Origin of the sequence: Erwinia sp. V90_4 (genome assembly GCF_029967685.1) — a bacterium.
In the GTDB taxonomy this organism is placed as follows: Bacteria; Pseudomonadota; Gammaproteobacteria; order Enterobacterales; family Enterobacteriaceae; genus Erwinia; species Erwinia aphidicola.
Genome location: NZ_JASCAQ010000053.1, coordinates 1 through 115,343, shown reverse-complemented (window position 1 = coordinate 115,343; position 115,343 = coordinate 1). Strand labels below are relative to the sequence as shown.

Below are 115,343 nucleotides of genomic sequence, written 5' to 3'. Positions count from 1 at the left end.
TTTAATAATGTCCATCGCGTAATAGGGTACGGAAAGCATCACCAGACCATTTTGTAATACACCGAGGATCACCGCCCCCAGCAGCGTACCGAGCGCGTTGGGCTTGCCTGCACCAGCCAGTGAAAGGCCGATCCACGCAGCAGCCACCGCATCCATCAGATAACCGCCACCGGCGTTGACCTGCGAAGAGCCAATACGCGACGCCAGCAGAATACCGCCCAGCCCCGCCAGCAGTGACGAGATAACATAAGCCAGCACGCGATAGCGCGTGGTGCGAATGCCGGACAGGCGCGCCGCTTCCGGATTACCGCCAATCGCATACATGCGGCGGCCGTGTTTAGTCAGCGACAGCAGCAGCTGCGCCACCACCGTCACGGCGATCATGACAATCACAATAATCGGTACCTGACCCAGCAGCGAAAACACGGCCGGAATAGTGCCTTCCGCCATGTCACCGCTCGGCAGCACCATATTCTCGGTAATCGACCCACCAAAGCTGTAGGTCATTGCCACACCCTGTACCACAAACAGGCTGGCCAGCGTCGCCAGCATGTCGGGAATTTTCAGCACCACGATCATAAAGGCATTAAACAGGCCGACCAGCGTACACAGCAGCAGGGTCAGGGCGATGGCCTGGGTCGGGCCGAAGCCGTACCAGACGAACATCGAGATCACCAGCGAGTTGGCCAGCGAGGCCGTGGCGCCAACGGAAAGGTCGAAGCCGCCAATCGTCAGAGAAACAGACACCCCGATGGCGATAACCGTCACAATGGCGATCGAGCGCAGGATGTTGATGATATTGGTCGGTTCAAGGAAGCTGTCCGACGCCACGCCAAAGCCGGCGATCAGCGCTACCACGGTTAGCAACATTCCCCACTTATAGAGAAAATCGAACAGCTGGTGTCGTGCGGACGGTGCCGCCTTCAGGGAAAGTTCTTTGCTGCTCACGCAGGCGTTCCTCCGGTGGAGTAAAGTAAAAGTGTCTCTTCGTCGACCTCATCCGCCGCCATTTCAGCGACGATGCGCCCGTCCCACAGCACGCAGATACGGTCACACAGGCCAACCAGTTCGGAAAATTCGCCCGAGGCATAAATCACCCCTTTTCCCTGGCGCGCCAGCCCATCGATCAGGGTGAACAGATCGGTTTTGGCTTTGATATCCACGCCTTTGGTCGGTTCGTCAAAAATCAGCACATCGGCGTCATTGCGCAGCCACTTGCCGATCGCCACCTTCTGCTGATTGCCGCCTGACAGGCGGCGCAGCGTCTGCTTCGGCCCGGTGGTGCGCACCCCGAGTCGCGCGATCACCTCTTCCGCCCAGCGCCAGGCCTGACGGTGGCCGAACAAACTCCAGCGTGAGAAGCTGTTATCGGCGCTGATACTGAGGTTCATCACCACCGATTCATCAATGAAGATGCCCTCTTTGCGTCGCTCTTCCGGGATCAGCGCCATGCGATTCTCGACTGCCGCATGCGGGGAAGAGGGTTTCCACGCTTTACCGTGCAGCTCGCCGCGCTCAACCCGGCTGCGGCTGGCACCAAACAGCGCCTTGCACAGTTCGGTTTTACCCGCCCCGGCCAGCCCGGCGATGCCGAGGATTTCGCCTTTGCGCAGCGTCAGGCTGATATCCTTCAGCAGCTGTTCGTCGTGCAGCCCGCTGATATGCAGCAGCGTTTCATCACTGAATGGCGGGCGCTTGGGTGGGTAGATATCATCCAGCTGGTGACCGAGCATCTTCTCAACGATCTGCTCGCCGCTCAGCCCCTGCATCGGGCCGCTTTCAATCAGCTCACCGTCGCGCAGCACTGTCAGCCGGTCGCAAATCGCCTTCAGCTCATTGATACGGTGCGAGATAAATACCACGCCAATGCCCTGGCCTTGCAGCTGACGCACCACTGCGAACAGCTTTGCGCTTTCGTGCTGGTCCAGCGGGGCGGTGGGCTCGTCAAGGATCAGGAAGCGGCAGTGATGCGACAGCGCGCGCGCCAGCAGGATTTGCTGCTTTTCCGCCAGCGAGCACTGCTCCACTTTGCGCGTCACATCGATGCTGACATCCAGCCTTGCCAGCAGCGCCCGCGCCTGGCGGCGCATTTCGCCCCAGCGGTACAGCTGCCCGCCTTCTGCCAGGCGGTCCAACATAATGTTTTCCGCCACGCTCAGCCCGGCCACCAGCGCCACGTCGACCTCCTGCTGCACCAGGTGAATACCCAGCTGCCTGGCGTCGCGCGGGGTACGAATCGTCACCGGCTGCCCGTCCAGCAGGATTTCGCCGCTGTAGCGATCGTATGCGCCCGACAGCACCGCCATCAGCGTCGATTTCCCGGCGCCGTTAGCCCCCGTCAGCGCGTGGATGGAGTGCCCTTCCAGCGTGAGGTCCACGGATTTAAGCGCCGCAAAACCGCCAAAAGCGATGGAGATCTGGCGCATTTCAAGGCGATTTATCGCGGTCATGGGCGTGTTTTCTCTGGCTATAAATGTTGAGGCGTGCCGCATTTTTTATTGGATTGTCACGGCAGGCAACGAACGAAAGAGCATAAGCTAACACAAAATATTATTAGCCATCCAGATGTCCAGACACTACAGCGCTAAACGCTGGTGCAAGAGTGCTAATTAGTGGAAATAATTGGAATGATTGCCAGTAACAGCGCAGTTATGCTGCCTGACATTGCTGACCTGTTGCGTCGCTGACGGTGGATGACTGCAGAGAAATGTTCGAAGGTGAAAAGCAGGCACAAAAAAACCGGCGAACGTAGCGCCGGTTTTTTTATACAGGGATATTTACAGGGGCGGACCTCTTTTTCGGTCCGCCCGTCAGGTCGACAACTCCTGAATATTACTTAGCCGCTTTGAAGTTCTCTGCAGCCACATCCCAGTTAACCACGTCCCAGAACGCCTTGATGTAGTCAGGGCGTTTGTTCTGGTACTTCAGGTAGTAGGCGTGTTCCCACACATCCAGGCCAATGATTGGGGTGCCGGATGCGCCAGAAATCGCTTCGCCCATCAGCGGGCTATCCTGGTTAGCAGTAGAAACCACTGCCAGCTTATCGCCTTTCTTAACCAGCCACGCCCAGCCAGAACCGAAACGGGTGGTGGCCGCTTTTTCGAATTCCGCTTTGAACGCGTCAACGCTGCCGAAATCTTTCTCGATGGCTGCTTTCAGATCGCCGCCCAGAGTGGTACCGGTTTTCAGACCTTTCCAGAAGAAGCTGTGGTTAGCGTGGCCACCCGCGTTGTTGCGCAGTGGGCCTTTTTTGTCGGCTGGCAGCTGGTCCAGTTTGGCAATCAGCTCTTCAACCGGCAGGTTAGCGAACTCGGTGCCTTCCAGCGCCGCGTTAGCGTTATTCACGTAGGCCTGGTGGTGTTTAGTGTGATGGATTTCCATCGTCTGCTTGTCAAAGTGTGGTTCCAGTGCATCGTATGCGTAAGGCAGGGATGGCAGTGTATAGCTCATATTCATCGTCTCCATTAATGGTAGTCGGCGCTGCAAGTCACTGTTCAGCACCACGTAAGCAGTGGGATCATTATAGTTAAATAAACCATTGGGAAAAGGGTTATCAATGCCCCGACGTTGGTAAGGGTATCGTTAACAGCAAGCGGGGCGGCGCAGTTATAGCTAATCGCGACCAGGTTACAACCAAATGATCTAACGCATTATTTCTCTAAACGTCCGGTAAAACTGCCTGTAAGGGCCGATCATCTTTTCCGATCGGCCCTCCGGGGCGGGCCTGCCCGACCCGCGATATCAATGCCCCAGTGCAGCCAGCGACTTATCCAGCGCGCCGACCAGCCAGTCGATATCGCTCTCCTGGAAAGCTAACGGCGGGCGCAGTTTCAGTACGTTGCCATAAGGGCCGGCGACCGACGTCAGCACGCGGTTATCACGCAGCATTTCGGTAATATCCAGCGCCAACTGCTTATCCGGCGTTTTGCTGGCTTTATCTTTTACCAGCTCAAAGCCGATAAACAGACCCGCGCCGCGCACGTCACCGACGCACTCATACTTCTCTTTCAGCGTGGACAGCTCCGCCAGCAGCTTCGCGCCCACCACGCGGCTGTGCTCCTGCAGCCCCTCTTGTTTAATCACGTTCAGCACCGCCTGCGCCGCAGCCATCGCTACCGGGTTGCCGCCAAAGGTGTTGAAGTACGGGATATCGTCGCTGAAAGCTGCCAGTACCTCGCTTTTCGCCAGCAGGCCGGAAACCGGAATGCCATTACCCATCGGCTTGCCGGTGGTGATCACATCCGGCACCACGTCATGGCGGGCAAAGCCCCAGAATGCCTCACCGGTGCGGGCAAAGCCGGGCTGCACCTCATCCGCAATAAAGATCCCACCGTTTTTATGCACCACGTCGATAGCCTGCCTGAGGAAGCCTTTCGGCCCTGGCAGCACGCCGTCAGAGGAGAAGATCGAATCGGCAAGGAAGCCGGCGAACTTAATGCCGTGGGCGGCCATGTCGTCAATCTGCTTCTGAATCTCAGCAGCAAACCAGGCGCCAAGATCCGGGGCATCAACGCGGTAGCGATCTGGCGGTAGTACCAGGCGCGTGGTCGCGGCCAGCGGCTGCCCGCTGCCCAATGCCGGGGAGACGCCGGAAGTGAGGTCGCTGGTGCCGTGATAGGACTCCTGAGTCACAATAATGCCACTGCCGCCGCTGTAAGCGCGCGCCACGCGGATCGCCAGGTCGTTGGCCTCGGACCCGGTGCACATGTACATGGCGCGGTCGATTTCCGCCGGGGCAGTAGCGAGCAGCTGTTCAGAGTAGTCGAGAATGGCTTCGTGCAGGTAGCGGGTGTGGGTGTTCAGCTGCTGCATCTGCTGATACACCGCATCAATTACCGCCGGATGGCAGTGCCCGATGCTGGCAACGTTGTTATACACGTCGAGATATTTATCCCCGGCGGCATCCCACAGATACTGGCCCTGACCGCGCACCAGATGCACCGGCTTACGGTAGAACAGGCGGTAAGACTCGCCCAGGACCCTGCTGCGTTTATCGGTCAGCTTGCGCACATCCGCGCTCAGGCCGTCGGCATGCTCGGCACGAAAGCTGTTGGTATCCATAATGGTTGAACGTGTAGCCATGATCACTCCCGTTGCAAAATTAAGGTTTGCCTGGCGCAGGCAGTCAGCGGTTTCTGCCTCTCATCATGGCAACTTTATTGTAAAATGCAATCAAATACACAAATACAATAAAATACACATGCAGCGTGGCAAATTGTCGGTTAGGCTATGTCGCAGAGAGAAAGCCAGGGAGTCAAAATTATGCTGCAGGAAACACGCCACCATCGCATCCGCGCCCTGCTCAGTACGCTGGGCCAGGTGAGCACTGAACGGATCGTTAAAGAGCTGGGGATTTCTCGCGAAACCGCCCGCCGCGACATTATCGAACTGGAAGCGCAGGGGCTGGCACGCCGTGTCCACGGTGGTCTGGTGGCGCTGGATGCCACGCCGGAGCCGCCGTTGACGGTGCGCAGTTCGGTGATGGCGAAAGAGAAGCGGGCGATTGCCAACGCCGCTGCCCAACTGCTGCAGCCCGGCCAGACGGTATTTCTGGATGCCGGCAGCACCACCACGATGTTGGCGGAGGAGCTGCGCTCGATGTCGGGCCTGACGATTATCACTAACAGCCTTAATGCCGCCCTGAAGCTGTGCGCGGCGGAAGAGCATGAGGCATTGAATAATCAGGTGATCCTGCTGGGTGGCAGCATGCTGGCCGGCGCGCAGGAGACGCGGGGGGAACTGACAGTCGGCGAGATTTATCGCTACCGTGCCGATGTGGCGCTGCTCTCCCCGGTGGCGCTGGATGCGAAACAGGGGGCGAGCAGCTTCCATCCGCACGAGGCTGCCATCGCCCGCGCCATGACCCAGCAGGCCGGGCGGCTGATTCTGCTGGCCGATCGCAGCAAGCTCGGCCTCAGCAGCCGGATGAACTATGCCAGCATTGCGCAGATCGCCACGCTGGTCACCGACGGCGGCGCGGAGAGTCTCCCGGCGCTGAGCGCGCTAAAAGCCGTGCTGCCGCAGGTGATTCTGGCCTAGCTGAGGAAGTAACGGTAGGGAAAATCATCAAGCTGTAGCTCTTCGCGAGAGCCACGGAATTTAATCAGCTCCCGCGCTCTGGCCTGCTTGCGCAGGGTAAGATTGAGGCCATAAAGCTCAATGGTTTTTTCTGCCCGCTGCCGATCGAAGACGCTAATATCTGGTGCAGGATGCAGTTCTCCACTGGCGTAGTTGCAGATGAAGTAACGTGCAAACTGATAGTCTGCGTCGTCAGGTTTCAGTAACAGCTCATCATATTTTTCCTGCTTGGCACTCTGACATTTATCACAGCAGGGAAACAGATTGATCCATTGAAAAGCCTGTTGCGGATAGCGGCTTTTAGGGCGGAAATGTTCAACCGTTTCACGCGCTTCCGTGCCGAGAAAACCATCACAGAATGCACAATGATCCTGTGTCATCTCCAGTAACGCCATGCGTATATGCTGATAACAGTTTCGGGAGTACCAGCTAAAAGAGGCTGCCGGATCTGAAAAACGCGCAGTCAGATAACGATCGGTCCACTCCTGACACCCCGCAGCCAGACAGAGTGGCTGAGCGCCACGAATCAATTTGTTCATCCCTGTAAGCCCTATCCTTTAACACGACGCGCAATCTGGCGCAGTTCCATCTCAATAATTAATTCCAGCTCGTCGCTACGCTCACGAATGCTATCGGCTAGCATCATCAGGGCGCGGTCATTAGCGGGATTTTTCAGATAAGCATCACGCTGGCAATAGAAGTCATCGAGCAGTGCTTCGGTTTCCACATCAAACTGCTCGCTGACGTTGAACACCTCTTCAAGGATCAGCTGATAGCTTTTGCCCGCTGCCGAAGCAACTGGAATGATGGTTTCAGCAATTGAAGGGTCGCGTAACACTTTACGCTGCGCATCGGGCAGACGATAAACCCAGGCATCCTCGACCGATCCGACCACAAAAGGCGAGTGGGTGGAAACAAAGACCTGAGCATTCGGCAACAATTTCTGCACCGCAGGCAGGATACGGCGCTGCCATTTCGGGTGAAGATGGATATCCACTTCATCAAGGAACAGGATTATCGGCTGGGAGAAGATTTCCCGCCGTTCTGTGAATGGGATATCTTCCAGACGGAGAGCGAGGTCAGCGACCCAGGAGATAATTGACTTCAATCCTTCAGGTAACACATCAAACGTCACTGCCAGACCATCAACCTCAATGACCACATCGAGCGGGGAACGCTTAAGGTGGAAGTTGAGTTTTAACTGGCAGATTTCATAAATAAAATCGCTGATGGCCTTCAGTGCAGCATCATATTGTAATGCTTCGGTATTATCGCCATCATCTCTTGCCAGCGCGGCTTTGGTACGGTTATTGGCAATCCACTGTGCCAGCACGCCAGGCCGCACCGTGCGCTCAAAAGATAAAGCGTCTTCAAACGGCGAGTTCTTGATATTTTGAATGGCCTGAACGCTAAACACGCCCTGCGGCGAACGATTGCCGGAATAGGCAAATGCGGCAAAGGGAAAAGTTGAGCGGCTGACAGAATCGTTTTTATCAAAACCCGCGGTTCTGTGGTTGAAAAGGCTCTGAGCTTCTTTTGTTGAAATAAACTCATTTATGCCACCAAACTTTAACCCGCTAAAGGGATCTTCATCATTTTTTCTGCGGGCGTAATATCCCGCTTCATCATAAAATTTAAACGCGACAACACTGTGGCTACTGCGGAATCTTTTGCAAATCAGCGCATCATCCGGTGCCAGCTCAAATATTGCCGCCAGCGCGTATAAAATCGTACTTTTTCCGCAGCCATTTGGCCCGGTAAAAATATGGATTTCGGCCTTCTCAGCATCCTTCTGTTCGCTAATGATCGGCGGAAAATCAAAATGCGTATGCTCAAAAATACCGATGTCTTTGAGCGTTATGCTTTCGAGACGATAAGGTTGCCCCATAAGTCACATCCTCCCTGTGAAACTTGCTCAATATTACACCAGTCGCTGCGGATGGGTATACACCGTCGCCCTGCCCGGTTTGCTGAAGCCCACCAGCGTCAGATTACTGCGCTGCGCGACCTCGACCGCCAGCTGCGTAGCGGCGGAGACGGCAAACAGGATCTCGACGCCGCACATTGCTGATTTCTGCACCATCTCATAGCTGGCGCGGCTGGAGACCAGCACCGCGCCGCCGGCCGCAGCCCACTCCGCCTGACTGCGCTGCCCCAGCAGCTTATCCAGCGCCACGTGGCGGCCAACGTCTTCACATCCGGCACTCAGCTGCCCATCAGGGGTAATCCATGCTGCGGCGTGGGTGCAGCCGGTCAGCTGGCCGACCGGCTGGAACGCTTTCAGCTGGCGCAGTGCGCCGTCCAGCCGCGCCAGTTCAAAACGCTGGGTAAACGGCAGCGGCTGAATCGGTTTGCCGATCTCGCTCAGCTGCTCCACGCCACACACCCCGCAGCCGGTGCGCCCGGCCATCGCGCGGCGCTGCGCTTTCAGCGCCATAAAGCGGCGGCTGGAAAGCTCAACCTGCACCTCAATGCCGTTGCAGCCCGCGACAATATCGATGCCGTAAATATCAGCCGGGCCAGCAATTATCCCTTCCGACAAAGAGAAACCCACGGCGAAAGCTTCCAGGTCTTTTGGCGTGGCCATCATCACCACGTGCGAGATGCCGTTATACACCAGCGCCACCGGCACTTCCTCCGCCAGCCAGTCGGGCTCAGGCTGATCCAGCGCATCACGCTGCCACACCGTTACCTGACCGGCACCAATCGGCCCCGGTGATTTAATTTCATTTTTGTGCTGTTGGTCATTCACTGCGCGTTTCTCGCCCCGTTCATCCACATTTTTATTGTGGTAATATTGTCAGTCTGTGCGCTAAAAAACATCAGCGCCCATTGTGAGCTTGTTAATTCAGTGCCGTAAAGGGTTTTGCACCCGGTCAAAACAGGAATGACACTATGAATGTCAGCAGAAGACGTTTCTTCAAAATCTGTGCGGGGGGCATGGCGGGAACCACCGCGGCTGCTCTGGGCTTTATGCCCGCTACCGCACTGGCGGAAACCCGCCAGTACAAGCTGCTGCGCGCGCGCGAGACGCGCAACACCTGCACCTACTGTTCCGTCGGCTGCGGGCTGTTGATGTACAGCATGGGCGACGGCGCGAAAAACGCCAGAGAGAATATTTTCCATATCGAAGGGGATCCGGACCATCCGGTAAGCCGCGGCGCGCTCTGCCCTAAAGGCGCGGGCCTGCTCGACTTTATTCACAGCGAAAGCCGCCTGAAAAGCCCGTCGTATCGTGCCCCAGGCTCCGACACATGGCAGCCCATCAGCTGGGACGAGGCACTGACCCGTATCGCCAGACTGATGAAGGCCGACCGTGACGCCAACTTTATTGCCAAAAATAACCAGGGCGTGACGGTTAACCGCTGGCTGAGCACCGGCATGCTGTGCGCCTCGGCGGCCAGCAATGAAACCGGCTATCTCACCCAGAAAATGACCCGTTCGCTCGGCATGCTTGCCGTCGACAACCAGGCGCGCGTTTGACACGGACCTACGGTAGCAAGTCTTGCTCCAACGTTCGGTCGCGGTGCGATGACCAATCACTGGGTCGACATCCGCAATGCGAATCTGATTGTGGTTATGGGTGGCAACGCCGCTGAAGCGCATCCGGTAGGATTTCGCTGGGCGATGGAAGCCAAAATCCATAACAACGCCAAACTGATTGTCATCGATCCGCGCTTCACGCGTACCGCATCGGTGGCTGACTTCTATACGCCGATCCGCTCCGGCACCGACATTACTTTCCTGTCGGGCGTACTGCGCTATCTGCTGGAAGAAGATCGCATTCAGCACCAATATGTTTCGGCTTACACCAATGCCAGCCTGATAGTGCGTGAAGATTACCGCTTCGACGACGGCCTGTTCAGCGGCTACGATCCGCAGACGCGCAGCTATGACAAAACCAGCTGGTACTACGAGCTGGACGATCAGGGCTTCGCCAAACGCGACCCAACGCTCGCTCACCCGCGCTGCGTCTACAATCTGCTGTTAAAACACGTCAGCCGCTACACGCCGGAAGTGGTTGAAAACATCTGCGGCACGCCAAAAGGCGACTTCCTGAAAGTGTGTGAAATGCTGGCTGAAACCAGTGCGCCAAACCTCACCACCTCCTTCCTGTATGCGCTGGGCTGGACCCAGCACTCGGTGGGGGCGCAGAACATCCGCACCATGGCGATGATCCAGCTGCTGCTCGGCAATATGGGCATGGCAGGCGGCGGCATTAACGCCCTGCGCGGCCACTCAAATATTCAGGGGCTGACCGACCTTGGCCTGCTCTCTCAGAGCCTGCCGGGCTATATGATGCTGCCGTCGGAGAAACAGGCAGATCTGCAAACTTACCTTACCGCCAACACGCCAAAACCGCTGCTGCCGGAGCAGGTGAACTACTGGGGCAACTATCCGAAGTTCTTCATCAGCATGATGAAAGCATTTTACGGCGACAAAGCCCAGGCGGAAAACAGCTGGGGCTTCGACTGGCTGCCGAAGTGGGACAAAGGCTACGACGTGCTGCAGTATTTCGACATGATGCATCGCGGCGAAGTGAACGGCTATCTCTGCCAGGGCTTTAACCCGCTGGCCTCCTTCCCGAATAAGCAGAAGGTGGGCGAGTCGCTGGCGAAGCTGAAGTTCCTTGTCACTATCGACCCGCTCGATACCGAGACCGCCAACTTCTGGCAGAACCACGGCGAGTATAACGACGCCGATCCGTCGCAGATCCAGACCGAAGTGTTCCGCCTGCCTTCTACCTGCTTTGCGGAAGAGAACGGCTCGATCGTTAACTCTGCGCGCTGGCTGCAGTGGCACTGGAAGGGTGCCGATGGCCCGGGCGAAGCGCGCAACGATGGCGAAATTCTGGCCGGTATTTATCAGCGCCTGCGCCAGATGTATGCCGAAGAGGGTGGCGCGCAGCCGGAACCGGTGCTGAATATGAGCTGGAACTATCTGACGCCGGATTCACCGGCCTCGGAAGAAGTTGCCATGGAGAGCAACGGGCGCGCGCTGGCCGATCTGCTCGACGATAAGGGCACGCTGCTGGTGAAAAAAGGGCAGCAGCTCGGCAGCTTTGCCCAGCTGCGCGCCGACGGCTCAACCTCCAGCGGCTGCTGGATCTTCGCCGGTAGCTGGACCGCAGACGGTAACCAGATGGCACGGCGCGACAACAGCGATGCGCACGGCTTAGGCAATACGCCGGGCTGGAGCTGGGCCTGGCCGCTGAACCGCCGCATCCTGTATAACCGCGCCTCTGCCGACCCGATGGGCAATCCGTGGGACCCGAAACGCCAGCTTATCAAGTGGGACGGTGCGAAATGGGCCGGGGATGATATTCCTGACTACAGCACCGCGCCGCCGGGTAGCGATGTCGGGCCGTTCATCATGCAGCAGGAAGGCATGGGGCGCCTGTTCGCGCTGGATAAAATGGCCGAAGGCCCGTTCCCGGAACACTATGAGCCGTTTGAAACGCCGATTAGCACCAACCCGCTGCACCCGAAGGTGATCTCCAACCCGGCGGCACGCGTGTTCCCGGCTGACCTGAAAGCAATGGGTAACGCGGCGCAGTTCCCCTATGTCGGCACCACCTATCGCCTGACGGAGCACTTCCACTTCTGGACCAAGCACGCGCTGCTCAACGCCATTGCACAGCCGCAGCAGTTTGTCGAAATCGGCGAGCGGCTGGCGGGCCAGCTGGGCATTAAGCAGGGCGACACGGTGAAAGTCAGCTCCAGCCGTGGCTACATCAAAGCGGTGGCAGTGGTGACCAAACGCCTGCGCACGCTGGCGGTAGACGGTAAGGAGGTCGATACCATCGGCATTCCGATCCACTGGGGCTTTATGGGCGTGGCGAAGAAAGGCTTCCTCGCCAACAACCTGACGCCGTTCGTTGGCGATGCCAATACGCAAACGCCGGAGTTCAAGGCGTTCCTGGTTAACGTGGAGAAGGTGTAAACGATGGCTTATCAATCTCAGGACATCATCCGTCGCTCGGCCACTAACGCCGCGACCCCGGCTCCGCGCGCGCGCGACCACCAGCAGGAGGTGGCGAAGCTGATCGACGTCACCACCTGTATTGGCTGTAAAGCCTGCCAGGTGGCCTGCTCCGAGTGGAACGACATCCGTGATGAGGTCGGTCACAACGTCGGGGTGTACGATAACCCGGCGGATCTGACCGCCAAATCATGGACGGTGATGCGTTTTTCCGAAGTGGAAGAGCACGGCAAGCTGGAGTGGCTGATCCGCAAGGATGGCTGTATGCACTGCGCCGATCCGGGCTGCCTGAAGGCCTGCCCGTCGGAAGGGGCGATCATCCAGTACGCTAACGGTATTGTCGACTTCCAGTCCGAGCAGTGCATCGGCTGCGGTTACTGCATCGCGGGCTGCCCGTTCGACGTTCCGCGCCTGAACCCCGAAGACAATAAGGTGTACAAATGCACCCTGTGCGTCGATCGGGTAACCGTGGGTCAGGAACCTGCCTGCGTGAAAACCTGCCCAACCGGTGCCATTCACTTCGGCAGCAAAGAGGCGATGAAAGAGGTCGCCGCCGGGCGCGTCAGCGAGCTGAACAGCCGCGGTTACAGCCATGCCGGTCTGTACGATCCGCCAGGCGTGGGCGGTACGCACGTGATGTACGTGCTGCACCATGCCGACCGGCCCACGCTGTATCACGGACTGCCGGATGCACCGGCGATCAGCCCGGCAGTGACCTTCTGGAAAGGAATATGGAAACCGCTTGCCGCGATTGGCTTCGCGGCCACCTTCGCCGCGTCAGTATTTCACTATGTCGGCGTCGGTCCGAACCGGGTGGATGATGAGGATGAAAAAGAGAAGGAGGAGCGCTCATGAAGTCACGTCAACGCATTCAGCGCTACAGCGCGCCCGAGCGTATCAACCACTGGCTGGTGGCGTTCTGCTTTATTCTCGCCGCCGTCAGCGGGCTGGGTTTTTTCTTCCCCTCTTTTAACTGGCTGATGCAAATCCTCGGTACGCCGCAGCTGGCGCGCATCCTGCATCCGTTCGTTGGCGTGGTGATGTTTGCCTGCTTCCTGCTGATGTTTTTCCGCTACTGGCGCCACAACCTGATTGAGCGGGAAGACCTGATCTGGGCAAAAAATATCCATAAAATTGCGCTAAACGAGGAGGTGGGCGACACCGGGCGCTATAATTTTGGTCAGAAGTGCGTATTCTGGGCTGCAATAATCAGTTTGCTTCTGCTGCTGGCCAGCGGGATGGTGATCTGGCGGCCCTATCTCGCGGCGCTGTTTAGCATTCCGCTGATCCGCATTGCGCTGCTGGTGCATTCGGTCTCTGCGGTGGTGCTGATCGTGGTGATTATGGTGCATATCTACGCTGCCCTGTGGGTCAAAGGCACCATCACCGCGATGGTGGAGGGCTGGGTCACGCCCGCCTGGGCTAAAAAGCATCACCCGCGCTGGTATCGTAACCTGCGCCAGCAGCAGGCCAGTTCAAAACAACAGGAAAAAGGTCCCTGATGACAATTCGCATTATCCCCCAGGACCAGTTGGAGAAGAGCGACCCGATAACGGCAGCGACCATCCCGCCGTTACTTTTCCCCCGACTGAAGCAGTTATACAGCCGTCGTGCTGCCCGTTTGCGGCAGCTGGCGGAGAAAAACCCGCTGGGTGATTATTTGCGCTTTGCCGCGGTGATTGCCACCGCTCAGGAGATCGTGCTGTACGACCATCCGCTGGAGAGGGATCTGCGCACGCGTCTGGAAGAGAGCGCCCGCCTCGGCAAGCCGCCGCTGGATATCAGCACGCTGCCGCGCGATCCCCACTGGCAGCGCCTGCTGCACTCGCTGATCGCCGAGCTTAAGCCGGAGATGAGCGGTCAGGCACTGTCGGTGCTGGAGAATCTGGAAAAGGCTTCATCCAGTGAGCTTGAAGCGATGGCCAGCGCGCTGTTTGCCAACGATTTTGCCCAGGTAAGCAGCGACAAGTCGCCGTTTATCTGGGCGGCCCTGTCGGTCTACTGGGCGCAGATGGCGGCGCTGATCCCCGGCAAGGCGCGCGCCGAAGCGGGCGAGCAGCGCCAGTTCTGCCCGGTGTGTGCCAGCGTACCGGTCGCCAGCGTGGTTCATATGGGCAGCGGTAAAAGCGGCCTGCGCTATCTGCACTGCAACCTGTGTGAAAGCGAGTGGTACGTGGTGCGTGCCAAATGCAGCAACTGCGAACAGACGGGGGACCTGCACTACTGGTCGCTCGACAGCGAAGTGGCCGCGATTAAAGCGGAGAGCTGCGGCGACTGCGGAACCTACATGAAGATGCTGTATCAGGAAAAAGACCCGGCGGTGGAGCCGGTGGCCGATGACCTGGCTTCGCTTATCCTCGACGCGCGTATGGAGCAAGAGGGCTTTGCCCGCAGCAGTCTGAATCCATTTTTATTTCCCGGGGAGTAGCCATGAAGCTGATCGGCAATTACACCAGCCCGTTTGTGCGTAAAATTTCGGTGATGCTGCTGGAGAAAGGCATCACCTTCGAATTTATTAACGAGTCGCCGTGGCACGACAGCAGCCGCGTCAAAGACTACACGCCGCTGGGTAAAGTCCCGGCGCTGATCGTCGATGAGCATGAAACCTGGTACAACTCGTCGATTATTGCTGCCTTTCTGGAACTTCAGCATCAGGCGCCCGCTTTTCTGCCGGTCGACCCGCGCGACCAGCTCGAAGTGCGCCTGCTGGAAACGCTGGCTGATGGCATCTGCGATGCCGGCCTGCTGATCGTGCGCGAGCTGCAAAAAGATCCGGCGCAGCAGTCGGAAAGCGAAATGCTGCGCCAGCGCGATAAGATCCGCCGCGGGCTGGACGCGCTGGAAGCCGCCGCCGCAGAGGGTAAGTGGCTGAACGGCCCGGACATCACGCTGGCCGATATCGCGACCGCCTGTACGCTCGGCTACCTCAACTTTCGCCGCGTGGCGCCAGACTGGTGCGTCAACCGCCCGCAGCTGGTGAAGCTGGCCGAAACGCTGTTCAAACGCGACAGCTTTGCCCGCACGGAGCCGCCAGCAAACTAGCCGATGAAAACATTGTTCAGTCAACTTCCCGCCATCGACAGCCTGTTACGCCAGCCGGCGTTTCAGGCACTCAGTGACAGATGGGGTCACCGTCAGCTGGTCGATCTGCTGCGCCAGCTGCAACAGCAGGCCCGCGATGCGATCCAGCAACATCAACACTTGCCCGCCTGGTGCAGCGACTGGGCGCAGCATGCCGCACGGCAGCTGCAGCAGACGCACGCCAGCGGCCTGCAGCCGGTGTTGAATCTTAGCGGCACTCTCCTGCATACCAACCTCGGGCGTGCCCAGCTGGCAGAAGCGGCAGTGAGTGCCGTCTGCCGGGCGATGCGCTCCCCGGTCACGCTGGAGTACGCGCTGGATGAAGCGCAGCGCGGCCATCGCGATCGGGCAGTAGCCGACCTGCTGTGCCGCCTGACCGGGGCGGAAGACGCCTGCATTGTGAATAACAATGCGGCAGCGGTACTGCTGATGCTGGCCGCGCTGGCCGCCGACAAAGAGGTGGTGGTATCGCGCGGTGAGCTGGTGGAGATTGGCGGATCGTTTCGCATTCCCGATGTGATGACTCAGGCAGGCTGCACGCTGCATGAAGTCGGCACCACCAACCGCACCCATCTGAAAGACTACCGCCAGGCCGTCAGCGCAGAGAGCGCCCTGCTGATGAAGGTGCACACCAGCAACTATCAGGTGCAGGGGTTCACCAAAGCGGTCAGCGAAGCCGAACTGGTGCAGCTGGGCAATGAGCTGGGCCTGCCGGTCATCAGCGATCTCGGCAGCGGCTCGCTGATCGACCTCGACGCCTATGGACTGCCGCCCGAGCCGATGCCTCAGCAGCTGATTGCCGCGGGCGTCAGCCTGGTGAGCTTCTCCGGTGACAAGCTGCTGGGCGGCCCGCAGGCCGGAATTATCGTCGGGAAAAAAGCGCTGATTGCACGCCTGCAGCAGCACCCGCTGAAGCGCGCTTTACGCGTTGATAAAATGACCCTGGCAGCGCTGGAAGCCACGCTGCAGCTCTATCTGCATCCCGAAATGCTGACGCGCGAGCTACCGACGCTGCGGCTGCTGACGCGCACGGCGCAGGAGATTGCCGCCCAGGCCGCACGCCTGCTGCCCGCCGTGACCCGCGCGCTCGGGGCACATTTTGTCGTGGCGGCCGAGCCGTGCCATTCGCAGCCTGGCAGCGGTTCACTGCCGGTGGAGCGCCTGCCGAGCAGCGCGCTGACGCTGACCCCGCGCGATGGCAGCGGTAGCACCCTGCTGGCGCTGGCGGCGCGCTTACGTGCGGGCGAGGTGCCGCTTATTGGGCGGATTTATCAGGGGCGCCTGTGGTTTGACCTGCGCGCGTTGGAAGATGAGGCACTGTTTATCAGGATGGTATCCGCATGATTATTGCCACCGCTGGCCACGTCGATCACGGCAAAACGTCGCTGTTACAGGCGATCACCGGCATCAACGCTGACCGCCTGCCGGAAGAGAAAGTGCGCGGCATGACGATCGACCTCGGCTACGCCTACTGGCCGCAGCCCGACGGGCAGGTTATCGGCTTTATTGACGTACCGGGCCATGAAAAATTCCTCGCCAATATGCTGAGCGGCATTGGCGGTATCGATCGCGCCCTGCTGGTGGTCGCCGCCGACGATGGCGTGATGCCGCAAACCCGCGAGCATCTGGCTATTTTACAGCTCAGCGGTCAGCCTGCGCTGACCGTCGCCATCACCAAGTGTGACAGCGTTGATGATGCCCGGCGCGCCGGGGTGGAGCAGCAGATCCGCCAGCTGACGCAGGAGCTTGGCTGGCAGCAGATCGCGCTGTTCAGCACCAGCATTCACAGCCAGGCTGGGATAAGCGAACTTAGCGACCATCTGCGCCAGCTGCCGGCACGCACGCTGGAAACAGGCCGCCGCTTCCGCCTCGCCATCGACCGGGTTTTCAACGTCAAAGGCGCGGGCGTGGTGGTGACCGGCACCGCCCTCGGCGGCAGCGTCAGCGTCGGTGACGCGCTGTGGCTAAGCGGGATGAACAAAGCGGTGCGGGTGCGTGGGCTGCACGCTCAGAACCAGCCAACCGAGCGGGCGCAGGCGGGCCAGCGCATTGCGCTCAATCTCAGCGGCGGCGTTGAAAAAGAGCGCGTCACCCGCGGCGACTGGCTGCTGAGCGACGCGCCCGCTCAGCCGTGCGATCGGCTACTGGTCGCCCTGACGCTGCATCATGCTCTGCGTCAGGGACAGCCGCTGCACCTGCATCACGCTGCCAGCCACATCACCGGCCGCATCTCGCTGCTGCAGGATAACCTCGCCGAGCTGCTGCTCGACACGCCGCTGTGGCTGACCGACAACGACCGGCTGATCCTGCGCGATATCAGCGCCCGCGAAACCCTTGGGGCAGCAAGAGTGCTGCTGCTGACGCCGCCAAAACGCGGTAAACGACAGCCGGCGTTTATCCGCTGGCTAAAACAGCTGGAAAACGCCGACAGCGCGGTGGAAAAAGTCACCCTGCTGCTGGAGCAGCGCCCGCGCACGGCGGAAGAGCTTGAATGGCTGCTGCAGCTCTCCCCCGGCGCCCTCTCTGAGGTGCTGACTGCTGTGGCGCCTGACATTGCCGGGGACTATCTGCTGCCGCAAAAAGATGCGCGCCAATGGCAGACCGAGCTGCTGGTCGCGCTGGAAAACTACCATAACGAGCACGACGACCGCCCCGGTATCGGCCGCGACCGCCTGCGGCGCATTGCGCTACCCAACCTGCCGGAATCGCTGGTGCTGGCGCTTATTGCTACGCTGCTGGATAAGCAGGCGCTGCGCAACAATCATGGCTGGCTGCACCTGCCTGATTTTGAGATAGGTTTTGATGACCGGGAGGACGCGCTCTGGCAGCAGGTGCGGCCACTGTTTGGCGACCAGGCCTGGTGGGTGCGCGACCTTGCGGCCCAGGCTGGCTGTGAGGAAGCGCCAATGCGCCAGCTGCTGCGCAAGGCCGCACAGGGCGGGGAGATCGTCGCCATTGTTAAAGACCGCTACTTCGCCCAGCCGCAGATTGTGCGCTTTGCCGATATCATCCGCGAACGTGCGGCATCCGCTCTGAGCACCAGCGCCGCCGACTTCCGCGACAGGCTCGGCGTGGGGCGTAAGCTGGCAGTGCAGATACTGGAGTTTTTTGACCGCTGCGGTTTTACCCGGCGCAAAGGCAACGAACACCTGTTGCGCGACGGCCAGATGTTTCGCTAGTATGCTGGTTATATAAACAGTAAAAGGGATGAGGGTTATGCAACGCTGTGGCTGGGTATCTGAGGATCCGTTATACATCGCCTATCACGACAGTGAATGGGGCGTGCCGCTGACGCAAACCCGGGAGCTGTTCGAGATGATCTGTCTAGAGGGCCAGGTCGCCGGGCTGTCGTGGTTTACCGTCCTGAAAAAACGCGAAAACTATCGCCGCCTGTTTCACCATTTTGACGTTGAGCGCGTGGCGCAGATGGATGAGGACGATATTGAACGGCTGATGCAGGAGAGCGGCATTATCCGCCATCGCGGTAAAATCAACGCAATTATCGCTAACGCCCGCGCCGTACTGGCGATGGAAGCCAACGGCGAGCCGTTTAATACGTTTATCTGGAACTTCGTCGAACATCAGCCGCAAATAACGCGTTTCAGTGACTACCGCAGTGCCCCCACCACCAGCCCGACCTCAGATGCCATGTCAAAAGCGCTAAAAAAACGCGGCTTTAAATTCGTTGGTACGACCACCTGTTACTCATTTATGCAGGCCTGTGGGCTGATTAATGAACATATGACCGACTGTTTCTGCCACCCTGACCACAAAAAGTCGCCTTGCGTTACAAATTGAGAATAAGCCTACGTATTTCCCTCACATTTCAGCGGCATAATCGCCCTGTTTAGTTATTCATTTCAGGCAAGATTTTGTCTGACCGCTGCAATGAGAGGGAACCCCCATGAATAAGAAAAGTGTAGTCACTATCGCCCTGGTGCTGAGCGGCACTCTTGCCCTGGCCGGCTGTACCACCAATCCTTACACTGGCGAGCGCGAAGCGGGTAAATCCGGTATCGGTGCAGGCCTTGGTGCGGCTCTGGGTGCCGGTGTTGGCATGATCTCCTCTTCGAAGAAAGATCGCGGTAAGGGCGCGCTGATTGGCGCGGCAGCCGGTGCGGCGCTGGGTGGTGGAGCCGGTTACTACATGGACGTGCAGGAAGCCAAACTGCGCGACAAGATGAAGGGCACGGGGGTCAGCGTGACGCGCAACGGTGACAATATCGTGCTGAACATGCCGAATAACGTTACCTTTGACTCCAGCAGCAGCACGCTGAAACCGGCCGGGGCCAATACCCTGAGCGGCGTGGCGATGGTGCTGAAAGAGTATCCAAAAACGGCGGTTAATGTGATCGGTTATACCGACAGCAGCGGCAGCCGCCAGCTGAACATGACCCTGTCTCAGCAGCGCGCCGACGGCGTGGGCAGCGCCCTGATCACCCAGGGCGTCGCCGCTAACCGCGTGCGCACCAGCGGAATGGGGCCGGACAACCCGATTGCCTCAAACAGCAGCGCAGAAGGGAAAGCGCAAAACCGCCGCGTTGAGATCACCCTCAGCCCGCTGCAGTAATCTTCCTGGCCCCGCCTTACTCTGGCGGGGCGTTCAAGTCTCACCCGCAATTATTACGCCGTGCGATAGTGAGCTACAGCAAATTGTGCTACCCTGCGCAAAAATTGATCACACCTGCAAACATGTCCCTGAAAGCGATCGCTCACGCGCTGGGCCTCTCCGTCACCACCGTCAGCCGTGCCCTCAACGGCTATGACGACGTCGCGGAAGAGACCCGGCTGCGCATTCAACAGGAAGCCAGACGGCGCGGATATCGCCCCAATGCCGTCGCGCGGCGCCTGAAAACCGGGCGCAGCAACGCGGTCGGTTTGCTGTTTCCCGTCGCTCCGCTGCCGTTTAACGATGCCAGCTTTGTCGAGATGATGGGGGCGATAGCCCAGTCGCTGGCCCGCGCCGATATCGACCTGTTAATCATCGCCGATGATACCCATGACGACCATCGCGGCATGCAGCGTATGCTGCGCACGCACTGCGTTGACGCCCTGATTGTCGCGCACACCACCCGCCATGACAGCCGTCTGGTGAAGCTACAGCAGCTGCACTTTCCCTTTCTTGCGCTCGGCCGCAGCCAGCTCGACACCCCCTATGCCTGGTTCGATTTTGATAATTACGCCGGCCCGCAGCTGGCCGTGGCGCACTATGCCGCGCAGGGGCTGCAGCGGCTTGCATGGCTCGGCAGCCACCACGATCAAACCTTCGTCAGCCAGCGCCGCCAGGGGTTTCTCGACGCGCTGGAGCAGCACGGGCTGGCGCGCGATAGCTGCTGGCAGGCCGAGCCTAACCGCCGTGAAGGCTATCGCCTGACGCAAACGCTGCTGGCACAGTCAGAGCCGCCGCAGGCGATCGTCGCCGACTGTAATATGCTGGGCGACGGCGCGGCGATTGCACTGCGTGAAGCCGGGCGGCTGAGCGGCCCGCAGCGCATTGAGCTGATGGTGTATGACGGGCTGCCCGGCGATTCGGTGATTGCCGAACCGGTTACCAGCATTGCGCAGGCTACACGCCTCGACGTCGGTCAGCAGGTGGCGGAAATGGTGCTGCGGCTGATGCAGGGCGAAGAGGTGGCAACGCTTCAGGTGCTGTGGCAGCCCGAACTGAAATTGCCCTGATGCTGGCGTAACGCGGCAGGTGTGATAGTCTCGCGCAATATTCACCGCCAGGGACCATCATGAACCGTAAGGCCGCCAAAGCCACCATCAGCGATGTCGCCAAAGCCGCGAACGTCGGCAAAACCAGCGTTTCCCGCTATCTCAACGGCGAGCTAAACGCGCTGTCCGCCGAGCTGAAAACCCGTATCGAAACGGCCATCGCCGAGCTTAACTATCGCCCCAGCCAGATGGCACGCGGCCTGAAGCGCGGGCGCACGCGGCTGATTGGCCTGATCATTGCGGATATCACCAACCCCTACTCGGTTAACGTGCTGAGCGGCATCGAAGCCGCCTGCCGCGCGCACGGCTTTACCCTGCTGATGTGTAATACCAACAACGAAGTGGACCTGGAGCAGCACTACCTCAACCTGCTGAGCAGCTATCAGGTAGAGGGGGTGGTGGTGAACGCCGTCGGCATGCGCGAAGAGGCGCTCAATCAGCTGCAGCAGTCGCTGCTGCCCATGGTACTGATTGACCGTAAAATCCCCGATTTCGACTGCGATGTGATCGGGCTGGATAACCCGGCGGCGGCACTTCAGGCCACCGACCACTTGCTGATGCAGGGCTATCGCGCCCTGCTGTTTATCAGCGAACCGCTTGGGCTGGTGAATACCCGCCTCGAGCGCGTGCATGCATTCCATCAGCGCATGGCGCAGCAGCCGGAGCGGGTCGCTGAACATGCCGAGGTGCCGCTTGGCGACGGTGAAAAGCTGGAACAGGTGCTGAGCGACTTTTACCAGCGCCATCAGCACGCCCCGTGCGCAGTGATGGTGGTCAATGGCGCACTGACGCTGCAGGTAGCCCGCGCCCTGCGCCGGCTCAATCTCAACTGGGGTCAGCAGCTTGGCCTGTTGGGCTTTGACGAACTGGAGTGGGCAGAGCTGGCCGGCGTCGGCATCACTACCCTCAAGCAGCCCACCTGGCAAATGGGCTACGCCGCGCTGGAGCAGGTGCTGAAACGCATTGAGGGCGATGAAACACCGATGCACGAGCAGGTATTTAGCGGTGAACTGATTGTGCGCGGGTCGACGCAGAAGCTGGCCGTTTCAGGATAAACAGCGTTACAGGCTTGCCTGTTCCCTACAGCGGGAACAGGATTTTTTGTTCATTGCTTGCCCCTCCCGCCACCTGCCATTTTTAAGAGCTTTCCCCGCCAGAAATTGTTCACATCGTGAGCGCGATCATAAATTCCACTTCTGCCGCTATCTTTTGGAACCGGTTCCAACTAACGTTTTTTTATCAAGTCGGGCGCAAAGGTCCGCAGTAATGCCGGAGGAAAGATGAAAAGAGAAGTGATTGTGGTGACCGCCGCCTACGGCCGAGAGAAAATAGACGAGCTGGGCGGGCAGCAGGCGCTGCTGCCGATTATTGCCGCCGCCGGGGCCGATGGTGTGGAGATCCGCCGCGAGCTGTTCAGCGCGCAGCAGCTGTCAGCGCTGCCTGAGCTAGCCGAGGCGATCGCGGCCAGCCGCCTGATGGCGATCTACTCGGTGCCGGAAGCGCTGTTTATGGCGGACGGTGCGCTTAACCCCAACCTCGATGGTCATTTCAACGAGGCGGAACAGCTTAACGCGCAGCTACTCAAATATTCTCTGGGCCACTATCAGACCGGCTTTGACTGCAGCGTCCTGCGCGGCAAGCTGGCCGGGAAAAAGGTCCATCTGGTGGTGGAGAACGACCAAACCGCCTGCGGTAAACTGCGCGCGCTGGACCCATTCTTTCACGCCTGCGGCGAGAGCCGCACCTGCAACGGCATGACTTTCGATATGGGCAACTGGCTGTGGGTTGGCGACCAGCCGCTGCAGGCAGCCGAACGCCTGAGCCGCTATGTCAGCTATATCCACGTTAAGGCCGCCGTGCCCGACGGAGGCAGCTGGCGCGCGGTGGCGCTGGATGATGCCGATAATCTGTGGCGCGAGACGCTGGCTCTTTTACCTGCCGACGTGCCGCGGGCCATTGAGTTTCCGCTGGAAGGGGCCGACCTGGTGGCCGTTACCCGCCACTATGTTGACCTGCTGCGCGAGGAGTAAATGATGACCGCTCAAACCCACCCCACGCTGGATGCCGTGACCATCGGTGAGGCCATGGCGATGTTTGTCGCCAGCGAATGCGGCGATCTGGCAGGCGTGACGCAGTTCAGCAAACGCATTGCCGGCGCCGAACTTAACGTGGCGATTGGCCTGGCGCGCCTCGGTCTGAACGTAGGCTGGGTCAGCCGCATTGGTGACGACTCGTTTGGCCGCTTCACCTGTCAGCAGCTCGATCTGGAGGGCGTCGACCGCCGTCAGGTCACCTGCGACCCGCGTTATCCGACCGGTTTCCAGATGAAATCCCGCGTGGACGATGGCTCCGATCCGCTGGTTGAATACTTTCGTAAAGGCTCGGCGGCCAGCCATCTCTCGCCCGCCGATTTTGATCGCGACTACTTTGCCAGCGCACGCCATCTGCATCTGAGCGGCGTGGCGGCGGCCATTTCCGACAGCTCGCTGGCGCTGTCACAGCATGCGGCACGCGAAATGAAGGCGCTGGGTAAAACCATCTCCTTCGACCCGAACCTGCGCCCGGTGCTGTGGCCGAGCGAAGCCGAGATGATTAAGCAGCTGAACGGGCTGGCGCAGTACGCCGACTGGGTACTGCCCGGTATTAAAGAGGGACAGATCCTGACCGGCTATCAGCAGCCGGAAGCCATTGCCGATTTCTATCTGGCAATGGGCGTGCAGGCGGTGGTGATCAAAACCGGCAGCGATGGCGCCTGGTATAAAACGGCAGCAGGTGAAAAGGGCCAGATTGCGGCGGTGCTGACGGATAACGTGGTGGATACCGTCGGCGCTGGCGACGGTTTTGCCGTCGGAGTGATCAGCGCCCTGCTGGAAGGAAAATCGTTACCCGCCGCGATCCTGCGCGGTAATAAAATCGGTTCTCTGGCAATCCAGGTATCGGGCGACAGCGAAGGGTTACCCACGCGCGCCACGCTGGGTGATTTCTAGCTGTTGCCACTGACCGAAACATAACAAAACCGCATCGCCCTACAACAGAATGCGGACACCGAGGACAGAACTATGAGCAATCAGACAATCGCGCCAAAACGCTGGTGGTACATCATGCCCATCGTGTTTATCACCTACAGCCTGGCGTATCTGGACCGTGCAAACTTCAGTTTTGCTTCCGCAGCGGGGATCAACGAAGACCTCGGCATCACCAAGGGGGTATCATCCCTGCTGGGTGCGCTGTTCTTCCTCGGCTACTTCTTCTTCCAGATCCCCGGCGCCATCTATGCCGAGCGGCGCAGCGTGAAAAAGCTGGTGTTCTGGTGCCTGATCCTGTGGGGCATCTGCGCCACGCTGACCGGGCTGGTGAGCAATATCCCGATGCTGGCGGCGATCCGCTTTACGCTGGGTGTGGTAGAGGCGGCGGTGATGCCGGCGATGCTGATTTACATCAGTAACTGGTTTACCAAATCCGAACGCTCGCGCGCCAATACCTTCCTGATCCTCGGTAATCCGGTCACCGTACTGTGGATGTCGGTGGTCTCCGGCTATCTGATCGACGCCTTTGGCTGGCGTGAAATGTTTATTATTGAAGGCTTCCCGGCGGTGATCTGGGCTGTCGCCTGGTGGTTCCTGGTGCAGGATAAACCCGCGCAGGCCAAATGGCTGAGCGACGCGGAGAAAGCCGCGCTCCAGGCGCAGCTGCAGAAAGAGCAGGAGAACCTGAAGGCGGTACGCAACTATGCTGAAGCCTTTAAGTCGCGCAACGTTATTCTCCTCTGCGCGCAGTACTTTACCTGGAGCATCGGCGTTTACGGCTTCGTGCTGTGGCTGCCATCCATTCTGCGTAACGGCACCGGCATGGGCATGGTCGAAGCGGGCTGGCTGTCGGCGGTTCCCTATCTGGCCGCAACCATTGCGATGATCGTCGTCTCCTGGGCCTCCGATAAGTTACAAAACCGCAAACTGTTTGTCTGGCCGTTGCTGCTGATTGGTGCGCTGGCGTTTTTAGGTTCATATTTGGTGGGGCCTGGCAACTTCTGGCTCTCTTATGCCCTGCTGGTGATCGCCGGGGCGGCGATGTATGCGCCTTATGGCCCGTTCTTTGCCATTATCCCGGAAATGCTGCCGCGTAATGTCGCCGGCGGCGCGATGGCCCTGATCAATGCGATGGGCGCTCTGGGCTCGTTCCTCGGCTCGTGGGTGGTCGGTTACCTGAACGGTGCCACCGGCAGCCCGTCCGCTTCCTATATCTTTATGGGCGCGGCATTACTGATTTCCGTCTGGCTGACGCTGGCCGTAAAACCGGCGCGCAACAAGCAACAGCCGCTGCCCGACGGCGCTAAACACGCTTAATGCTTTTGGAGAAATGAATGAAACCTTCTGTGGTGCTGTATAAATCGTTGCCTGAAGACCTGCGTGCAAAGCTGGATGAACATTTCAGCGTGACCGAAATCAACGGCTTAACCCCGGAAACTCTCGCGCAACATGCCGACGCCTTCCGTCATGCCGAGGGGATCCTCGGCTCTGGCGGCAAAGTGGATGCGGAGTTTCTACAGCACGCGCCGAAGCTGCGTGCCGCCTCCAGCGTCTCGGTCGGTTATGACAACTTTGACGTCGCCGCGCTCAACGACCGCAAGGTGCTGCTGATGCACACCCCGACGGTGCTGACCGAAACGGTGGCCGATACCATGATGGCGCTGGTGCTCAGCTCCGCACGCCGCGTGGTCGAAATGGCGGAACGCGTGAAGGCGGGCGAATGGCAGGGCAGTTTCGGGGCGGAGTGGTTCGGCATTGATGTCCACCACAAAAAGCTCGGCATTCTGGGCATGGGCCGCATCGGTCTGGCGCTGGCGCAGCGTGCGCACCTCGGTTTCGGCATGCCGATCCTGTATAACGCGCGTAAGCATCATGAAGAAGCCGAGCAGCGCTTTGACGCGCAGTACTGCGACCTGGATACGCTGCTGGCCGAGTCAGACTTCCTCTGCATCAGCCTGCCGCTGACCGAGCAGACCCATCACCTGATCGGGCGCGAGCAGCTGGCGAAGATGAAGAAAAGCGCGGTGCTGATTAACGCCGGGCGCGGCCCGGTGGTCGATGAGCAGGCGCTGATCGACGCACTGAAAGATGGCACGATTTACGCTGCCGGGCTGGACGTGTTTGAGCGGGAGCCGCTGCCGGTCAGCTCAGAGCTGCTGCAGCTGCGCAACGTGGTGGCGCTGCCGCATATCGGCTCCGCGACCCATGAGACCCGCTACGGTATGGCGAAGGACGCGGTAGATAACCTGATTGCCGCGTTAACCGGCAAGGTGGAGAAGAACTGCGTTAATCCACAGATATTGTCCCAGGGCTGAGGCACGCCAAAACGGGCGGGGCATGCCCCGCCCCTACCACGGGGAGGATTACTCCGTCGCGATCGGCGTTTGGTTAATCTCTACGCTGTCATCCCCCTGGATCTGCTTCACGCGCTGTTCAACCTTCTGCACCGCGCTGGCGTCCTTCAGTAGGGAATAGGTCAGCGTAAATTCGGTGCTCTGCCCCGGCTGCAGCTGTTTCACTCTTCCCTGCTCTTTCTCGATTGTCACCGGATAAGCATAGTTGGTGCCCGGCTCAATCCCGGTGACATAACCCTGCTTCAGGGTATCGGTGTTCTTCCACATGGTCAGCAGCGGCAGCTGGCGGGTATCAAACTCAATCGCGGCCCCCTTGTCGCCCTTGCTGTTAATCACCGCCGCCAAGGTTTTGCCATTGCTGTCCGCTTTGGGCTGCAGGTTAAACACCATCTCGTCGAAATCTTTGGTCGGCGCGCCATAAACGTTCCAGCCATCCAGCCCTTTTTTGGCGTAGTCGTTAAAAGGCGATACTGATTTCAGCGGGGCGATAAAGCGCGCGTCTTTTTCCAGGATCGGCGTGCCGAAGTTACTGTGGTAGATAATCTGATAGTCGTGCGGATAGTCTGCCTCATTGGTCAGCACATCATGCACGGTGAATGAGTCCGAGCCCGGCACGTAACGCAGCTCGGTCCAGGTTTCGAGTTTCGCTTTCTTGAAGGTGACCTCTTTCAGCAGCCCGCGAATGCGAATTTCATGCGGGGCTTTATCATCAACCATCACTTCAACTTTCGACGCTGGGGTGTTGCCTGCCTTGCCGTGCAGCGTGTAGATCACCCCGTCTTTGGTTACCGGGTGCCCGGTCCACTCAAAGCCGCAGCGCACCATCATCTCGTTGAATCCTTCCAGCCAGCCCAGCCCGTTACGGCTCTCCAGGTTGATATAGGCCGGGTTGACCACTTCCTGCACCGGAGAATCCCAGCCCAGGCGCACGCCGTGGCCGCTGACGTGCAGCAGATCCATACCGCGCGTCGGGCTGAGTGCAATGGTCAGCCCGTTTTTACTGGTCAGCGTCAGCACTTTGGAGCCCTCCTGCTTGCCGCCGTGCAACACCTTTTGCTCGATGCTGAAACTCTCGCCTGCCAGCTTCAGCTGCTGGCTGCTGATTTGCCAGTTGCCCTTTTCCGTCCCGCTTTCAGCATCCGTCAGCAGCCAGCTTTGCGCCGCAGCCTGACCGCTAAGAATCGCCAACACACACCCTGCCAGAACGCTTTTTTTCATCTCTTTATCCCTTTAGCTGAATTGATTTAGCTTTATGCGGGTCCAGACTACAAATCACCGGCAGATAAAAACGTGACAACCATCACCGACTGACTTTTAAGCTATTTTTGCTCCACTAAACGCGATGGTGGTCACGTAAAAATGATGACTCAGGATTAATTACATAAATAAATGTGATGTTTAGCGAAAGATTGAGCGGGATGTAAAAAACGATTCAGCTATGGGGTGCTGCTCGCCCTCTGCAAGTGGGGTCTGCCCCGATCCTACACCGCTCGCCCTCCTGCTTAGGGGCCAGGCAGGCTGGCACAATCAGACAAATGCGATTCTGCCGCCGCAGCATTGCAATCATCCGGCTGCTGACGTTAAGGTGGTCCTCCTGAGGACTAACAAGTGATTAACAGGGTATGAGCTTTTCGGCATTTGGTGACAAATTTACGCGTCATTCGGGCATCTCTCGTCTGATGGAAGATATGGGCGATGGTTTACGCACGCCGGGGACGGTGATGCTCGGCGGCGGTAATCCCGCGCAGATCCCGGCGATGAACGACTATTTCCAGCAGCTGCTGCAGCAGATGCACGACGAAGGCAAGCTGGCGGAAGCGCTGTGTAACTACGACGGCCCACGCGGTAAAAGCACCCTGCTGGATTCACTCTCCCGGCTGCTGCGCGATGAGCTGGGCTGGCAGATCGCCCCCGAAAATATCGCCCTGACCAACGGTAGCCAGAGCGCCTTCTTCTATCTGTTTAACCTGTACGCTGGCCGCCGCGCCGACGGCAGTAAGAAACGCGTGCTGTTCCCTCTGGCCCCTGAATACCTTGGCTATGCCGATGCCGGACTGGATGAAGACCTGTTTGTCTCCACGCGCCCGAATATCGAACTGCTGCCGGAAGGGCAGTTTAAGTATCACGTCGATTTTGAACACCTGCATATCGGCGACGATACCGGGCTGATCTGCGTATCGCGCCCGACCAACCCGACCGGCAATGTCATCACCGATGAGGAGCTGCTGAAGCTGGATGCGCTGGCGCAGCAGCATCAGATCCCGCTGCTGATCGATAACGCTTATGGCGTTCCGTTCCCCGGTATTATCTTCAGCGAGGCGCGCCCGCTGTGGAACCCGAACATTATTCTGTGCATGAGCCTGTCCAAGCTCGGCCTGCCGGGCTCGCGCTGCGGCATCATTATTGCCGATGAGAAAGTGATCTCCGCCATCAGCAATATGAACGGCATTATCAGCCTGGCACCCGGCAGCATTGGCCCGGCGATCGCTAATGAGATGATCCAGCGCGGCGATCTGCTGCGGCTGTCAGAAGAGGTGATTAAGCCGTTCTACCAGCAGCGGGTTAACCAGACAATCGCCGTTATTCGCCGCTATTTATCCCCCGATCGCTGCCTGATCCATAAACCGGAGGGGGCGATTTTCCTCTGGCTGTGGTTCAAAGACCTGCCGATCACCACCGAAGTGCTGTACCAGCGTTTAAAACAGCGCGGCGTGCTGATGGTGCCGGGGCACTTCTTCTTCCCGGGGCTGGAGCAGGCGTGGCCGCATACGCATCAGTGCATGCGCATGAACTATGTGCCGGACAGCGAGAAGATTGAGCGCGGAATTGCGATTCTGACGGAAGAGGTCGAGCGGGCGCACCGCGAAGGCTAACGCCGGAAAAGAGAATAAAACAAGGGCCGCCAGCTGGCGGCCCGTAAGCATTTTATTTCATGTTATTTCATGATTTCGATACGGCGCGGTTTATTAGCTTCTGGCACCACGCGCTCAAGGTCGATATACAGCAGGCCATTTTCCAGTTTGGCATCACGCACGTGTACGTGCTCGGCCAGCTGGAATTTACGCTCGAAGTTGCGCTCGGCAATGCCCTGATAGAGATAGGTGCGTTCCTGCTGCTCTTCCGGGTGCGAACCGCGCACGCTGAGCAGGTTGTCGTGGGAGGTGATCTCCAGTTCGCTTTCCGCGAAGCCCGCCACGGCAATGGTAATTCGGTAGTTGTTTTCTGCCACCAGCTCCACATTGTACGGAGGGTAGCCGCCATTGTTGTTGCTCTGACCCTGGCTGGATTCCAGCAGGTTGATCAGACGGTCAAAGCCAATGGATGAACGATACAGTGGGGCAAGGTCAAAATTACGCATGTTGCAGCTCCTGATAGTCAGCGAGATGTGATTAACAAAGTCGATCCTCCACATTGGACGGACCGCCGGTTCAGAAAACGCTGCCCTGTCGGCGCAGGCTTCACTGACCGTAAGAGTAAAATGGTGACAGACGCGATGCTTTCAAGGGGAAAATGCGATTTTTTTAACCGGAAAGCAGTGAATGTCATACACTCAGGGATGAGTTTGCCGGACCACGGTGCCAGCCACCACAGAGTGGACAATGCTTTGACGCACGCCGGCGACAAGTCTCAGCAGGCTTGCCATAACAAGGGATATTAATGATGAATGCATTGAAGAAGTGCCATATTGCCGGTTTTGTTGCCTGCGTTTCGCTGGTGAATACCAGCGGCTGCTCCAGCGTGATGATGCACTCCGCGCCTTACGAGGGTTACTACCCCGGCACGCGCGCCAGCGCAGAGACAATCGTCGATAAAAACAGCGGCTGGGTGATGAAACCGCTGGCCGCTATCGATCTGCCATTTTCGGCGGTGCTGGATACGCTGCTGCTGCCGATGGACTATTTCCGCTCCGGCGACAAAGGGGAAGATGACTCCCCGCGCGCGCGCGTGCTGCGCAGCGAGCAGGCCAATCATACCGATGCCATCATGAACGAAACCATGGCCCCCATGTCGTCCTCCCACGATGCCGCACCGTCACCCGCCAGCGGCGCTAGCCTCGCACCCGCGCGATAAATATCTGCCGCCACGGGTTGCCGTCCCGTAAATAGGCGACTGACTCACCGTCCGGCGAGAACACCACCGCATCGGCTACCGGCGGGATTTCGCTGCGTGCGGTAATGCGCCGCACTGCTCCGCTGGCAAGCTGGCAAATCATCACGCTGTTATCGCAGACAAACGCCAGCTGCTGCCCATTTGGATGCCAGCTGAACGCCGACTGAATGCTGTGATGACCGTGCGTCACCTGCCGCGGCTCGCCCCCCAGTGGGGAAACGGTCCACAGCTGCACCACATCCGCCTCGTCCGCCATCAGAAAAGCAATCGCGCTGCCGTCCGGCGAGCTACGCAGCCAGTGGCGCGGGGTGCTGGCCAGGCCACGGCGGGTAAAGGTCAGGCGCCGCTGTTTTACGCCGCGAGGTGGCGCTGGCAGGCTGTGTGCGGTGCCTTCCAGCGGCGCGTCCCCGGCCAGCGCATAGTCGGTACTGTTTTCCGGCAGATCGACAATAAACACCTCGGCCACTTTCTCGCCGCCTGGCGCGACGGTATCGCCAATAAAGGCCAGCGCCCAGCGCTGACGGCTACCGTCGGCGCGCTGATACCCCAGGTTCCCCACCCAGCCCTCTTCATAGGCGCGGTTGATTTCATCACTGCCCGGCAGCGGCTGAACGGTGGTGCGGCTCACCAGCACGCAGTAGTAGCTGCCGTCGTATTCACGCGGATGGTTTTTTGGCGGGCAGACCGCATGCAGCGGCACGGCCACGCCCACATTGCGCAGGTCCTGCTTCACGTCCAGCTCATGCATCACGTGGTCGTTATAGGTAAAGCTCAGGCGTGAACCATCCGGGCTGAACACGTGCACGTGCGAGCCGCCGCGCAGCGCCCCGGCGGTAAACGGCGGGGTGATATCGCAGGCATCAAGATTTTCCGCCACCCCGTGCTGAACGATCACCCCGCGCCGATGATGGAAATCATACTTCCACTGGCTGTCCGGGTGCTCGGGGCCGTGAATGCAGACATAGCGCGGGGGCAGGTCCGGGCTGGCGGTTACCACGCCAACGTGCGCACCGTCGCGCGCCTGATATAGCACCTCGGTGTCACCGCTGCTGACGTTAACCCGCTCAATGGTCAGGCCGGTAAATGACGCCCCGGAAGGGCGCACGTCGTACACCAGCCACTGGCTGTCCGCGGTCCAGACATTGATATTGGTCAGCTGGTGGTGGCGCGCAGCGAAGGTGAGTTGTATTTCTTTCATAGGGGGCCGCTGATAGGGGGGCGGGGAGGATCCCCGCCACCGATAACTAAGGATAGTGGATACGGCGGATGCAGAATATCCGCCGTCTGACGGGGTCAGGCAGGCTACAGTACGAACTTCTCAATCGCGTGGGCCACGCCATCTTCAAAGTTAGGCCGGGTGACAAACTGCGCCATCGCCTTCACTTTCTCAATGCCGTTGCCCATCGCCACGCCGGTGCCGGCATATTCCAGCATCGCCAGGTCATTCTCCTGGTCGCCGATGGCCATCACCTCTTCACGCTTCAGCCCCAGCAGCTCCGCCAGCGCTTTAACGCCCGACCCTTTATTGACGCTTTTATCAAGGATTTCGAGGTAGTAAGGCGAGCTTTTCATGATGGTGTAGCGATCGTACGCTTCCTGCGGGATCTTCTTAATCGCCGCATCCAGCAGTTCTGGCGGGTCGATCATCATCACTTTCGGGAAGCTCAGGCTGCGGTCCATTTCAGCGACGTCGCGCTGGCGCAGCGGGATTCCGGTCAGCCACGCCTCATGAACGGTATACTCGCTGATATCCTTATTTGGCGTGAACAGCTCGGTTTTGGTCAGCGCCTGGAAATGCACGCCCAGCTCGCGCGCCAGCTTTTCGAAGTAGAGATAATCATCGAAATGCAGCGCCACTTCCGCCACGCATTCACCGCTTTCCGCCTTTTGAACCAGTGCGCCGTTGTTGGTGATGCAGTACTGCCCCGGCTGCTGTAAATCCAGCTCCGTCAGGTAATTCTGCACGCCAACAAACGGGCGCCCGGTCGCCAGGACAATCGCCACGCCGTTATCGCGCGCCGCCTGAATGGCCTGCTTCACGCCAGGGGTGATCTGGTGCTGTGGATTCAGTAACGTGCCGTCCATATCAATCGCAATCAGTTTTATCGCCATACCATCCTCGTTAGCCAACAGTTTGTTCCCATGCTAGCGCGATTCAGCTGATGATCACCAGCCTGATTACGCGCTGAACGGCACGCATCCATCAGCGCTGCGCTGCCAGCGGTTTATTAACAAAGAAACCGTAGCTGATCGCACCCAGCATCAGCAGCCCGGCCCCGAGCAGGAACACGTTGGTGAATTTTCCGGTCATATCCAGAATCACCCCGGTAACAATCGGTGCCATTGCGGCGCCAAGGAAGCCGCCAAAGTTCTGAATCGCCCCGAGTGACGCCACCTGATCCTTCGGCGCGATGTCGGTCGCCAGCGTCCAGATAGCCCCCTGTGGCATCTGCGAGCAGAAGTAGCCCAGCGACAGCAGGGTAATCGCCAGCGGGGTACTGTCGACGAACGGGATCGGGGCGACAAAGCAGGCTGCCAGCGCCGCACCCGCAACGATGGGGATCTTACGCGCGTGGATGGCTTTCATGCCGCCTCGCACCAGCTTATCAGACAGCATCCCGCCCACCAGCACGCCGAGGATCCCGGCAAAGAAGGGAATCGAGGCAATCCAGCCGGTCTGCTTCAGGCTGAAGCCGAGCGATTTTTCCAGATAGCTTGGCAGCCAGGTGAGATATACCCAGATGGTAAACATGATGGAGAAGTTACCGATCACCATAAACCACGTGGTGCGGTGCTTAAACAGCGCGCCCCAGCTGGTTTTAACCACTTTTTCCCCGGCGGCCGTGACGCTGCGGTGCCCGGCATGGATCAGCGCATCTTCACGCGCATCGGGATCGCGGTAAAACTTCCACCACGCCAGCAGCAGTGGGAGCCCCATCAGGCCGATTGCCATAAACATCCCGCGCCAGCCAAAGCTCAGCAGCAGCACGGTGAGGATTGGCGGGGCGATGGCGTTAGCGATCTGCGAACCGGTATTGATGATTGAGGTTGGCAGGCCGCGCTCTTTGTCGCCAAACCAGCGGTGGGTGATTTTAATGCCGGAGGTAAAGAACGGCGATTCGGAAATCCCCAGCAGCATACGCAGGCCGTAAAACACCGAGTAGCTGTTGACAAAAGCGGCGAGGAAAGTGAAGCCGGACCACAGCCCCAGCGCCCAAGAGAACATGCGTTTCGGGCCGAACTTATCCACCAGCCAGCCCGCCGGCAGGTTGGCCAGCGCATACGGCCAGAGGAAGGCCGACAGCAGCAGCCCCATTTCGGTCTGCGAGAAGCCAAACTCGGCGGCAATGGTGGTGTTGGCGATGCTGAGGTTGGCGCGATCCAGATAGTTAACCACCGCTGCCAGCAGCAGAATAAGGATAATGCCCCAGCGCAGGCGAGAGATCTGCGGCGGGTTGGCGGCCAGCGGCTGCACGGAGGAGGTTGCGGCTACAGAGGTCTCTTTCATGATGATGTCTCGTCAGTAAACAGGCTCAGGTGAATTTTGATTACCGCTTTGCGGATGCGGGAAACACCGTGGGTCTGGCAACAGGGGCGATGAACATCATGGGGAAACAGCACCACAAAGGTATCCGCTTCCAGCGCAATCATCGATTCATTGTGGGTCTGATGGTAGAACACGATATCGCGCTGTTCGGCGTCGTCTTCGACTACCACATGGCTTGGGTGCGCGCGCGCCACGCCGATGCTCTCTTCACCGGACAGCAGATACTGAATATCAACATAGTTAAAATGTGACTCGGCGCGGCGGGCGCTGGCCGGTTCGGTTTCCATGGTCTGATAGAGGCAGAACATCTTATTATCCGGCAGGATGTCGAATTTTCCCGGTTCCAGCGCGGCAAAATCCGTGGCGGCAATCCATTCTAAAGCCTGGTTAATCACCGGGTGCAGGGTATGACGTTCCCTCGCCCAGTCGTTGCGATCGCAAAAAATCATGGTCGTTGTCCCGTATTGTTATTTGTTTGGCGGGTGTGGGTACAGCGGGCAGCCCCTGGTAGCGCTGCCCGGCGCGAACAGCTAGCCCGCGATTTTCTTCTGCCACAGCGTAGTGCCCTGCTGGATTTGATCCAGCAGCACGCCGAGGCCCCAGAATTTTTCCAGCACGTTATCTTTGTTCACGCGGCAGAACTCGCTGCTGAAAGTGCCCAGATGCTGATGATAAATTTTGGCATTTTTCGGGTAGCCCAGCGTCTCAGTGACCGCGGACAGCGACAGGAACAGCGACAGCTCCTGGGCTTTTTCCGGCTGCTCTGCCCCGTGGCGATACAGCCAGTGATACAGCTCCGGGTGGAAGTTGGTAAACACACCGCTGAAGCCTTTCGAGCCTGCCTGGATAGCGGGCCAGGCGATCGCCGCGTTGGCGTTGATGATATTGAACGGCGTGCCCTCTGCCAGCTTCACGCGGCGCTGCACGGTCGGCAGGTCGCAGCTGACATCTTTCAGCACCACGAAGCGGCCGCTGTTGGCGCAGAAGCTGAACTCTTCGTCGCTCAGCAGGCGGCGATACGGGGCCGGGCACTCGTAAAGGCCAAGCGGCATGCTGGCTGGCAGGGCTTCCAGCAGCGCGTTCAGCGTGGAGAAGAACACCTCGCTGCCCTCGTTTTTCGGGTCAAGATGGTTGGTCACCAGCACCAGCGCATCGATGCCGGTGGCGGCCATCGCGCTCAGCTCTTCGATCTGCGCGTCAAGCGCATCGCTGATATGGCCGGAGGCAATCACCGGTACGCGGCCCTGCACTTTGCCGACCACAAATTCCGCAAGGGATACGCGCTCCTGCAGCGACAGGAACTGCATTTCGCTCGACTGGCAGACGGCAAACAGCGCATCAACGCCCTGCGTCAGATACCAGTCAATTAAACGTTCGAGGCCCGGATAGTCGATCTGGTTATCAGGGGTAAACGGCGTCAACATCACCGGGACAATACCTTCAATCTTCTTCATCTTGTTCTCCTGATGGCAGCGTACTGCCTGAAAATGGGGCGGTTCAGCGCTGCGCCAGTCGCGCAACCACCTGGGGGTGATCGGGCATATTGCTGGCCCCTTCACGCTCCACCGCCAGTGAAGCAAACGCCGCGGCGTAAGTGGCCGCCTGCGCAATGGCCTGTCCGCTTGCCAGCGCGGCGGCGAAGGCGCCGTTAAAGGCATCGCCCGCGCCAGTGGTATCAACGCTGAGCGCCGGAAATGCCGGAATATGCTGGAACTGCCCGTTATCGAGGATCAGCGCGCCGCGCGAGCTCATAGTGATAATCACCCGCTTCGCGCCCTGGCGCACGATGGCCTGCGCCGCTTCTCTGGCGCTCTCCAGATCCGTCACCTCAACCCCCGAGAGCAGCGATGCCTCAGTTTCATTAGGGGTGATCACGTCGACATACTGCAGGCATTTGAGTACATCGTCCGAGAACGGCGCCGGATTCATAATCACCCGCACGCCCAGCGTATTGGCCAGCTTCATGGCGTTGAGCGTGGCGGAGAAGTTGTTCTCCAGCTGTAGCAGCAATACGTCAGCGCCGGACAGCTCGTGCGTCATCTCCGCCACTTCGGCATCGGTGAGCGTCTGATTGGCGCCGGAGTAGATGGCGATCATGTTTTCGCCATCCTGCTGCGACACATAGATAATCGCATTGCCGGTCGGCTCGCTTTCACTCTGATAGAGCTTGAAGGAGTGAATATCCGATGCCGAAAGGTGATCGAAAGCAAACTGGCTGAACTGGTCTTTACCCACTTTAGAGACAAAGTGCACCCGCGCCCCGGTACGGCTGGCGGCCATTGCCTGATTGGCCCCTTTGCCACCCGGACCCAGCGTACTGCCAAGCGCCAGCAGCGATTCTCCGCCTCTGGGAAAGCGCGCGACCTTCGCCACGATATCGACGTTAAACGAGCCGAGAATACATACCCGCCCCTGGGTCTTACGCTTGCCGCGCTGCCCGTTCAGGCGCTGGCTTTCCAGCCGCTGCAGCAGCACTTCAAAGTTGCCGCCGGTCTCGGAAATCAGCCTGGCCTGCAGATTACGGCGTAACACTATCGCCCCGCCGTGGCAGCGCTGAATCAATCCCAGCCCCGCCAGCGCGGCCAGATCGCTGCGAATCGTCTCTTTCGATACGGCAAAGGTCCCGGCGAGCCAGGCGACGCTCAGCGTTTCATGGCGATCGAGATACTCAAGAATGTGGTTACGCCGCTGTTCCAGATACATAGTCACCTCTTTGTCATTAAGAGACTAAGGGAGCACGAAACGTTTAAAAGTGATAGCGGTCATAGCGCGCGGGGAAAAACGGAAGCAAACGGAAGGGAAACCAAAGGGTGAAATGGTAGCGCTGTCCGAGAGCGGAGACGATGTCACTCCCGGACAGGCAGCTTAGTGACATTAATAATGGCTAAAACGATTACTTTCCTCGGTCATTAACTTCACCAGCTTTGGATGAACAAATAACTTCTCCTTTCCTGCACTGATTTCGCTTAACACACCAATATCACACAACTGTTTCAGATAACTTGAGGCCGTCTGGCGTCCAGCGATCTCTTTTTCAACCAGATTACTGATGCGGCAGTAAGGCTGCTCAAAGATAATCTGCACCAATTCATGGCTGTAGACTTTCGGTAACTGCTGACGGACATAGTCGGTCGTATGCTCGATCAGCGATCTGGCTGCCGCAATTTTTTGCGTCGTCCAAATTGCGGTAAATTCGACTGCTTTCAGCATATACAGGATCCATGGCTGCCAGTCACCCTGCTGAGTAACGCCAGTCAGCAGGCGATAATAATCCTGCTTATTACGGACGATGTAGTGGCTAAGGTAAAGAATCGGTAAGCTCAACAGCCCCTGCTCGATCAGGTACAGGATATTGATGATACGCCCGGTACGGCCATTGCCATCTCCAAAGGGATGGATCGCCTCAAACTGATAGTGCGCCGCCGCCATTTTGATCAAGGGGTCAATATCGTCTTCCTGATGCAAAAAGGTTTCCCAGTTTGCCAGTAACGCGCGCATGATTTGCTCACCTTCGGGCGGCGTATAGATAATTTCCTGAGTAGCAGAATTGCGCAGCATCGTTCCCGGGACTTTTCGTATATCCATCTGCACCGACTTGATAGTGCTACAGACCTGAACCAGGGTACTGATACAGAGAGGCCGGTGCTTTAATTCAGTGAACCCTTGGTAGAGAGCGGTGCGGTAACGAAGCGCCTCTTTCGTAGCAGCATCTGCCCGCGCATCTTCTTCGGCAAACTGAAACAGCTTGTCCGATGTTGTGACAATATTCTCTATCTCCGAGCTGTCTTTGGCTTCCAGCAGCGGCAGCAGATTAATCAGCAGTCCCTGATTAGGCAAAAGCTCACCAGCCTGCTTCAGCTCAGCCAAAGCAGCACGCGCCCGAATACAGGCTTTAAGGATCACCCTGTTTTCTAACACTTCACCATCAGGCGGCAGAAGGGGAAGTTGGTTGAAAGGCCGGTCGGCTTGCCAGATCATGTTTAAATTATCCATTTTTTTCGACACGTGTTGAGTATATGTCGCTGCGCTTAACATGAAAACTGAACGTGTCGAAATTCTTCTGTTTTTTCGACACGTTTATGCGATATGTCGATGCGCTTAACATGAAGAGCAAACGTGTCGAAATTATCCTCTTTTTTCGACATGAGAAAAATAACAGGCAGAGTGCAGGCGAAAAAAAAGCAGACCCGAAAGTCTGCTGTTTGCTGCGAGGTGACCGAATGCGGGGCGACCGGAAAAGAAGGTCGCCCCCTACGACGGGCCTGTTCTGTCAGATATCGATGTTCGCCGCGCGCAGGGCGTTCTCTTCGATAAAGGCGCGGCGTGGTTCTACCGCATCGCCCATCAGGGTGGTGAACAGCTGGTCGGCCGCCACGGCGTCTTTGATGGTCACGCGCAGCATACGGCGGCTGTCCGGATCCATGGTGGTTTCCCACAGCTGATCCGGGTTCATTTCGCCCAGACCTTTATAACGCTGTACCGAAAGGCCACGGCGCGACTCTTTCACCAGCCAGTCCATCGCCTGCTCGAAGCTGGCAATGGGCTGAAGGCGCTCGCCGCGCTCGATAAAGGCATCTTCTTCGATCAGGCCGCGCAGTTTCTCACCGAGGGCGCAGATTTTACGGTATTCGCCGCCGAGCATAAACTCAGTATCCAGCGGATAATCGGTATCAACCCCGTGCGTTTTAATACGCAGCACCGGCTCGAAGATATGCAGCTCACGGTTTTCGCGTACCAGGCCGCTAAAGGTGCTGCCGTGCTGGTCGTTATCGTTGAGATACTTCACCAGCCCATCCAGCCAGCCCTGCACCGGCGCTTCTGCCGCCAGGTCGCTCAGCGTCGCGTGGTAGATCAGCGCATTAAGCAGGGCAACCGGATAGCGGCGCTCCATACGTTTGATCATCTTGCGCGTGCTGTTGAACTCAGACACCAGGTCTTCCAGCGGCTTGCCGCCCAGCGCTGGCGCACTGGCGTTAGCGTGCAGCGTCGCCCCGTCCAGCGCGATAGTGATCTGATACTGGTCCATCGCCTCATCGTCTTTAATGTACTGTTCCTGCTTGCCTTTCTTCACCTTGTACAGCGGTGGCTGAGCGATATACACGTGGCCACGCTCGATGATTTCCGGCATCTGGCGGTAGAAGAAGGTCAGCAGCAGCGTACGGATGTGAGAACCATCGACGTCCGCATCGGTCATGATGATGATGCTGTGATAGCGCAGCTTGTCCGGGTTGTATTCGTCACGGCCAATGCCGCAGCCCAGCGCGGTGATCAGCGTTGCCACTTCCTGAGAAGCCAGCATCTTGTCGAAGCGGGCTTTCTCAACGTTGAGAATTTTACCCTTCAGCGGCAGGATTGCCTGGTTCTTACGGTTACGCCCCTGCTTGGCAGAGCCGCCCGCAGAGTCCCCTTCCACCAGGTAGATTTCGGACAGCGCCGGGTCACGCTCCTGGCAGTCGGCCAGTTTGCCCGGCAGGCCTGCCAGGTCGAGCGCGCCTTTACGGCGGGTCATCTCACGCGCGCGGCGTGCAGCTTCACGCGCGCGCGCGGCGTCAATAATTTTACCCACGACGATTTTGGCATCGCCCGGGTTTTCCAGCAGGTATTCAGACAGCAGTTCGTTCATCTGCTGCTCAACCGCCGATTTCACCTCGGAAGAGACCAGTTTATCTTTGGTCTGAGAGGAGAATTTCGGGTCCGGCACTTTCACCGAAACCACGGCAATCAGCCCTTCACGCGCATCGTCACCGGTGGCGCTCACTTTGGCCTTCTTGCTGTAGCCTTCTTTATCCATGTAAGCGTTCAGGGTACGGGTCATGGCGGCGCGGAAGCCAGCCAGGTGCGTACCGCCGTCGCGCTGCGGGATGTTGTTGGTAAAGCAGTAGATGTTTTCCTGGAAACCGTCGTTCCACTGCAGCGCCACTTCCACACCAATGCCGTCTTTCTCGGTTGAGAAATAGAACACATTCGGGTGGATCGGGGTTTTGTTCTTATTCAGATACTCAACGAACGCCTTGATACCACCTTCGTAGTGGTAATGGTCGTTCTTGCCGTCACGCTTGTCTTCCAGCTTGATTGATACGCCGGAGTTCAGGAATGACAGCTCACGCAGACGCTTAGCCAGGATTTCATATTCGAACTCGACCACGTTGGTAAAGGTCTGATGGCTTGGCCAGAAACGCACGCGCGTCCCGGTCAGATCGGTTTCACCGGTCACGCTCAGCGGGGCCTGCGGCACGCCGTGCACGTAGATCTGCTGATGGACTTTGCCTTCACGGCGGATGGTCAGCTCCAGTTTTTCCGACAGGGCGTTAACCACGGAAACCCCTACGCCGTGCAGGCCGCCGGAAACTTTGTATGAGTTATCATCGAACTTACCGCCCGCGTGCAGCACGGTCATGATCACTTCAGCGGCAGAGATACCCTCTTCTTCGTGGATGCCGGTTGGAATACCACGGCCATCATCGACAACGGAGACAGAGTTATCCGCATGAATGGTAACCAGAATGTCTTTACAGTGACCGGCGAGCGCTTCGTCAATGGCGTTATCCACGACCTCAAATACCATGTGATGCAGACCGGTGCCGTCATCCGTATCGCCGATATACATACCCGGGCGCTTGCGTACCGCATCGAGCCCTTTTAGAACTTTGATACTGGAGGAGTCATAAGAATTCGACATCAACTTTTCTCGCTCGTTTAATCTTCAGGTTGAACCGCTATTTTACCCTGTTCTACGTTGAACATCTTGCCCTTTTCATCAGTCATATCGAAGACATGCTCGGCCGCAATGGCACTGACAAAAACCTGGGCCTGAGTGGCTTTTAAGCGCGCTGCCAGCAGGTGGCGGCGCGTTTCGTCCAGCTCAGAGGCAAAATCATCTATCAGATACAGGCAACGTCGCCCGTTCTGTCGGGTGAGAAACTCACCCTGCGCCAGTCTCAGGGCGCACATCAGCAGCTTTAACTGGCCGCGAGACAGTAAATCTTCCACCGGCGTCCCCTCAGCGCGAATACGAAAATCCGCCTTATGGGGGCCGCTGGCCGTGTAGGTCAATGCCCGATCGCGCTCAAAATTGCGTTCGAGCAGGTCGGCGTAATCACTCTCTTTGTCCCAGCCGCGCTGAAAGGAGAAGCTCAGCTGAAACTCCGGCAGAAACTGCGCGCAGGTGGCGTTGATATCCGCCGCTATCGCTTCGCTGTAGGCGGCACGCCAGGCGCTTATCTGCTCTGCCAGCGGTGCCAGCTCCTGGTCCCAGGCGCGGATCTGCTGGTAGCGCGACACCTGGCGCAGCGCGGCGTTGCGCTGCTTCAGCAGGCGACGCAGGTTGCTCCAGGCGTTGAAAAATCCCGGCTCGTTATGAAAACATCCCCAGTCGATATAAGCACGACGGTACTTTGGGCCGCCGTTCAGCAGCGTAAAGCCCTCCGGGGTGATCAGCTGCATGGGCAGCATCTGCGCCAGCTCGGCCACTTTATGCCCGTCGCTGCCGTCAATGCGCACCTTGCTGTCACCGGCGCGGTTTTTCGTCAAGCCAACGGAAACTTCACGCTCGTTACCGGCAATACGCCCGTGCAGAACAAACGCATCCTGCTCGTGGCGGATCACGCGGCCCGCCTGCAGGCTGCGAAACGCCCGGCCATGCCCCAGGGTGTAAATCGCTTCCAGCACGCTGGTTTTACCGCTGCCGTTTGGCCCCACCAGGAAATTAAATCCCGGGGCCAGCGCCAGGTCCGCGTTTTCGATATTACGGAAGTCTTTGATAAGAAGGCGGGTTAAAGCCATGACACCGATCCAGAGCAGCGGGATGTAGGGGCCGCACATGTGCGGCCCTGGGTCAGGCATGCCTGACCCCTACGAAATATGGGGATTAAATCAGCAATTACAATCTCATCGGCATGACAACGTAGGCCGCGGACTGACTGGCCGCATCTTCGATCTGCACGCTGGACACGGAGTCGGTCAGCAGCAGACGTACGTTCTCGCACTTCAGCGCGTTGAGCACATCCAGCACGTAGCTGACGTTAAAGCCAATTTCGAGATCGGTGCCACCGTAGGTGACATCCAGCATCTCTTCCGCTTCTTCCTGCTCCGGGTTATTCGCGGTAATTTTCAGCTGATTTTCGCTGATATACAGGCGAACGCCGCGGAACTTCTCGTTGGAGAGAATGGCGGCACGCGAGAAGGCCTGCTTCAGCAGATCGCAGCTGGCATCCAGCGTTTTGTCCGGATTCTTCGGCAATACGCGGCGATAGTCCGGGAAACGGCCATCAACCAGCTTCGAGGTAAAGATAAAGTCACCCACGTGCGCACGAATATTGTTGCTGCCGATCTGCACCTGCAGTGGCGTGTCGCCACCGTCCAGCAGACGCACCAGCTCAATCACCCCTTTACGCGGCACGATCACCGAATGGCTCGGCAGCGCCTGGCCGACCGGCATCGAGCACACTGCCAGACGGTGCCCGTCGGTTGCCACGGTGCGCAGCTCTTCACCTTCGGTTTCAAACAGCATCCCGTTGAGGTAGTAGCGCACGTCCTGATGAGCCATAGAGAACTGCGTGGCTTCGATCAGGCGCTTCATCGTCGCCTGCGGCAGAGTGAATTCAACCTCACTCTGCCAGTCGTCGAGGTTCGGGAAGTCGCTGGCGGGCAGGGTGGAAAGCGAGAAGCGGCTGCGGCCGGAGCGCACCAGCATTCTTTCGCCGTCCAGAATCACCGTGATCTCCGCACCTTCCGGCAGGCCACGGCAGATATCAAAGAATTTGCGCGCCGGAACGGTGGTCGCGCCCGGCTCGTGGTCCTGCGTCAGTGCAACGCGGGCCACCATCTCCATTTCTAAATCGGTGCCGGTCAGCAGCAGGGTGCCTTCATTAACCTGCAGCAGCAGGTTTCCGAGGATAGGCAGCGTCGGGCGGCCGCCTAACGGGCTGCTGACCTGCTGTAATGGCTTGAGTAAATGCTCGCGTTCTACAATAAATTTCATAGTCAGGAAGATAATGTTCTGATGAGATTTGAGAAATCTTCTTTAATGTCGTGACTCTCTTCGCGCAGCTGCTCAATTTTTCGGCAGGCATGTAGCACGGTGGTATGGTCACGACCCCCGAAAGCATCACCGATTTCCGGCAGACTGTGGTTGGTCAGTTCTTTTGCCATCGCCATCGCCATCTGGCGCGGGCGGGCTACCGAGCGCGAACGGCGCTTCGACAATAAATCGGCCACTTTGATTTTATAATACTCAGCGACGGTCTTCTGAATATTATCAATGGTGACCAGCTTCTCCTGCAAGGCCAGCAGATCGCGCAGCGCTTCGCGCACGAAATCGATGGTAATGGCCCGGCCGGTAAAGTTGGCATTAGCGATCACGCGGTTCAGCGCCCCTTCCAGCTCGCGCACGTTAGAGCGCAGGCGCTTGGCAATAAAGAAGGCCACTTCGCCCGGCAGACGAATGTCGTTTTCGTCAGCCTTTTTCATCAGGATCGCCACGCGGGTTTCCAGTTCTGGCGGTTCGATCGCGACCGTCAGCCCCCAGCCGAAGCGGGATTTCAGTCGATCCTCAACGCCGTTGATCTCTTTCGGATAACGATCTGAGGTCAGAATGATCTGCTGATTACCTTCCAGCAGGGCATTAAAGGTGTGGAAAAACTCTTCCTGCGATCGCTCTTTATTCGCAAAGAACTGAATGTCATCGATCAGCAGCGCATCAACCGAACGGTAGTAGCGCTTAAACTCTTCAATGGCGTTGTTCTGCAGCGCTTTGACCATGTCCTGCACAAAACGCTCGGAGTGCATGTACACCACTTTGGCATTCGGCTTGCGCGCCATAATGCCGTTACCCACCGCGTGCAGCAGGTGCGTTTTACCCAGACCGGTGCCGCCATAAAGGAACAGCGGGTTGTAGGCTCCGCCAGGGTTATCCGCCACCTGGCGTGCCGCCGCACGTGCCAGCTGGTTCGATTTACCCTCAACGAAGTTGTCAAAGTTGTGTTTAGTATTGACGTTGGAGCGGTAGGAGAGCTCGGCCGGAGCCGGCATATTGTCCCAGCTTGGCCGCATCGGCGCCGGGCGGCTGATAATGCCTGGAGAGCTGGCATTGGCGCTGGCTAACACGGGCTGGCTGATGGCCTGCGCCACCGGCTTACTGCCGACTTCAAAACGCAGCAATGGCACATTGCTGCCGCAGAAGTCATTCAGCAAGGCATTAATATTATTCAGGTATTTATCCCGAACCCAGTCGAGTACAAAACGGTTTGGTGCATACAAGGCCAGCGTATTGTCATTCAGTTCGGCCTGCAAGGGGCGTATCCACATGCTGAATTCTGTGGCAGGTAGCTCATCCTGTAAACGGGCAAGACACTGTTGCCAAAGCGTTAGTGACACGGCGGACTCCACTCGAAAAAGTTCGATAAGAAATAAAGGCGCTGAAGCGATAATTTCATCATTGTTGACGCATGCCGATGATACGCATGCGAACCGCTATCCGCGGTTACTCCGCCCGTCCCCGACATTGATACTACTTTCGGGTTAGGATCCGACCCGGGGATCGTTAGCGGAAGGGCGGATCATAGCGTAAAGCGCAGCAGAGATCTTCACTTTCTACACAGTTTTGATCCAATTTATCCACAGGGGCGGATAGCGGGGATAAGTTTACGCCAGCCTGCACAAAAGGCATTCAGGATCGTCTGCATTCGTTGAAATTTAATGGTGCCGTCACGTTATTGCCGCAAATGTGATGTAACAGGATCGCGAGAAGATCCTGCGCGATCCTTGCGCTTTTTACTGGACACCGTATAATTTGTGCCCCGGCGTGTGCGCCATGGCCGTTTTGGCTGTTTTTCGGTCACTACGGGCAATCAGGATGCGCTTTTCACGCGAAGTAAATTGACTCTGGACTGTACAATTATTACAATCCCGCCTCTTTATTAAAGACACACTGAGGCGTCGGTCGTTTTTTCGGGCCAGATAACGCGTCACCAAGTGAAATTTTTCAAGTTTAGGTAGAAATCGCCATGAAACGCACTTTTCAACCGTCCGTACTGAAGCGCAACCGTTCACACGGTTTCCGTGCTCGTATGGCAAATAAAAATGGTCGTCAGGTTCTGGCACGTCGTCGTGCTAAAGGCCGTTCTCGTCTGACCGTTTCTAAGTAATAAAAGCTAACCGCTGAGTGGTTAAGCTCGCATTTCCCAGGGAGTTACGTTTGTTAACTCCCACTCATTTCACTTTCGTCTTCCAGCAGCCACAACGGGCTGGCACGCCGCAAATCACCATACTCGGCCGCCTGAACACGCTGGGGCATCCCCGCATCGGTCTCACCGTCGCCAAAAAACATGTTAAACGTGCGCATGAACGCAACCGGATCAAGCGATTGACCCGCGAAAGCTTTCGTCTGCGTCAGCATGAATTACCGGCAATGGATTTTGTGATTGTGGCGAAAAAGGGTGTCGCGGATCTGGATAACCAGGCACTGACGGAAGCGTTGGAGAAACTATGGCGTCGTCACTGTCGCCTGGCTCGCGGCTCTTAATCGGGCTGATTCGCGTTTATCAGCGCGTGATCAGCCCGCTTTTAGGTCCCCATTGCCGTTTCCATCCCACCTGTTCTCAATACGGTATTGAGGCATTGCGCAGGTTCGGATTGGTAAAAGGGTGTTGGTTGACGCTAAGACGCATATTAAAATGCCACCCTTTAAACCAGGGTGGCGACGACCCGGTGCCGCCACATAACCATTGATCTCAGAGAACATTAACGATGGATTCGCAACGCAATCTTTTTCTCATCGCTTTTCTGTTCGTGTCCTTTATGATCTGGCAAGCCTGGCAGACGGACCACGCTCCGCAGCCATTGCAGACCCAGACCACGCAGAACACGACCAGCGCTGCCGGTGATGCCGCTAATCAGGGTGTACCTGCCAGCGGACAGGGCAAAACGATCACCGTTAAGACCGATGTCCTGTCTTTAAACATCAATACCCGCGGTGGCGATATTGATCAGGCACAGCTGCTGACTTACCCGGACAAACTGGGTTCAGACCAGCCTTTCCAGCTGCTGGAAACCACATCAGGCTTCCTGTATCAGGCACAAAGTGGCCTGACCGGTCGTAATGGCCCGGATAACCCGGCCAATGGTGCGCGCCCTCTGTACACCAGCAGCCAGGATCACTTCGAACTGGCAGAAGGCCAGAGCGAACTGCGTATCCCGCTGACCTTTACCGCTGAAAACGGCGCGACCTACACCAAGACCTTCGTCCTGAAGCGCGGCGAGTACGCGATCACCGTCGATTATCAGGTCAACAACGCCACCCAGCAGCCGCTGGAAGTGTCGATGTTTGGTCAGCTGAAGCAGACCATTGATCTGCCGAAGCATCGCGATACCGGCAGCAACAACTTTGCGTTGCATACTTTCCGCGGTGCGGCTTACTCCAGCAGTGAGACCAACTACGAGAAGTACAAATTCGACAAGATCAGCGATAACGAAAACCTGAGCACCACCACCACCAACGGTTGGGTGGCGATGATGCAGCAGTATTTCGCCACCGCATGGGTTCCGCAGACTGCGGGCAGCAACACGCTTTACACCAGTAACCTGGGTAATGGTATTGCCGCAATCGGCTACAAATCTGCGCCAGTGACCATTGCGCCGGGTTCTCAGCAGCAGCTGGCTGCGACCCTGTGGGTTGGCCCGGAAATTCAGGACAAAATGGCGGCGGTTGCCCCACACCTGGATCTGACCGTGGATTACGGCTGGCTGTGGTTTATCTCCCAGCCGCTGTTTAAGCTGCTGAAGTTCCTGCACAGCTTTATCGGTAACTGGGGCTTCTCAATTATCGTTATCACCTTCATCGTGCGCGGCATCATGTACCCGCTGACCAAAGCGCAGTACACCTCGATGGCCAAAATGCGCATGCTGCAGCCGAAGATTCAGGCAATGCGTGAGCGTTTAGGTGAAGACAAGCAGAAGATGAGCCAGGAGATGATGGCGCTGTACAAAGCGGAGAAAGTGAACCCGCTTGGCGGCTGTCTGCCACTGGTTATCCAGATGCCTATCTTCCTGGCACTGTACTACATGCTGATGGGCTCGGTGGAACTGCGCCATGCGCCGTTTGCACTGTGGATCCATGACCTGTCCGCACAGGACCCGTACTACATCCTGCCGATCCTGATGGGTATCACGATGTTCTTCATTCAGAAGATGTCGCCAACCACCGTGACCGACCCGATGCAGCAGAAGATCATGACCTTTATGCCGGTCATCTTCACCGTGTTCTTCCTGTGGTTCCCGTCTGGTCTGGTGCTGTACTACATCGTCAGTAACCTGGTGACCATTCTCCAGCAGCAGCTGATTTATCGCGGGCTGGAAAAACGTGGTCTGCACAGCCGCGACAAGAAAAAAGCGTAATTTGTCCGTAGGGGCGAGGCATGCCTCGCCCGTGCTAAATTTCGGCACAATGCTTACACTAAGGCGGTCATCATGACCGCCTTTTTTTATCTTAAAAAAGAGAGTTCAACATGAGCCATAGCGATACTATCGTCGCCCAGGCGACCCCACCTGGCCGCGGCGGCGTCGGCATCCTGCGCATTTCCGGCAGCAAAGCCCGCGACGTGGCGCAGCTGCTGCTGGGCAAACTGCCAAAGCCGCGCTACGCCGACTATCTGCCCTTTAAGGATGCGGATGGCAGCACGCTCGACCAGGGCATTGCGCTGTGGTTCCCCGGCCCGAACTCCTTTACCGGCGAAGATGTGCTGGAGCTGCAGGGCCACGGCGGCCCGGTGATCCTCGACCTGCTGCTGAAGCGCATTGTCGCGCTGCCGGGGCTGCGCATTGCCAATCCGGGGGAGTTCTCCGAGCGCGCCTTCCTCAATGACAAGCTCGACCTCGCACAGGCCGAGGCGATAGCCGACTTGATCGACGCCAGCTCCGAACAGGCCGCCCGTTCGGCGGTCAACTCACTACAGGGTGTTTTCTCCACCCGCGTTAATGCTCTGGTGGAAGCACTCACTCACCTGCGCATCTACGTGGAGGCAGCGATCGATTTCCCTGACGAGGAGATCGACTTCCTCTCCGACGGTAAAATCGAGGCCCAGCTAAATCAGGTTATCGGCGATCTGGATGGCGTGCGTGCTGAAGCCCGTCAGGGCAGCCTGCTACGTGAAGGGATGAAGGTGGTGATCGCTGGCCGCCCTAACGCCGGAAAATCCAGCCTGCTCAACGCGCTGGCCGGGCGCGAAGCGGCGATTGTCACCGATATTGCCGGCACCACGCGCGACGTGCTGCGCGAACATATCCATATTGACGGCATGCCGCTGCACATCATCGATACCGCTGGCCTGCGTGAAGCCAGTGATGAAGTGGAACGCATCGGTATTGAACGCGCATGGAAAGAGATAGAACAGGCCGATCGCGTGCTGTTTATGGTGGATGGCACCACCACCGGCGCCACCGAACCCGCTGAGATCTGGCCGGACTTTATTGCCCGCCTGCCGCAAACTCTGCCGATCACCGTGGTACGAAATAAAGCGGATATCACTGGCGAAGCAGAGGGTCTAAGCGAAGTGAACGGTCACTCACTTATTCGCCTGTCGGCGCGCACCGGGGACGGCATCGATATCCTGCGCGACCATCTGAAAGCCAGCATGGGCTTTGCCGGCAATATGGAGGGCGGCTTCCTCGCTCGCCGCCGTCATCTCCAAGCGCTGGAGTTAGCAGCCACTCACCTGCAGCAGGGCAAACATCAGCTGCTGGGGGCTTGGGCTGGGGAACTGCTGGCGGAGGAGCTGCGTCTGGCGCAGCAGGCACTGAGTGAGATCACCGGCGAGTTCAGCTCCGACGATCTGCTGGGACGGATCTTCTCCAGCTTCTGTATTGGCAAATAAGTCTTTTCGCACTTCCTTCGCCACATCCGCTCCCGCTGTACAATCGTATGGCGGGGCACCTTACGCCGTGAAAAGCCAAACCACACCAGCCATCCATCCATCTAACACATTGAATTAAATAATTAAAAAAACACAAAAAAACATTTTCCTTAACCGAACTCATCTTGGTATTAAATTTCGCGCCATCCATTTAAGCGATATTTTTATCTAAAAAAAATTTATTTAATAAGATTGGCGACATGATAATTATTACCGTAAGAACTATTAACGAATTAATATCGCATTTATAACAAAGGGTATTTTATCAAAGGGCAGTTATTGTGTTGGAAGATTAGCTATGTAAGAATCCACATCGTTGTCATGCAGGGAAATATGTGGCATTTATAATGCCACTCACAACAATGATGAGTGCTCTTACTAGCAACTCTCAGGGTTTGGTATAAAATCTGCGAAAGTTAATATCCCAATTGGTTTTATACCCCTAGATAAACTTATTCAAGGCCACCATTATTAGTGAGCCCTGAGTCAACCTGTTAAATCCCGCCCGGATTTAGTTTAGTCGGAATATGTTATTAATCACCGTAAGGATACACATAAATGAAACTCAATAAAATTATGCTGGCCGCGGCCATGACGTTTGGCGCTGTTTCCCTGGCTCAGGCCGCTTCTCAGGGTAGTGGTCAAATCAACTTCACGGGTTCTATCGTTGACGCTCCTTGCTCAATCAAAGGTGAATCAATCCGTCAGGACATTAATCTCGGCGGGATCTCTAAAGCCTTGTTAGCTAAAAAAGATGGCCATTCAACGCCACAACAGGTCAATATCCAACTGGAAAACTGCGATCTGACCGATAAAAATGGCGTCACTCTCACCTTCAGCGGTATCGCAAACGATAAAGATCAGAGCATGCTAGCCCTGGCGGGTAATGCATCTGATGCCGGTATTGTATTTATTGACAGTAGAGGTGAGAAAATCAAGCTGGGTGAAGCCAGCCAGCCTGCAAAACTGGCCGGTACAAGTGCAACGCTGAGCTTCAATGTCTATGTAGCAGCTGCTAGCGCCAGTACCAATATCGTACCCGGCGACTTCACCGCGGTAACTAACTTTGAGCTAGCTTATCAGTAAGTTTTTACGTTTTCCGTTAACGTGCGGCAGCCAGCCGCACGTTTTTTCCGGCAGCAGGAGTGGATTGTCTTCATGACAATAAAATCCAGGACATCTTACATTCTGATGCTGATGCTTGCTTTTTTACCACCAGCCAGGCGATGCAACAGGGTAACGGTGAGGTCTCGCTGAGGGGTGCGATTGTTAATACCCTATGCACTTCGCCCCCCAGGATACCCAACAGAGCATCAGCCTGGGGGCGCTATCGGTATCGTCCTTAACACGTAAGGACACAGTATTCATTAAACGGACAGTCTGGTGACATCCAATCAGCCGGCCACATTGGGTAACAGGGCGTTCAGCAATACCTTTGATGGGTCGACCGAGGGGTCTGCGTTTACTTTACAGGCTAAAACGCCCGGCGTAGCGCTACCTGTGCAAATGATAACCCTTGGCAATATCCGTCTGATTATTTGCTAACACTCATCAGCAACCATAAGCTATTCATCGCTGATAACTATTTCACCGCCAGGCGTTTCAAGCTCGAATATTTTTTATTTTTGATTAGTAAAAAACAGGGTTGAATAATTAATGACATTATGGATTTAGTATGAAACCTATCACGGCACGGAAGCTGTTTAACCTAAGAATCTTATCTGTCTTAATTATTTTAACGATAGGGAATTCTATAAAAAGCAGGGCATCTGACGATATTCAATTCAATACCGATGTGCTGGATTTAGAAGACCGTAAACGCGTTGACCTGAGCCAGTTCTCACGCGAGGGCTATATGATGCCCGGTGATTACACCCTGACGGTGCGCATTAACCGCACCGAACTTTCTGAACAGACAATTACATTTATTCCTGATGAAAATGATGCCAAATCGAGCGTGGCCTGTATTACCCCACAGCTGGTTAAACAGTTCGGTCTGAAGAAAGCCCCGGCTGAAGCACTGGAGTGGCAGCAGCAGGGAAAGTGCCTCAAACTCTCCAGTCTCAAAGGGCTGAAAGTCACCGGCGATCTCGCCACCTCTTCCCTCTATATCAGTATTCCACAGGCATGGCTGGAGTACAGTGCCGATGACTGGGATCCACCGTCACGCTGGGATGACGGTATTCCCGGGCTCCTGCTGGACTATAACCTGAATGTGCAGCAGCAGCGCAGCCATAATAGCGGTGACCGACTTGACCTCAGCGGCAACGGTACCACGGGAATCAACCTGGGGGCCTGGCGGCTGCGCGCCTCCTGGCAGGCGCGGCTTGAGCGTCAAAGCGGCAGCGACAGGCCAACGCAGAAAGCGTTTGACTGGAGCCGTTACTACGCCTGGCGAGCCATTCGAACGCTGGGCGCAAAACTGATGATGGGGGAAAATTACCTCAACTCGGCGATTTTTGACAGCTTCCGCTATATCGGTGCCAGCTTGATATCCGATGACAATATGCTGCCGCCAAATCTGCGTGGTTACGCGCCGGAAGTGACCGGGATAGCAAAAACCGATGCCAAAGTCACCATCAGCCAGCAGGGCCGCGTACTTTACGAAACGCAGGTCGCAGCCGGCCCGTTCCGCATTCAGGATCTGAGTGACGCAGTTTCCGGCCAGTTGGACGTGCGCGTTGATGAGCAGGACGGTAGCGTACAGCGCTTTACCGTCAATACGGCAAATATCCCCTACCTGACGCGTCCTGGCTCCGTCAGGTTCAAAGTGGCCGCCGGTAAACCGGCCGACTGGAAACATCGCACCAACGGGGCGATGTTTAGCACCGGCGAGTTTACCTGGGGGGTCAGTAACGGCTGGTCACTCTACGGCGGCGCAATCGGCGGTGATAAGTACCAGGCACTCTCTGCCGGTGTTGGACGCGACCTGATGTTACTGGGTGCCATCTCGCTGGATGCGACGCAGTCGCGTGCGCGTCTGCCGCATCATGACGGCGCGCTCAGCGGGGGATCCTACCGCCTTAGCTATGCGAAAAATTTTGAACAATACGACAGCCAGATCACCTTTGCTGGCTACCGCTTCTCGCAGCAAAACTTTATGAGCATGTCGGAGTACCTCGATGCCAAACAGGGGGGATATCCCGCAGGCAAAGGTAAACAGATGTACACCGTCACACTGAACAAACAGTTCCGTGATGCCGGACTTTCCGCCTACTTCACTTATACCCATCAGACCTATTGGGACCGTCCGACTAACGATCGCTACAACCTGATGCTGTCACGCTACTTCGACTGGTGGAAGTTCCGTTCTACCAGCGTCTCGCTCTCTGCTTATCGTAATCGCAACGGTCAGCACAAAGACGATGGTCTTTATCTCTCTATCTCCACGCCATGGGGAGATCGCGGCAACATGGGCTACAGCTTTTCGGCAGCAGGCAAAGAGAAGAGTCAGAATCTCACGTGGGCCGATCGTCTGAGCAACGATGACAACTACTCGCTCAGCGCCGGCGACAGTCGCAGCGGCGGACAGATAAGCGGCTACTACACCCACGAAGGTGACACAGCACGCATTAATGCCAGCGCCAGCTACAACCAGGGGCAGTACCGCTCGCTGGGGCTGAATGCGCAGGGGGGAATGACGCTGACCCCTGAAGGAGGCGCCTTGCACCGCATCAACGGCAGCGGCAGTACGCGACTGTTAGTGGATACTGACGGCGTAGCGGACGTGCCAGTGCGCGGTTACGGTAGCAACATTAGAACCAATCGCTTTGGTAAAGCGGTGATCACGGATATTAGCAGTTACTACCGCAATAGTGCGCGCATTGACATCGATAAAATTGGCGATAACGCCGAAGCGATCAACTCAGTTGTCCAGGCGACGCTTACCGAAGGTGCGATTGGCTACCGCCGTTTTAACGTGATCTCAGGGGCAAAAGCAATGGCCATCATTAAACTCGCCGACGGCAGCGTACCGCCATTTAGCGCCAAAGTGGTCAACGCCCGCGGGCAGACCACCGGATTGATTAATGACGACGGCAGCGTCTATCTGAGCGGCATTAAAGCGGGGGAAACAATGAATGTTGAATGGGATGGCAAAGCGCAGTGCGAGATACGAATCCCCATCCCTCTGCCCACCGACGCGGCAGGCCACCAACTACTTCTACCCTGTGAGACGTCAGGAGATACACCGTGATGCATCCCCACTCACAGCAGAATTTCATCATCACTTTGACGCAAGAAATAAAGGTATCACTATGTTTTCAAATAAGTTTATCAAACTCTCGCTCTTGACAGCCGCACTGGTGGCAAATCAGGCTTCGGCAGCAATCTCTCTCGATCGCACGCGCGTAATCTTCGAGGGTACGGCGAAATCAGCCAGTCTCAGTATCACTAACCAGAATCCGCAGCTGCCCTATCTGGCGCAGGCGTGGATTGAAGATGAGAAGGGCAATAAGATCAACTCACCGCTGACGGCCCTACCGCCCCTACAACGCGTCGAAGCCGGGAAAAAGAGCCAGGTAAAAGTACAGGCGCTGCCCGCGGTAAGCCAACTTGCACAGGATCGCGAGACGCTCTACTACTTTAACCTGCGCGAGATCCCCCCCAAGAGTGACAAAGCGAATACGTTACAGATTGCCCTGCAGACGCGCATTAAGCTGTTCTACCGCCCTGCCGCGCTGCATATCCCCCCCAACAGCCCGGCCCCCCAGGAGCAGCTGACGCTAACGCGCAAAGGCGAGCACTATGTGGTCAATAATCCTACCCCTTACTACATCACCCTGATCGACGGGGCCGCCAGCAAGCAGGGAAAATCGCTGGCTGATTTTAAACCGCTGATGCTGGCACCAAAAAGTAGCGGTGAACTGAATGTCACCGCCGCCGCGCTGGGCAACAGCCCGCTACTGAAATACGTTGACGACTACGGTGGACGTCCGACGCTTAGCTTTAGCTGTACCGGCAGCCAGTGCAAAGTAGTGCCCGGCCAGATAACGCAGGATTAAGCGGGAGAAGTGATGACACTCTCCGCACAGGGAGCGACAGGATTATGAGCAATAAACAAACGACAGCAAAGCGTTGCGCGCTGCGCTTCTACCAATCAATACCGATCATCAGCGGGCTTGCGATCGCTGCTGTGCAGGCAAACGTTCCACATCGAATGGTTGACGGTAACAACGGATGGCTAACGATTTCCGGCTCGTTAACGGAAAATGCCTGTCGACTGGAGATGCGCAGTCTGGATCAGACGGTGACGATGGGCAACACCGGCAGCGCCGAGCTGCAGTACCCCGGCGATCGCGCGACACCTGTCACTTTTCAACTCACACTTGAGGATTGTGTCTCAGGCCTTGGCGCACAACGCGACACCAGAACTGGCAATCTGACCTGGAGCACGCTGCAACCCTCGGTATCGGTCTGGTTTTACGGTGCACGCGATAACGATATGCCCAACTACCTGCAGGTCAGCGGAACTCATGGGCTGGCGCTGGCGCTGGCCGACGCAAAGGGTCGGCCGCTACCGCTGAACCAGCGCGCTACGCCACTGCTGCTAACACCGGGCAGAAACACTTTAACTTACACCGTAACACCAGTGCGCACGCCATCGCCGCTGCGCGTGGGGGCATGGCACGCCAGCCTTAATTTCAGGATGATTTATGACTAAGGATAGCGCAATACGCGGGTTGGTGCTGCTGCTAGCGACATGTTGGATTTCGCTTGCCGTCGCCGGAAGTTCGCAACAAACCATCACCGTATCGATGACGGTACTTGATCCCCCGCCCTGTACCATTAACGGCGGCAAGGCGATTGAAGTCGATTTCGGTAAGGTGATTGCCGATGACCTCGACGACAGTGACTACAGTCGTGCAGTGAATATTAACCTCTCCTGCAGAGGCCAGGTAAAAAATCAGCTACGTCTTCAGATTAAAGGGACTCCAGCCAGGGATAACAAAAGCTACCTGCAAACGAACCTCACCAATATGGCAATAAAATTTACCAGTAATGGCAAGATCGTGTCAGTTAATGACTGGCTGAATTTTAACTGGCCGTATACACCTGAGCTGCGCGCAGCCCCAGTGATGAGTCATGCCAATGTGTTGACGGGCGGCGCCTTTAGCGCCAGTGCCACACTGTATGTGGAGTATCAATGATGAAACAGAACAAGCCGTTAATCAGGTTACTCCTGACGCTTACCTTAACCTCAGCCGCAGGAGAAGTCAGCGCTGGTACTGCCGATATCTCTTTTACCGGTACGCTGTTGATAGCACCATCCTGTAAGGTTACATCCCCTCAGGGGGCGCGCATTGAGGTCGATTTTGGCGATCGTATTGGCGTGAAGAAAATAGATGGTGTGCGATACCGTAAGCCGCTCAATTACAAAATGACCTGCAAAAGCAGTCCGTCATCCGGGATGGAGCTTCTACTGACGCTGAAAGGCGATATGGCCACCTTTGATACCACAAAAGCCGCCGTGCAGAGCAGTGTGAAAGGGCTGGCGATACGCATTCTGCAGAACGGCAGCCCGATGGTGATTAATCAGAAGTATAAGGTCACCCCGACAGCGATGCCCACGCTGGAGGCGGTGCCGGTAAAACAGGACGGCGTCACGCTGAAAGAAGGACCGTTTGAGGCCACTGCTAATCTGATAGCTGAATATCAATAGGGAAATTATGCAGATAACCCAATTAAAGTCGCGTACCCTGGCATTATATTTCACTCTCTGTGCCATTTCGCCCACAACCCGCGCACTATCCGACGCTGATAACGTTCATTTTTACGGCACGCTGGTCTCCGAAGCCTGCACGCTGCGGCCCGGCGACGAGACTATTCGCGTAGATTTTAGCGATATCGTCGATAGCTACCTCTATAACAACGGGCGCACTCCGTCGAAGTCGTTTCAACTGCGCCTGCTGGACTGCGATCTGAGTATAGGAAACCAGCTCAGCGTCTCTTTTAGCGGTAATGAGAGCAGCGCATTACCGGGGCTGCTGGCTGTAATGCCGAATAACAGCGGAATTGCTGTCGGTATTGAAGATGCAGAGGGAAAAGCCATAGCGCTTAACAGCGGCAACAAAAAGATCACGCTGGAAAATGGCAATATGACCCTGAAGTTCGCCGCCTGGATTCAGGGCGAGCCACAGGCGATTAAGGCACACAGCATTACGGGCGGTAAATTTAGCGCCGTAGCGACTTTTCGACTCGACTATCTTTAGAAGATTGAAGCTTGAAAAGTATTATTCTGCAGCAAGGCATTTATATTGGCTTATAAAAATCTCTTGATGAAAATATCACCAAAAACCTTAACGGATGAAAAAAAATGAAAAAAACCCTGATACAATATAAAAAGATAGTTTCACTAAAAACTCTTTTCTTACTCATGGTTATATATCCTTTTAGCGCCATAAGCGAAGTCCGTTATAGTAAAACAAACGGCACTTACAGAATTTTCGGCCATGTAGAAGACCCTGTTTTCACAAAAACATCAGGGAATGTAATTACTGGATTAGAGCTATACATATCCAAAAGGGATTATATTTACAAAAAAGGCGCGGATTTTTGTCCAGATGAAAAAAAGGCCACAGAAGTATTAAATAAAATGTTATCAGGAAATGGGACTATGGCATATGAAGGTCATAATTATAATCACGACCGAACGTATAGGTTTTTATTTGGTTGCAATATGTCAGAAAATAGCCCTTGGATATTATGGTATATTGAGTATGGGGATCTTATAAAACCAACCGACTGTAAGCTTGACATTCCCACCAACGTAGAGTTTGGTGAAATCTCAATGGGCACTAAAGGAATAGAGCATAGACTGGAAGGCAGCCTACGCTGTGATTATAAGACATCGGTTGATCTGTCGCTGAGCGGTAAGGCTATTAACGGCACCGGTGATAATCAGAAAATTAAAATCGGTGACGCAATAGTAGGTTATTCTTTTGATAATAACAAAACCACCATCAGCGTCAGTACCGAAAAAGATGTAACGTCAAAATTTAACCTGGACTTTATCCTTAAAGACACCGGTAAAAGCGCCGGTAATAAACAGGAGAACGTGGTGTTAAAAGCCGATTGGTTGTAATCTTAGCTACAAGATATTAATGCGTAAAGAGGCCACTGCTAATCTGATAGCTGAATAACAATAGGGAAATTATGCAGATAACCCAATTAAAGTCGCGTACCCTGGCACTATATTTCACTCTCTGTGCCATTTCGCCCATAAGCAGTGCACTATCCAACACTGATAACGTTTATTTTTCCGGTATGCTGGTAGCCGAAGCCTGTACACTGCGGCCCGGCGACGAGAGTATTCGTGTAGATTTTGGCGAAATATTCAATAAATACCTCTATAAAAATGGGCGTACTCCGTCACAGCCGTTTCAACTGCACCTGCTAGACTGCGATCTGAGTATAGGAAAACAGCTCAGCGTCTCTTTTAGCGGTAAAGAGAGCAGCGCATTACCGGGGCTGCTGGCTGTGACACCAAATAACAGCGGTATAGCTATTGGTATTGAAGATGCAGAGGGAAAAACCATAGCCATTAACAGCGGCAGCAAAGAGATCGCGCTGGAAAATGGCAATATACCCCTGAAGTTCGCTGCATGGATTCAGAGTGAGCCGCAGGCGATTCAGGAACACACCATTTCAAGCGGAGGATTTAGCGCCGTGGCGACTTTTCGACTCGAATATTATTAGAGGATAAAATAATTAAAAATGGAAATATTCACATCAAAAAAAATAATACCTGTCTTATTATTGGTAATACCCTTTACCGCGCAGGGTAAAATAAGCTACAGCTACAAATTCTTTACTTACAGAATATATGGGAATGTAGAGGACCCATTATTTAGAAACAGCATTGTTACTAATAATAAACCTGAGATGACATTCAAGGTGGATGACAATAAAGTACTTACCTCACAAGTTGGTGAAATCTGCAAAGATGAGGAAGCCGCTAAAAAATTATTAAATAAGATGTTAGCTGGGAGTGGTACTATTGCATATAGTAAAAAAGTTGACGCATTTAAAAGACCTGCATTTGAGTTTTATTGCAAAAAAAATTCAAACTCCAGAGAAATATATTATTATTCACAAAATAGTGCCAACCCAGCACCGACGCGTAACTGCAAGCTTGATATCCCTGCTTCGGTAGATTTTGGTCAGGTTGCAGCCAGCAGTGCTGGCACTGAAGTTACACTGGAGGCCGGTATAACCTGCAATCTAAAATCATCGGTTTCACTATCGTTGACAGGTAAGAATATTAATAATCAGCAGATTAAGGTCGGTGATGCTGACGTGTTTTTTATGTTTGAAAATGGTAAAGCGACTACCACAGTAAGCGCAGATAAAGCCGTTAAAACAGCATTCAATCTTTATTTTTATCTTGATAACTCCGGCACGGCTGCCGGAAAAAAACAGGCCAGCGTAGTGTTAAAAGCCAATTGGTTGTAATCTTAGCTACAAGATATTAATACGTAAATAGGTAGAAAAAGCAGAGTGTTGATAAAAAAAAGCTATTGAACATATAAGGATATGTCTCTCGGTGATGCTGTCGTGTTAATATTCCAGACACGGTAAATTTTGGAACAGTTGAATGGGGAAGATCAGGAAAAAAAATTGAACTGAGCGGATATGTTATGTGCAATAGTGCCACCTCAGGCCAGTTACGTCTGTTAAGCACATTCGTGAGCGCCGTTTTAGTCAAAGATGCTTTGGTCTCTTATGCATTTAACGAGGGTAAAAACAGTCAGCGGTTCTATACGACACCGTATGAAAAAGAGCCTTTCTCGTTGATTTTCACCCTGGATTTCACTGGGGCATCATCAGGATATAAGGAAGCCTTAGTGGTTTTTGAAACGACCTGGGACTGAACTTCTGCTGTTCACACCTGCCCGCGCTCCCTGTCATTTATCCTCTCCGGGTCGACGACCTGTCTGACCCGTAACGCCAGCCTCTGGCCTGCCATAAATCTGATTTATGTCGCGAATTGCGTTTGACTGATGCAAAGAGCTAAGAAAATTCTTACAATAGGAGATGATGATTATCCGACCATTTTCACGGAGCGACAGATGGCAAGTCATTTTGCACGTTGGGCACTCGCCCAGACCCGAACCCCGGTACACCGACTCCCACTCCAGCTGGTTGAGCGCGCCGCTCGCTTTGGCGAGAAACGCCGCAGCCGCTATCTGGCCGCCCGCACGCTGCTGGCCGAGCTGATGCTGCGCGTCTACGGCTTGCCGTCGCTGCCAGAGATCACCCTCAGCAGTAGCGGACGCCCCTGCTTCAGCAACCCCGATCTGCCCGATTTCAGCTTCGCCTACGCCGGTAATATGGTCGGCGTGCTGCTGGCGGAAGAAGGCGGCCACGCCGGGCTGGATATGGAGATTGTCCGTGCCCACAGCCGACAGACGCTGGAACACCACTTTGAGTGCCTCTCCTCCGGGGAGAAGGCGTGGATCAACGCGCAGAATGACGTTATGGAGGCCTCAACCCAGCTGTGGACGCTGCGCCAGAGCATTCTTAAGCTGACGGGAGAAGGTGAAAAGGGGATGGATTCGCTGCGCCTGCACCCGGCATCCGGACGTCTGCGTTCGGCGAGCTGGCCGGATATTCATGCGCTGTGCGACGTCGAACCGCTGCTGGTCTGGTCCTGTGCGCTGTCACCCGGCACCGATCGGCTGCACCTGTGGGAGTATGACGGGGAAAAGGGTTGGGAGTCTCTGCGCGATATTAATCTCTATGCGCAAAATCTGGCAACCAGCACGCTGCGTCTGACCAGTCTGCCGACTGAAAAACTCCAGCTTCACTACTGATAAAGCGGGTGGCAGCGCCTGCCACCACCCGTCGGTCGATTAATGCGCGTCGATAAAGGCGATTTTCAGCACGAACAGCAGCGCCACCACCACCACGCACGGGCTGATTTCACGCCAGCGGCCGGTGCCCAGCTTCATCACGCAGTAGGAGATAAAGCCCAGCGCAATCCCTTCGGTAATCGAGAAGCTGAACGGCATCATCGCTGCGGTGACAAACGCCGGTACCGCTTCGGTCAGGTCGTCCCACTTTACGCGGGCCAGGCTGGAGGTCATCAACACCCCCACGTAAATCAGCGCACCGGCAGCGGCATAAGCCGGAACCATGCCCGCCAGCGGTGACAGGAACATCACCAGCAGGAACAGCACGCCCGTTACCACCGCCATCAGGCCGGTGCGGCCTCCGACAGAGACCCCGGAAGAGCTTTCGATGTAGGCAGTGACCGAAGAGGTGCCAATAAAAGAGCCCGCCACGGAGCTGATACTGTCAACGTACAGCGCCTGCTTCATGCGCGGGAACTTGCCTTTCTCATCGGTCAGCCCGGCCTTGTCGGTCACGCCAATCAGCGTGCCGGAGGAGTCAAACAGGTTAACCAGCATAAAGGAGAAGATGATCCCGGCCATGCCCACGTTGAGCGAGTCCTTCAGGTTGACCTGACCCAGAACGGAAGTCACCGGCGGGGGGGCTGAGAATACCCCGGTGAATTTCACATCGCCAATCGCCAGGCCAATCGCCGTGGTGACCACAATCGAGACCAGCACCGCCGCGTGAATATTGCGCGAGGCGAGAATGGCAATAATAAAGAAGCCCAGCGCCCCCAGCAGCACGCTGTGCGAGGTCAGATTACCGACGGTTACCAGGGTCGCTTCATTGGCAACGATAATGCCGGCATTTTTCAGCCCCATCAGCGCGATAAACAGCCCGATGCCGGCGGTGATCCCCACGCGCAGGCTCAACGGAATATTGGCAATCATCCAGTAACGCACGCGGAAGATGGTCAGCAGCAGCAGGCCCACCGCGCCCCAGAAAATCGCCCCCATCCCGACCTGCCAGGAGATCCCCATCGCGCCCACCACGACAAAGGCAAAGAAGGCATTAAGGCCCATCGCCGGAGCCAGCGCCACCGGCAGGTTAGCCACCAGGCCCATCAGGATACTGCCGAAGGCGGCAATCAGGCAGGTAGTGACAAATACCGCCTGGGTATCCATCCCGGCAACGCCCAGAATCTGTGGGTTAACGAAAACGATATACACCATCGTCAGGAAGGTGGTGAAACCGGCAATCACCTCGGTACGGACAGTGGTGCCATGCTCCTGCAGTTTAAAAATCCGTTGTAACAGGCCGGGAGTAGTCATTATGTGATTCCAGAGCGGAGAAAAAATTGTCGGTGGCTATCCTACCCCATAATTCCGCATTTGGGATGCGGGGAGGCGGGTTTTTTCGCAACCGATTGCGCTGTTTTCACCGGCTAATCACCGCCATTAACAGTAATTGACTATACCCGTCATACTTCAAGCTGCAGGTGCGTTGGCTACATTCGTTCACCCGAATCACTTACCAGCGTAAGCTCATCGGGACTCACTCATTTGCCGCCTTCCTGCAGCTCGAATTATTTAGGGTATCTCTACCCGCGCAAACGCGGGGGATATTCCACAAGCTGTCGGTTAACCGGAATAAATCATTCCAGCTCGAAGCGCTGCGTGCGCTCGCCGTTGAGCCAGATTTCGCGCTGCTCACCCGCCGGTAAGCTCAGCGTCAGCGACCGCCACGCCGGGCGGAACAGACCGCGGGTGGTGAGGGTAACGTCGATGCGCTGCGCGCTGGTTTTCATCTGCCAGTTCAGCCACAGGGCATCATCGCGCTGCCAGCCGTGGCTGACGCCATCATCCTCGAAAATCATCCCTTCTGACTGCCCGTCACCGCGCAGCGGGAACAGTTTTAACTCCCGGCTCTGGTCCTGTGCGCTGTCGGCATAGGCAAGACGTGAGGAGAGCGGTAAACCGGCACCGGCGCGCACCAGCAGCGGCAGGCGTTCCAGCGGGGCGTTCAGGGTAATGGTCTGCCCGCCGCCGAACCAGACGCCGCTCCAGAAGCAGTACCAGCCTTCACCGTTGTCCGGCAGCCACACCTCGCGCTGACGCTGGCCCTGTTCCACCACGCTGGCTACCAGCAGATCGCGGCCAATCATAAAGTCGTCGTTTTCACGCCAGGTATTGGCGTCATGCTCGTGGTCGAGGAAGGTCGGGCGCAGCATCGGCTCATCTTCGCTGCTGGCCTGCCACAGCAGGTTGTAAAAGTAGGGCAGCAGCCGGTAACGCAGCTGGATGGCTTCGCGGATCATCGGGGTCACCTGCGGATACATCCAGGGTTCATTGACCGTGCCGTCATCGTTCCACGAATGAATGGTAAAGCGCGGATGCATGACGCCGTTCTGCACCCAGCGCACCAGCAGCTCGGGATCGGGCCGGTCGCCAGAGAAGCCGCCGACGTCGTGACCAATGTTATACAACCCGGACAGGCTCATCCCCAGCCCCATGCGCGTGTTATAGCGCAGGGTCTGCCAGCTGGTGCGGTTATCGCCGCTCCAGGTCTGTACATAGCGCTGCATCCCGGCACAGCCGGAGCGCGAGATCAGATACGGGCGCAGATCCGGGGCAAAGCGCTGCTGCGCTTCCAGCGAGGCACGCATCATCAGCAGCGGCATCACCGGGCGGATATGCTTGATGGCTATCGGCTGGCCGAAGCCGTGACAGCGCGCTTCGCCGTCCCACACCTCATATTCGTTGTTATCGTTCCAGGTCGCGTCGATGCCCTTTGCCAGCAGCTGGGTAGTGACGCCCTCCTGCCACCAGCGCACGGTCGCCGGGTTAGTGAAGTCGAGGTGCGAACCTTCGTCGTCCCAGAAGCTGGAGCGTTCCGGCCTGTCGCTTTCCGAATCGCGGATAAACAACCCCTGCTGCGCGACCTGCTGATACTGCGGATGGTCATGCAGCAGGCAGGGCTTGATATTGGCGGCCAGCTTCAGCCCGGCGTCGTGGAACGCGGCGCTCAGCTGCTCCGGCTGCGGCACCTTGTCGTAGTTCCAGTTGAACACATAGCGCTTGTTGTTGATCGAGGTATAACCCGATGACAGCTGGAATGAGTCACAGGGGATCGCCTGCTCGCGGCACAGGCGGATAAACTGCTGGAGCTGCTCCTGCGCGTCATCCGCATCGGTGTAGTGCATGGTGGAACCGCTGTAGCCGAGGCTCCATTTTGGCCCGAACAGCGTTCTGCCGGTCAGGCGCACAAAGGCTTTGGTCACGTCGATCACCTGCGGCCCGAGCATCAGATAGTAATCCACGTCCCCCGCTTCTGCCTGCCAGCGGCGATAGGCCAGATGGTAGTTATCCAGCTCGTTGCCCAGATCAAGCCAGCAGCTGCTGAGGTTGTCGTAAAACAGCCCGAAGCTGACGCCGGGGCGGCGGGTGATGGTAAACGGGATATGTTTATACAGCGGATCGGTGCTGGCGGCGTTGTAGCCCATCGCGTCGAGGTTGCGCATCTCAAAGCGGCGGCCGGTACGCTCCAGATCGCCGGACTTCTCCCCCAGCCCGTAGTAGCGATCGTCCGGGAAACGGCGCTGATAGTGCGCCACGCCGTCGCCGTGCGCATTCAGCAGATAGGCACCGGTCGGACGGTCGGCGGCCAGCGGCTGCCACTCGCCCGCTGCATCACGGTATTCCCACGTCAGGCACAGCGGCTGATGTACGGTGACGCGCAGCTTATCGGTGCTCAGCACCAGCCGGTCATCATTATGGTCCAGCCGGTAGCCCGGCAGGCTGAAGCCTTGCGTACTCAGGCGATCGCGCCCCTGCCACGGCACATCCTGATCCGGCGCGATGCTCCAGCTACGCTCCAGGCGCAGCGCATGATGCTGCTTGATCAGCACGCGGCACAGGTGCGGCTCCAGCACGTAAAGGCAGAAACTGTGCTGCTCATCCACCGTGAGCTCGATGCGGTCAGGATGCTGGCCAGCCAGCGTCCAGTTTTTTAAGGTTTTCATAAAAACTTATTCTCCAGCCTGGGGGATTTTTTTCCTGCTGCGCTCGGCGACCAACGCAATCAGGAACAGCGCGCCGATCAGGTCAAAAAAGCCCATGGCGACAAACAGTGGGTTAAAACCAACGGTGTCGGATATCGCACCGATCAGTAAGGTAAACAGGAAGCTGGCGACCCACGCGCAGCTGCCGCGCAGGCCGTTGACCGTAGCCATCTGATTTTTATCGAAGGATTCGACCACCAGCGCGCTGAGCATGCAGGAGATCACCTGGTGACCGAAGCCGCCAACGGAGATCAGCGCGATCGCCACCAGCGGATCTTTGGTCAGCGCCACCAGCGCCAGCGACACCATCAGAAATGCCCCAGTAACCGAGCTGGCGACCACCGAGTTAACCAGCGTGCAGCCAAACCACTTGCGGTACAGACGGGTGAGGTAGCCGCTGGCAACACTGCCCAGGTCGGCTGCGAGGAATGGCAGCCAGGCGAACATCGCGATCTGCTTGAGGTCCATCCCGCGTTCGGTCGCGAGGTAGAGCGGCACCCAGAAGCTGAACACCGCCCACGCCGGTTCCGCGAGGAAGGCCGGAATAGCGATGCCGTAGAACTTGCGGTTTTTACTGAGGATTTTCAGTGATGTCCAAAATGGCAGAGCGGGCAGCATCGGCTCATTATCCTGGTGGATCAGTGCATATTCCTGCTGGCTGAGGTTGGGGTGCTGCTGCGGCGAGTGGTAGAAGCGCCACCACAGCAGCACCCACACCAGCGCCAGCCCGCCCGAGAACAGAAACGCCCCCTGCCAGCCCATGGTGGCGTGCGCCAGCACGATCACCGGCGGGGCCAGCATCGCGCCGATGGAGAAGCCGACGCCCGCCCAGCCCGCCGCAACCGGGCGCTCTTTTTTCGGGAACCAGTCACCGATCGCTTTGGCATTCGCCGGGGTAGCTGCCGCTTCGGCACCGCCCATAAAGAAGCGCAGAATAGCCAGATGCAGCCAGCTTCCGGCCCCGGCATGCAGCATGCAGACAATCGCCCAGACGCTGGCGCACAGCAGGAAACCGAGCTTCAGGCCAACCACATCGATCAGCCAGCCGCAGATCGGCTGAAACAGGGTGTAGGCCAGCTGGAACGCCGCCACCACCCAGGAGTACTGTTCGGTGCTCATGTTCAGGCTGGTTTTCAGCTCCGGCGCCAGGATCCCCAACGAGTTACGCGTCAGATAGTTGACGGTAATTCCCAGTAAAAACAGCGCCAGCATCCACCAGCGCAGGGACTTAATTTTACGTCGGTTGCTTTGTACCGCAGTGCGGTTGATTTCCACGCTCATTCATTTCTCCTGGCGACAAAAAGTGCCTGAATCGAAACTAGCCAGCGCACGACTTCAGCGAAACCGGCATTTTTGCAAGGATTTGCATGGAATGGCGCACTACTCACAATAATCGCGATTAATCTCAGGCACAGTGCGGCTATCCGGCCATGAAAAAATTCTCATGACGCAATTTGAAGGAGATCACAGATTGAACGGAAAGCTGAAAATCGCCGAAATTGCCCGACAAACCGGGCTGTCGATCAGCACGGTTTCACGCGTGCTGGCGGGCAAGATGAATACCAGCCCGGCGGCACGCCAGCAGGTCATGGCCTGCGCCCGCAGCAACGGCATTTTGCAGGCGATCTCCTGCGGGCGGCTGATGCTGAACAATATTGTGGTGTTTGCCCCGCAGCGTGCGTTCGACGTGCGCAGCGATATCTTCTACTACAAGGTGATTCAGGGAATTACCGCAGCGCTGGCCAGCCATGAAGTGCGCCTGCGCTACTGCGGGCTGGAGGAGACTGACAGCGACCGCAGCCTGTTTCTCAGCAAGATGAGCGAGCCGGAAAGCGAAGCGGCGCTGATTATTGGTATTGATGATGACGTGATCCACCAGCTGGCCGCCGAGCTGCATAAACCCTGCGTGCTGATCAACTGCAGCGATCGCCAGATGCGCCTCGACAGCGTTTCTCCCGATCATCAGCGCATCGGCGAGTTCGCCGCCAGCTACCTGATTGAGCAGGGCCACACCCGCATTCTCAACCTGCAGTGCCTGCGTCGCGCCACCATGGAGCTGCGCCTGAGCGGTATTCGCCAGGCCTGGGCGCGGCATCATATGGCGTTTGACGAGCAGCAGCATCTGATCACCACCGCCGGCTTTGGCAGCGAAGAGGCGGAGCAGGCGCTGGGTGCCTGGCTGCGAGGGCTGGCCGCCAGCGAACGGCCCACCGCCATCCTCGCCGGTGGCGACTATATGGCCGCGGGCGCGCTCAGGGCGCTGCAAAAACAGCAGATTGCGGTGCCGGGGGAGATCTCGGTGATGAGCACCGACGGCTTTAACCTGGCGGAGATCGAAGATGTACCGCTAACCTCGGTGCAGGTGCCGCGCGACGAGCTGGGCTTTGAGGCGCTGCAGCTGCTACAGCGCCGCATCCTGCAGCCTGACTCGCCGCCCTGCACCATGCTGCTGCAGGGAAAGCTGGCGCTGCGCGACTCGGTTAAACGCCTCGGCGCCTCACGCATCATGCCCGCTTACAGCAGCGGCAAGCACGGTTTATACGATCGCACATCGTAAATCAGCCAATATTCACGCTACTATCTGACCTTAGCCCAGCAAAAATGAAGGAAGCGGTATGACGGTGGAGTGTATTTTTTTTGATTGCGACGGCACGCTGGTGGACAGTGAAATGCTCTGTACCCAGGCCTATGTGAACACGTTTGCCAGGTTCGGCGCGCAGCTGTCACTGCAGGAGATGTTTGAGAAATACAAAGGCGTGAAGCTGTACGACATTATCGCCGATGTCTGCCAGCAGCACGGTCTTGATACCCCGGTTGAGATACTGGAACCCGCCTATCGCCAGGAGGTTGCGCGGCTGTTTGATCTTGAGCTGCAGCCCATTCGTGGGGCAAAAGCGCTGCTGGAACAGATCGACGTGCCGATGTGCGTGGTGTCCAACGGCACGGTGCCCAAAATGCAGCACTCGCTCGGCCTGACGCAGATGCTGCCGTTTTTTGCTGACCGACTGTACAGCGGCTACGATATCCAGCACTGGAAACCGGAACCGGAACTGATGTACCACGCGGCCAGGCAGATGGGCGTGCCGGTTGAGCGCTGCATTCTGGTGGATGACTCAGAAGCGGGTGCCAGAGCGGGCATCGCCGCCGGGATCCCGGTATTCTACTACTGCGTGGATGCGCACAATCCGCCGCTCGATCATCCGCTGGTGACGGTATTTGACGATATGGCCCAGCTGCCCGATCTGTGGCGCGCCAGGGGCTGGCAGCTCACACGCGGATAAAAACAGCAACGCTGTCGGGGCGGACCTTCTTGATCGGTCCGTCCTCCTGCTGATTGGTGCGCATGGGTCACACGCGGGCCGACCAGGAGAAGCGGTCGGCCCCTACGCGACCGCCGGCAGATAAATCATCGTCATCAGGCCTGCGTGCCCTATCCGCTAATTTCTCAACCAATCGCCCCCAGCGTATCCTCATCCTGCCCCTGCTTTTTCGGCAGCAGGAACAGCGTGGCGAAGATATCCAGCAGGTAGATCAGCGCCAGCAGGGTAATAGCGGCGGTAAATGACCACTGGCTGACCAGCAGGCCAATCACCAGCGGACCAAAGCCGCCCACGCCACGACCCAGGTTAAACAACACGTTCTGCGCGGTAGCACGCACTTTCACCGGATAGATATCGGATATGAGCGCACCGTAGCCGCCAATCATGCCGTTGACGAACATTCCCATCAGCGCGCCGGTAAACAGCATCACCGTCGGGTCACGCAGCTGCGCATAAACCACCACCATCACTACCGCACCGACCTGATAAATCAGGAAGATTTTCCAGCGCGCGAAGCGATCCGCCAGCAGGCCAAACAGCCAGATGCCGAAGGTCATGCCGACCACCGTTACCGCCGTCCACAGGCCGGATTTGGTCAGCGAGAAGCCAAACTGCGTGGAGAGGTAGCTGGGCATCCAGATCATCAGGCCGTAATAGCCGAAGTTCTGCACCGAGCAGAGAATAAAGATGCCGATGCTGGCTTTGGTGGTGGCGGCATCGGCAAACAGCAGCCTGATGCGCGCCGGGAAAGACAGCCCCTGATTGACATCCACATGACGGGTGAACGCTTCCGGCTCGCCCATGCCGCGGCGAATAGCAAACGATGCCAGCGCGGGCAGCAGTCCAACGAGGAACATGCCGCGCCAGCCGATAATATCCAGCAGGAAAGGGGTAATAAACGCCGCCAGCAGGACGCCCAGCTGCCAGCCCATGCCGACCCACGCCGAGGCGCGATTGCGCTTGTTAGCAGGCCAGGCTTCAGCGATCAGCGCCATGCCGATGCCAAATTCACCGCCCAGCCCCATTCCCGCCAGAGTACGGTAGGCCAGCAGATCCCAGTAGCCCTGCGCCACGGCGCACAGCCCGGTGAACAGAGAAAACATCAGGATAGTAAAGGTCAGCACGCGAATGCGCCCAAGGCGATCGCTAAGGTGGCCGAAGATAATCCCGCCCAGCACCGCGCCGATCAGCGTCCAGGTCACCAGTGAACCCGCCTGGGAGGAGGTCAGCACCAGCGCCGCGCTAATCGCCGGCAGCATAAACCCGAGGATCAGCAGATCGAAGCCGTCCATTGCATAGCCGCTGACGGCGGCGATCATTGCTTTACCCGGCGTGACGCCGCGCTTGTCCGGTGGGGAGACTGACATGCTTTTAACCTTCTGGTTTGGATTTTGCCGCAAGTATAAGTTTCAACGCGGCGACAAGCCAAAGGAAAAACGGAGTGGATAGAGAGTCAGCCGGCCGTCTGGAGCTGACGGCCTGAGGGAGAGAGAAAGAAGCAATGATGTTCAGTGGCAGATATGCGCCATCTCCGCTTCAGACAGAGCGGTAATTTTTATCACGGTGCTGCGATCGATGCCGTTTTGCAGCATGCTGCGCGCTAATTCTATCCGGGCCTGATTAAGGCCTTTTTCAAAACCACGCTTTTCACCGAGCTGGATACCCTGTTCAATACCCTTCTCAATACCCTTCTGCTCAAGCTGTTGTGCAATAGTCATCAGTTCGTCCCCATGTTGCGGCACGCGTTGTGCCAGCTCACGAACAAAGGCTTCAGCGTCCAACGTTTCGCCAGCCTGTACAATGTAGTGTACCAGCGATACTACCTGTGATGAAGAAAGATATCCGGCCAGCAGGATGGGAACAAGCTTGTCCATCAGTTCTGCCAGATCTCTGAGATGAATGTGTTTCTGCAGCAGGGTCAGTGCCGCCAAACTGCGATGGTCTGCGATTACATCGTCAGATATAACGGTGACATCAACCAGGGGAAAATGACTACTGTAAAGCTTCGCCGCTAGCGCCGGATTACAAAATTCATCCAACCAGCAGGTTGAATAGGGATACGGGGTACGCTTCCCCATATAGAACAGCACGGGTATTACCAATGGCAGCTTTTTATGGCCCGCATCAAGATGCCGCTGCATTGATGCTACTGCATACCGCAACAACCTGAATGCCATATGTTTATCTGGGGTCGACTGGTGTTCAATGAGCACGTGGATATAACCATCATCTTCATCCGTAGTCTTCAGGCTGTAGAGCACGTCGCTAAAATACTGGCGGAGGTTATCCTCAACAAAGGAACCTGACTCAAGCTTCAGCGTACTGAGGTCACAGATAGCGTGCAGTTCTGCCGGAAGATGGATATCCAGGAAGTCGCGTGCAACCTCCGGATGCGTCAGAAACTGGCGAAATGTTGCATCATGGGGGGTCGGCGTACTGCTTTTATTATTCATTGGCTGATAGCTTTCCATGCTGGTTACCCGAAATTACAACAAGCATCGTTCAGAATAATAAAATGCTTGTGCAAAACAGAAATCCTGAACATATTTTGCACAGTTTATAGACAAAAAAAAGGCCAGACGTGCTGGCCTCTATCTTTCTCCGGCTGCTTAGCCCGGACTGTTTTCGCCGCTGTCGTCGCCGGTCAGCAGCTTATCCAGCTGGTCGCCACCCACGTGGCGGAAATCCTGGCCTTTGACGAAGTAGAAGATAATTTCGCAGATGTTCTGGCAGCGGTCACCGATACGCTCGATGGCGCGGGCGCAGAACAGCGCGGTCAGCACGCTGGGGATGGTGCGCGGGTCTTCCATCATATAGGTCATCAGCTGACGCACGATGCCCTCATACTCCTGGTCCACTTTCTTATCTTCGCGGTAGATCTCAATCGCCGCGTTCAGGTCCATACGCGCGAAAGCATCCAGCACGTCGTGCAGCATCTCAATGGTGTGGTGCCCCATCGACTCCAGGCTTACCAGCAGCGGCTGATGCTGCTGGGTGAATTTTTCCAGCGCGGTGCGGCAGATCTTCTCGGCCACGTCACCGATACGTTCCAGCTCGGAGATGGTTTTGATGATCGCCATCACCAGACGCAGGTCGCTGGCGGTCGGCTGACGTTTGGCGATGATGCGCACGCAGGCTTCATCAATCTCCACTTCCATCATGTTGACCTTGTGATCGCCTTCGATCACCTTATTCGCCAGCTCACCGTCCTGATTGTGCATCGCGGTGATCGCGTCGGTCAGCTGCTGTTCAACCATGCCGCCCATGGTCATCACCTGGGTGCGGATGTGCTCCAGCTCGGCGTTGAACTGGCCGGAGATGTGTTTGTTCAGGTTCAGGCTATCCATTGTGTTCTCCAGTCAAATCAACCGTAACGGCCGGTAATGTAATCTTCAGTCTGCTTCTGATGCGGCTTGGTGAACAGCGTATCCGTGTCGCTGAACTCGATCAGTTCGCCGAGGTACATAAATGCCGTGTGGTCGGAGCAACGCGCAGCCTGCTGCATGTTGTGGGTCACGATCACCACGGTGTAATCCTGTTTCAGTTCGGTAATCAGCTCTTCGATGCGCCCGGTCGAGATCGGGTCGAGCGCCGAACATGGCTCATCCAGCAGCAGCACTTCCGGGCGGATAGCGATGCCGCGCGCAATGCACAGACGCTGCTGCTGCCCGCCGGAGAGACTGTAGCCGCTCTGATGCAGCTTGTCTTTGGTTTCTGTCCACAGCGCGGCTTTAGTCAGCGCCCACTGCACGCGCTCGTCCATATCGGCACGCGACAGTTTTTCGAACAGGCGCACGCCAAACGCGATGTTGTCGTAGATCGACATAGGGAACGGGGTTGGCTTCTGAAACACCATGCCAACTCGCGCGCGCAGCAGGGCGATATCCTGGTTTGCGGTGAGAATGTTTTCACCATCCAGCAGGATCTCGCCTTCAGCACGCTGCTCAGGATAGAGCGAAAACATCTTGTTAAAGGTGCGCAGCAGGGTGGATTTGCCGCAGCCTGACGGGCCGATAAACGCCGTCACCTGGTTTTTCGCGATATCCAGATTGATATTTTTCAGCGCATGGAATTTTCCGTAATAGAAGTTCAAATCACGAACCTGAATCATCTTGGCGGAATTACTCATCATTTTTATCTCACTTAGTCCGCACCGCTTAAGCCGTGCGGCACAGTATTAATGTTTGCTCTTGGCGAAAATCACGCGGGCCAGGATGTTCAGTAACAGTACGCACAGCGTAATAATCAGCACGCCCGCCCATGCCAGGCTCTGCCAGTCGGCAAACGGGCTCATGGCGAACTTAAAGATAGTGACCGGCAGGTTCGCCAGCGGCTGCATCATGTCGGTGCTCCAGAACTGGTTCGACAATGAGGTAAACAGCAGCGGGGCGGTCTCTCCGGCAATGCGGGCAATCGCCAGCAGCACGCCGGTGAGGATGCCGGAAACCGACGCTTTCAGGGTGATTGCCGAAATCATCTTCCATTTCGGGGTGCCCAGCGCGTAGGCCGCTTCACGCAGGCTGTCCGGCACCAGTTTCAGCATGTTCTCGGTGGTGCGGATCACAATCGGGATCTGCAACAGCGCCAGCGCGACCACGCCAGCCCAGCCGGAGAAGTGCTGCATCTGCGCCACCACGATGGTGTAAACGAACAGACCGACGACGATAGACGGCGCGGAGAGCAGAATGTCGTTAATGAAACGGGTGATCTCTGCCAGCCAGGATTTACGCCCGTACTCGGCAAGGTAGATACCCGCCATAATGCCCAGCGGCGTGCCAAATACCGTGGACCAGAGGATCAGCAGGCCGCTGCCCGCGAGGGCGTTAGCCAGCCCGCCACCCGCCGTGTTCGGCGGTGGGGTGTTTTCAGTAAACAGCGACAGCGACATGCCGTCGATACCGCGTGTCACCGTAGCGAACAGGATCCACACCAGCCAGAACAGGCCAAAGGCCATGGTCAGCAGCGACAGGGTGAGGGCAATGCGGTTCTTCATGCGGCGCCACGCCTGCATTTTGCGGCGTGAAGCTAGCAGCTCGGCGCGAGCCTGCATTTCCATGGTGGTCATGAGCGCGCTCCTTCACTTTTCGCCAGGCGCATAATCATCAGTTTTGAACAGGCCAGCACGATAAAGGTAATCACAAACAGGATCAGGCCCAGCTCCATCAGCGCAGCGGTGTGCACGCCGGATTCGGCTTCGGCAAACTCGTTGGCCAGCGCGGAGGTAATGCTGTTGCCCGGCATAAACAGCGACGCGCTGTCGAGCTGGTAGGTGTTACCGATGATAAAGGTCACCGCCATGGTTTCACCCAGTGCGCGCCCAAGGCCGAGCATCACGCCGCCGATCACCCCGTTCTTGGTGAACGGCAGCACCACGCGCCAGATCACTTCCCAGGTGGTACAGCCGATGCCATAAGCGGACTCTTTCATCATCACCGGCGTCTGCTCGAATACGTCACGCATTACCGAGGCAATGTAAGGAATGATCATGATCGCGAGGATAATTCCGGCGGCCAGGATACCGATACCAAATGCCGGACCGGAGAACAGCGCACCGACGATCGGGATGTTCGCCATCACATCGCCCACCGGCTGCTGGAAATAAGTGGCGAACAGCGGGGCGAAGATAAACAGCCCCCACATGCCGTAGACAATGCTGGGGATCGCCGCCAGCAGTTCAATCGCCACGCCTAACGGGCGACGCAGCCAGGCGGGTGCCAGTTCAGTCAGGAACAGGGCGATGCCGAAACTGACCGGGACAGCGATCAGCAGGGCGATAATCGAGGTCACGACGGTACCGTAAATCGGCACCAGCGCACCAAATTGTTCGTTAGGCGCATCCCACTCTTTGGTCCACAGGAAGGAGAAACCAAATTTCTGGATGCTCGGCCATGAGGAGAACAGCAGGGAAACGATAATACCGCCAAGCAGCAACAGCACAATCAGCGCAGCCAGTTTGACCAGTGCGCCGAAGATGATGTCACCTTGCTTGCCGGGAGCTTTGAATGTCGGCTTGGTTGCAGCCATAGCAGTCTCGATAGTGAAATTGTCGGGGCGGCATCGCTGCCGCCCGGAGTACAGGCCGGGGGTTCCCGGCCCCTACAAATACTGACTTCGCTTAGTACAGTGCTTTACCTGAGCTGTCTTTTACGTTGGCTTTCCAGGCAGCACGGATCTGCTCAACCACGGAATCCGGCAGCGTGGCGTAGTCCAGGCTGGTCGTGGTTTTGCCACCGTTTTTGTAGGCCCAGTCAAAGAACTTCAGCACGGTTGCGCCTTTCTCAGCGTTAGCCTGCTCTTTGTGAACCAGAATGAAAGTGGTTGAGGTGATTGGCCAGGCGTTGTCGCCCTTCTGGAAAGTCAGATCCTGAGCAAACGATTTGCTCCAGTCAGCGCCTTTAGCCGCATCGCTGAAGCTCTGCTCGCTTGGCTCAACCGCTTTGCCATCGGCATCCATCAGCTTGGTGTACGCCAGGCTATTCTGCTTGGCGTAGGCATACTCAACGTAACCGATTGAGCCTGGCAGACGCTGAACAAACGCGGCCACGCCGTCGTTGCCCTTGCCGCCCAGACCGACTGGCCAGTTAACGGTGCTGCCTGCGCCAATTTTGCCTTTCCAGTCGCTGTTCACTTTTGACAGGTAGCTGGTGAAGACGAATGAGGTGCCTGAACCGTCAGCGCGGCGCACCACGTTGATGTTGGAGTCTGGCAGCTTCACGCCCGGGTTCAGCCTGGTGATAGCCGGGTCGTTCCACTTTTTGATGGTGCCAAGGTAGATGTCGCCAACGGTTTTGCCGTCCAGCGTCAGCTGGCCAGATTTGATACCAGGAATATTAACCGCCAGTACCACGCCGCCAATAACTGTCGGAAACTGGAACAGGCCATTTTTGGCTAAATCTTCGTCTTTCATCGGCGCATCTGACGCACCGAAATCGACGGTTTTCGCAATGATCTGCTTCACGCCGCCGGATGAACCAATCCCCTGATAGTTAACCTGGCTGCCCGTTTCTTTGTTGTACTCCGCAGCCCATTTGTTATACACAGGGGCAGGGAAAGTCCCGCCAGCACCGGTCAGATTCGTCGCTGCCATGGCAGAAACAGCGCTCAGAGAAAGGGTTACTGCGACGAATTTAGCCAGGGTTTTGTGCATCAGTGTCATGTTCCCTCCACGGGATTGAAAAGTCAGGTCAGTTGCCGTGTTTGTCTAATTAATGATTGCTGCTGGAGGCAAAATAGGACAGTTTGGTGACAGTAAAATGTACGTTATATGACACTTTTGTGACGACCTTCGAAATCCTGCCGTGCTGTATTCATCAGCACCTTGATGCTAAAACCCGCTTTAAGTGCGATCGCTCTCCCTGCCGCTGCGCTGCTTTTTCACGGTGCTATTTTTGACTCTCCATTGGACAGGAGATAAACATCATGAAAATTACCGCCGCAGTGGTTAATCAGGTCAATGCCCCCTATCAGCTGGAAACGCTGGAGCTGGCGCCATTACGCGAAGATGAGGTGCGGGTGAAACTCGTTGCCTCCGGTATCTGCCACTCTGATGAAGCGCTGCGCGTCGGTGATGAGCAGCATTTTTTCCCCGGCGTGCTCGGTCACGAGGGCGCAGGTATCGTTGAAGAGGTGGGCAAAGCGGTCAAAGGCATTCAGCCCGGCGATCACGTGGTGATGTCCTACGCATACTGCGGCCACTGTGCTCAGTGCCGCCAGGGACATCCCTCTCACTGCCACGACTGGGGGATGATGAATAACTCAGGATTTCGCGCCGATGGCAGCGCCATCCACCTTAAGCCTGACGGCAGTAAAGTCTCCAATATGTTTTTCCAGTCCTCTTTCGCTACCTACAGCCACACTTCCTTCAACAATCTGATCGTGGTGGATAAGCGCACCGATCTGCGTCTGGTCGCGCCGCTCGGCTGTGGTCTGCTGACCGGGGCAAGCACGGTGCTCAATGGACTGAAGCCTCAACCCGGTTCGACCATGGCGATTTATGGCACCGGCGCGGTCGGGCTGGCCGCGATGATGGCGGCAAAAATTGCCGGCTGCCGGAAAGTGATCGCCATTGATATCCACGATTCACGCCTGGCGCTGGCGCGCGAGCTTGGCGCGACGGATGCGATCAACAGCGGCAGAGAAAACGTGGCGGCAACGATTGCCAGCCATACGCAGGGCCTTGGGGTGAATTATGCGATCGACACCACCGGCCTGTCGGAGGTGATGAAAAGTGCGCTGGAGGCGCTGGCAACCGGCGGCATGCTGGCTCCGGTTGCCGTGACGCGCCACGACCTGACCTTCAACCCCATGCGCAGCCTGGTGGCCTCCAGCAAGAAGGTGATCGGCGTACTGATGGGCGATGCCATTCCGCAAATCGCCATTCCCCAGCTCATTGACTGGCACCAGCGCGGCCTGTTTCCGTACGAGAAACTGGTGAAGTTTTATGACTTTGCCGATATCAATCAGGCGAGGGAAGACTCCGCCAGCGGCGCCACTATCAAGCCGGTGCTGATCATTGATAAAACCTACCAGCTTTAAAAAGGAGACTGTGCGATGGACGCAACATGGCAAGGTCGGCTGCTGGATATTTTCCACAGCCAGAAAAAAGTGTTTTTATCCGGCATCACCCGCGATAACCCGTTCAAAAAGGCCCAGCTCACCAAACTGCGCCATGCGCTGTTGTTGCATAAGGAAGCCGTCTGCGAGGCGATGTGGTCCGATCTTGGCCGCAGTCATCACGCAGTAGAACAGGCTGAGCTCGCGCCGCTGCTGAATGAAATCAGCTTCGCACTCGAGCATCTCGATGAATGGTCGATAGAGAAAAAAGTGCCGACCCCGCCCCTGCTCGGCAACAGCGAAAGTTACATCACGCGTGAGGGCTACGGGGTTAACTACATTATCGGGCCGTTTAACTACCCGCTCTACCTGAGCTGCTGCCCGCTGATCGGCGCAATTATTGGCGGCAACACCGCCATCATTAAACCCTCGGAGGCCACGCCAGCCACCTCTGCCGTCATAGAGAAGATCATCAACAGCACCTTTGACTCTGACTACATCCACGTCTGTCAGGGGGCAAAAGAGGAGAATGCGTACCTGCTAACCCTGCCGTTCAACCTGATTTTCTTCACCGGCAGCCCGCAGGTGGGGAAAATTGTGATGGCCGCTGCGGCGAAAAACCTCACCCCGGTGCTGCTGGAGCTGGGCGGTAAATGCCCGGCGATTATTCTGGATGATGCCGATCCTGACGTCGTGGTAGAGGAGCTGCTTGCCAGCAAAATGATCAACAGCGGGCAGACCTGCGTGGCTGCAGATTACCTTTATATCGATCGGCGCATTAAAGCCGTGGTGCTGGCGAAGCTCAGCGCCGCGCTGAGTGAACATTTTCAGCGGGCGGGCAGCAACGGTAAAATAGTTTCCCATGCCGCTTACGCCAGACTGGAGCAGATCCTCGCCACCAGCCAGGGGGAGATTATCTGGCGCGGTGAGTCTGACCCGGCGCAGCGGTTTTTTGCCCCAGCGATCGTGGACAACGTCAGATTTGATGACAGCACCATGCAGAGTGAGCTGTTCGGCCCCATTTTTCCGGTCCTGACCTTCGACAGCGAGCAGGAAGTGGCGATGAACGTCAATCTGCATCACCCCCAACCGCTGGCGGCGTATGTTTTCTCACGCAGCCTGCAGCGGGCGCGCACCCTCATTGATGCTATTCCCGCCGGGGATGCCGGTATCAACGCGCTGATGCTGCACGCGGCTTCGCACTACCTGCCGTTTGGCGGGGTCGGCTCGTCAGGGATGGGCTGCTATCATGGCGAGTTTTCTTATCAGGCCTTTACGCATCCGAAGTCGCTGCGCGTGAGAAAATAAAGTTAACTCCGCCGGCATGTTTTTCTCCGGCGGAGCGTTGCGTTAGCGATCCAGCTTATTGGCTATCGCATTAAACATCAGCGAGGCTTCGCGCGGCTGAGCGCCCGCTGCGGGTTCCGCCAGCGGCCAGCTCGACCACTGCACAATCACCAGCTTATGCAGCGGATCAACCACTATCATCTGGCCGAAGATCCCCTCTGCCGACAGCGTTTTGCCGCGGGTAAGCCCCTCTTTTGGCCCATCCTCGCTGCTGGCAGGTACTGCGATATTCCACCACTGCAGTCCGTAAACGCCGTCTGGATTGTCCGCGCTGACCGAGTTGCTGGCTTTGGTCCAATCGGTGGCCTGCTGTAGCCAGTCGTCAGGCAGGGTTTTCGTACCGTCAGGCAGCACGCCGTTGTTCATGACAAACAGGCCAAACTTGCCCCAGTCCTCCAGCGTGGCGTTAAAACCGTGCGCGCCAACGTCATGTTGACCCGGCTGATAGCTGTGCCAGACACCGTCGTGCACCATGCCAAACGGCTGCCAGATATGCTCCTGCAGATACTGAGCCAGGGTTTTACCCGTGGCTTTTTCCAGCGTGTCCCCCAACAGCCACGCGCCGCCGGAGTCGTATGACCAAACCTCTCCCGGTTTGGCCAGCGCCTGGCGCTGCGGGTTGAGCACCAGCTGGCTGACGCAGGCATAGGTATCCTTACCTGCCTCACACTGGGTCAGCTTGCTGAAGTCAGAGTTTGGATCGGTGTAGTCTTCATTCCAGCGAATGCCGGAAGTGTGCTGTAGCAGATTACGCAGCGTCACCTTTTCCCACGCGCTGCCGCGCACCGCCGGATTGTATTTCACCAGTTCATCATCCAGCGAGGTGATTTTCCCTTCGCGCAGCGCAATACCCACCAGCGTGGAGACCACCGACTTACCCACCGAGCGCGAGGTCCACAGGGTAGTCGGCATATTGCCGTGCGCGTAATAGTCCCAGACGTCCTTACCATCCTTAATCACCATCATGCCGGTGACGTTATTGCGCCGCAGATAATCATCCAGCCGGTAGCGGTGCCCCTGATACTGATAGCTGACGGTCGACAACTCCCGGTAGGCTTTCGGGATCGGCACGGGTTTCGCGGCATGGAAGATATCACCCGGATATGAGCGGTAGTCGTTGCGAAAACCGATCGTCCGCTGCTGCGGGCTCCAGGTGAGCATATCTTTGACATCGGGCAGCTGTTTATCCAGCGGTGCCGGGCAGGTGGTGAGCGGGAGCGGGCATCCGCTGCTGGCCTGCGCTGCGAGGCTAAAACAGAGTGCCAAAAAGCCCACTCTGCGATTCATTCTCCTCATGGTGTTCTCCTTTTTACCGTAGACGGAGAACCATTCTAGGAACAGCGCTGGCTTTTTTTTATACAAAAAAAGTCCGGCAGCCAAAGGCATACCGGACTGTTAAGCAACGGCGTGAAGGCTTATTCCACCGTAACGGACTTCGCCAGGTTACGCGGCTGATCCACATCGGTGCCTTTAATCAGGGCGACGTGGTACGAGAGCAGCTGCAGCGGCACGGTGTAGAAGATTGGCGCAATCACCTCTTCAACGTGCGGCAGTGGGATAATGCGCATCCCTTCGCTGTCGGCGAAACCGGCATCAACATCGGCGAAGACATACAGCAGGCCGCCGCGGGCGCGCACTTCTTCGATGTTCGACTTCAGCTTCTCCAGCAGTTCATTGTTCGGCGCGACCACAATCACCGGCATATCAGCATCGATTAGCGCCAGCGGGCCATGCTTCAGCTCGCCGGCGGCGTAGGCTTCTGCGTGAATGTAGGAGATCTCTTTCAGCTTCAGCGCCCCTTCCATCGCGATAGGGTACTGATCGCCACGGCCAAGGAATAGCGCATGATGCTTGTCGGAGAAGTCTTCCGCCAGCGCGGCGATCTTCTCATCCTGCGACAGCATCTGCTCAATGCGGCTCGGCAGCGCCTGCAGAGAGTGCACGATGTCGTGTTCTACCTGCGGGTTCACCCCTTTCAGCCGGCCAATTTTCGCCACCAGCATCAGCAGCACGGTCAGCTGGGTGGTGAAGGCTTTGGTCGAGGCCACGCCAATTTCGGTTCCGGCTTTGGTCATCAGCGCCAGGTCAGATTCACGCACCAGTGAGGAACCCGCCACGTTGCAGATTGCCAGCGAGCCGAGGTAGCCCAGCTCTTTTGACAGGCGCAGCGCTGCCAGGGTGTCGGCGGTTTCACCGGACTGGGACAGGGTGATCAGCAGGCTGTTTTTGCGCACCGCGGATTTGCGATAGCGGAACTCAGAGGCGATCTCCACGTCGCACGGCACGTTCGCCAGCGACTCGAACCAGTAGCGCGAAACCATCCCGGAGTTATAGGAGGTACCGCAGGCCACGATCTGGATATGCTCAACGTTGGCCAGCAGCGCATCCGCGTTCGGGCCCAGCTCGGAGAGGTCGACTTCGCCATGGCTGAAACGCCCGCTGAGGGTGTTTTTGATCGCAACCGGCTGCTCGTAAATCTCTTTCTGCATGTAGTGACGGTAAACGCCTTTATCACCGGCGTCGTACTGCGCGGTGGATTCGATCTCTGCGCGCTTCACCTGAGCGCCGCTGCGATCGAAAATCGTGACGTCACGACGGGTAATTTCCGCGATGTCACCCTCTTCCAGGTAAACAAAGCGGCGCGTCACCGGCAGCAGGGCCAGCTGGTCGGAGGCGATAAAGTTTTCGCCCACGCCACGGCCAATCACCAGCGGGCTGCCGGAACGGGCGGCCACCAGCACGGACGGGTCACGGCTGTCGACGATCACCATGCCGTAGGCGCCGCGCAGCTGAGGGATAACGCGCTGCACCACTTCACGCAGCGAGCCGCCAGCCTGTTTCTGCTCCCAATGCACCAGATGCGCCACCACTTCGGTGTCGGTTTCTGACGCAAAGGTGTAGCCACGGGCGATCAGCTGCTCGCGCAGCGGTTCGTGGTTCTCAATAATACCGTTGTGAACAATGATGATATGTTCAGAGATATGCGGGTGCGCATTGGCTTCCGACGGCTCACCGTGGGTTGCCCAGCGCGTGTGCGCGATACCGGTTCCGCCAATCAGCGCGGTGCTTTCTGCCGCTTCAGCAAGGTTCTGAACCTTACCCAGGCGGCGCAGGCGGGTGGCATTTCCCTGCTGATCGACCACAGCCAGACCCGCAGAGTCATAACCACGGTACTCCAGACGGCGCAGCCCTTCGAGCAGGATCTCTGCAATATCACGCTGCGCTACAGCTCCAACAATTCCACACATAGTAAATTTTCCTGACAGGATGACGTTCAGCGTCATCTGCGTTGTCTTCTGACCTGATTATTCCGGTGCATACTCTAAATAATTCACGTTGCAGGAAGGCGGCAAGCCCGTGAATCCCCGGGAGCATAGACAACTATGTGACCGGGGTGAACGGGTGCAGCCAACGCACCTGCAATGTGAAGAATGACGAGTATTTTTCGGTTCCCCGAGCCTTGTAGTGTTGGGGATTATTTTTATGTTTACTGCTTTTAAAACAAAACACAGGGCCAGGCGAGCCTGGCCCCTGGAATGGGTTATTTTTTCTTTTCCGGGCGCTGCCAGCTGGCGTTCAGCTGCTGCTCTTTGCGGTTATACACCAGGCCCGCCGCCGGAACGTTTTTCATAATGGTGGTACCGGCCGCGATGGTGGCCCCCGCCGCGACGCTCACCGGGGCGATCAGCTGGGTATCGGAACCCACAAACACGTCGTCGCCGATGATGGTCTTCGATTTATTCACGCCGTCGTAGTTGCAGGTGATGGTGCCCGCGCCGATATTGACGTGACTACCAATCTCGGCATCGCCCAGGTAGCTGAGATGCCCGGCTTTCGAGCCTTTGCCCAACCGTGCCTTTTTCATCTCAACAAAATTACCGACGTGCGCGCCTTCGGCCAGTTCGCTACCGGGACGCAGGCGGGCGAAAGGCCCGACGCTGCAGCCGGTGTCCAGCCGTGCGTCTTCAATCACGCTGTACGGGCTGATGACGCTGTCGTCGGCAATCACGCTGTTTTTAATCACGCAGCCGCTGCCGATTTTCACCCGGTTACCCAGGGTAACGTGACCCTCAATGATCACATTGGTATCGATCACCACATCGCGACCGTGCTCCAGCGTGCCGCGCAGATCGAAACGTGCCGGATCCAGCAGCATCACCCCGGCCAGCAGCAGTTTTTCTGCCTGCTCCGCCTGGTAAACACGCTCCAGCGTCGCCAGCTGTAAACGGTTGTTCACGCCGTCGGTTTCGGTGGAGCGGGACGGATGTACCGCCGCAATCTGGCGGCCTTCCTGGTGGGCGAGGGCAATGATATCGGTAATGTAATACTCGCCCTGCGCGTTGTTGTTGGTCAGCTTGCCGAGCCAGCGCTTCAGATCCGCGCCGTTCGCCAGCAGGATGCCGGTATTGATCTCATTAATCAGCAGCTGCTCAGGGGCGGCATCTTTCTGTTCGATAATGCCGACCACCTGGCCGTTTTCACGAATGATGCGCCCGTAACCGGTTGGGTTATCGAGCATCACCGTCAGCAGGCCAATGCCGCCCGCCGGTTTAGCCGACTGCAGGCGGCGCAGCGTCTCGACCGAGATCAGCGGCACATCGCCGTACAGCATCAGAATGTCTTCATCATCAGCAAAGCAGGGGGCGGCCTGCTGCATCGCGTGGCCAGTGCCCAGCTGCTCCGCCTGCAGCACCCAGTTCAGTGAGGCATCGTTTAGGGTGCTTTTCAGCAGGTCACCACCGTGGCCATAAACCAGATTGACGCGCTGCGCGTTCAGCGCTTTTGCCGCATCAATCACATGCTGAACCATCGGTTTTCCTGCCAGTAAATGCAGCACTTTCGGCAGTTCGGAGTACATGCGCGTACCTTTACCGGCGGCAAGGATAACGACGCTCATCGGGCTCTCAGACATAGACATCCTGACTCTTTATTTGATGTTGAAAGTAAAACGGTTTAACACTAAGAATACTACATTTTTCTCAGCCCGAAATTAGCCTGAAGCGCAGCGGGTGGCGGGATTGGGGCAAAAAAAATGCCAGTCAGTTTCCTGACTGGCACTCGAACAACTTAAACCTGAGTTACATCGCGTTCTTGGTCAACTCGATCACGCGCAGTTTGGCGATCGCTTTAGCCAGTTCCGCAGACGCCATGGCGAAGTCAACATCACCGTGCGAGCTGTTCATATGCTCTTCGGCTTTGCGTTTCGCTTCCAGCGCGCGAGCTTCATCAAGATCGCTGCCGCGGATCGCCGTGTCAGCCAGCACGGTAACCGCGCCAGGCTGCACTTCCAGCACGCCGCCGGAGAGGTAAATCACCTCTTCTTCGCCGTGCTGCTTAACGATGCGAACCATACCAGGCTTAATGGCGGTCAGGAGCGGGGCGTGGTTTGGGCGAATACCCAGCTCACCTTCGCTACCTGATACCTGGATGCTCTGTACAGTACCGGAGAACATCTGCTGCTCCGCGCTGACAACGTCCAGGTGAAAAGTCATAGCCATTGTTAACCTCCTGAGAAACTTTCCCCTTCATACTTCAGACTGCATACGCGTTGGCTGCAGCCCGAGTTGTTTAGGGGAAATAATTACAGTTTCTTCGCTTTTTCCACGGCTTCTTCGATGGAACCTACCATGTAGAAAGCCTGCTCTGGCATATGGTCGAACTCGCCTTCCATGATGCCTTTAAAGCCACGGATGGTATCTTTCAGGGACACGTATTTACCCGGAGAACCGGTGAATACTTCAGCCACGAAGAACGGCTGGGACAGGAAGCGCTGCATCTTACGCGAGCGTGCTACCACCAGTTTGTCTTCTTCTGACAGTTCGTCCATACCCAGGATGGCGATGATGTCTTTCAGTTCCTGATAACGCTGCAGCAGTGACTGAACGCCACGCGCAGTGTCATAGTGTTCCTGACCAACAACCAGTGGATCCAGCTGACGGCTGGTAGAATCCAGTGGGTCAACCGCCGGGTAGATACCCAGTGAAGCGATCTGACGGCTCAGTACCACGGTTGCGTCTAAGTGCGCAAAGGTGGTGGCTGGTGACGGGTCAGTCAAGTCATCCGCAGGGACGTAAACGGCCTGAACGGAAGTGATTGAACCGGTTTTGGTCGAGGTGATACGTTCCTGCAGAACGCCCATCTCTTCCGCCAGCGTTGGCTGATAACCTACCGCAGAAGGCATACGACCCAGCAGTGCTGATACTTCAGTACCGGCCAGGGTGTAACGGTAGATGTTATCGATGAACAGCAGTACGTCACGACCTTCGTCACGGAACTTCTCAGCCATGGTCAGACCGGTCAGCGCGACGCGCAGACGGTTTCCTGGTGGCTCGTTCATCTGGCCATAAACCAGGGACACTTTGTCGATAACGTTAGAGTCGGTCATCTCGTGGTAGAAGTCGTTACCCTCACGAGTACGCTCGCCCACACCGGCAAATACCGAGAAACCTGAGTGCTCAGCCGCGATGTTACGGATCAGCTCCATCATGTTTACGGTTTTACCTACACCCGCACCACCGAACAGACCGACTTTACCGCCCTTAGCGAACGGACACATCAGGTCGATAACCTTGATGCCGGTTTCCAGCAGTTCCTGCGAGTTTGACTGATCTTCGTAAGAAGGTGCTGAACGGTGAATCGCCCAACGCTCTTCTTCGCCGATGTCGCCTTTCATATCGATTGGCTCACCCAGCACGTTCATGATACGGCCAAGCGTTGCAACACCAACAGGTACTTCGATCGGGTGCTCAAGGTCGACAGTTTCCAGACCGCGCTTCAGGCCGTCTGAAGAACCCATGGCGATGGTACGAACCACGCCGCCACCCAGCTGCTGCTGAACTTCCAGCACCAGACGAGCATCACCATTTTTAACCTCAAGGGCGCTGTACACTTGTGGTACTGCGTCCTGAGGGAACTCGACGTCAACCACGGCGCCGATTACCTGGACAATCTTTCCAGTAGCCATCTTGAATCCTCTACCTAATTCATTAAACCTGGTTAAACCGCGGAGGCCCCACCGACAATCTCGGTAAGTTCCTGGGTGATGCTGGCCTGACGAGCCTTGTTGTATACCAACTGCAGCTCTTTGATCAGGTTTCCGCCGTTATCGGTTGCGGCTTTCATCGCCACCATTCGCGCGGCCTGCTCGCTGGCCAGGTTTTCAACAACACCCTGGTAAACCTGAGACTCGACATAGCGGCGCAGTAACGTGTCCAGCAGCGCTTTCGGATCCGGTTCATACAGATAGTCCCAGGTACTCTTCTTCACAACGCCTTCCGCATCATCTGCTGGCGGTAATGGCAGCAGCTGTACGATCTGTGGAGTCTGAGACATGGTGTTGATAAATTTGTTGCTGACGATAAACAGCTTGTCGAGACGGCCTTCATCGTATGCCTGAAGCATCACTTTGACCGGGCCAATCAGGTCGGACAGGGCAGGTTTATCACCCATCCCGGTAACCTGAGCAACCACGTTGCCGCCAACAGAGCTGAAGAATGACAGACCTTTGGAACCGATAATCGCCATATCACTTTCGACGCCTTTATCAGCCCAAGCCTTCATATCAGCCAGCACTCGTTTGAACAGGTTAATGTTCAAACCACCACAAAGCCCGCGGTCGGTAGACACGACCAGATAGCCGACGCGTTTAACGTCACGCTCTTCCAGGTAAGGGTGCTTGTATTCCAGATTACCTAACGCAATGTGACCAATCACTTTGCGCATGGTCTCTGCATAAGGACGGCTGGCCGCCATGCGTTCCTGCGATTTACGCATTTTGGAGGCGGCGACCATTTCCATCGCTTTGGTGATCTTCTGCGTGTTTTGCACGCTGCCGATCTTACTACGTATCTCTTTTGCGCCGGCCATAAGCTTCTCCTCAAAGCCTTGCGGCCTGCCCCCGAAGGAACAAGCCGCCAGACATTACCAGGACTGGGTTGCTTTAAACGTTTCGAGGAGGCCTTTCAGCTTCTCTTCGATTTCGCCGTTATAGTTACCAGACTGGTTGATATCAGCCATCAGCTCTGCGTGATCGCGATCCGCGTAAGCCAGCAGTGCCGCTTCGAAGCTACCGATTTTCGCCAGTTCGACGTCATTCAGGAAGCCACGCTCGGCGGCAAACAGCACCAGACCCTGCTGCGCGACAGACATCGGCGCATACTGTTTCTGTTTCAGGAGCTCGGTCACTTTCTGACCGTGGCTCAGCTGTTTGCGGGTTGCTTCATCCAGATCGGAGGCGAACTGAGAGAACGCAGCCAGTTCACGATACTGTGCCAGCGCGGTACGAATACCACCGGACAGTTTCTTGATGATCTTGGTCTGAGCAGCACCACCTACACGAGATACTGAGATACCCGGGTTAACTGCCGGACGAATACCGGAGTTAAACAGGTTGGTTTCCAGGAAGATCTGACCATCGGTAATCGAGATTACGTTGGTTGGAACGAACGCAGAAACGTCACCCGCCTGGGTTTCGATGATTGGCAGCGCAGTCAGTGAACCGGTTTTACCTTTCACTTCACCGTTGGTGAAACGCTCAACATAGTCGGCGCTCACGCGGGAAGCACGCTCCAGCAGACGGGAGTGGAGGTAGAACACGTCGCCAGGGAACGCTTCGCGGCCTGGTGGACGGCGCAGCAGCAGAGAAACCTGACGGTAAGCAACAGCCTGTTTAGACAGGTCATCGTACACGATCAGTGCATCTTCACCGCGGTCACGGAAGTATTCGCCCATCGCACAACCGGCATACGGTGCCAGGTATTGCAGAGCAGCAGACTCAGATGCGGTTGCAACCACAACGATGGTGTTAGCCAGCGCGTTGTGCTCTTCCAGTTTACGTACCACGTTAGCGATGGTAGAGGCTTTCTGGCCGATAGCTACGTACACACATTTGATGCCGGAATCGCGCTGGTTGATGATCGCATCGATCGCCATTGCGGTTTTACCGGTCTGACGGTCACCGATGATCAGCTCACGCTGGCCACGACCGATTGGAATCATCGCATCGACAGACTTGTAACCAGTCTGTACAGGCTGGTCAACGGACTGACGGTCGATAACGCCTGGTGCAATCACTTCGATCGGTGAGAAACCGTCGTTGTCGATAGCGCCTTTACCATCGATAGGAGCACCCAGGGTGTTCACTACGCGGCCCAGCAGGCCACGGCCGACCGGAACTTCTAAGATACGGCCAGTACACTTAACCTTCATGCCTTCGGCGAGGTCAGCGTATGGGCCCATGACTACGGCACCAACAGAGTCGCGCTCCAGGTTCAGTGCGATAGCGTAACGGTTACCCGGCAGGGCAATCATCTCACCCTGCATCACATCGGCCAGGCCGTTGACGCGGATGATACCGTCACTTACAGAAACAATAGTACCTTCGTTGTGAGCTTCGCTCACTACATTGAACTGAGCAATGCGCTGCTTGATCAGTTCGCTGATTTCGGTGGAATTCAGTTGCATATATGCTCCAGTCCCCTTAAGACTGCAAGACGTCTGCGAGGCGTTCGAGACGACCGCGTACGCTTCCGTCAATGACCATATCACCCGCACGGATGATTACGCCTGCCATTACAGACTTATCAATTTTGCAATTCAGCTTAACTTTGCGTGACAGACGTTTTTCCATCGCGCTGCTGATTTTGGTCAGCTGTTCATCGCTCAATGTCGTGGAAGAGATAACTTCAACCTCAGCGGTCGCATCATGTGCGGCACGCAGTTGGATGAACTGTTCCAGAACAGCGGTAAGCGCTGGCAAACGTTTGTTTTCAGCCATCACCTTAATCAGGTTCTGACCGGCTTCGTCGAGTTGGTCACCACAGATCGCGATGAACGCTCCAGACAACGCTTCCGGCGCCAGAGCGCCGGAAAGAAGTTCTGATACCTGTTCATTGCCAGCCACTTCGGCGGCAAACGCCAGCATCTGCTGCCAGCGATCGATACTTTGATGTTCAACCGCAAAGTCAAAAGCGGCTTTAGCGTAGGGGCGAGCTACGGTAGTAAATTCAGACATCAGCCCCTCCCTTACAGTTCAGCGACCAGTTTATCAACGATGTCGCTGTTAGCAGCTTCATCCACGGAACGTTCAATGATTTTCTCGGCGCCGGCAACAGCCAGCATCGCGACCTGCTTGCGCAGCTCTTCACGTGCACGTTTGCGTTCGGCATCAATTTCTGCCTGCGCTTGGGTGACGATCTTGCTACGTTCCTGCTCAGCCTCAGCTTTCGCTTCGTCCAGGATCTGCGCACGGCGTTTGTTCGCCTGCTCGATGATTACCTGAGCGTCTTCTTTCGCTTTCTTCAGCTGGTCGGTCGCATTAGCCTGCGCGAGATCCAAATCTTTCTTGGCACGTTCAGCGGAAGCAAGGCCTTCGGCAACTTCTTTCTGGCGCTTTTCGATAGCAGCCATAAGCGGCGGCCACACGTACTTCATGCAGAACAGGACAAACAGGATGAACGCGATAGCCTGGCCGAGGATTGTTGCGTTAATGTTCACAGCACAATGCCTCTTGTTAAGTTAACTTTTTCTGCCGCTGCCGAAGCAGCGGCCAGAAGCCGTTCATCGCCCACAAACGCTGGCGATGAACTATCGGTTTTTACGCGACAGCAAACATCACGTACAGACCCAGACCAACAGCGATCATTGGGATTGCATCCACCAGACCCATTACAACAAAGAACTGCGTACGCAGCAGAGGAATCAGATCCGGTTGGCGTGCGGCGCCTTCCAGGAATTTGCCTCCGAGGATGCCGATACCGATCGCAGCACCGATTGCCGCCAGGCCCATCATCACAGCGGCAGCCATGTACAGCAGATCCATATTCAGGTTTTCCATGACAGTCTCCAGTTTGTTTCAGTTAAAACGCAGTAGTGTTGAGAAAAAATCAATGTTCTTCAGATGCCATCGACAGATAGACAATCGTTAAGACCATGAAAATGAAAGCCTGCAGCGAAATGATCAGGATGTGGAAAATGGCCCATGGCACATTCAGAATCCACTGTGACCACCACGGCAACAGACCGGCAATCAGGATAAAAATCAATTCCCCCGCATACATGTTTCCGAACAGTCGCAGACCCAGAGATACCGGTTTGGACAGCAGGCTCACACCTTCCAGAATCAGGTTGATCGGAATGAATACAGGGTGGTTGAAGGGTTGCAGAGTCAGCTCTTTAGTAAAGCCGCCAATGCCTTTCATCTTGATGCTGTAGAACAGAATCAAAATAAATACGCCAAGGGCCATCGACAGCGTGACGTTCACGTCAGCAGAAGGCACCACACGCAACGCTGGCAGACCAAAGACATGCTCGCCGATGTACGGCAGCAGATCGATTGGCAGCAGGTCCATGAAGTTCATCAGGAACACCCAGACGAAAATCGTCAGGGCCAGTGGAGCGATGAGTTTGCTTTTACCGTGGTACATGTCGCGCACGTTGTCGTCAACGAAGCCAACAACTAGCTCAACAGCGGCCTGTAATTTACCCGGCACGCCGCTGGTCGCTGATTTCGCGACTTTGCGAAACAGCACCAGGAACACCAGTCCCAGCACCACAGAGAAAAACATGGAGTCGATATTTAGTACCCAGAACGTCGCCGGAGCGTCGTGCGGATTCACTAGCTCGAAGGTACGCAGGTCAAGCTGAAGGTTATTCAGATGATGACCTATGTATTCTTGCGGCGTAGAGATTTCTCCTGCAGCCATGATGCCTCTTACCCTTTGTTGTTAATTACAGCCGGTGCGACAATTTGCACAATCAGCACCGATAACCAGGCCAGTCCCAGCGGCGTAAACACCGCCTTAAACACTCCCAGCGCCACGATAATCACGAGAACAGTAACGAACACCTTTAGCACTTCGCCTAACGCAAAAGTCCAGGCGAGCCGCCCTGTTACTTCATGCCCCGCCCGGTGGCGCCAGGCAAAAATCATAAACAACACGTTCGGCAGCCAGGCTGCCAGTCCACCCGCTAAGGCGGACACGCCCCACGTCAGATCTTTCAGGGCAAAAAACAGTGCGCCGATTACGACAAAGGTCACCAGCTGCAAAAGCAACACGGTCCGGGCAAATTTTACTCTGTAAAGGGACACTGACATGACGCTGAAACTCTCCTGCCCCGATGGGGGTATGTCGCGTGTCGTATAAAACTGCCTTTGCTCTTTTGAGTCAAGCAGCAAAAAACGTGCAAATTATACGGTGCGCACCTGTGATTTCAATCGATAAGTAGAGAAAAGGTGAACAATTATTTAAATTTCTTTCCAGCGGTCCGTTTTCCCAAACTGCTGGCGGCGGCAATTGGCTGGTTTTTTTCTGCAATACACGACATTGCTTGCTCACAAAGCGTGCGACAGATCACAATTCAGCAATGTAATACCGGACAAACAAGCTGGCTTTATCCTAATAATACGCAACAGTATGAATTTTAATTGTTTAATATCAATATATTAGATATTAGTTTTTTAAAAACGCCCTGTTGCTTCGATTAAAAGGTCTTATTGACATCTGTAGCAATTATTTAACATTGCTCAAGCCATTACTCACGCCGATTTATTGCGTGGATATATTTTCATGCGTGACTATCGGCACCCTTAAATATCGGGCCAAAGGTGATCAAAGTGATAATCAAATGTGAACTTAAGGTTAAATGTAACTGAGATTGTCAGATCATTTCCGTCGGCTGATTTAACCTGATGGTAACAGCTCCGTCCAGGCAAATTTTCGCAAAAAAAAGCCCTCCCCTCTCCCCGCTCACCACGATTCAGGCTTAAGGCCGGGACTGGAGATAAAAAAGTCATATAATTTCAGTGGTTAACTATTTCTTAAAAACCCCGAATGCGGATAAAAATAAGGGTTTTCCTGGCTAAAAAAAAGCCCGTTAATGCGGGTTAAACACACTAACGGGCCTGTTTTTTGGCTCAATCGGTCAGATAGATGGCGAAATAATCACCAAATGACGCTCGCCGGTCAGCGTTGGCACCGACAGCGGGCACACCTTCTCCACGTTAAAACCGGCCGGTAAAGCGGCGATTTCATCGTGCGGAAGGATGCCTTTCAGGGCATAGAAACGGCCATTCCCGCCAGGCAGATGGTGGCACCAGCTGACCATATCCGTCAGTGAAGCGAATGCCCGGCTGATCACCCCGTCAAACGGAGGCTCGGCAGGGAAGTCTTCAACGCGGCTCTGCACGGGGGTGACGTTCTCCAGCTTCAGTTCATGCTGTACCTGCTTCAGGAAGCGCACGCGCTTGCCGAGGCTGTCTAACAGGGTGAAATGCGCCTGCGGCCGCACAATCGCCAGCGGGATGCCCGGCAAGCCGGGCCCGGTGCCAACATCGATAAAGCGTTCACCCACCAGGTGGGGTTCCACCACAATGCTGTCGAGAATATGACGCACCAGCATCTGTTCCGGGTCACGCACCGAGGTCAGGTTATAGGCTTTGTTCCATTTGTGGAGCAGCTCCACATAGCCCACCAGCTGCTGTTTCTGCTGATCGGACAGGGAAATTTGGGCGCTTTTCAGCAGGGCGGAGAGTTTATTAATCACGAAGAGGTCCTGTAGGGTCGGGGCAAGCCCGACCCGTATTTCAGGTCAGGCGCTTTTGCGCAGCAGGCCCTGTTTTTTAAGGTAAATAAGGAGAATTGAGATCGCCGCCGGGGTGATCCCGGAGATACGTGAGGCCTGGCCAATCGATCCCGGTTTGTGATCGTTCAGCTTGGCAATGACCTCATTGGAGAGGCCACTCACCTGCTGGTAGTTCAGATCGACCGGCAGCACGGTGTTTTCATTGCGCAGCTGGCGATCGATCTCTTCCTGCTGGCGAGCAATGTAGCCTTCGTACTTCACCTGGATCTCAACCTGCTCGGCAGCCTGCGGGTCGCTAAGCGACGGGCCGAAGGTGCTGAGGGTCATCAGCTGAGGGTAAGTCATTTCCGGGCGGCGCAGCAGATCTTCACCGCTGGCTTCCTTGGTCAGGGCAGCGCTCAGCAGCGTGTTCACTTCGCTAACGTTTTCTGATTTCGGATGCACCCAGATATCACGCAGACGCTGACGTTCCAGCTCGATGCTTTCCAGCTTCTCGTTGAAGCGCGCCCAGCGGGCATCATCGACCAGCCCCAGTTCACGGCCGGCAGCGGTCAGACGCAGGTCGGCGTTATCTTCACGCAGCATCAGGCGATATTCCGCGCGCGAGGTGAACATGCGGTACGGCTCTTTGGTGCCGAGGGTGCAGAGATCGTCGACCAGCACGCCAAGGTAAGCCTGGTCACGACGCGGTGCCCAGCTCTCTTTGTCAGCAGACTGGCGACCCGCATTCAGACCCGCCAGCAGACCCTGGGCCGCCGCTTCTTCGTAGCCGGTGGTGCCGTTGATCTGTCCGGCAAAGAACAGACCCTGAATATATTTACTCTCCAGCGTCGGTTTCAGATCGCGTGGATCGAAGAAATCGTACTCGATGGCGTAGCCAGGACGAACGATTTTGGCATTTTCCATCCCGTGCATTGAGCGCACGATCTGCATCTGCACATCAAACGGCAGGCTGGTGGAGATGCCGTTCGGATAAATTTCATTGCTGGTCAGCCCTTCCGGTTCGAGGAAGATCTGGTGCGCATTGCGGTCGGCAAAACGCATCACCTTGTCTTCAATCGACGGGCAGTAGCGTGGACCAATGCCTTCAATCACCCCGGCATACATCGGGCTGCGATCGAGGTTATTGCGGATCACCTCATGGGTTTTCTCATTGGTGTAGGTGATGTAGCACGGCACCTGCTGAGGGTGCTGGCTGACATTGCCCATGAACGAGAATACCGGCATTGGCGTATCACCATGCTGCGGAGCCAGCACGCTGAAGTCGATGGTGCGTGCATCAATGCGCGGTGGGGTACCGGTTTTCAGGCGGCCAACGCGCAGCGGCAGTTCACGCAGGCGGCGTGACAGCGGAATGGATGGCGGATCGCCAGCACGGCCACCGCTGTAGTTATCCATGCCGATATGAATTTTGCCATCGAGGAAAGTCCCCACGGTCAGCACCACGGCCTTTGCGCGGAACTTGAGGCCCATCTGGGTCACAGCACCGACGACGCGATCGTTCTCGACGATCAGATCTTCAACCGCCTGCTGGAAGATCATCAGGTTTGGCTGGTTCTCCAGCGCGGTGCGTACCGCCTGACGATACAGCACGCGGTCAGCCTGAGCACGGGTGGCGCGTACCGCCGGACCTTTGCTGGCGTTTAGTATCCTAAACTGGATACCGGCCTGGTCTATTGCGTGAGCCATCAACCCACCCAGTGCGTCCACTTCTTTAACCAGATGTCCTTTCCCGATACCGCCAATCGCCGGGTTGCAGGACATCTGTCCCAGCGTGTCGATGTTATGGGTTAATAACAGGGTTTGTTGACCCATACGGGCAGCGGCCATAGCGGCTTCTGTCCCTGCATGACCACCACCGATTACGATGACGTCAAAAGGATCTGGATAAAACATGGTACTGCACCTCGCGGCTTGTGCGATTGAAGAGAGTGTTGCTGAGGGCGTGGATTCTACTCAACTTTAGACGATGGCGAAAGCGCCGGGATCTTCGTGTATTAAAAAGAAGATCTTTTTTATTTAGAGATCTCTTTATTAGATCTTCTATTAGGATCGACGATCTCTGTGGATAAGCCATTTTTGCTGATAAGGATCAGGCAATTAGGCAGGATCATTAACTGTGAATGATCGGTGATCCCACGCCGTATAAGCTGGGATCTAAATGGCATGTTATGCACAGGCTCCGGCAGGTACCCGAGTTGTTATTGGGATAAACACCGGTTATCAGACGGAATTGAGCATGGTTATCCACAGATAAACGCGGTAAAACCAGGCAAAAAAGAGCAACATTTACAAAACTCGGGATCGAAAACGCGTTTTTTTAAGGATCGAACCGACGATCGCGGCCCGATCCACAGCGGATTTAGATCAGTTCTTTCCAGCTTTCTACCCAGACACCGGCAGGATCTTCCGGAATCTCATGTTCCAGCACGTCAATATCGAGACGATCGCCAATGCGCTGAGCACCGAGCGAGGTCAGCAGCTCATCAAACTGCACGATCGCGCCACAGAACAGATCGTATTCGCGGTTGCCAATACCGACCGCGCCATAGCGCAGGTTGCTGAGATCGGGCTGCTCTTCCTTTATAGCGTCAAACAGCGGCTGGATATTATCCGGCAGCTCACCGGCACCGTGGGTCGATGAGACCACAATCCAGATGCCAGACGTTTTCAGCTCTTCAAGCTCAGGTCCGTGCAGCGTCTCGGTGGTGTGCCCGGCCTCATCCAGCTTTTCTGCCAGATGATCGGCAACATATTCTGCGCTGCCTAAAGTGCTGCCACTGATTAAAGTAATGTCGGCCATGATGGGATCCCTGAATGATAATGGCGGGCATTGTACGCTGTGATCAGGCTGGGATCTACCTGTGGAAAACCAGGGTTTTTATGAAAGGTACCTGGCTCGCTTGTCATTTACGATCCGGGCAGTGCTCGCAGTCCTCACGTACTACAGTACGCTGCGGGCGCTGTGCGCTGGCCGAATCACAACTGACTGCGCCGCCGACGGTACGCATTGTTGCAAGATCCGCAAGCAGTACAGGTTGTGGATAATTTTGTGCACAGATCAGGGCGTAATGGTGCGCATGATCGGGTTCTGCAACGAGATCAGGGTTTCGGTCGACTGGATTTCATCTATGGTCTGGATCTTGTTGATCAACACCTGCTGCAGGGCGTCGATCGAGCGGCACATCACCTTAATAAAGATGCTGTAGTGGCCGGTGGTGTACCAGGCTTCCACCACCTCTTCAAGCTGCTCCAGTTTCGCTACGGCGGCAGGATAGTCCCTGGCGCTTTTCAGGATGATGCCGATAAAGCAGCAGACGTCATAGCCCAGCATCTTCGGGTCAATTTCTACCCGCGTGCCTTTAATAATCCCCGCCTGCTTCATCTTCTCAACGCGCACGTGAATGGTCCCAGGGCTGACGTTGAACTGCTTTGCCAGTTCGGCGTAGGCGACACGGGCGTTATCCATCAGGGCATTCAGGATGCCGCGATCGAGATTATCTGGCTGCATATTATCTGCCATGGGGGCTCCGGAATTATCGAATAATAAGTTGAACAGACGATAATGTGCGCGATCGTGAACAGAATGGCAATCGGAGTGATGATATGACAGCGGGCGCCGGAATGGCGCCCGCGGGTGGGATTAGCGTTTACGCCACAGGGTGAGCTGCGCCACGGTATGCTGATATTTGCGCGCCGTCTCGCGAATAACAAATGGCACATCCTGCGCCGGGGCAATCTCTTCAAAATCGGCCGCCAGCAGGCGTTGCAGCGCCTGATAGGTTGACAGCGCCTCGCCGTTTTCACGGATACCGCCCAGCCAGTTCTCCTTCGGCGTAAACTCTTCCAGCCAGGTATAAGGCGAGGAGAGCATCAGCACGCCGCCGGAGCGGATCATGCGGGTGATATCGTGCAGGAAGCGCTGCGGCTGGCGCAGGCGATCAATCAGGTTGGAGGCCAGCACCAGGTCAAAACCTTCCGGCTGCGGCTTGAGGTTACAGGCATCGCCCTGCACAAACTGGATGCGCTGCGCCTGCTCTGCGCCCAAACCAACGTCTTTCAGCCGCACCTGACGGTACTCAACCAGGTCACCCTCTTCCTGGGTGACATAACGGAAGTCTTCGCCGCTGGTCAGCTGAAGTGCCACGTCGATAAAGCGCGCCGAGTAGTCCATGCCGACGACTTGCTCAAAGTGGCGCGCCAGTTCAAAGCTGGCGCGCCCGGTGGCGCAGCCGATATCCAACGCGCGCTGGCGTTTATCGGTAAGGGTGCAGGCAATCTCCGCCAGCGCTTTACCGTAGTTCGCCACGCCGAAGTATTCCGGGCCGTACTGGAAGTCGAGATACTGTGACACCATGCTGTCGGTTTCATACGGATTCTGCACCATGGTTTCCTGATGCTCAGAGACGACGTAGCGGAAACCGGCGTGCTGGAAAAAGTGGCGGCGAAATGCGTAACGTGATGATTTCAGTGCTTCATTGCCGGTTGAGATCCAGCTTCCGCCTTTAATAATCGTGTGTTTGCCGTCAAAGGTTGGCGTCGAGAAATCGTCATACAGCGGATGCACGCGGAAGCCTTCGAAGCCGTTGATCGGCGTGGTGGTCCACTGCCAGACGTTGCCGATCAGATCGAAGAAATCGCCCTGTGCAAACTGGTCTACCGGGCAGGAAGAGGCCCAGTAAGCGAGGTTAATATTGCCCGGCGCTTCCTGCCAGTCTGGCTGATCGCCTGGCACCTGCTCGCGCAGCAGCATCCACTCGCTCTCTGCCGGTAGCTGTACCGACTGCCCGGTTCGATCGGCTTTCCAGCGGCAGAAGGCGGCGGCTTCCAGCTGATTGACCTCCGCCGGCCAGTCCCACGGCATAGCGATCTCTTCAGCCAGCAGGCGCAGCTTCAGCGCATCCGGCTGGTCAGCGCTGCCAACCCAGAAGGTCGGCATGGTTGCTTCGGCGAACTCGCGCCAGCCCCAGCCTTCATCATCCCACCAGCTTTGGGTCTGGTAGCCGCCATCGGCAATAAACGCGAAGAACTCGGCGTTGCTGACCAGCATTTTGCTGGCCTGGAATGGCTGCACGCTGCTGGTCAGCGAGCCGTACTCATTGTCCCAGCCGTAGGTATCATCGGTTTTGCCCTGGGTGATGCGCCCGGCGGCGACGTCGACCAGACTGTTTTGCGGCACGGACAGGCGATCGTGGCGCGCGTCCGGGCAGGCGGGCCAGTGCGGCTGAGGTTTGACCCACGCCAGCGGCAGCTGACGCATCAGCACGCTGGAGGTTTCCAGGTGGATGCGTTCGTGCTCAATGCCCATCAGTACCACCCACGCCGGGCTCTCCCAGCCAATCGGCAGGGTTAGCGGCATCTCGCGGATAAACTTTTCGACGCGCGCGCGCACTTTGCCGCGATAGTCGCGCAGCTCGGCCACTGATGGCCAGCTGTAGTGGCTGTTATCCAGATCGTCCCAGCTCATTTCATCAACGCCGATCGCCAGCATCGCTTCGATCTTATCGTCGATACGGCTATCGATCAGACGGCCCGCCATCAGCTTATTAATATAGAAAGTGGCGGTGTGGCCATAATAGAAGATCAGCGGATGGCGCAGCGAAATGGCTTTGGTGTAGTAAGCGCGCTCGTCAGCGAGGCAGTCGAACAGGCTCTCGTACAGCTCCCACGTCTGACGGAAGTAGCTGAGCAGCTGCTGACGTTTCTGTTCGGGGTCGTTGCCGCTTAAGGTCAGCGTGCGGGTCGGTGCAGGTAATCCTGTCTGGTGTTGTTGCGAAGTCACGTCATGCTCCCGTCTTGCCTGATATGCCAAATGGCTAAAGCGTAGATATCACTATAGCAAATAAGCATAGACGGAATGTTTCTTAGGGTGGGGCGTTAACGCTGCCAGCGGCGCAGCAGGCGGCTTTTCAGCCCGGTATCGAAGCGCCAGATATGGTCAAAGATGCGCATGATGCCGGGTTTTCCATGATCGGACATGGCAACCGCATGAAAACGTTGCAGCTGCTGCTGCTGGTGGTCGCGCACGCGCTTAACAATGGGGTCGGGCAGGCGCTGGGCGATAAAGTCAGAGAGGATCACCGCATCGGCATCGGCCCACAGCGGGCCGGACATCTTTTGCAGCACGGCATCGAGGCAGGCGGCCAGGTCGGTACCGCCGCGAAAACGCTGGCTGAGAAAGCGGATCGCCTGGCTGATGCCGTCGGCGGCGGTCAGCTCGTAGCCGATCACCTCATGGGCGAACAGCATAATGTAGCAGCGGCGGTTATCGGCCAGCGCCACCTTTAACAGGGCGAGGCAGAAAGCCTTGGCGCAGCGTTCGTTAAAGCCGCCCATCGAGCCGGAGGTATCCACGCAGACGATAAACGGCCCGCGCGGCTGTTCGTCATGCTGCTGGTGGCTGACCGGGCGCAGCGATACCTTATCGTGCCAGCTTTCGCCCTGAAGGCGGTAGGTGAGCAGGCGTTTCTCCACCAGCCGGCGGTAAAACTCCATCTCCAGCTCGCTGATGCCAAGCGTGGCCAGCTCCGGCGGCAGCAGGCGCAGAATATCATCGCTCTGGTGCAGGCCGCTGACCTCTTCCGGCACGCTTTCCGGCTCGCGCACCAGCTGGTGAAAAGTTTCCAGCGGCGCATCGTCCGACAGCACCGCTTTGGCCTCACGGCTGCGCCCCAGCTGCTCTGCCAGCTTCAGCAGCTCCGGCTGACTGGCGAGGAAATCCCCGTACTGCACCATTAGCTGATAGTCGCCGCGCTGCAATGAACTGCGCGTCAGGTCCCACAGCCGGCCGGCAGCAGCGTCATCGTCACCGGCCAGCACCGGAGCCAGCTGGCCGCTCATCGCCAGCCGTTGCTGCAGCTCCGCCAGCAGCTTGTCGCGTTCCCGCTCCAGCAGCTGCTGGTTCAGCGTCAGGGTTTGCAGCGTCAGGCTCAGCCGCCAGCGCTGCAGAAACAGCGTCTGCTGGGCATTGCTGAGCTGCAGCGCATCATTATTCGCCACCAGCGCCTGGGCTTTTTCGGCAAACGGTGAGTGCTGCTGCGCCAGCCAGCTCAGCAGTTCCGGCAGCTGTGCGCTGAAGTCGTGCTGGCTCATCAGCTGGCTCTGCTGGAAGCGGCTAAACTCCGCCGCCAGATCTTCCGGCACCGGGGTATTTTTCAGCTGCTGCACGATCTCTGCTTTCCAGTGCGGGAGATCGCGCGTCAGGGCGTTCTTCAGCCTGGGGAATTTTTCAAAAAAGGCGGCAAGCTGCGGGGAGGCGAGTAGCGTGATCACCAGCTCTTCAATGAGATCGTTTTCATTGACCGCCAGGAACAGGCTCAGGGTGTCAAGCGAGATCACTGGCGCGCCTGTTTCAGCTGATCGGCCACCTGTTGCAGGCTCTCCTCCACGCGCGCCAGCCAGTCATCGCTGATAAACAGGCAGCGGTGGTGCTGGCTGAACAGCGTGCGCTGGCCGCGCAGCTGGGTCTCCAGCTCGTCGAGCGCCAGCACGATCTCTTCCGGCAGCCCCTGCTGCGGTTTGCCCGGCAGCATCAGGCGCGTGGCCTGCAGGCTGACGTCGCGCAGCGTCAGGCAGTCATTGCCGTCCACGTGCAGGTCGAGCGTCTGGGCAAAGCCGATGCCGTTCAGCTTGCCGCGCACGTCGCCGCCTTTTTGCAGCCAGTGGTGCAGCGCTTCGCGCGCAAGGGTGATGTGGGTGACCTGCATTTCGTGCAGCGTCAGCGGCTTTTGCAGCATCAGCGTCAGAGCATCGTTAGCCAGCGACTCGGGCAGCTCGTAGTGCGGCTTGCGGCTGAACATGCCACCATGCTTCTCCAGCCGGATCGCCTGCTCAACGCTCTGCTGCTGCTGTAACGCCAGGCGGCGGGCGTTGATCTGCTGAAGTTTGAACAGCATCGGCTGCTGCTGCCAGGCCTGCTGAGTGATCAGGTTATCCAGCTCGTGGTCCAGCAGCTTCATCGAGCCAACGTCATGCCACAGGCAGTCTTTCAGCAGGATCAGGTCAATCGGCGCAATGGCGTTACGCCCGCTGTAAAATGCGCTGGCCTGCAGCAGATGAATGGCCTTTTTCCAGCGGCGGTCAGAAATATAGGGCGCTTCAGGCTGGTTTTCTAACTGCTGACGCAGCTGGAAAATCAGCTCGAAAACATCATCGGGCAGGCTGACTTTGCTGATACCCTGCTGCCACTCCAGATACTCCTCATCGGTGATGCACAGCGACTCCGCCACCGGGTTCTGGTTCTCGTCCTGCTGGTGGGTCAGCAGGCTGCGGAAGTTCTGCTTTTCATGCACGTTATCCAGCCACAGGCGAATCAGCATACGGTCATATAGCGCTTCCAGCCCGCTGTCCGCTTCCGGCAGTTCGTTGGAGGCGGTGACCAGCAGGCGCATCGGGATTTTTTCTTCGCTGTCGCCATTGCGGAAGCGGCGCTCGTTGATCGCCGTCAGCAGGGTATTGAGGATGGCCGGACCGGCTTTCCAGATCTCATCCAGAAATACGATCTCGGCATCGGGCAGATAGCCTTTGATCAGGCGCTGATAACGTCCCTCATCCTTCAGCGCCTGAATCGATAGCGGGCCGAAAACTTCCTCGGGGGTGGAGAAGCGCGTCATCAGATATTCAAAGGCGCGGGCATGCTGGAAGGCGAACTTCAATCGGCGGGCAATCAGGCTTTTAGCAATGCCGGGAGGGCCGAGTAAAAACACGCTTTCGCCGCACAGGGCAGCGAGCAGGCAAAGGCGAATCGCATGATGGCGTTCGTAAAGTCCTTTCTCTAAAGCATTGCTGAGGCGGGCGATGCGCTCCGCCAGTAATTGAGAGTGGGCCATAATCAAACAGTCATCCTTTTTCTACGGACAGGCCAGCTTGTTGCTGGCGAGCGCAAACACTACTGGCTATGATGCTTGAAAGAGTTGATAGCAGTCAGCTTTTTTATTATCAAACGGTGACATCAGGCGATGTCTTGCCTTTAAGAGTTGTCGTTAAACGGGTAATTAGGGGTAGGCATTCACTATGAATCATGCATACTGTGCGCGTTTTGATGGTTTGATGAGCTGTGCGCAATCCCGCGTAGGTCGGCTCCAACAAAAGATATCTCTATGAGTTCTGAAAAGAAGCAGTCCCTTGGTGCCGTTACGCTGGCAGCGATTGGTGTGGTGTATGGCGACATTGGTACCAGCCCACTCTATACCCTGCGCGAATGTCTCTCCGGTCAGTTTGGTTTTGGTGTTGAACGCGATGCCGTTTTCGGCTTTTTATCGCTCATTTTCTGGCTGCTGGTGCTGACCGTATCGCTGAAATATATCAGCTACGTGATGCGCGCGGATAACGCCGGTGAAGGCGGTATCCTGACGCTGATGTCGCTGGCCGGGAGAAACACCGGGGCAAGGTCCACCGCCGTGCTGGTGATTATGGGCCTGATTGGCGGCAGCTTCTTTTATGGTGAGGTGGTGATCACCCCTGCGGTTTCGGTCCTTTCGGCGATCGAAGGCCTGGAGATCGCCGCACCTTCCCTCGACCGCTACATCGTGCCGATGGCGATTGCCGTGTTGACGCTGCTGTTTGTGATTCAGAAACACGGCACCGGCATCGTCGGCAAGCTGTTCGCGCCGGTGATGCTGCTGTGGTTTATCGTGCTGGCGGTGCTGGGCGCGCGCGGGATTATCGCCAATCCTGACGTGCTGCATGCCATGAACCCGTACTGGGCCGTGCACTTCTTTATTGAGTACAAAACCGTCTCCTTCTTTGCGCTGGGCGCCGTGGTGCTGGCGATTACCGGCGTGGAAGCGCTGTACGCGGATATGGGCCACTTTGGCAAATTCCCGATCCGCCTCGCATGGTTTAGCGTGGTGCTGCCGTCGCTGGTGCTGAACTATTTCGGCCAGGGCGCGCTGCTGCTGAAAAACCCGGAGGCGATTAAAAACCCGTTCTTCCTGCTGGCCCCGGACTGGGCGCTGATCCCGATGCTGATTCTGGCTACCCTGGCGACGGTGATTGCCTCTCAGGCGGTGATCTCGGGCGTCTTCTCTTTGACGCGCCAGGCCGTGCGCCTCGGCTATCTGCCACCAATGCGTATTGTGCACACCTCGGAGCAGGAGTTTGGCCAGATCTATATTCCGGTGATCAACTGGCTGCTCTACTTTGCCGTGGTCATTGTCATCGTCGGCTTCGAGCACTCCAGCAACCTGGCGGCGGCTTACGGCATTGCGGTAACCGGCACCATGGTGCTGACCGCGATCCTGTGTAGCACCGTGGCAATTAAGAACTGGCACTGGAACCGCTATCTGGTGATCGCCATCCTGATTGGCATGCTGTGCATCGACGTGTCGCTGTTCTCTGCCAACCTGGTGAAAGTGTTTGCCGGTGGCTGGCTGCCGCTGACGCTGGCGCTGGTGATGTTTATCGTGATGACCACCTGGAAAAGCGAGCGCTTCCGCCTGCTGCGCCGTATGCACGAGCACGGTAATTCGCTGGAGGCGATGATCGCCTCGCTGGAGAAATCCCCGCCGGTACGCGTGCCGGGCACCGCGGTCTATATGTCGCGTGCGCTCAACGTCATTCCGTTTGCCATGCTGCATAACCTCAAGCACAACAAGGTGCTGCACGAACGCGTGGTGCTGCTGACGCTGCGTACTGAAGATGCGCCCTATGTGCACAACGTTAAGCGTGTGACCATTGAACAGCTGTCGCCAACCTTCTGGCGCGTGGTGGCAAGCTACGGCTGGCGCGAAACGCCGAACGTTGAGGAGATCTTCCACCGCTGCGGCCTGGAAGGGTTGAGCTGCCGCATGATGGAGACGTCATTCTTTATGTCGCACGAGTCGCTGATCATCGGCAAACGTCCGTGGTATCTGCGCCTGCGCGGCAAACTGTTCCTGATGCTGCAGAAGAATGCGCTGCGTGCGCCGGACCAGTTTGAAATCCCGCCGAACCGCGTGATCGAGCTGGGCACCCAGGTCGAGATTTGACAGGGTCGGGCATGCCCGACTCCTGCGGGATCGCGTAAGGGCGAGGCATGCCTCGCCCGTGTTATCCACGTAAGTTGACCGTCACCGCAAACCCGCCTTCCTGACGATTGCTCATCGTGACCTTCATGCCGTGCAGCTGGGCAATTTGATGAACGATCGACAAGCCTAATCCGCTGCCGGACTGTTCCTGACCCGGCGGGCGATAGAAGCGTTCACCGATACGCGTCAATACTTCAGGGCTGACGCCCGGCCCGTTATCCAGCACCTGCAGCTGTCCCGCAGTCAGCGTGATGCGCACGTCGCTGCCCGCCGGGCTGTAGCGAATGGCGTTATCCAGCAGGTTGCGCACCAGCAGCGCCAGCAGTAGCGGGTTGCCCAGCTGGATAACCGGTTCTGTTGGGGCATCAAGCGCCAGCTCCACGCCGGCAGCCTGGGCGCGGGAATAGTGCTCAACCACCGCCTGCTGGATGATGCTCTGCCAGTCGAGACGCTGTTTTTCCAGCTGCTGGCCGGAGTCCAGCCTTGAAAGGGTTAGCAGCTGATCCACCAGCCGGGTGGCGCGGTCGATACCCGCATCCAGGCTGGTAAGCGCATGGTGGCGCATGGCGCTGTCGTCGTGCGCCAGCTGGGCAACCTCGGTCTGCACCTTCAGCGCCGCCAGCGGGCTGCGCAGTTCGTGGGCGGCATCGGAGGTAAAGCGCCGTTCACGCTGCAGCATCTCCCCGATACGGCTGAACAGCTGGTTCAGCTCGCTCAGCAGCGGGTGCACCTCCTGCGGCAGGCGTTTTACCTCGACCGGGGCGGTGTCATCGGCTTTACGCTGGCGCAGCTGGTGGGCGATATGCTTCAGCGGGCGCAGCTCCCACGTCACCAGCCACAGCATCAGCAGCAGCATCACCGGCAGTGCCACCAGCCACGGCGTCAGGTTGGTCTGCACCAGGTCACGCGTGAGGTCATCGCGGTATTCCCACTCCTGGCCGACCACCACCACGTATTTGTCATCCTGAGTGCGCAGCCACACCATGCGCCAGCGGTCGTCGTCATCCTTCATCCGTGCATCGCGAAAGCCATCTCGCTGATAGTCGAAGATAAAATCTTTACCCTTATCGCCATCATTCAGCACCATTTTGCCGTCGCGGGTAAAGACGGCGAAGGCCAGCGCGTCATCGTCCTGTTCGCCGCGATGGTGGCGCAGCAGTTTTTTGCTTTTGGGCAGGGCGGCTAAATCGGCGCTGAACTGTTCGGGATTGAGGCGCAGCAGGCGCTTAGCGAACAGCATCTGCTGGGTATCAAACAGCTCATTGATGTTGTGGCGCGTCTGCCACCAGGACCCCAGCGCCGCTGCGCCCCAGCACAGCAGGCTGAGCAGCAGGAAGCCCAGCATCAGGCGCATGCGCAGGCTGCGCTGCATCACGACTTCGCCCCCAGGGTGTAGCCGACGCCGTGCACGGTACGAATAAACTCGCTGCCGAGCTTTTTACGCAGGTGGTGAATATGCACCTCAACGGCATTGCTGGAGACATCATCGTCCCAGCCATACAGCTTCTCTTCCAGCTGTGCGCGCGTCAGCACCCGCCCGGCGTTGAGCAGGAACAGCTCCAGCAGCGCCAGTTCGCGCGCTTTCAGCACCAGCGGCTCGCCGTTGAGGGTCACGGTGTGCGAACCCGGCTCCATCACCACACCCGCATGTTGCAGGGTTGGCTGCAGCTGGCCGTGGCGGCGGCGGATCAGCGCCTGCAAGCGCGCGGCGACTTCCGTCAGGGCGAAGGGTTTGCACAGATAGTCATCCGCGCCCTGCTGTAGCCCGCTGACGCGCTGCTCCAGCGCATCGCGGGCCGTGAGGATCAGCACCGGCTCATCGCGTCCCTGCCGCCGCCACTGGCGCAGGATCTCCAGCCCGTCGATCTCCGGCAGGCTGAGATCCAGCACCACCGCATCATAGGGTGCCGCTGCTAATGCGTGCAGGCCTTCACTGCCTTGACTAAACCAGTCCACGCTGAAACCCAGCTTGCCCAGCCCGGCCTTGATGCCGTCGCCAATCAGACGGTCATCTTCAATTAGTAAAATTCTCATCACTGTTTCCTCGCAGTTTTAGCGATTTATACGGAAAGAGGATAGGTGTTGTACAGCTGAGATCGGCGAATTTCGCGACTTTTCGTCAATTTAAAACAATAAAGTCGTTTCGCTGATCTCCTTAAGATCTCGTTAAGAACTTTTTGCTGTAATACTTACCGAACAGAGATGACCGGGCAGTGTTGACTGCTCACTTTCATAAGGAAAAGCGAAAATGATGAAGAAGACAGCTGCATTACTGGCGATTAGCGCCCTGATTTCGACTCCGGTACTGGCTGCACAGACTGGCGGATTTGTTGACCCGAATGCACCCACCGCGCAGGTACAGAAAGGCGGTTTTAGCGGCCCGAACGGCACGGTTGCTACCGTCAAGCAGGCGCAGGATATGAAGGATGATGCCTGGGTCACGATGCGCGGCAATATTGAAAAGCGCATCGGTGATGAAGACTACCAGTTCCGTGACGCCACCGGCACCATGACGGTGGAGATCGACCACAAGCGCTGGGAAGGGCAAACCGTCGGTCCGAACGATAAGGTTGAGCTGCAGGGCAAACTGGATAAAGACTTCAACTCCATGGAGCTGGACGTGAAGCAGGTGCGTAAAATCGCTAACTGATCATCCGCTCAGGCTCTCCGCCAGATGATGGACGGCCGGAGAGCGATCCCAGCGCCGCCAGGCGAGCGCAATATCACTGCTCAGCGCAGCATCCTCAATCTGATGGAAGCTGACGCCGGGCAGCTGGATACTGCGCAGGGAGTCAGGAATGATGGTGATGCCAAACCCGGCGGCTACCATGTTAATCGCCGATGAAATCTGCGGCGACTGCTGCACGCTATCCGGCTGAAACCCGGCGCGCAGGCAGGCACTGATAATCACTTCATACAGGCTCGGTGCCACTTCACGCGGGAACAGCACCAGCGGCTCCTCGCGTAGCGCCGCCAGCGACAGGCGCGGCGTGTCCGCCAGCCGATGCCCCTGCGGCAGTACCAGCGCCATCTTCTCACTGGCAATCATCTTCAGATTAAAGGCTTTGCTGCTCTCACAGGGCAGGCGCACGAACGCCGCATCCAGCAGCCCTTCCTGTAACTCATGCATCAGCGTGGCCATATTTTCTTCGCGCGGCAGCAGCGTGATGGCTGGAAAACTGTCCTGAAAGCGGCGCAGCAGGCGGAATATCTGCGGATGAAAGGCGGTGGAGCTGGCAAAGCCAATCGACAGCTGGCCGCTGATGCCGCGCGCGATGCCTTTCGCTTTCTCCAGCGCGTTGGCCGACAGTTCAAGGATCTGACGGGCATCCTGATAAAACGCTTCCCCGGCATCGGTCAGCTCCACGCCACGCGTTAGCCGTTTCAATAAAGGCGTGCCGATCTCCTCTTCCAGCTTTTTGATCTGCTGGCTGAGCGGCGGCTGCGAGATGTTCAGCAGCTCTGCCGCTTTAGTGAAGTGCCGGGTTTCGGCAACGGCCACGAAATAGCGAAGATACCGGAGTTCCATATCGAAAACGTCTCAAAGAGGGGGGAGCTTTATATTGGAGCCGCCGACTGAATCGAGTCAACATTGATTCAATACTTCTTAACAGTTTAATCGGGAAGACGGCTATGACAGATTCTGTAACTGGTTGTTCATGTGAAGAACAGCTCACCAGCACCGTGAGGGAGCTGCAGAAGGAAAGGCCAGAAAGTGTTATCTATCAGACCTCACTGATGAGCGCACTGCTAAGCGGCGTCTACGACGGCACCACCACCGTGGCCGATCTGCTCAAGAAGGGCGATTTTGGCCTTGGAACCTTTAACCAGCTGGATGGTGAACTGATCGCTTTTAACAGCGAGGTGTATCAGCTGCGTTCGGACGGCAGCGCCCGCACCGCCAGCCCGCAGCAGCAATCGCCGTTTGCGGTGATGACCTTCTTCCGCCCGCAGTATCAGCACCAATTCCGCGGCCCGGCGACCCGTGCCGAAGTGCATCACATCATCGACCAGTACGTCACATCCGATAACCAGTTCTGCGCGCTGCGTATCGACGGGCAGTTCAGCCTGGCGGAAACCCGCACCGTACCCTGCCAGCACCGCCCGTACAAATCGATGCCGGAGGTGCTTGGCAAGCAGCCTACCTTCCATTTTCATCAGCGAAGCGGCGTGTTGATCGGTTTTCGTACCCCGCAATATATGCAGGGTATTAACGTAGCGGGATATCACGAACACTTTATTACCGACGATCGCCAGGGCGGCGGCCATCTGCTCGACTACCAGCTGGAGCACGGCACGCTGAGCTTTGGTGAGATCAGCAAGCTGGTGATCGACCTGCCTGGCGACAGTGACTTTCTGCACGCCAATCTCAACCCGGAAAATCTGGATTCTGCCATTCGCGCAGTCGAAAGCTGATAAGAGGCCAATAGATGAAAAATGTAACCGAGGTTCAGCAGTGGGCGCACGGCGCCGATTTAGTGGTGGCGCAGCTGGAGGCGCAGGGTGTGAAGCAGGTGTTTGGCATCCCAGGCGCGAAAATTGATAAGGTGTTTGATTCGCTGCTGGATACCACCATTCAGACCATTCCAGTCCGCCACGAAGCCAATGCGGCGTTTATGGCGGCGGCGGTCGGCAGGCTGACCGGCAAAGCGGGCGTGGCGCTGGTGACCTCTGGCCCCGGGTGCTCGAACCTGATCACCGGCATGGCCACGGCCACCAGTGAAGGCGACCCGCTGGTGGCGTTAGGTGGCGCAGTAAAACGCGCCGACAGCGCCAAGCAGGTGCATCAGAGCATGGATACCGTAGCGATGTTCCGTCCGGTGAGTAAATTTGCCGTTGAGGTGAGCTCCGGTAATGCGATTGCCGAAGTGCTGTCAAACGCCTTTCGCAGCGCGGAACAGGGGCGGCCCGGCGGGGCATTTGTCAGCCTGCCGCAGGATATCGTCAACGAACCGGTGCGGGCCAATTTGCTGACGGCAAACGGCCAGCTGTTAATGGGCCCGGCGCCGGATGCGGCTATCGCTGCCGTGGCGCGCCAGATTGCTCAGGCGAAAAATCCGGTGCTGCTGCTTGGCCTGATGGCCAGCCAGCCGGAGAACAGTGCAGCGCTGCATCATCTGCTGACGCGCAGCCATATTCCGGTCACCAGCACATATCAGGCCGCGGGCGCGGTGCATCAGGATCACTTCTCACGCTTTGCCGGCCGCGTCGGGCTGTTTAACAATCAGGCCGGAGATCGCCTGCTGAAAGAGGCGGATCTGATTATTACCATTGGCTACAGCCCGGTTGAGTACGAACCGGCGATGTGGAACAGCGGCACGGCGACGCTGGTGCATATTGATGTGCTGCCAGCCGACAGCGACAGCTGCTATCTGCCGGACGCCGAGCTGGTGGGGGATATTGCCGCCACGCTGAACAAGCTGACGGCGCAGATTAGCCACCCGCTCACCCTCAGCCCGCAGGCGGCGGCGATCCTGCAAGATCGCCAGCAGCAGCGCGAACTGCTGTCGCTGCGCGGCCATCAGCTGGATCAGTTTGCCCTGCACCCGCTGCGCATCGTGCGCGCCATGCAGGACATCATTAATAGCGACGTCACCCTGACGGTGGATATGGGCAGTTTCCATATCTGGATTGCCCGCTATCTTTACAGCTTCCGCGCCCGCCAGATCATGATCTCCAACGGTCAGCAAACGATGGGCGTGGCGCTACCGTGGGCGATCGGTGCCTGGCTGGTGGACCCGAGCCGCAAAGTGGTGTCCGTTTCCGGCGACGGTGGCTTCCTGCAGTCAAGCATGGAGCTGGAAACCGCCGTGCGGCTGGGCGCCAACCTGCTGCATATTATCTGGGTCGACCAGGAGTACAATATGGTCGCGATGCAGGAAGAGAAGAAATACCAGCGCGTTTCAGGGGTGAAATTCGGTCCGATTGATTTTAAAGCCTATGCTGAGTCGTTTGGCGCCGCCGGATTCGCGGTGGAGAGCGCAGCGATGCTGGAGCCGACGCTGCGCAAGGCCATGGATGTTAATGGCCCGGCGGTGGTCGCCATTCCGGTGGATTATGCCGATAACCCTCTGCTGATGGGCCAGCTGCACCTCAGTCAGATCCTGTAGTTCTCCGGCAGCGCGTGGCCCTTTATCGCAGACATAAAGGGCCATTTTTTGCCTTAAACCAAATCCTTTCACGGCGTCAGCGAAACGTTTCGATGGCGATCACATTTCCAGCATCTGATGATTGTTTTCCCTTCGCCTTCTCATAAACTGCCAGTCAGCGAAACGTTTCGCTCTGGAGTGGAAAATGAAAAAAGGCACCTTACTGAATTCTGATATCTCATCCGTGATCTCCCGTCTGGGTCATACCGACAGCATCGTCATTGGTGATGCCGGCCTGCCAATCCCGCAAGGGCCGCAGCGCATTGACCTGGCGTTAACCCACGGCACCCCTGGCTTTTTGCAGGTGGTCGATGTGGTCACGCGTGAGATGCAGGTCGAGAGTGCCATCATCGCGGAGGAGATTAAGCAGCATAATCCGCAGCTCCATAGCGAACTGGTCGCCCTGCTCGAATCCTTGCAACAACTCCAGGGAAACACCATCAGTATCCGTTATGTCAGTCACGAACAGTTCAAACAACAAACCCAGTGCAGCCAGGCGGTGATTCGCAGCGGGGAGTGTTCCCCGTATGCGAATGTCATCCTCGGCGCTGGCGTGACCTTCTGAGGCTGTTATGCAACCTTTACTGCAACTGAAAGGCATTGATAAATCCTTCCCCGGCGTGAAAGCGCTGTCGGGGGCGGCGCTGTCGGTCTATCCGGGCCGCGTGATGGCGCTGGTCGGCGAAAACGGCGCGGGCAAGTCCACCATGATGAAAGTGCTGACCGGGATTTATGCCCGTGATGCCGGAACCTTTACCTGGCTGGGCAAAGAGACCACCTTCAGCGGGCCGAAAGAGTCGCAGGAAGCGGGGATCGGCATTATCCACCAGGAGCTGAACCTGATCCCACAGTTGAGCATCGCCGAGAACATCTTTCTTGGCCGCGAATTCGTTAATCGCTTCGGCCGCATCCAGTGGAAAAAGATGCACACCGAGGCGGATGCGCTGTTAAAGCGTCTCAATCTGCGCTTCAGCAGCCATAAGCTGGTGGGCGACCTGTCGATTGGCGATCAGCAGATGGTGGAGATCGCCAAAGTGCTGAGCTTCGAGTCGAAAGTGATCGTGATGGATGAACCCACCGATGCGCTGACCGATACCGAAACCGTCTCGCTGTTCCGGGTGATTAACGAGCTGAAAGCCCAGGGTTGCGGCATCGTGTATATCTCCCACCGCATGAAAGAGATTTTCGAGATCTGCGATGACGTCACCATTTTCCGCGACGGGCAGTTTATTGCCGAGCGCGAAGTGGCGACGCTGACCGAAGAGTCGCTGATTGAAATGATGGTTGGCCGCAAGCTGGAAGAGCAGTATCCACGCCTGGATAAAGCGCCGGGCGCGGTGCGCCTGACGGTCGAGCATCTCAGCGGTTCCGGCGTGGAGGATGTCAGCTTCACGCTGCGCAAGGGTGAAATCCTCGGCGTGGCCGGGCTGATGGGCGCAGGTCGTACCGAGCTGATGAAAGTGTTGTACGGCGCGCTGGCGCGCAGCGGTGGCACCGTGACGCTGGATGGCAAAACCGTGGTATCGCGCTCGCCGGAAGAGGGGCTGGCCAACGGCATCGTCTATATCTCTGAAGACCGCAAGCGTGATGGCCTGGTGCTGGGCATGTCGGTGAAAGAGAACATGTCGCTCACCGCGCTTAAATACTTCAGCTATGGCGGAGGCCGCCTGAAGCATGCCGAAGAAGAGATGGCGGTCGGCGACTTTATCAAACTGTTCAATGTCAAAACTCCGTCGATGAACCAGCCTATCGGCCTGCTGTCCGGCGGCAATCAGCAAAAAGTGGCGATTGCCCGCGGGCTGATGACCCGGCCTAAAGTGCTGATCCTCGATGAGCCAACGCGCGGCGTCGACGTTGGGGCGAAAAAAGAGATCTATCAGCTGATCAACCAGTTTAAGCAGGAGGGGCTGAGCATCATTCTCGTCTCTTCTGAAATGCCGGAAGTACTGGGCATGAGCGACCGCGTGCTGGTGATGCACGAAGGGCGTCTGAGCGGTGACTTCCCGATTGAACAAGCCTCGCAGGAAATTTTGATGGCGGCGGCGGTAGGCAAACAACACAGCGCGGAGCTGGCAACACTATGAGTACGCAAACAATCCCTTCACGCCGCCTGAACGTTAAGGCATTCCTGCTTGAGCAGAAATCGCTGATTGCGCTGGTGGTGCTGATTGCCATCGTTTCCAGCATGAGCCCGAACTTTTTCACCGTGGCAAACCTGTTCAACATTCTGCAACAGACCTCGGTAAACGCCATTATGGCGGTCGGGATGACGCTGGTGATCCTCACCTCCGGCATCGACCTTTCCGTGGGTTCGCTGCTGGCGCTGACCGGGGCGGTGGCGGCTTCGATTGTCGGGCTGGAGGTCAATGCGCTGGTGGCGGTGGCGGCTTCGCTGGCGCTCGGTGCCTTTATTGGCGCGATCACCGGCACCATTGTGGCCAGGGGCAAAGTGCAGGCGTTTATCGCCACGCTGGTGATGATGCTGCTGCTGCGCGGGGTGACCATGGTTTACACCAACGGCAGCCCGATCAATACCGGCTTTAATGACAACGCGGATCTGTTTGGCTGGTTTGGCATTGGCCGCCCGCTGGGCATCCCGACGCCGGTCTGGATTATGGCTATCGTGTTCCTTGCGGCCTGGTACATGCTGCATCACACCCGGCTGGGCCGCTATATCTATGCACTGGGCGGCAATGAAGCGGCAACGCGCCTGTCCGGTATCAGCGTTAACCGCGTCAAAATTATCGTCTATGCGCTGTGCGGCATGCTGGCGGCGCTGGCGGGCACCATCGAAGTGGCGCGCCTCTCCTCGGCACAGCCCACGGCGGGCACCGGTTACGAGCTGGATGCCATTGCGGCCGTGGTGCTGGGCGGTACCAGCCTGGCAGGCGGTAAAGGCCGGATTATGGGCACGCTGATTGGCGCCCTGATTTTAGGCTTCCTGAATAACGGCCTGAACCTGCTCGGCGTCTCCTCTTACTACCAAATGATCGTCAAAGCTGTGGTGATTTTGCTGGCGGTTCTGGTGGATAACAAAAGCAGTAAATAACTCTTTACCCTTACAGGATATAAAAAATGAAGATGAGAAAACTGACTGCACTCGCCGTACTGTTAGGCGCCACCCTGAGCGCTAACGCGCTGGCAAAAGATACCATTGCGCTGGTGGTCTCAACCCTGAATAACCCGTTCTTCGTCTCGTTGAAAGATGGCGCGCAGAAAGAAGCGGACAAGCTGGGCTACAACCTGGTGGTGCTGGATTCGCAGAACAACCCGGCGAAAGAGCTGGCAAACGTGCAGGACCTGACCGTGCGTGGCACCAAGCTGCTGCTGATTAACCCGACCGATTCTGACGCGGTGGGTAACGCAGTGAAAATGGCAAACCAGGCCAAAATCCCGGTGATCACGCTGGACCGCGTGGCGTCACAGGGCGAAGTGGTTAGCCACGTTGCCTCTGATAACCGCTTCGGTGGCAAAATGGCCGGTGACTTTATGGCGAAGAAAGTTGGCGAAGGTGCGAAAATCATCGAGCTGCAGGGTATTGCCGGAACGTCCGCCGCGCGTGAGCGTGGTGAAGGCTTTAAGCAGGCTGCCGATGCCCACAAGTTCAATATCCTCGCCAGCCAGCCGGCGGACTTTGACCGTACTAAGGGCCTGAACGTGATGCAGAACCTGCTGACAGCTCACCCGGACGTGCAGGCAGTGTTCGCGCAGAACGATGAAATGGCGCTGGGCGCGCTGCGCGCATTGCAAACCGCAGGTAAATCTGATGTGGTCGTTGTGGGCTTCGACGGCACCCCAGACGGGATTAAGGCTGTTGAAGGCGGCAAACTGGCTGCGACCGTGGCTCAGCTGCCGGAGCAGATTGGCGTGATTGGCGTCCAGACTGCGGATAAAGTGTTGAAAGGCCAGAAAGTACAGGCTATCAACCCGGTTGACCTGAAGCTGGTCACCAAATAAATCAAAGAAAAGCATGGCACGCGCCACCTCCGGGTGGCGCACTTATCTGGACGAACCCCTTATGATGAAAACCGGTAAACTGGCTGTCCTTGGCAGCATTAATGCAGATCACATCCTTAACCTGGCGCACTTTCCGCGCCCTGGCGAAACGGTGATCGGGAAGCAGTATCAGGTCGCATTTGGTGGGAAGGGTGCAAACCAGGCCGTTGCCGCCGGACGCAGCGGCGCGGATATTGCCTTTATTGCCTGCGTGGGTGACGACGACATCGGCGAACGTATTCGCCAGCAGCTGGCCACCGACCGTATCGATATCGCGCCGGTGGAAGCGGTGGCGGGTGAGTCGACCGGCGTGGCGCTGATCTTTGTCAACGGCGAAGGTGAAAACACCATCGGCATCCACGCCGGGGCGAATGCCGCCGTGACGCCTGAGCGGGTGGAGAAACACCGGCAGGTGATTGCCGGGGCGGACGCGCTGCTGATGCAGCTTGAATCTCCGCTGGAGAGCGTGCTGGCCGCCGCGCGAATTGCGCATCAAAACCAGACCAAGGTGATCCTTAACCCGGCACCGGCTACCGAGCTTTCCGACGAGCTGCTGTCGCTGGTGGATATGATCACCCCGAATGAAACCGAAGCGCAGATCCTTACCGGCGTGGCGGTCAACAGCGATGAAGACGCGGCGCAAGCGGCAGCTGTACTGCACGACAAAGGTATTGCCAGCGTGCTGATCACCCTGGGCAGCCGCGGCGTGTGGCTGAGCGAGCAGGGCAGCGGCCAGCGCGTGGCCGGTTTCCGTGTGGAGGCGGTAGATACCATCGCGGCGGGCGATACCTTTAACGGTGCGCTGATCGCCGCGCTGCTGGAACAGCGCCCGATGGCGGAAGCAGTGCGATTCGCCCATGCGGCCGCCGCGATTGCCGTAACGCGACGCGGCGCGCAGCCTTCCGTACCCTGGCGTGAAGAGATCGACAGCTTCTTGCAACAGCAGGGGTAAACGTGGCGACCATGAAAGATGTCGCCCGCCTGGCGGGTGTCTCAACCTCTACCGTGTCACACGTTATCAATAACAACCGCTTCGTCAGTGAAGCGGTGCGTGAAAAGGTGACCTCAGCGGTTAACCAGCTGAACTACGCCCCTTCCGCCCTGGCGCGCAGCCTCAAGCTCAACCAGACGCGCACCATCGGCATGCTGCTGACCGCCAGCAGCAACCCCTTTTATTCAGAGGTGGTGCGCGGCGTAGAACGCAGCTGTTACGAACGCGGCTACAGCCTGGTGCTGTGTAATACCGAAGGGGATGAGGATCGCATGAACCGCAGCCTGGAAACCCTGCTGCAAAAGCGCGTTGATGGCCTGCTGATCATGTGTACCGAAAGCCACCTCCCTTCCGCCGAGCTGCTCAATCGCTATCCTTCTATTCCCTCCGTCATGATGGACTGGGCACCGTTTGAAGGCAGCAGCGATATCATTCAGGATAACTCGCTGCTGGGTGGGGAGATGGCCACGCGGCATCTGATCGCCCGCGGCTACACGCGCATTGCCTGTATCGCAGGCCCGCAGGATAAAACCCCGGCTCGACTGCGCCTTGAAGGCTATCGGCAGGCAATGGCCAGCGCCGGGCTGCCGGTGCCGGAAGGCTATATCGTTAGCAGTGACTTTGAGTTTCAGGGCGGGTTTAACGCCATGAACACCTTGCTCAGCCTTAACCCGCTGCCGCAGGCGGTGTTTACCTGTAACGATGCAATGGCGGTCGGGGTTTATCATGCGCTTTATCAGGCGGGGATGAGCATTCCCGGGGATATGGCGGTGATGGGTTACGATGATATTGAACTGGCGCGCTATATGACGCCGCCGCTCAGCACCATTCATCAGCCGAAAGATGAGCTGGGCGAGCTGGCGATCGACACGCTGCTGCATCGCCTTGCCGCACCCGGTGGCAGCCAGCAGCTGCTGGTGCTGACACCGGAATTAATGGAGCGGGCTTCGGTCGCTGAGATTTAAGCTCTCTTCTTCTTTTTATCGCGGTCGCTGATCAGGTTGCGGCCATCCCCGGGCTTCAGCAGCAGGAACACCGCAGACGACAGCACGGTTATCGCACCCATCGTCAGGAAGGTGGCGTGGAAGTGCTGCAGCGTGGTGCCGTCAAAGTTTTCATAAAAGCGCAGCACCGCCGCGCTAACCGCCACGCCAAAACCGATCGCCAGCTGCTGCGTCACCGCCAGCATACTGTTACCGCTGCTGGCGTTGGCATCCGTCAAGTCAGCCAGCGTGATGGTGTTCATCGCGGTGAACTGCGTCGACATCGCCATGCCGAGAATAAACAGTGGAATGAGCAGCGCCAGCATATTCCAGCCCGGCAGCTGCAGGGCAAAGGTCGCAATCAGCACGCCAATAATGATGCTGATGCCAACCAGCGTTTTACGGTAGCCAAACCAGCGCAGCACGCCCGTCACCGTCGACTTCGCCAGTATGGAACCCAGTGCCGTTGGCGCCACCATACAACCGGCCAGCAGCGCAGTGTAGCCAAAACCGACCTGTAACATCAGTGGCATCAGGAAGGGGATGCAGCCGGTGCCGAGGCGCGAGGCGATATTGCCAATGATGCCGACCGAGAAGGTGCGCGTCTTAAACATCGGCAGCGGCAGCAGCGGAGAAGGGTGGCGGCGCGCGTGGACTATATAGAGAAGAAGCAGCACGATCCCGGCGACCAACACCCCCAGCGCAATCAGACTGGAGACCACTCGCTCGCCAAACAGCTCAATACCGCTGGAAATACCGACCAGGCCCAGACCAAACAGCAGGAAGCCTAACAGGTCAAAGCGGCGCTTGGGCGTGGTGAAGTCAGGCATGTATTTGCGCGCATAGATAATGCCGAGAATGCCGATGGGGATGTTGATCAGGAAAATCCAGTGCCAGGTCGCCCAGGTGACCAGCACACCGCCCAGCAGTGGGCCAAGCACCGGACCAATCAATCCAGGCATGGTGACAAAATTAAGCACGGGCAGCAGCTCGCTGCGCGGGTAGGCACGCAGCAGCGCAAGGCGTGCCACCGGCATCATCATCGCACCGCCTATGCCCTGTATCACGCGTGAGACAACCAGCATTGACAGTGAACCAGAAAGCGCGCACGCCAGTGAACCCAGCGAGAACAGGAATACCGCGCTGATGAAAACCTTGCGCGTGCCAAAACGGTCAGCCAGCCAGCCGCTAACCGGGATGAGCATGGCAACGGTTAAGGTATAGCTGATAACGGCAGACTGCATTGCCAGTGGGGAGCGTTCAAGGCTGTGGGCGATAGCGGGCAGGGCGGTGTTAAGAATGGTGGCATCCAGCGCCTGCATAAAGAAAGCCATGGCGGCAATCCACGGGAGTCCGGCCATACTGCGCGCGGATTTTATCATTGGTGGTCCTTTCTTTTGACTTGAGCGGGGAGGAAATCCCTGTGATGCAGAAAGAATAGCATCTCCATTTTATCCGTAACGGAGTTGTTTCGCCTTTCCTCGTCAGAAAACGCTGATTAATTGCCCCGAAAACGTCTGTTTTTAACCCTCTTGATGAAAAATTCTACGCTCGGTCATTTTTTTGCAATAAACACTTGTCACCTGCCAGAAAATCCCTATACTGCGCCTCCACTGACACGGAACAACGGCTTACCGGCCAGCGTGTTAAGAGGTTCAGGAAGTTCTGAACCGCCGGAAAAACTTCTCAAAAAGAAGTTGACTCCGAAGGAGGAAAGCG

The 115,343-nt window shown here is 57.0% G+C and carries 102 protein-coding genes (1 of these 102 running past the window's edge); 49 read left to right on the top strand and 53 right to left on the bottom strand.

Annotated features, from left to right (window positions below):
• The 4 genes from QLG07_RS14710 to QLG07_RS14695 form a co-directional block, all read right to left on the bottom strand.
• Window positions 1-948 carry the 5' portion of an ABC transporter permease gene (locus QLG07_RS14710; RefSeq protein ID WP_048917878.1) on the bottom strand. Its footprint begins 51 nt before the window's first position, so 948 of the gene's 999 nt are visible here — the first part of the coding sequence; its start codon is at window positions 946-948; the stop codon falls past the left edge of the window.
• Window positions 945-2,450, bottom strand: coding sequence for a sugar ABC transporter ATP-binding protein (locus QLG07_RS14705; RefSeq protein ID WP_048917879.1), 1,506 nt, complete (start codon window positions 2,448-2,450; stop codon window positions 945-947). The genes QLG07_RS14710 and QLG07_RS14705 overlap by 4 nt, the downstream gene beginning before the upstream one ends.
• A gap of 382 nt (window positions 2,451-2,832) precedes the next feature.
• Window positions 2,833-3,450 carry a superoxide dismutase [Mn] gene (sodA, locus tag QLG07_RS14700; protein WP_062818519.1) on the bottom strand — a complete coding sequence of 206 codons (618 nt, stop codon included), beginning with the start codon at window positions 3,448-3,450 and terminating at the stop codon, window positions 2,833-2,835.
• A gap of 291 nt (window positions 3,451-3,741) precedes the next feature.
• Window positions 3,742-5,082: an aspartate aminotransferase family protein gene (locus QLG07_RS14695; protein ID WP_282469516.1), complete on the bottom strand. Its 1,341-nt coding sequence runs from the start codon at window positions 5,080-5,082 to the stop codon at window positions 3,742-3,744.
• 180 nt (window positions 5,083-5,262) lie between these two features.
• On the opposite strand from QLG07_RS14695, the gene QLG07_RS14690 reads away from it, so the two are divergent.
• The gene (locus QLG07_RS14690) at window positions 5,263-6,039 is read left to right on the top strand and encodes a DeoR/GlpR family DNA-binding transcription regulator (RefSeq protein ID WP_282469515.1); all 777 of its coding nucleotides are present in this window, start codon (window positions 5,263-5,265) and stop codon (window positions 6,037-6,039) included.
• Here QLG07_RS14690 and QLG07_RS14685 read toward each other — a convergent pair.
• Genes QLG07_RS14685 through fdhD form a run of 3 tightly spaced genes read right to left on the bottom strand, consistent with a single transcriptional unit; the run spans window position 6,036 to window position 8,785 of the window.
• Window positions 6,036-6,617 (bottom strand): retron system putative HNH endonuclease, encoded by a 582-nt coding sequence (locus QLG07_RS14685; RefSeq protein WP_282469514.1) that lies wholly within the window; start codon window positions 6,615-6,617, stop codon window positions 6,036-6,038. The genes QLG07_RS14690 and QLG07_RS14685 overlap by 4 nt on opposite strands.
• A gap of 11 nt (window positions 6,618-6,628) precedes the next feature.
• Entirely contained in the window at window positions 6,629-7,966 is a 1,338-nt protein-coding gene (locus tag QLG07_RS14680) for an AAA family ATPase (protein WP_282469513.1), read from the bottom strand.
• Between the two features lie 33 nt (window positions 7,967-7,999).
• Window positions 8,000-8,785, bottom strand: coding sequence for a formate dehydrogenase accessory sulfurtransferase FdhD (gene fdhD, locus QLG07_RS14675; protein WP_048917915.1), 786 nt, complete (start codon window positions 8,783-8,785; stop codon window positions 8,000-8,002).
• Between the two features lie 188 nt (window positions 8,786-8,973).
• On the opposite strand from fdhD, the gene fdnG reads away from it, so the two are divergent.
• The 15 genes from fdnG to ghrB all read left to right on the top strand — a co-directional run bounded on the left by fdnG (window position 8,974) and on the right by ghrB (window position 26,200).
• A complete protein-coding gene (gene fdnG, locus QLG07_RS14670) occupies window positions 8,974-12,021 on the top strand; it encodes a formate dehydrogenase-N subunit alpha (protein WP_282469512.1) in 3,048 nt (1,015 codons plus the stop codon).
• A gap of 3 nt (window positions 12,022-12,024) precedes the next feature.
• Window positions 12,025-12,915, top strand: a complete 891-nt coding sequence (gene fdxH, locus QLG07_RS14665) for a formate dehydrogenase subunit beta (protein ID WP_282469511.1) — start codon at window positions 12,025-12,027, stop codon at window positions 12,913-12,915.
• A complete protein-coding gene (gene fdoI / locus QLG07_RS14660) occupies window positions 12,912-13,562 on the top strand; it encodes a formate dehydrogenase cytochrome b556 subunit (protein ID WP_187497437.1) in 651 nt (216 codons plus the stop codon). Before fdxH ends, fdoI begins: the two co-directional genes overlap by 4 nt.
• Complete coding sequence (gene fdhE / locus QLG07_RS14655) at window positions 13,562-14,488, top strand: formate dehydrogenase accessory protein FdhE (protein WP_048917889.1); 927 nt, start codon at window positions 13,562-13,564, stop codon at window positions 14,486-14,488. The genes fdoI and fdhE overlap by 1 nt, the downstream gene beginning before the upstream one ends.
• A 2-nt stretch (window positions 14,489-14,490) precedes the next feature.
• Window positions 14,491-15,102 (top strand): glutathione S-transferase, encoded by a 612-nt coding sequence (locus QLG07_RS14650; RefSeq protein WP_048917890.1) that lies wholly within the window; start codon window positions 14,491-14,493, stop codon window positions 15,100-15,102.
• Between the two features lie 3 nt (window positions 15,103-15,105).
• Entirely contained in the window at window positions 15,106-16,485 is a 1,380-nt protein-coding gene (gene selA / locus QLG07_RS14645) for an L-seryl-tRNA(Sec) selenium transferase (protein ID WP_282469510.1), read from the top strand.
• Complete coding sequence (selB, locus tag QLG07_RS14640; protein ID WP_282469509.1) at window positions 16,482-18,320, top strand: selenocysteine-specific translation elongation factor; 1,839 nt, start codon at window positions 16,482-16,484, stop codon at window positions 18,318-18,320. Before selA ends, selB begins: the two co-directional genes overlap by 4 nt.
• A 37-nt stretch (window positions 18,321-18,357) precedes the next feature.
• Complete coding sequence (tag, locus tag QLG07_RS14635) at window positions 18,358-18,939, top strand: DNA-3-methyladenine glycosylase I (RefSeq protein ID WP_048917893.1); 582 nt, start codon at window positions 18,358-18,360, stop codon at window positions 18,937-18,939.
• A gap of 106 nt (window positions 18,940-19,045) precedes the next feature.
• Complete coding sequence (locus tag QLG07_RS14630) at window positions 19,046-19,711, top strand: OmpA family lipoprotein (RefSeq protein ID WP_099754746.1); 666 nt, start codon at window positions 19,046-19,048, stop codon at window positions 19,709-19,711.
• 122 nt (window positions 19,712-19,833) lie between these two features.
• On the top strand, window positions 19,834-20,820 hold the full coding sequence (locus QLG07_RS14625; RefSeq protein WP_282469508.1) for a LacI family DNA-binding transcriptional regulator: 987 nt from the start codon (window positions 19,834-19,836) through the stop codon (window positions 20,818-20,820).
• Between the two features lie 59 nt (window positions 20,821-20,879).
• On the top strand, window positions 20,880-21,914 hold the full coding sequence (locus QLG07_RS14620; protein ID WP_282469507.1) for a LacI family DNA-binding transcriptional regulator: 1,035 nt from the start codon (window positions 20,880-20,882) through the stop codon (window positions 21,912-21,914).
• A gap of 225 nt (window positions 21,915-22,139) precedes the next feature.
• Window positions 22,140-22,889 (top strand): sugar phosphate isomerase/epimerase, encoded by a 750-nt coding sequence (locus QLG07_RS14615; protein ID WP_282469506.1) that lies wholly within the window; start codon window positions 22,140-22,142, stop codon window positions 22,887-22,889.
• A gap of 3 nt (window positions 22,890-22,892) precedes the next feature.
• Window positions 22,893-23,846, top strand: coding sequence for a sugar kinase (locus tag QLG07_RS14610; RefSeq protein ID WP_282469505.1), 954 nt, complete (start codon window positions 22,893-22,895; stop codon window positions 23,844-23,846).
• Window positions 23,847-23,918: 72 nt separating this feature from the next.
• Window positions 23,919-25,202 carry an MFS transporter gene (locus QLG07_RS14605; RefSeq protein WP_048917897.1) on the top strand — a complete coding sequence of 428 codons (1,284 nt, stop codon included), beginning with the start codon at window positions 23,919-23,921 and terminating at the stop codon, window positions 25,200-25,202.
• A gap of 17 nt (window positions 25,203-25,219) precedes the next feature.
• Entirely contained in the window at window positions 25,220-26,200 is a 981-nt protein-coding gene (ghrB, locus tag QLG07_RS14600; protein WP_282469504.1) for a glyoxylate/hydroxypyruvate reductase GhrB, read from the top strand.
• A 48-nt stretch (window positions 26,201-26,248) separates the two neighbouring features.
• On the opposite strand, the gene QLG07_RS14595 is transcribed toward ghrB, so the two are convergent.
• The gene (locus QLG07_RS14595; protein WP_282469503.1) at window positions 26,249-27,457 is read right to left on the bottom strand and encodes an aldose 1-epimerase family protein; all 1,209 of its coding nucleotides are present in this window, start codon (window positions 27,455-27,457) and stop codon (window positions 26,249-26,251) included.
• 404 nt (window positions 27,458-27,861) lie between these two features.
• Here QLG07_RS14595 and QLG07_RS14590 point away from each other — a divergent pair, with 404 nt between their 5' ends.
• A complete protein-coding gene (locus QLG07_RS14590; protein ID WP_282469502.1) occupies window positions 27,862-29,112 on the top strand; it encodes a valine--pyruvate transaminase in 1,251 nt (416 codons plus the stop codon).
• Between the two features lie 62 nt (window positions 29,113-29,174).
• Here the strand turns inward: QLG07_RS14590 and ibpA are convergent, their stop codons facing one another.
• Complete coding sequence (gene ibpA / locus QLG07_RS14585) at window positions 29,175-29,597, bottom strand: small heat shock chaperone IbpA (protein WP_048917901.1); 423 nt, start codon at window positions 29,595-29,597, stop codon at window positions 29,175-29,177.
• A gap of 302 nt (window positions 29,598-29,899) precedes the next feature.
• On the opposite strand from ibpA, the gene QLG07_RS14580 reads away from it, so the two are divergent.
• On the top strand, window positions 29,900-30,310 hold the full coding sequence (locus QLG07_RS14580; RefSeq protein WP_282469552.1) for a YceK/YidQ family lipoprotein: 411 nt from the start codon (window positions 29,900-29,902) through the stop codon (window positions 30,308-30,310).
• On the opposite strand, the gene QLG07_RS14575 is transcribed toward QLG07_RS14580, so the two are convergent.
• The 11 genes from QLG07_RS14575 to dnaA form a co-directional block, all read right to left on the bottom strand.
• Complete coding sequence (locus tag QLG07_RS14575; protein ID WP_282469501.1) at window positions 30,288-31,547, bottom strand: DUF3748 domain-containing protein; 1,260 nt, start codon at window positions 31,545-31,547, stop codon at window positions 30,288-30,290. The genes QLG07_RS14580 and QLG07_RS14575 overlap by 23 nt on opposite strands.
• Before the next feature lie 104 nt (window positions 31,548-31,651).
• Complete coding sequence (gene yidA / locus QLG07_RS14570) at window positions 31,652-32,461, bottom strand: sugar-phosphatase (RefSeq protein ID WP_048917903.1); 810 nt, start codon at window positions 32,459-32,461, stop codon at window positions 31,652-31,654.
• Window positions 32,462-32,552: 91 nt separating this feature from the next.
• Window positions 32,553-33,857, bottom strand: coding sequence for an MFS transporter (locus QLG07_RS14565; protein WP_048917904.1), 1,305 nt, complete (start codon window positions 33,855-33,857; stop codon window positions 32,553-32,555).
• Window positions 33,854-34,345 (bottom strand): YhcH/YjgK/YiaL family protein, encoded by a 492-nt coding sequence (locus QLG07_RS14560; RefSeq protein WP_282469500.1) that lies wholly within the window; start codon window positions 34,343-34,345, stop codon window positions 33,854-33,856. The genes QLG07_RS14565 and QLG07_RS14560 overlap by 4 nt, the downstream gene beginning before the upstream one ends.
• 81 nt (window positions 34,346-34,426) lie before the next feature.
• Window positions 34,427-35,350: a dihydrodipicolinate synthase family protein gene (locus tag QLG07_RS14555; protein WP_282469499.1), complete on the bottom strand. Its 924-nt coding sequence runs from the start codon at window positions 35,348-35,350 to the stop codon at window positions 34,427-34,429.
• 43 nt (window positions 35,351-35,393) lie between these two features.
• Window positions 35,394-36,599, bottom strand: coding sequence for a ribokinase (rbsK, locus tag QLG07_RS14550; RefSeq protein ID WP_282469498.1), 1,206 nt, complete (start codon window positions 36,597-36,599; stop codon window positions 35,394-35,396).
• Between the two features lie 171 nt (window positions 36,600-36,770).
• Window positions 36,771-37,874 (bottom strand): Fic family protein, encoded by a 1,104-nt coding sequence (locus QLG07_RS14545; protein WP_282469497.1) that lies wholly within the window; start codon window positions 37,872-37,874, stop codon window positions 36,771-36,773.
• A 292-nt stretch (window positions 37,875-38,166) separates the two neighbouring features.
• Complete coding sequence (gene gyrB, locus QLG07_RS14540; RefSeq protein ID WP_282469496.1) at window positions 38,167-40,575, bottom strand: DNA topoisomerase (ATP-hydrolyzing) subunit B; 2,409 nt, start codon at window positions 40,573-40,575, stop codon at window positions 38,167-38,169.
• 17 nt (window positions 40,576-40,592) lie between these two features.
• Window positions 40,593-41,678 (bottom strand): DNA replication/repair protein RecF, encoded by a 1,086-nt coding sequence (gene recF, locus QLG07_RS14535; protein WP_048917918.1) that lies wholly within the window; start codon window positions 41,676-41,678, stop codon window positions 40,593-40,595.
• 97 nt (window positions 41,679-41,775) lie between these two features.
• Window positions 41,776-42,876 (bottom strand): DNA polymerase III subunit beta, encoded by a 1,101-nt coding sequence (gene dnaN, locus QLG07_RS14530; RefSeq protein ID WP_048917910.1) that lies wholly within the window; start codon window positions 42,874-42,876, stop codon window positions 41,776-41,778.
• Between the two features lie 2 nt (window positions 42,877-42,878).
• Window positions 42,879-44,270, bottom strand: coding sequence for a chromosomal replication initiator protein DnaA (gene dnaA / locus QLG07_RS14525; protein ID WP_048917911.1), 1,392 nt, complete (start codon window positions 44,268-44,270; stop codon window positions 42,879-42,881).
• Window positions 44,271-44,899: 629 nt separating this feature from the next.
• Between dnaA and rpmH the strand changes: the two genes are divergently transcribed.
• From rpmH to QLG07_RS14440, 17 genes are all read left to right on the top strand, one after another.
• On the top strand, window positions 44,900-45,040 hold the full coding sequence (rpmH, locus tag QLG07_RS14520) for a 50S ribosomal protein L34 (RefSeq protein WP_003023858.1): 141 nt from the start codon (window positions 44,900-44,902) through the stop codon (window positions 45,038-45,040).
• Between the two features lie 17 nt (window positions 45,041-45,057).
• Window positions 45,058-45,417 carry a ribonuclease P protein component gene (gene rnpA, locus QLG07_RS14515; RefSeq protein WP_048917912.1) on the top strand — a complete coding sequence of 120 codons (360 nt, stop codon included), beginning with the start codon at window positions 45,058-45,060 and terminating at the stop codon, window positions 45,415-45,417.
• Window positions 45,381-45,623: a membrane protein insertion efficiency factor YidD gene (yidD, locus tag QLG07_RS14510; protein WP_099754511.1), complete on the top strand. Its 243-nt coding sequence runs from the start codon at window positions 45,381-45,383 to the stop codon at window positions 45,621-45,623. Before rnpA ends, yidD begins: the two co-directional genes overlap by 37 nt.
• A gap of 18 nt (window positions 45,624-45,641) precedes the next feature.
• Window positions 45,642-47,288, top strand: a complete 1,647-nt coding sequence (gene yidC / locus QLG07_RS14505; protein ID WP_282469495.1) for a membrane protein insertase YidC — start codon at window positions 45,642-45,644, stop codon at window positions 47,286-47,288.
• Between the two features lie 110 nt (window positions 47,289-47,398).
• A complete protein-coding gene (gene mnmE / locus QLG07_RS14500; protein WP_282469494.1) occupies window positions 47,399-48,763 on the top strand; it encodes a tRNA uridine-5-carboxymethylaminomethyl(34) synthesis GTPase MnmE in 1,365 nt (454 codons plus the stop codon).
• A 597-nt stretch (window positions 48,764-49,360) separates the two neighbouring features.
• Window positions 49,361-49,888, top strand: a complete 528-nt coding sequence (locus QLG07_RS14495; protein WP_282469493.1) for a fimbrial protein — start codon at window positions 49,361-49,363, stop codon at window positions 49,886-49,888.
• 589 nt (window positions 49,889-50,477) lie between these two features.
• A complete protein-coding gene (locus QLG07_RS14490) occupies window positions 50,478-52,997 on the top strand; it encodes an outer membrane usher protein (protein WP_282469492.1) in 2,520 nt (839 codons plus the stop codon).
• A gap of 61 nt (window positions 52,998-53,058) precedes the next feature.
• A complete protein-coding gene (locus QLG07_RS14485) occupies window positions 53,059-53,805 on the top strand; it encodes a fimbria/pilus periplasmic chaperone (protein ID WP_282469491.1) in 747 nt (248 codons plus the stop codon).
• Between the two features lie 44 nt (window positions 53,806-53,849).
• Window positions 53,850-54,464, top strand: a complete 615-nt coding sequence (locus QLG07_RS14480; RefSeq protein WP_282469490.1) for a fimbrial protein — start codon at window positions 53,850-53,852, stop codon at window positions 54,462-54,464.
• Window positions 54,457-54,951: a fimbrial protein gene (locus tag QLG07_RS14475; RefSeq protein ID WP_282469489.1), complete on the top strand. Its 495-nt coding sequence runs from the start codon at window positions 54,457-54,459 to the stop codon at window positions 54,949-54,951. The genes QLG07_RS14480 and QLG07_RS14475 overlap by 8 nt, the downstream gene beginning before the upstream one ends.
• The gene (locus tag QLG07_RS14470) at window positions 54,948-55,463 is read left to right on the top strand and encodes a fimbrial protein (protein WP_282469488.1); all 516 of its coding nucleotides are present in this window, start codon (window positions 54,948-54,950) and stop codon (window positions 55,461-55,463) included. Before QLG07_RS14475 ends, QLG07_RS14470 begins: the two co-directional genes overlap by 4 nt.
• 7 nt (window positions 55,464-55,470) lie before the next feature.
• Complete coding sequence (locus tag QLG07_RS14465; protein WP_282469487.1) at window positions 55,471-56,013, top strand: fimbrial protein; 543 nt, start codon at window positions 55,471-55,473, stop codon at window positions 56,011-56,013.
• Window positions 56,014-56,117: 104 nt separating this feature from the next.
• Entirely contained in the window at window positions 56,118-56,885 is a 768-nt protein-coding gene (locus QLG07_RS14460) for a hypothetical protein (protein WP_282469486.1), read from the top strand.
• Between the two features lie 71 nt (window positions 56,886-56,956).
• Window positions 56,957-57,499 (top strand): fimbrial protein, encoded by a 543-nt coding sequence (locus tag QLG07_RS14455; protein ID WP_282469485.1) that lies wholly within the window; start codon window positions 56,957-56,959, stop codon window positions 57,497-57,499.
• Between the two features lie 18 nt (window positions 57,500-57,517).
• Entirely contained in the window at window positions 57,518-58,255 is a 738-nt protein-coding gene (locus tag QLG07_RS14450) for a hypothetical protein (protein WP_282469484.1), read from the top strand.
• A gap of 185 nt (window positions 58,256-58,440) precedes the next feature.
• Window positions 58,441-58,674 carry a hypothetical protein gene (locus QLG07_RS14445; RefSeq protein ID WP_282469483.1) on the top strand — a complete coding sequence of 78 codons (234 nt, stop codon included), beginning with the start codon at window positions 58,441-58,443 and terminating at the stop codon, window positions 58,672-58,674.
• Window positions 58,675-58,872: 198 nt separating this feature from the next.
• Window positions 58,873-59,616 carry a 4'-phosphopantetheinyl transferase superfamily protein gene (locus QLG07_RS14440; protein ID WP_282469482.1) on the top strand — a complete coding sequence of 248 codons (744 nt, stop codon included), beginning with the start codon at window positions 58,873-58,875 and terminating at the stop codon, window positions 59,614-59,616.
• Between the two features lie 39 nt (window positions 59,617-59,655).
• Here the strand turns inward: QLG07_RS14440 and QLG07_RS14435 are convergent, their stop codons facing one another.
• The 3 genes from QLG07_RS14435 to QLG07_RS14425 all read right to left on the bottom strand — a co-directional run bounded on the left by QLG07_RS14435 (window position 59,656) and on the right by QLG07_RS14425 (window position 64,979).
• Window positions 59,656-60,969: an NCS2 family permease gene (locus QLG07_RS14435; protein ID WP_062818525.1), complete on the bottom strand. Its 1,314-nt coding sequence runs from the start codon at window positions 60,967-60,969 to the stop codon at window positions 59,656-59,658.
• A gap of 323 nt (window positions 60,970-61,292) precedes the next feature.
• Window positions 61,293-63,659: a glycoside hydrolase family 31 protein gene (locus QLG07_RS14430; RefSeq protein ID WP_282469481.1), complete on the bottom strand. Its 2,367-nt coding sequence runs from the start codon at window positions 63,657-63,659 to the stop codon at window positions 61,293-61,295.
• Window positions 63,660-63,665: 6 nt separating this feature from the next.
• Window positions 63,666-64,979 carry an MFS transporter gene (locus QLG07_RS14425; RefSeq protein ID WP_062818526.1) on the bottom strand — a complete coding sequence of 438 codons (1,314 nt, stop codon included), beginning with the start codon at window positions 64,977-64,979 and terminating at the stop codon, window positions 63,666-63,668.
• Window positions 64,980-65,169: 190 nt separating this feature from the next.
• Here QLG07_RS14425 and QLG07_RS14420 point away from each other — a divergent pair, with 190 nt between their 5' ends.
• Together QLG07_RS14420 and yieH are read left to right on the top strand one after the other, a co-directional pair.
• Window positions 65,170-66,255: a LacI family DNA-binding transcriptional regulator gene (locus tag QLG07_RS14420; RefSeq protein WP_133622356.1), complete on the top strand. Its 1,086-nt coding sequence runs from the start codon at window positions 65,170-65,172 to the stop codon at window positions 66,253-66,255.
• 58 nt (window positions 66,256-66,313) lie between these two features.
• Window positions 66,314-66,979 (top strand): 6-phosphogluconate phosphatase, encoded by a 666-nt coding sequence (gene yieH / locus QLG07_RS14415; protein ID WP_048917927.1) that lies wholly within the window; start codon window positions 66,314-66,316, stop codon window positions 66,977-66,979.
• A 164-nt stretch (window positions 66,980-67,143) separates the two neighbouring features.
• Here the strand turns inward: yieH and QLG07_RS14410 are convergent, their stop codons facing one another.
• The 7 genes from QLG07_RS14410 to pstS form a co-directional block, all read right to left on the bottom strand.
• Window positions 67,144-68,385, bottom strand: a complete 1,242-nt coding sequence (locus tag QLG07_RS14410) for an MFS transporter (RefSeq protein ID WP_048917928.1) — start codon at window positions 68,383-68,385, stop codon at window positions 67,144-67,146.
• Window positions 68,386-68,526: 141 nt separating this feature from the next.
• Entirely contained in the window at window positions 68,527-69,471 is a 945-nt protein-coding gene (locus QLG07_RS14405) for an Rpn family recombination-promoting nuclease/putative transposase (protein WP_282469551.1), read from the bottom strand.
• A 156-nt stretch (window positions 69,472-69,627) separates the two neighbouring features.
• Window positions 69,628-70,365 carry a phosphate signaling complex protein PhoU gene (gene phoU / locus QLG07_RS14400; protein ID WP_048917930.1) on the bottom strand — a complete coding sequence of 246 codons (738 nt, stop codon included), beginning with the start codon at window positions 70,363-70,365 and terminating at the stop codon, window positions 69,628-69,630.
• Window positions 70,366-70,382: 17 nt separating this feature from the next.
• On the bottom strand, window positions 70,383-71,150 hold the full coding sequence (pstB, locus tag QLG07_RS14395) for a phosphate ABC transporter ATP-binding protein PstB (protein WP_048917931.1): 768 nt from the start codon (window positions 71,148-71,150) through the stop codon (window positions 70,383-70,385).
• Window positions 71,151-71,195: 45 nt separating this feature from the next.
• A complete protein-coding gene (gene pstA / locus QLG07_RS14390) occupies window positions 71,196-72,083 on the bottom strand; it encodes a phosphate ABC transporter permease PstA (RefSeq protein ID WP_048917932.1) in 888 nt (295 codons plus the stop codon).
• A complete protein-coding gene (gene pstC, locus QLG07_RS14385) occupies window positions 72,080-73,042 on the bottom strand; it encodes a phosphate ABC transporter permease PstC (protein ID WP_048917933.1) in 963 nt (320 codons plus the stop codon). The genes pstA and pstC overlap by 4 nt, the downstream gene beginning before the upstream one ends.
• A gap of 91 nt (window positions 73,043-73,133) precedes the next feature.
• Entirely contained in the window at window positions 73,134-74,174 is a 1,041-nt protein-coding gene (gene pstS / locus QLG07_RS14380) for a phosphate ABC transporter substrate-binding protein PstS (protein ID WP_282469480.1), read from the bottom strand.
• Between the two features lie 263 nt (window positions 74,175-74,437).
• On the opposite strand from pstS, the gene QLG07_RS14375 reads away from it, so the two are divergent.
• Together QLG07_RS14375 and mdlD are read left to right on the top strand one after the other, a co-directional pair.
• Entirely contained in the window at window positions 74,438-75,553 is a 1,116-nt protein-coding gene (locus QLG07_RS14375; protein ID WP_282469479.1) for an NAD(P)-dependent alcohol dehydrogenase, read from the top strand.
• A gap of 15 nt (window positions 75,554-75,568) precedes the next feature.
• Window positions 75,569-76,879 carry an NAD(P)-dependent benzaldehyde dehydrogenase MdlD gene (gene mdlD / locus QLG07_RS14370; RefSeq protein WP_133622351.1) on the top strand — a complete coding sequence of 437 codons (1,311 nt, stop codon included), beginning with the start codon at window positions 75,569-75,571 and terminating at the stop codon, window positions 76,877-76,879.
• Between the two features lie 42 nt (window positions 76,880-76,921).
• Here the strand turns inward: mdlD and QLG07_RS14365 are convergent, their stop codons facing one another.
• From QLG07_RS14365 to ravA, 19 genes are all read right to left on the bottom strand, one after another.
• Window positions 76,922-78,214, bottom strand: coding sequence for a serine hydrolase (locus QLG07_RS14365; protein WP_099754100.1), 1,293 nt, complete (start codon window positions 78,212-78,214; stop codon window positions 76,922-76,924).
• A gap of 119 nt (window positions 78,215-78,333) precedes the next feature.
• Entirely contained in the window at window positions 78,334-80,166 is a 1,833-nt protein-coding gene (gene glmS, locus QLG07_RS14360) for a glutamine--fructose-6-phosphate transaminase (isomerizing) (protein WP_099754115.1), read from the bottom strand.
• 293 nt (window positions 80,167-80,459) lie between these two features.
• Window positions 80,460-81,830, bottom strand: a complete 1,371-nt coding sequence (gene glmU / locus QLG07_RS14355; RefSeq protein WP_048917941.1) for a bifunctional UDP-N-acetylglucosamine diphosphorylase/glucosamine-1-phosphate N-acetyltransferase GlmU — start codon at window positions 81,828-81,830, stop codon at window positions 80,460-80,462.
• A gap of 166 nt (window positions 81,831-81,996) precedes the next feature.
• Entirely contained in the window at window positions 81,997-82,416 is a 420-nt protein-coding gene (locus QLG07_RS14350; RefSeq protein WP_048917942.1) for a F0F1 ATP synthase subunit epsilon, read from the bottom strand.
• Window positions 82,417-82,499: 83 nt separating this feature from the next.
• A complete protein-coding gene (gene atpD, locus QLG07_RS14345) occupies window positions 82,500-83,882 on the bottom strand; it encodes a F0F1 ATP synthase subunit beta (protein ID WP_048917943.1) in 1,383 nt (460 codons plus the stop codon).
• A gap of 32 nt (window positions 83,883-83,914) precedes the next feature.
• Window positions 83,915-84,784: a F0F1 ATP synthase subunit gamma gene (gene atpG / locus QLG07_RS14340; protein ID WP_048917944.1), complete on the bottom strand. Its 870-nt coding sequence runs from the start codon at window positions 84,782-84,784 to the stop codon at window positions 83,915-83,917.
• 54 nt (window positions 84,785-84,838) lie between these two features.
• The gene (atpA, locus tag QLG07_RS14335) at window positions 84,839-86,380 is read right to left on the bottom strand and encodes a F0F1 ATP synthase subunit alpha (protein WP_048917945.1); all 1,542 of its coding nucleotides are present in this window, start codon (window positions 86,378-86,380) and stop codon (window positions 84,839-84,841) included.
• A gap of 16 nt (window positions 86,381-86,396) precedes the next feature.
• Window positions 86,397-86,930, bottom strand: coding sequence for a F0F1 ATP synthase subunit delta (atpH, locus tag QLG07_RS14330; RefSeq protein ID WP_048917946.1), 534 nt, complete (start codon window positions 86,928-86,930; stop codon window positions 86,397-86,399).
• 11 nt (window positions 86,931-86,941) lie between these two features.
• On the bottom strand, window positions 86,942-87,412 hold the full coding sequence (gene atpF / locus QLG07_RS14325; RefSeq protein ID WP_048917947.1) for a F0F1 ATP synthase subunit B: 471 nt from the start codon (window positions 87,410-87,412) through the stop codon (window positions 86,942-86,944).
• Between the two features lie 100 nt (window positions 87,413-87,512).
• Complete coding sequence (gene atpE / locus QLG07_RS14320; protein ID WP_003849523.1) at window positions 87,513-87,752, bottom strand: F0F1 ATP synthase subunit C; 240 nt, start codon at window positions 87,750-87,752, stop codon at window positions 87,513-87,515.
• A 49-nt stretch (window positions 87,753-87,801) separates the two neighbouring features.
• A complete protein-coding gene (gene atpB / locus QLG07_RS14315) occupies window positions 87,802-88,620 on the bottom strand; it encodes a F0F1 ATP synthase subunit A (protein WP_048917948.1) in 819 nt (272 codons plus the stop codon).
• A gap of 8 nt (window positions 88,621-88,628) precedes the next feature.
• Window positions 88,629-89,012, bottom strand: coding sequence for a F0F1 ATP synthase subunit I (gene atpI, locus QLG07_RS14310; protein WP_048917949.1), 384 nt, complete (start codon window positions 89,010-89,012; stop codon window positions 88,629-88,631).
• A gap of 827 nt (window positions 89,013-89,839) precedes the next feature.
• Window positions 89,840-90,460 (bottom strand): 16S rRNA (guanine(527)-N(7))-methyltransferase RsmG, encoded by a 621-nt coding sequence (gene rsmG, locus QLG07_RS14305; RefSeq protein WP_282469478.1) that lies wholly within the window; start codon window positions 90,458-90,460, stop codon window positions 89,840-89,842.
• Between the two features lie 45 nt (window positions 90,461-90,505).
• Complete coding sequence (gene mnmG, locus QLG07_RS14300) at window positions 90,506-92,395, bottom strand: tRNA uridine-5-carboxymethylaminomethyl(34) synthesis enzyme MnmG (RefSeq protein WP_099754528.1); 1,890 nt, start codon at window positions 92,393-92,395, stop codon at window positions 90,506-90,508.
• 466 nt (window positions 92,396-92,861) lie between these two features.
• Complete coding sequence (mioC, locus tag QLG07_RS14295; RefSeq protein ID WP_048914171.1) at window positions 92,862-93,302, bottom strand: FMN-binding protein MioC; 441 nt, start codon at window positions 93,300-93,302, stop codon at window positions 92,862-92,864.
• 258 nt (window positions 93,303-93,560) lie between these two features.
• Window positions 93,561-94,022, bottom strand: coding sequence for a transcriptional regulator AsnC (asnC, locus tag QLG07_RS14290; protein ID WP_048914172.1), 462 nt, complete (start codon window positions 94,020-94,022; stop codon window positions 93,561-93,563).
• Between the two features lie 120 nt (window positions 94,023-94,142).
• A complete protein-coding gene (gene ovoA / locus QLG07_RS14285) occupies window positions 94,143-96,281 on the bottom strand; it encodes a 5-histidylcysteine sulfoxide synthase (RefSeq protein WP_282469477.1) in 2,139 nt (712 codons plus the stop codon).
• Window positions 96,282-96,376: 95 nt separating this feature from the next.
• On the bottom strand, window positions 96,377-97,837 hold the full coding sequence (gene viaA / locus QLG07_RS14280; protein ID WP_282469476.1) for an ATPase RavA stimulator ViaA: 1,461 nt from the start codon (window positions 97,835-97,837) through the stop codon (window positions 96,377-96,379).
• Window positions 97,834-99,327, bottom strand: coding sequence for an ATPase RavA (ravA, locus tag QLG07_RS14275; RefSeq protein ID WP_099754530.1), 1,494 nt, complete (start codon window positions 99,325-99,327; stop codon window positions 97,834-97,836). The genes viaA and ravA overlap by 4 nt, the downstream gene beginning before the upstream one ends.
• Window positions 99,328-99,597: 270 nt before the next feature.
• Between ravA and kup the strand changes: the two genes are divergently transcribed.
• Window positions 99,598-101,466 (top strand): low affinity potassium transporter Kup, encoded by a 1,869-nt coding sequence (gene kup / locus QLG07_RS14270; protein WP_048914175.1) that lies wholly within the window; start codon window positions 99,598-99,600, stop codon window positions 101,464-101,466.
• Window positions 101,467-101,527: 61 nt separating this feature from the next.
• On the opposite strand, the gene qseC is transcribed toward kup, so the two are convergent.
• The gene (qseC, locus tag QLG07_RS14265) at window positions 101,528-102,877 is read right to left on the bottom strand and encodes a quorum sensing histidine kinase QseC (protein ID WP_048914176.1); all 1,350 of its coding nucleotides are present in this window, start codon (window positions 102,875-102,877) and stop codon (window positions 101,528-101,530) included.
• A complete protein-coding gene (gene qseB, locus QLG07_RS14260) occupies window positions 102,877-103,539 on the bottom strand; it encodes a quorum sensing response regulator transcription factor QseB (RefSeq protein WP_282469475.1) in 663 nt (220 codons plus the stop codon). The genes qseC and qseB overlap by 1 nt, the downstream gene beginning before the upstream one ends.
• Window positions 103,540-103,756: 217 nt before the next feature.
• On the opposite strand from qseB, the gene QLG07_RS14255 reads away from it, so the two are divergent.
• On the top strand, window positions 103,757-104,155 hold the full coding sequence (locus QLG07_RS14255; protein WP_282469550.1) for a YgiW/YdeI family stress tolerance OB fold protein: 399 nt from the start codon (window positions 103,757-103,759) through the stop codon (window positions 104,153-104,155).
• On the opposite strand, the gene QLG07_RS14250 is transcribed toward QLG07_RS14255, so the two are convergent.
• Window positions 104,156-105,034 carry a LysR family transcriptional regulator gene (locus QLG07_RS14250; protein WP_187497337.1) on the bottom strand — a complete coding sequence of 293 codons (879 nt, stop codon included), beginning with the start codon at window positions 105,032-105,034 and terminating at the stop codon, window positions 104,156-104,158.
• A 104-nt stretch (window positions 105,035-105,138) separates the two neighbouring features.
• Between QLG07_RS14250 and budA the strand changes: the two genes are divergently transcribed.
• The 8 genes from budA to rbsR all read left to right on the top strand — a co-directional run bounded on the left by budA (window position 105,139) and on the right by rbsR (window position 113,606).
• Window positions 105,139-105,921 carry an acetolactate decarboxylase gene (gene budA / locus QLG07_RS14245; RefSeq protein WP_187497338.1) on the top strand — a complete coding sequence of 261 codons (783 nt, stop codon included), beginning with the start codon at window positions 105,139-105,141 and terminating at the stop codon, window positions 105,919-105,921.
• 14 nt (window positions 105,922-105,935) lie between these two features.
• On the top strand, window positions 105,936-107,615 hold the full coding sequence (alsS, locus tag QLG07_RS14240) for an acetolactate synthase AlsS (protein WP_048914180.1): 1,680 nt from the start codon (window positions 105,936-105,938) through the stop codon (window positions 107,613-107,615).
• 184 nt (window positions 107,616-107,799) lie between these two features.
• Window positions 107,800-108,219, top strand: coding sequence for a D-ribose pyranase (rbsD, locus tag QLG07_RS14235; RefSeq protein ID WP_099754524.1), 420 nt, complete (start codon window positions 107,800-107,802; stop codon window positions 108,217-108,219).
• Between the two features lie 7 nt (window positions 108,220-108,226).
• On the top strand, window positions 108,227-109,738 hold the full coding sequence (gene rbsA / locus QLG07_RS14230) for a ribose ABC transporter ATP-binding protein RbsA (RefSeq protein ID WP_282469474.1): 1,512 nt from the start codon (window positions 108,227-108,229) through the stop codon (window positions 109,736-109,738).
• Window positions 109,735-110,703, top strand: coding sequence for a ribose ABC transporter permease (gene rbsC / locus QLG07_RS14225; protein ID WP_048914183.1), 969 nt, complete (start codon window positions 109,735-109,737; stop codon window positions 110,701-110,703). Before rbsA ends, rbsC begins: the two co-directional genes overlap by 4 nt.
• Before the next feature lie 26 nt (window positions 110,704-110,729).
• Window positions 110,730-111,611: a ribose ABC transporter substrate-binding protein RbsB gene (gene rbsB, locus QLG07_RS14220; RefSeq protein WP_224750575.1), complete on the top strand. Its 882-nt coding sequence runs from the start codon at window positions 110,730-110,732 to the stop codon at window positions 111,609-111,611.
• 61 nt (window positions 111,612-111,672) lie between these two features.
• Window positions 111,673-112,602 (top strand): ribokinase, encoded by a 930-nt coding sequence (rbsK, locus tag QLG07_RS14215; protein ID WP_048914188.1) that lies wholly within the window; start codon window positions 111,673-111,675, stop codon window positions 112,600-112,602.
• Window positions 112,603-112,604: 2 nt separating this feature from the next.
• Window positions 112,605-113,606, top strand: a complete 1,002-nt coding sequence (gene rbsR, locus QLG07_RS14210) for a ribose operon transcriptional repressor RbsR (RefSeq protein ID WP_208864864.1) — start codon at window positions 112,605-112,607, stop codon at window positions 113,604-113,606.
• Here the strand turns inward: rbsR and mdtD are convergent.
• Window positions 113,603-115,006, bottom strand: coding sequence for a multidrug transporter subunit MdtD (gene mdtD / locus QLG07_RS14205; protein ID WP_048914184.1), 1,404 nt, complete (start codon window positions 115,004-115,006; stop codon window positions 113,603-113,605). The two genes, rbsR and mdtD, sit on opposite strands and share 4 nt — an antisense overlap.
• Window positions 115,007-115,343 lie beyond the last annotated feature (337 nt).

What these genes read in the sequence shown, in the direction of transcription:
- sodA (WP_062818519.1), bottom strand. Translation starts at nt 3,450, where the DNA reads ATGAGCTATACACTGCCATCCCTGCCTTACGCATACGATGCACTGGAA.
- selA (WP_282469510.1), top strand. Translation starts at nt 15,106, where the DNA reads ATGAAAACATTGTTCAGTCAACTTCCCGCCATCGACAGCCTGTTACGC.
- QLG07_RS14445 (WP_282469483.1), top strand. Translation starts at nt 58,441, where the DNA reads ATGTGCAATAGTGCCACCTCAGGCCAGTTACGTCTGTTAAGCACATTC.
- QLG07_RS14615 (WP_282469506.1), top strand. Translation starts at nt 22,140, where the DNA reads ATGAAAAGAGAAGTGATTGTGGTGACCGCCGCCTACGGCCGAGAGAAA.
- qseB (WP_282469475.1), bottom strand. Translation starts at nt 103,539, where the DNA reads ATGAGAATTTTACTAATTGAAGATGACCGTCTGATTGGCGACGGCATC.
- atpB (WP_048917948.1), bottom strand. Translation starts at nt 88,620, where the DNA reads ATGGCTGCAGGAGAAATCTCTACGCCGCAAGAATACATAGGTCATCAT.
- QLG07_RS14460 (WP_282469486.1), top strand. Translation starts at nt 56,118, where the DNA reads ATGAAAAAAACCCTGATACAATATAAAAAGATAGTTTCACTAAAAACT.
- gyrB (WP_282469496.1), bottom strand. Translation starts at nt 40,575, where the DNA reads ATGTCGAATTCTTATGACTCCTCCAGTATCAAAGTTCTAAAAGGGCTC.
- QLG07_RS14405 (WP_282469551.1), bottom strand. Translation starts at nt 69,471, where the DNA reads ATGAATAATAAAAGCAGTACGCCGACCCCCCATGATGCAACATTTCGC.
- QLG07_RS14625 (WP_282469508.1), top strand. Translation starts at nt 19,834, where the DNA reads ATGTCCCTGAAAGCGATCGCTCACGCGCTGGGCCTCTCCGTCACCACC.
- QLG07_RS14480 (WP_282469490.1), top strand. Translation starts at nt 53,850, where the DNA reads ATGAGCAATAAACAAACGACAGCAAAGCGTTGCGCGCTGCGCTTCTAC.
- yidD (WP_099754511.1), top strand. Translation starts at nt 45,381, where the DNA reads ATGGCGTCGTCACTGTCGCCTGGCTCGCGGCTCTTAATCGGGCTGATT.
- fdhE (WP_048917889.1), top strand. Translation starts at nt 13,562, where the DNA reads ATGACAATTCGCATTATCCCCCAGGACCAGTTGGAGAAGAGCGACCCG.
- QLG07_RS14485 (WP_282469491.1), top strand. Translation starts at nt 53,059, where the DNA reads ATGTTTTCAAATAAGTTTATCAAACTCTCGCTCTTGACAGCCGCACTG.
- tag (WP_048917893.1), top strand. Translation starts at nt 18,358, where the DNA reads ATGCAACGCTGTGGCTGGGTATCTGAGGATCCGTTATACATCGCCTAT.
- QLG07_RS14620 (WP_282469507.1), top strand. Translation starts at nt 20,880, where the DNA reads ATGAACCGTAAGGCCGCCAAAGCCACCATCAGCGATGTCGCCAAAGCC.
- QLG07_RS14425 (WP_062818526.1), bottom strand. Translation starts at nt 64,979, where the DNA reads ATGAGCGTGGAAATCAACCGCACTGCGGTACAAAGCAACCGACGTAAA.
- QLG07_RS14465 (WP_282469487.1), top strand. Translation starts at nt 55,471, where the DNA reads ATGCAGATAACCCAATTAAAGTCGCGTACCCTGGCATTATATTTCACT.
- rbsC (WP_048914183.1), top strand. Translation starts at nt 109,735, where the DNA reads ATGAGTACGCAAACAATCCCTTCACGCCGCCTGAACGTTAAGGCATTC.
- ghrB (WP_282469504.1), top strand. Translation starts at nt 25,220, where the DNA reads ATGAAACCTTCTGTGGTGCTGTATAAATCGTTGCCTGAAGACCTGCGT.
- rpmH (WP_003023858.1), top strand. Translation starts at nt 44,900, where the DNA reads ATGAAACGCACTTTTCAACCGTCCGTACTGAAGCGCAACCGTTCACAC.
- glmU (WP_048917941.1), bottom strand. Translation starts at nt 81,830, where the DNA reads ATGTCTGAGAGCCCGATGAGCGTCGTTATCCTTGCCGCCGGTAAAGGT.
- fdoI (WP_187497437.1), top strand. Translation starts at nt 12,912, where the DNA reads ATGAAGTCACGTCAACGCATTCAGCGCTACAGCGCGCCCGAGCGTATC.
- yidC (WP_282469495.1), top strand. Translation starts at nt 45,642, where the DNA reads ATGGATTCGCAACGCAATCTTTTTCTCATCGCTTTTCTGTTCGTGTCC.
- QLG07_RS14575 (WP_282469501.1), bottom strand. Translation starts at nt 31,547, where the DNA reads ATGAAAGAAATACAACTCACCTTCGCTGCGCGCCACCACCAGCTGACC.
- rbsK (WP_048914188.1), top strand. Translation starts at nt 111,673, where the DNA reads ATGATGAAAACCGGTAAACTGGCTGTCCTTGGCAGCATTAATGCAGAT.
- QLG07_RS14375 (WP_282469479.1), top strand. Translation starts at nt 74,438, where the DNA reads ATGAAAATTACCGCCGCAGTGGTTAATCAGGTCAATGCCCCCTATCAG.
- asnC (WP_048914172.1), bottom strand. Translation starts at nt 94,022, where the DNA reads ATGGCAGATAATATGCAGCCAGATAATCTCGATCGCGGCATCCTGAAT.
- QLG07_RS14410 (WP_048917928.1), bottom strand. Translation starts at nt 68,385, where the DNA reads ATGTCAGTCTCCCCACCGGACAAGCGCGGCGTCACGCCGGGTAAAGCA.
- mioC (WP_048914171.1), bottom strand. Translation starts at nt 93,302, where the DNA reads ATGGCCGACATTACTTTAATCAGTGGCAGCACTTTAGGCAGCGCAGAA.
- QLG07_RS14470 (WP_282469488.1), top strand. Translation starts at nt 54,948, where the DNA reads ATGATGAAACAGAACAAGCCGTTAATCAGGTTACTCCTGACGCTTACC.
- dnaN (WP_048917910.1), bottom strand. Translation starts at nt 42,876, where the DNA reads ATGAAATTTATTGTAGAACGCGAGCATTTACTCAAGCCATTACAGCAG.
- ravA (WP_099754530.1), bottom strand. Translation starts at nt 99,327, where the DNA reads ATGGCCCACTCTCAATTACTGGCGGAGCGCATCGCCCGCCTCAGCAAT.
- selB (WP_282469509.1), top strand. Translation starts at nt 16,482, where the DNA reads ATGATTATTGCCACCGCTGGCCACGTCGATCACGGCAAAACGTCGCTG.
- alsS (WP_048914180.1), top strand. Translation starts at nt 105,936, where the DNA reads ATGAAAAATGTAACCGAGGTTCAGCAGTGGGCGCACGGCGCCGATTTA.
- QLG07_RS14580 (WP_282469552.1), top strand. Translation starts at nt 29,900, where the DNA reads ATGAATGCATTGAAGAAGTGCCATATTGCCGGTTTTGTTGCCTGCGTT.
- rbsD (WP_099754524.1), top strand. Translation starts at nt 107,800, where the DNA reads ATGAAAAAAGGCACCTTACTGAATTCTGATATCTCATCCGTGATCTCC.
- QLG07_RS14705 (WP_048917879.1), bottom strand. Translation starts at nt 2,450, where the DNA reads ATGACCGCGATAAATCGCCTTGAAATGCGCCAGATCTCCATCGCTTTT.
- QLG07_RS14630 (WP_099754746.1), top strand. Translation starts at nt 19,046, where the DNA reads ATGAATAAGAAAAGTGTAGTCACTATCGCCCTGGTGCTGAGCGGCACT.
- QLG07_RS14250 (WP_187497337.1), bottom strand. Translation starts at nt 105,034, where the DNA reads ATGGAACTCCGGTATCTTCGCTATTTCGTGGCCGTTGCCGAAACCCGG.
- QLG07_RS14590 (WP_282469502.1), top strand. Translation starts at nt 27,862, where the DNA reads ATGAGCTTTTCGGCATTTGGTGACAAATTTACGCGTCATTCGGGCATC.
- atpI (WP_048917949.1), bottom strand. Translation starts at nt 89,012, where the DNA reads ATGTCAGTGTCCCTTTACAGAGTAAAATTTGCCCGGACCGTGTTGCTT.
- QLG07_RS14685 (WP_282469514.1), bottom strand. Translation starts at nt 6,617, where the DNA reads ATGAACAAATTGATTCGTGGCGCTCAGCCACTCTGTCTGGCTGCGGGG.
- ibpA (WP_048917901.1), bottom strand. Translation starts at nt 29,597, where the DNA reads ATGCGTAATTTTGACCTTGCCCCACTGTATCGTTCATCCATTGGCTTT.
- QLG07_RS14545 (WP_282469497.1), bottom strand. Translation starts at nt 37,874, where the DNA reads ATGATCTGGCAAGCCGACCGGCCTTTCAACCAACTTCCCCTTCTGCCG.
- recF (WP_048917918.1), bottom strand. Translation starts at nt 41,678, where the DNA reads ATGGCTTTAACCCGCCTTCTTATCAAAGACTTCCGTAATATCGAAAAC.
- atpH (WP_048917946.1), bottom strand. Translation starts at nt 86,930, where the DNA reads ATGTCTGAATTTACTACCGTAGCTCGCCCCTACGCTAAAGCCGCTTTT.
- mdtD (WP_048914184.1), bottom strand. Translation starts at nt 115,006, where the DNA reads ATGATAAAATCCGCGCGCAGTATGGCCGGACTCCCGTGGATTGCCGCC.
- glmS (WP_099754115.1), bottom strand. Translation starts at nt 80,166, where the DNA reads ATGTGTGGAATTGTTGGAGCTGTAGCGCAGCGTGATATTGCAGAGATC.
- QLG07_RS14495 (WP_282469493.1), top strand. Translation starts at nt 49,361, where the DNA reads ATGAAACTCAATAAAATTATGCTGGCCGCGGCCATGACGTTTGGCGCT.
- QLG07_RS14560 (WP_282469500.1), bottom strand. Translation starts at nt 34,345, where the DNA reads ATGATTTTTTGCGATCGCAACGACTGGGCGAGGGAACGTCATACCCTG.
- QLG07_RS14440 (WP_282469482.1), top strand. Translation starts at nt 58,873, where the DNA reads ATGGCAAGTCATTTTGCACGTTGGGCACTCGCCCAGACCCGAACCCCG.
- kup (WP_048914175.1), top strand. Translation starts at nt 99,598, where the DNA reads ATGAGTTCTGAAAAGAAGCAGTCCCTTGGTGCCGTTACGCTGGCAGCG.
- QLG07_RS14595 (WP_282469503.1), bottom strand. Translation starts at nt 27,457, where the DNA reads ATGAAAAAAAGCGTTCTGGCAGGGTGTGTGTTGGCGATTCTTAGCGGT.
- QLG07_RS14430 (WP_282469481.1), bottom strand. Translation starts at nt 63,659, where the DNA reads ATGAAAACCTTAAAAAACTGGACGCTGGCTGGCCAGCATCCTGACCGC.
- qseC (WP_048914176.1), bottom strand. Translation starts at nt 102,877, where the DNA reads ATGCAGCGCAGCCTGCGCATGCGCCTGATGCTGGGCTTCCTGCTGCTC.
- pstA (WP_048917932.1), bottom strand. Translation starts at nt 72,083, where the DNA reads ATGACCACCATGGAAATGCAGGCTCGCGCCGAGCTGCTAGCTTCACGC.
- budA (WP_187497338.1), top strand. Translation starts at nt 105,139, where the DNA reads ATGACAGATTCTGTAACTGGTTGTTCATGTGAAGAACAGCTCACCAGC.
- rbsB (WP_224750575.1), top strand. Translation starts at nt 110,730, where the DNA reads ATGAAGATGAGAAAACTGACTGCACTCGCCGTACTGTTAGGCGCCACC.
- pstS (WP_282469480.1), bottom strand. Translation starts at nt 74,174, where the DNA reads ATGACACTGATGCACAAAACCCTGGCTAAATTCGTCGCAGTAACCCTT.
- rbsK (WP_282469498.1), bottom strand. Translation starts at nt 36,599, where the DNA reads ATGTATCTGGAACAGCGGCGTAACCACATTCTTGAGTATCTCGATCGC.
- QLG07_RS14450 (WP_282469484.1), top strand. Translation starts at nt 57,518, where the DNA reads ATGGAAATATTCACATCAAAAAAAATAATACCTGTCTTATTATTGGTA.
- QLG07_RS14680 (WP_282469513.1), bottom strand. Translation starts at nt 7,966, where the DNA reads ATGGGGCAACCTTATCGTCTCGAAAGCATAACGCTCAAAGACATCGGT.
- yidA (WP_048917903.1), bottom strand. Translation starts at nt 32,461, where the DNA reads ATGGCGATAAAACTGATTGCGATTGATATGGACGGCACGTTACTGAAT.
- QLG07_RS14650 (WP_048917890.1), top strand. Translation starts at nt 14,491, where the DNA reads ATGAAGCTGATCGGCAATTACACCAGCCCGTTTGTGCGTAAAATTTCG.
- QLG07_RS14690 (WP_282469515.1), top strand. Translation starts at nt 5,263, where the DNA reads ATGCTGCAGGAAACACGCCACCATCGCATCCGCGCCCTGCTCAGTACG.
- QLG07_RS14435 (WP_062818525.1), bottom strand. Translation starts at nt 60,969, where the DNA reads ATGACTACTCCCGGCCTGTTACAACGGATTTTTAAACTGCAGGAGCAT.
- mnmG (WP_099754528.1), bottom strand. Translation starts at nt 92,395, where the DNA reads ATGTTTTATCCAGATCCTTTTGACGTCATCGTAATCGGTGGTGGTCAT.
- atpG (WP_048917944.1), bottom strand. Translation starts at nt 84,784, where the DNA reads ATGGCCGGCGCAAAAGAGATACGTAGTAAGATCGGCAGCGTGCAAAAC.
- QLG07_RS14255 (WP_282469550.1), top strand. Translation starts at nt 103,757, where the DNA reads ATGAAGAAGACAGCTGCATTACTGGCGATTAGCGCCCTGATTTCGACT.
- QLG07_RS14475 (WP_282469489.1), top strand. Translation starts at nt 54,457, where the DNA reads ATGACTAAGGATAGCGCAATACGCGGGTTGGTGCTGCTGCTAGCGACA.
- rbsA (WP_282469474.1), top strand. Translation starts at nt 108,227, where the DNA reads ATGCAACCTTTACTGCAACTGAAAGGCATTGATAAATCCTTCCCCGGC.
- yieH (WP_048917927.1), top strand. Translation starts at nt 66,314, where the DNA reads ATGACGGTGGAGTGTATTTTTTTTGATTGCGACGGCACGCTGGTGGAC.
- QLG07_RS14350 (WP_048917942.1), bottom strand. Translation starts at nt 82,416, where the DNA reads ATGGCTATGACTTTTCACCTGGACGTTGTCAGCGCGGAGCAGCAGATG.
- QLG07_RS14565 (WP_048917904.1), bottom strand. Translation starts at nt 33,857, where the DNA reads ATGAAAGAGACCTCTGTAGCCGCAACCTCCTCCGTGCAGCCGCTGGCC.
- QLG07_RS14605 (WP_048917897.1), top strand. Translation starts at nt 23,919, where the DNA reads ATGAGCAATCAGACAATCGCGCCAAAACGCTGGTGGTACATCATGCCC.
- QLG07_RS14555 (WP_282469499.1), bottom strand. Translation starts at nt 35,350, where the DNA reads ATGAAGAAGATTGAAGGTATTGTCCCGGTGATGTTGACGCCGTTTACC.
- QLG07_RS14455 (WP_282469485.1), top strand. Translation starts at nt 56,957, where the DNA reads ATGCAGATAACCCAATTAAAGTCGCGTACCCTGGCACTATATTTCACT.
- mdlD (WP_133622351.1), top strand. Translation starts at nt 75,569, where the DNA reads ATGGACGCAACATGGCAAGGTCGGCTGCTGGATATTTTCCACAGCCAG.
- atpE (WP_003849523.1), bottom strand. Translation starts at nt 87,752, where the DNA reads ATGGAAAACCTGAATATGGATCTGCTGTACATGGCTGCCGCTGTGATG.
- pstC (WP_048917933.1), bottom strand. Translation starts at nt 73,042, where the DNA reads ATGGCTGCAACCAAGCCGACATTCAAAGCTCCCGGCAAGCAAGGTGAC.
- QLG07_RS14365 (WP_099754100.1), bottom strand. Translation starts at nt 78,214, where the DNA reads ATGAGGAGAATGAATCGCAGAGTGGGCTTTTTGGCACTCTGTTTTAGC.
- pstB (WP_048917931.1), bottom strand. Translation starts at nt 71,150, where the DNA reads ATGATGAGTAATTCCGCCAAGATGATTCAGGTTCGTGATTTGAACTTC.
- QLG07_RS14695 (WP_282469516.1), bottom strand. Translation starts at nt 5,082, where the DNA reads ATGGCTACACGTTCAACCATTATGGATACCAACAGCTTTCGTGCCGAG.
- atpD (WP_048917943.1), bottom strand. Translation starts at nt 83,882, where the DNA reads ATGGCTACTGGAAAGATTGTCCAGGTAATCGGCGCCGTGGTTGACGTC.
- QLG07_RS14610 (WP_282469505.1), top strand. Translation starts at nt 22,893, where the DNA reads ATGACCGCTCAAACCCACCCCACGCTGGATGCCGTGACCATCGGTGAG.
- phoU (WP_048917930.1), bottom strand. Translation starts at nt 70,365, where the DNA reads ATGGATAGCCTGAACCTGAACAAACACATCTCCGGCCAGTTCAACGCC.
- QLG07_RS14490 (WP_282469492.1), top strand. Translation starts at nt 50,478, where the DNA reads ATGAAACCTATCACGGCACGGAAGCTGTTTAACCTAAGAATCTTATCT.
- fdxH (WP_282469511.1), top strand. Translation starts at nt 12,025, where the DNA reads ATGGCTTATCAATCTCAGGACATCATCCGTCGCTCGGCCACTAACGCC.
- atpA (WP_048917945.1), bottom strand. Translation starts at nt 86,380, where the DNA reads ATGCAACTGAATTCCACCGAAATCAGCGAACTGATCAAGCAGCGCATT.
- mnmE (WP_282469494.1), top strand. Translation starts at nt 47,399, where the DNA reads ATGAGCCATAGCGATACTATCGTCGCCCAGGCGACCCCACCTGGCCGC.